Origin of the sequence: Candidatus Chlorohelix allophototropha (assembly GCF_030389965.1) — a bacterium.
GTDB classification, from domain to species: Bacteria; Chloroflexota; Chloroflexia; order Chloroheliales; family Chloroheliaceae; genus Chlorohelix; species Chlorohelix allophototropha.
The window spans coordinates 807,402-922,744 of record NZ_CP128400.1 but is presented as its reverse complement, the minus strand read 5'-3'; the positions used below and the strand labels follow the sequence as shown (position 1 = coordinate 922,744).

Genomic DNA, 115,343 nt, shown 5'->3' with positions numbered 1-115,343 from the left:
CAACATATCCCCTCTAACAAAAATCTCCTATACTCAAACCAAAAACACAAGGGGCATTGCACCCCTTGCTAGAGAATACTTTCTTGTTATTTATCTAAAAAGCTTTGAAGCTGCTTACTATCTTACTGAAGGTATCCGGTGAAGCGAACCCTGCAATAATGTAGCCACGATTGCCTTTAGTTAAATAAACGCTGGTGTAGATTTTCGACATCTCGTGTCCTGCGGTTGCCTCTGCCATATTAACATCCAAGCGCAATGCAGTCACACCATCCACCGTCTCTTCGGTGAAGTTTCCGGTTGTTCCGTAGGGCGCATGGGCAGTTACGAAATCACGCACGTTAGCACCGCTTTCCACTGCGTAACTTAGCACATCAATCTTGCTAAAGTTTTGCATTGGGTCAACGCCGGTATTCTGGCGATAGCGGTTTGGGTCAATCAACCCGCCTTCTTGTACATCAACCGGTAACATTGAGGTAATGGTGGTGACCCCGGCTTTCTCATTTCCTGCATTTACTTGCCAATTAGCCGGGTAACTGATAGAAAAATGGTTAAGGTCGTTGCGAAATTCGACATAATTACCCGATGTATCAGCACTTGTTCGGCTGGTATTGAAGAAAAACAGTATAAGAACAGCCAATGCCAATAATGCAAGTGCTAAAAGAGACAGAAGATAGAAACCGGAGTAAGTTTTATGTGTTCTAACTTGTTGTACTATCATTTTTACACCCTCACCCTTTACAATGTTTAATTGGGGTAGGTAGCCGAGAATTGCCAAAAATGGTTAATGCCGCATGTATTTAACCAGAAATATCAACGCGCTGCTGTGATGAATTTCACTTTTATACTGAACTAACTATTAATTATTATTTTACTGGGATTTGTGATTTAAGCTATACTACTTTGGTAGTATGTTGGTAGTGACGATGGTCTGACTTATATTGCCCTGTCCGTATTGTTAATATTTCCTTGAAAACTGCGACATACTCTATTAATGCGTAAAAAAGGTAAAAGTTGCCGGGAAACATACATATTAAGGTGAAATAGTATAAAAGTACCAGCAGGTACTAGAAACAGGGTCAATGGTTTAAGTTAACGTGGAATGTAGACTGGGAACCAGTAGGGGCGATATGGATGGGTTTGACCATTATCATTAGTATAGTCTGTAATAATGTTTTGGGTGGAGTCTGATTGCAGAAAGTCCACAAACTTTCTAGAAAGATTAATGTTCTGACCGGGGATACTGATATAATTGCGAATCGTTGCTTCATAGCCTAAATATAACGCATAATCTTTATCAAAAATGATTTTTGATTTACCTTCTTGTCGATTATTTAAGTACACATTAAGCGGTATAATTGCATAACCGTGTGCGTTCTCGGCTATACGCAATAACTCGGTCATGCCTACATCTTCTACCTTGTAGCCCTTACCACGGGATGGGATATCGTATTTACCCATCAACTTCCAGAGGTTTTCTACTTGACTTATCAATCCCGGTTCTCGTCCTGCTACAAAGTAGAGTGCATTAAGGTCGGCTATGCGCTGAAGTCCTTTCGCCACATTAGGTTGCAAGGCAATTCCGGCAGGGTCGTTGGCAGGCGCTATCATAACCAGTTGACTCCATAGCACCTGTTTTCGTTCGGCAAAGGGCATTTCAAATGGTAGGGCGGTAGGCGTTGGGGTTGGTTGCGGGGCTGCGGTTGGGGTCGGGTCGGGGATACCAGAAAAGGGCTTGACTGGTGGCGCTTCTCCTGCGAACTTGAGTAGCTCATCCCCACCACTAACCAACAAAACATCCACGCCGCCTGCTTTAGCATAGCGTATTGCTTCGCTGGTATCGACTGGAAGCAGCTTAACTTTTACGTTGTTTTCTTTTTCAAAGGTAGGGATAAGTTTTGTGATTAAGCCATCCTGTTCCAGACTCTGATCAACTGCTACCACAAACCAGCGGGTTTCGCTTTCCTTTCGATCCAGCGAACAGCCAGCTAATAGAAATATTGGCAGAAATAGAAAAAGTACCAGAGTGAGCTTTTGCAACGTGCGCCGGGAGAACACTAATGTACCTGTTTCTCCTCGCTCAGGCGTAACAGAGCTGATTGTGCTTTCCCAAGAGCATCTTTAATGATTTTGAGGTATATTTCCTTGCTGGTTTTTGATTCGAAGCTTATTTCGGTATCCTGTTCCACCAACCCGGTTAACTTATCAACCGCCATCATAGCTACTTTCAAAGGTTGGGTAAGTTCTCCGGTGAAAGCGGCAATTATCCCTTGAATTGCTTCAAGTTGGCTTTTCTCCCGCTCATACAAAAGTAATTCATCCTGAACTTCGGCAACCTTATCCAAAGCTTCGAGCATTTTGTCCTGTGCGGCTTTAATCCGCAACATGCTAACAATGGTGACTTTCAACTCTTCTTTGGAGATAGGTTTGTTCAGATAAGCGTCCACCCCGCTATTCAGGCTGGCAAGCCTAATGCTTTCGATGTTTCCGGCGGCAGTTAGCATTACTATGGGGATATAAAGCAAATCATGGCGGTCGCGTATTCGTCTTGCTAGTTCTTGACCATCCATTCCCGGCATCATATAGTCAATACACAAAACATCAGGCGAAAACTCGTCCAGCAAATGCAAGCCTTCCTCACCGTTGCTGGCAACTGCTACTTTGTAGCCTTCCTTACGCAGCACATAAGCAAGGCTTTCCTGCGTAGCGGAATCATCATCTACCAGCAAAATACGTGGAGGCTCAGATGCGCGAATTTTAGCCAGATCGTACCTGATTTTTTTGGACTTATTGGTATAAGTTTCTGGCTTGTTTTGCTCTTCGGGAAGGCTCATTCCCTGAATCTCTCTTGAAATGATTACCAATTTGAAATATATCGTAATAATGAGACTGCAATATTTATTTATGTATGATACCATTTTTTTAGCGTTTTGAACACTAAAAATAGTCAATATTGGCTACATTATCTGAATATTCTGTCACCTTCAAAAGTTGCAATGCTCAAATTAATAGATTATTATAACTCTATATGAAAGGTCTATAATTAGGTTGCATAATATATTAATGTAATAATTCAATTCTAAGTTTGTTCTGCGTAAATTCATTAGCTTATCGGGTTTACCCCCGAAAGTTACCAGGAGGCATTCTTCGATGGCATTTAATCAACAGGATCGTAACCAGCCTGATCTGACAAATGAGGCATTATGGAAACGCCTGGAGGCGCTAGAAACCGAACTCAAGAATTATAAAGATGAGGCTTCATTCTTGCGCGGTCAACTCTCGGCATCTGAAAATAGCCGTTTTGAAGCTAGTGCGGCTCCTACATCGCGCCGTCGTATGCTTAAGAAGTTAGCCGGCGGAGTTGCCGGAATCGGTGCTTTATCACTGGTGGCAAGCAATTTTGCTAATAATGCACACGCCGAAACCCCTTCTGATAATGCAATTGAAGCTACCCCCGGTACTAAAGGTTATGCCGGAAAATTCATGAAGGGCGGTTTCGCGAATGTTTATCTTGAGCCTGCGGCTGTTGCGACTGGCTCCACCACTGCTCCAGCTGATGATACTGTAACTCCAGTCTATCACCAGCAAGGTGAATTATACGTAGATTCTAACGGTGCACTTTGGTATTGCTATGCCACCGGTCAGTCTGGGACTCCCTCAAAATGGCGCAAATTGCTGGACAATAAGGGTTTGGGCAACCTGACCTTCCTCGATAGCCCGGTGCGTGTTTTCGATACTGAGTCAGGTGTAAATACTGCTGCTGGTGTCAGAATGGTCGGTTTCCAAGCGGTTGGCGCGCCCAACGGTGTACCATCCGGTATTGAGACAAATGCTACCTATACCAAAAATATTCCAATCTGGGGAATGGGCGCTATCCCTGCCACTGGCGTTGCCGGTGTTTTTGGTATCATGACCGTCTATTCCAGCGATACATACAATTATGCTACTCTCTGGAAGAGAAATTCCTCTTTTCCGATGGCGGATTCTACCCGCGGTGTTGCGTTTGTTACTGCTAATCCCAGTACACTTAGTACCGTTACCTTCTATTGCAAAGTTTCGACTGCATCTGATGCTAATCCCGGCTATATTTGCTTAGCTACTCAGCGCAATTGCAACGTTGTAATGGATGTTATTGGCTATTACGAAGGTAACTAAAAGTAAAGCCGGTAACTTTTTAATGGCATTTGCCGAAAGAAGAAAAGCTTTTTCAGATCTACCCGCAGCCTTTGTTGCGGGTAGATTTTATTTTTTGCTCCTGCTTTTGATGTCGGCTTATGTAGCCGTCATTATGTGGTTGTTAGCTTTTCGCTTGAACCACTATCTGGATGGCTTTGACCTTGCGTTTTACCAACAGGCTACTTGGAACACGCTCAACGGGCGGTTTCTGGAGGTGTCCGGCACCGATTTCAGCCGATCGTTGCTAGGCACCGATGTGATGTTGGTTTATGCTTTACTTGCGCCCTTTTATGCCCTATGGCAGTCCCCCCTAATGCTTTTGTTGGTAGAAACGGTGGTGGTGGCGTTGGGTGCGCTGCCCGTATTCTGGTTAGCACGCGAACGGCTACAAAGCCAATGGGCTGGCTTGGGCATAGCGTTGCTATATCTACTGCTACTTTCAGTGCAGAACGGCAATCTCTACGAGTTACGTGAGCGCCCTTTTGCCATGAGCTTTCTGCTGTTCGCCTTTTACTATTACGAAAAAAATGGCTTCTCGCAATTTATCACTTTCTCGGTACTAGCATTAATGTGTCGCCCTGAAAACGGGCTGGTGCTGATAATGTTAGCCTTGTATGGTTGGCTCAAACATAGGCAGCAAGGAAAAGGCTGGCGGTATATAGCGAGTCCGGCATTGCTTGGGGCAATCTGGTTTGGGGTAGCGGTTTATCTGATTATCCCTGCCAACGCCGCAGCGGGGACAATTGCGCTGGGCGAAAACTATCCGGGTGGTTCGCCACAAGCCACCTTGTTTAACGCGATAACTGACCCGGTAAAAGGCTTATCCGCTTTGATTCCTACTGACAAGGTTCTGACCGATAAGTTATTGTATATCCCTTGCTTGCTCTTGCCGTTCCTGTTTCTGCCGTTGGGTAGCCCAACCGTATTGTTGATGGCGCTGCCCTCATTAGCTTTGAATCTGCTTTCAACCCGCTCTACCCAATGGAATGCCTTCGACTATCATTATCAGGGTTCGATAGTGCCATGGCTTGTAACTGCTACAATCTTTACTCTTGAGAAAATAAAATACAATCTTCGTCTTACGCGCTTTCTAAAAGAAAAAACCGTGCCGTTACTGCTTGCAGTTGCGCTGGTAGTTACGTTAGCGGTAAATATAGCCGGTCCAAATAAGTTCAAGCAACTGATAAAAGAACAGCCTCAATGGGCAGATGGCAAAGCTTTGTTAGCGCAAATACCAAACGATGCGCCGCTGGCTATCACCAATACTTGGGCACCACTAGTTCCCCCCCGTCAGGGTCTATGGCTCTTCAAGCGAATGACCCTCTATTCGATGCACCCGGAAAAAGACGCGCAATATATATTTGCTTGGAAACGTGGCGATGGCGGTAAAGAAATGGATTTAGTCAAAGAAGTGCTTGCCGACCCTGCTTGGAAGATTCAGGCAGAACAGGGTGAATTTATGTTGCTTAAACGAAATTAGCCTCAGCTTACTCAGAGAGTACCCCGCAATTGCCAAGTATCCCCCTAGTCCTTATAATGATTTTGCGATAGGGTGATTCAAGAAGCACAAATATGCTTATATTTCCATAAGAGAGAACTGCTTCAACCAAAGTTAGGAGAACTTAAAACCGTGTTCTTGGGTATAAACTATAGCGGTACTCACGATAGCTCAGTTTCGCTTATAGATAAAAGTGGTAATCTTATATTCGCCGCCAGTGAAGAGCGGTTTAGTCGTTTAAAGAAAGATGGGCGTTTTCCTCGTCTTGCCCTCAACCGGGTTGATCTGAATACTATTGATGAAATTTCTATTCCTTATTTGGAAGAGCTACCGCGTGCGGATTTACGCAATTTTGATGAGGTTTACAAAGACGAATTGCTTGCCCGACCTACCCCGCAATATGATATTGCTGCTTTCCCTGATAACTGGAAAGAAATTTATAGAAAATTTGACAAGCCCTTGCACTATTTCGACCATCATCTTTCACATGCGGCGGCTGGCTATTATATGGCTGGTATTGAAGAGGCAATGATTGTTACCAGCGATTATGGGGCGGCAAACTGTGCTTGGAATATGGGTATTTACAAAGCTACTCCTACCGAAATCATACCTCTACACATGGCTTCGGTATCGCATTTCAATGCGCTATGCGGGATTTATGCCGATGTAACCGCTTTGCTTGGCTTCAGACCGGCTCTTCACGAAGGTAAAATAACCGGGTTAGCTGCCTATGGCAAAGATAACCCTGCTTGTGAAGAAGCTGTATGGAACGTATTCGGTGAACTTACCACCTATAGAATCCCTTTAACCTTCTGGGTTAATTATCTGGTACCCGAAAACGCGCCTTCTTTTGAGGTTGATCGGGGGCTTGCCCAATATTACCGCAATAAATTGAAAGATTATACCGATATTGATATTGCTCGTTCAGTTCAGCGACTGGTTGAAAAAAAGACCCTTTCAATCATTTCCAAGGCTATGAAGAGCTACAATGCCAAAGCCATAATTCTGGCTGGCGGGTTTTTTGCCAATGTCAAGGTTAATCTGGAAATCAAAAGACAATTAGGTTTTGAGAAGATTTTTGTTTGCCCTCCCATGGGTGATGAAGGCGTATCGCTAGGTGCAGCTGCCTTGCGCTGGTCTGAGGCTACCGGCTGTTCGCTCTATCGGGAAAAACTTCGCAAGCTCTATGTGGGTGGTTCGATTATAGCCGATCAGCCTGAAGAACTTGGCAAATTGGGCGTGAATTTTTCGGTTATTGAAGATGAGGCTGAGCTTGTGGCTCAATTATTGAGCGAAGGCAAAATCGTTGTTCGCACCACCGGCGATATGGAATTCGGTCCTCGCGCGTTGGGTAATAGGAGCATTCTTTATCAGGCGACTGATCCAAGCGTGAATGATTGGCTCAACAAGAAATTGCGTCGGACTGAATTCATGCCTTTTGCGCCTATCCTGAAAGCTGAAAACGCACCTGAGTTATTCGATGAGGTGGAATTAAGCGGCTCAACGCATGCGGCTGAATTTATGACCATCTGTTTACAGTGTAAACCGGAAGTGAAAGAAAGCAGCCCGGCGGTTGTTCACGTGGATGGAACCGCCCGCCCACAACTTGTTGATAAGGCTGTTAATCCAGAATTGTATGCTATCATTGATAAGTATGAAGCTAAAACCGGACTCCCTATGCTGATCAATACCAGTTTTAATGTGCATGATGAGCCGATTGTTGCCAGCGCCCAAGATGCTTTGGTAGGTTTTTTCCAGAGCGGGTTAGATTATCTTGTACTCGGTAAAAGCTTGGTAAGTCGGGAAGATAATCTCCATATGATAGAGATTGCCCGCGCATTTGAGAACACCGGGCTAAAAATAGAGAAAAATCTTAAAAACGAGGTTTCCCGAAGCTTTGGTCTTCGGATGCAAGAGATAGAACATGGCTTGCAATGGGCATTGAACCAGATTGAAGCTTTGAAAGACTCTTTGGCAATTGTAACGAGTCGTTTGGAAGCTAAACCTGTCCAGACCAATGGGGTTCATCCCAATCTTGAAGAGTTAAGCAATTATGCCTCCCATTGTGAGGCTCAAATTTCGGTTAAAAATGAGCATATAAAACACTTAGAGGAAGTTATTGCTGCGCAGCAGAAAGAGCTTTTAAGCAGAAAAGGCATTACAGACACTGCTACTTTTGTGTTGCACCGCGCCTATAAGGCAATAAAACGCCCTAAAGATAAATAATATATGCTGATTTCCTGTATCTTCTACCTTTTAAGCGGGAAATCTTTAGCGAACGCAAATTTATATAAGTAGGGCTTTCGTTTCTACGCTCAAGATTTGATTCGCATAATCAGTCATTTGAACGTAGAATATTTACTGAGCAAAAGTTCTACAATTATAAAATGCCAAATTTCTAATTTATTGAATGGTGGGAACTCAATTTATGAAGATCGCAACTATTCTCGACCAAATTGATATTGGCGCAATGGCTTTACCAGAATTTCAGCGTGGTTATGTGTGGAATCGTGCTCAGGTAAAGGGGCTTGTACAATCCCTTTACCGTCGGTATCCGGTGGGCGGTTTGCTGGTGTGGGTAACTAAAACAGAGGGAGCAAATGTCAAAGGAGATAATAAACTTGCGCCGGGTTCGGTAGAACTTCTACTAGACGGTCAACAACGTATAACTTCACTTTATGGGCTTATACGAGGCAATCCACCTAAATTCTTTGAGGGCAATAAAGAAGCTTTCACAAATTTGTATTTCAATTTGGAAGAAGAAGAGTTTGAGTTTTACGCCTCCTTAAAGATGAAAGGAAATCCATTATGGATAAATGTAACAGAACTTTTGCAGAAAGGGTCTGGCGAATTTATCTCAAAGCTGGCAACGGACCCTCAATTTATCCCCAACCTTAGCAAATATATCAACCGTCTCACAGCTATAGATAACATTAAAAATATTGATCTGCATGTGGAACAGGTCACAGGCGAAGATAAAACAGTAGATGTGGTTGTAGATATTTTTAATCGCGTAAATAGTGGAGGAACAAAACTTTCAAAGGGTGACTTGGCACTCGCTAAAATTTGTGCCGAGTGGCCGGATGCCCGCGATGAATTGAAGAAACGATTGAACAAATGGGCAGTGGCAGGTTTCTACTTTCGTATGGATTGGCTATTGCGGTGTGTTAACACTGTGACTACCGGAGAAGCCCTCTTTTCCGCACTTGATACCAAAGTTGATAATATTTCACAGGTGAAAGATGGTTTGAAAAATGCAGAGAATGCCATAGATAATCTTTTGAATCTGATTTCTGCAAGGCTCGGTCTCGACCATGATGATGTACTGAGCAGCCGTTACTCTTTTCCAGTGCTAGCAAGGTTTTTATTCCTAAAAGGCGGGGTTTTAGCCGATTACAAGGAACGTGACAAATTACTTTATTGGTATATACACACGCTATTGTGGGGGCGTTATGCTGGATCAACTGAGTCGGTATTAAATCAGGATCTCGCTTTGCTAAATCCGCTAGAGGGTGCATTAGATAGATTAATTGAGCAGCTGCGTAAAGAACGAAGGGATTTACGCCTAAATTCAAGAGATTTTATTACTTGGAGTACCAGTTCACGCTTTTACCCACTTTTATACATGATGACAAGGGTATGGCATGCCAAAGATTGGGGTTCAGGGCTTGAAATGTCTAGCCATTTATTGGGTAATCTCAATCGTTTGCAGGTACATCACATTTTCCCTAAAGCTTTGTTATATAAAAATGGTTACAGCCGAGCAGAAGTAAATACTCTAGCAAATTACACCTTTTTAACTCAGGTTAGCAATCTAAAAATTTCAGATCGTGACCCGGCAGATTATTTACCTGAAATCGTTAATAGACATCCCGGTGTTCTGGAGTCTTGTTGGATACCAATGGACAAGGAATTATGGCAGGTAAATAGATATCGTGACTTTGTTTCGGCACGTCGAGAATTGCTAGCTAAAGCGGCTAACGAGTTTTTGGACACTCTGTTTAATGGATACGTACCAGAGATGCCAGTAACTATCTCTATATTGGACAGGGTTATGCCAGTAGTACCGGGCAGTGTTGCGGATGATGAAGAAGCTAAAGTTTTAAGAGAGTGTAACGAATGGGTGTTAAGCAAGCAACTTTCAGAAGGAGAAATTCGATATGAATTAGTTGATCCACAAACTAACCAACAACTAGCTAATTTAGATATTGCTTGGCCACGTGGACTTCAAGAGGGGCTTAGTGAACCGGTAACACTACTTATTGACGAACCTAATGAAGTAGAGGAAATAGCCAACCGATTCGGTTATAAGTTTTTTACCAGTGTTGAGTCTTTCAAGGAATATGTGGAACAGAAGATTTTAGCAGTTGAAACGATTAGATAGCTTAAAAAATGTCTTTCTATTTAGGACTTTCGTTTCTGAAACTAAAATTCATCAAATTTGAGGCGAAAATGAACTTGCAAGATTTGCACGAGCGAAAGTCCTTACAAATTTGCTTTAAGGAGTAGTGATGAGCGAACATAAAGCCCAGGAAACCGGTTTGCGAATTGTTTTTGTGCATGGTGCGGGTGAAACCGCCGCCGCATGGGATGCTCAGACCAGTTATTTTGCCCACGCCGAAGCGGTTACCCTACCGGGACACCATCCCTACGAATTTGTAGAAGCTGAGGGACGTTCAACGGTAGATGATTATGCGCGTTGGTTGCACGATTATATTCGCGCCGAACATAACGTGGACAAGGAAACCCGCAAAGTTCTGTTGGTAGGACATTCAATGGGTAGTTCGATTGTGCTTAAATACGCTTTGATGTTTGGCAAAGAATTTCTGGCAGGTATTGTGCTGGTGGGTGGCGGCGCAAAAATGCGCGTTAGCCCCAAAATCCTTGAGGGTTTGCAAACTGACTACAAAGCTACAATTGACCTGCTAATTGATTATGCCTACACTTCTGCGGCTACTCCTGAAATGAAACTCAAGAGCCATAATATGAAATTGACGATGCCTCCTGAGATTGCTTACGGGGATTTTATGGCTTGTAGTAATTTTGATATAACCGTTGAGTTAGAAAAATTACCGAGAATTCCAACTCTGGTAATCGGTGGTGCTGCCGACCTACTAATGCCACCCAAATTATCGCATTATCTAGCGGAAAATATACCGGGAGCGCAACTGAAAATAATGGATGCTACCGGGCACAATATGCATGTGGAAAAGCCCCACGAGTTCAACAAAATTTTGGATGAATTCATTTCAACGCTTAAACACTGAAATAGCAAAGCAGAATCGCCAGAAAAAGGCAGGGCAGGAGGAAAAACTCCCACCCTGTTTCTTTATTTGCTCAGTTCGGTAATGGTGCGCTCGATCAAATCCACCGCATTTTGGAGTGCGGGTATATCGAAAGCGAAATGCGCCCCGGCAGTGGCGTATAGTTCGGGTAATGAGACTGTTCCACCTAAGCGGTGCGCGTTCCGATACGCCTGCACTGCTTCATTCGCATTTTTCAGGGAGTTAGCCCATACCTGCACCGCGCCTAGTTGTGCCATTCCATATTCCACATAATAGAAGGGATGCTGGAAGATGTGTAATTTACGATGCCAACCGGTAACTTTTTCTTCTTCTAGACCACTCCAGTCCTCACCCGGCATAAAGCGATCCCACAATTCGCCCCACTTGTGGTCACAGTTGGCAGGGTTAGCGGCTTCATCGGGGTTTGCGTACGCCCAAAGTTGGAAGGCATCCACTACCGCCATATAGGGCCAGAACAGCAAAATCTTTTCGAGATGTGCTACCCGCGCCCGTGTCGCTTCTTCTTGGGTATAGAATCCAGCTTCATGCAGATAGGGCGCACCAAGTAACTCCATTGCCATCGAAGCGACTTCGTTGAACTCGCTGCCTACTCCACGCTGCTGGTGGTAGGGTAACTTGGCGGTTTCGAAAGCGTGAAAAGCGTGCCCCGCTTCATGCAGCATCGTGGTTACATCACGTTGTGTGCCTACAGCGTTCATGAAAATAAAGGGGCGCCGTTTTCCCTGTACAAATAGCCCGATGCAATAACCACCCGGCGCTTTAGCCTTGCGGTTTTCTAGGTCGAGTAATTGCTCACGGCGCATGGTGGCGAAATATTCGCCCAAATCGCCATCCACTTTCTTGAACACTACTTCGGCGCGTTTCTGTAATTGCTCTCCATTCTCAAACGGTTTAAGCGGTGGCAAATCGCGGGTTTCAACTTCAAGATCCCACGGGCGCAATGCCTCTACTTCCAGTTGTTTCTTGCGCCGTTCATAAACGCGGGTGGCAGCAGGCACTACCGTTTCCAGAATAGCTTTGTGGAAAGTATGGCAATCTTCCGGTGTGTAATCAAATCGGTTAAGCTGTTTCCACTTATACTCAGTGTAACTGCCAAGCCCGGCATTGGCGGCAATCTGTTGGCGCAGTCCCAACATTCTCACCCAAAGTTGGTTAAAAGCCTCGCGATCCTGCAATTGGCGTTGCAAATCGGCTTTCCAGGCTTTCTCACGGCTTTCACGGTCACGTTCCATTTGCACCAGACGCAAACGGGATAGCGTTAGTTCTTCCCCGTTCCACTTAACTGCTTGTGCCCCGCTGATTTTGGCATATTCGTTCGAAAGTTTCGCTTCTTCTGCCATCAATGCCAGATTTTCTTCTCGGAAAATTTCGTTGGCAACCCTCATTTTCTTAAGGGGAATTTCCATTCCTCTGGGAATTAGACCGGATTCCAACAGCTTACGAATCAAACGATTTTCGGCGGAACGCAAAGGCGGTAAGTTATTTTGCAACCAATCGTTAAGTTCACTTTCAAGCCCGGTGTCTGCTGTATTACAACTGACATCTACCTTGAGACGCGCAAAGTAACCCATTACCACATCGCTCAGGCTTGTCCAATCAGCCAGCCATTTTTCCCGGTTTCCAGCGTTTAGCTCGCGCTTTTCGAGTTCTTCATAAAAGGGGGCTATATCGTCCCATTTCCAGTTTTTTATTTCCTCACTGGTGGAAGGGAGAGAGGCTAGCATTTATCTATTCCTTTCTGATATTCATCAGGAACTGTTCTTAATATAATTGTGCAAACATAATACACCATTTCACGTGTTTTACTAAACTTGTTCGCGGAAAAAGGCTATCTAGTGATTTCTCATAGCGTGCGCGGGATTCGGGTTCTGGCAAAGACCAACTGGCTTTATATTGGCAACTGTTCCGGCATTTGGAGTATTTTGGTATAAATGCACAAAATTAAGACTAATGGACGTGTGCGCGTTATCTTCAATTGTGATAAAATCGAATAAGAGAGGCGAGATTGACTATAAGGGTTACTAAATCAGGGATGCGACAATGAAATATAAGACGCTTGGTCGTACAGGGTTAGTTGTTTCTGAGATTGGATTCGGTACTTGGGCTATTGGAGGGAACGACCACGGTAATAGTTATGGTCCCACCGATGACGAGACTTCTACAAAAGCGATTGCGAAAGCGCTTGAGCTTGGCTGTAACTTTTTTGATACGGCTGATGTATACGGCTATGGGCATAGTGAAACTGTACTCGGTCAGGGCTTAAAAGCGGCTGGCAAGCTTAATGATGTTATTATTGCAACTACGGTAGGCGGCAATTTCTATAGCGGTAAAATCGTTGTTGATTTCAGTCGTGCTTACATCCGTAAAGCAATACAAGAAAGCCTTAAGCGGCTGCAACGTGATTACATTGATCTTTACCAGCTACACAACCCTAGCCGTCCGGTAATTGAAGACGGTCAGGTATTCGAGGTGCTGGACGAACTTAAGAAGGAAGGGTTGATTCGCCATTACGGTGTTTCAAATCACAGTGTTCAAGAAGGAATTGCTTGTATCAAGTCAGGCAAGCCTGCTACGCTGCAACTGGTTTATAACCTTACTTCTATGATTCAGAGCGAGAACCCCGCAGATCAGTTATTCCCACTGGCTAAGGAAAATAATATTGGCATCATCGCTCGCGAACCACTGGCTAGCGGTTTCCTAACCGGTAAGCAGCAACGTGATACCCATTATGAAAAGGGCGATATTAGGGCAAGTTGGCCCGGAAACTATCGCACTTATAAAATCAACCTAGCTCAAAAGCTCATGTTCCTTCAAAATAAGGAACGCACAATGACTCAAGCTGCCTTGCGTTTTGTGCTGGATGAGCCTGCCATTTCGACTATGATTGTGGGGGTTAAAACTCCGCAACAGGCAATTGAGAATTTTGCCGCTTCCGAGTTAATGGCGCTTTCGGAAGCAGAGCACAAAAAGGTTGAAGCGTTACTACTGGGTTAGTGGCATACTACCTGCTGCCCACAGGTATTATTACTAACCGGCGTGGGGACAGCGAATTTGGAAGTACGACAAAAGCTGGCGAATGCCTCGGTGTCAAATAATGCCGTAATGGAACAGCCACAGGGTTTGATTGCCCGCTGGTGGCATAGATTAATGGCTGACCCCGTATTCGCCTATTGCTGGCATATCTATTTGACTCATCGGTTGCTGCTCTTCGCTTTGGGGGCAGCGCTGGTGATTCTAGCTCCGGTTGAACCTCCTATGGGTGCGAGTCTTCTACGCGACCTAGACCCCAATTTCTGGGGTCCCGGTTTCTTTTTCTTGCAACCGTGGCAACGATGGGATACCAACTGGTATATCCATATCGCTCGCTTTGGCTACGATATAGGGAATGGCACTACTAATTTCCCACCCCTCTATCCCCTTCTTATTGCGATTCTAGGCAAATTGTTGGTAGGACAACACATGCTCGCCGCCTTGTTGGTTTCCAACATCGCTTATCTGGCGGCGATGTTCTACTTGTATCGCCTTTCTGCCCTAATATTTGATGATGAAATTGCCCGTGGAACGCTGGTGTGGCTGGCAGTATTTCCCGGCGCTTTCTTCCTGTTGGGCGGTTATACCGAATCGCTGTATCTGGCGCTGGCTTGCGCTGCTTTCTATTACGGTGAGAAAGACCGTTGGGTGCTGGCGGCGGTTCTGGCAGGATTAGCTGGCATCACTCGCATTCAAGGCTTTATTCTGATTCTCCCGTTGGGCTATCTCTATTTGCAACAGCGCGATTGGAAATGGCGAAAACTGGATCGTAACGTGCTGGCGCTGGCGTTAGCCCCTTCCTTGCTGGCGTTATACTTCTTCTATGTCTATTTTATGCTGGGCGACCACAATTTTGGCAACCACCTTTCAATAATCTGGAGCGTGCGCTTTGCGCCCCCGTGGGAGTCATTCTTTGGTGGTCTTATTGCCATGTTTAACCCTTCCAATGTCAGTAACCTAATTTATAATGTGCTGGATTTGGTTACACTGGTAATATTTATTTGCTTCTCCATTGTGTGGTGGCAGCGCAAATTGCCACGCCAATATCTTATCTATATTGGCACAAGCCTGCTGGTTTATCTCACTCGCGCCGGGACAGGTGAATTTATTTGGATGAGCATGACCCGTTATCTGGTAGTGCTTTTCCCTTGCTTCATGTTGATGGCAAAATCTGCTCCTCATCGTTTCATAAAATTTAGCGCCGCGCTACAAGCTATCTGGGCAACTCTGTTCATTTTCTGGATGTGGGCAGGATAACTGTAGTGGTATAATATATTTCATCAGTGTACGCTGAAACTTTAACACTAAGGAGTATCCCCTATGGCTATTAGGGTACGTCGGTTAACTTTTGCGCTGGCGTTATTAGGGCTAACCGTATTTTTGCTTTCCTTTGCAGGTGAAAAAACCGCTCAAGCTGCGCCGGGTTACTTGATAAAAGATGAAATAGCCGGACCATACCATTTATCTATCTGGGCTTCGCCAAATCCGATTTCAGTGGGCAATATCAAGCTCACCATTCGACTTGCCCAAAAAGGCGGCGTTGATCAGGAGTACCCGGTTCGGAATGCTAATTTTACGGTACAATTTAAGCAAATATCCGGTCCCGGCACCGAAAATAACCCTAAAAAGTTGCTCATCAGCAATGTGTTGGTGGCAACCGAGAGTGACCCCGGCAATTATGAAGTAGCTGATTCGCTTGCTGCTGAAGGCAAATTTCTGGTAAGTATGAATATAGATGCTTCTCCCGGCAAGCAAAAATATGAATTTGAGATTAATGCTTTGCCTCAACCCGAAGATCGTATTTTTAGCATTTTCTTGCTGTTTATGGTGGCATTGTTCGTTTTCGCTCTGGTTATTACTTATATACGGCAGGGCGGGAAGGAAGCCAAGCAGGAAGCAATCGCAACACCTGCTACTCCAACCTCAGTCGGAAGTGACGAAAAGAAGAATGAGCCGATTAATCGGAAATAGTGTCAATTATTAAACCGCTTTGCCGTTTTACTTGTCATGAAAGGATAGATTTTTAGATATGCGCCAAGAGCATCTGGTAAGCACCGACTGGTTATCCGTACATCTAAATGACCCGTCACTCAGAATAATTGATATGCGTGGCTATGTGCTTGCAGTAACTGCTGAAGATGGCACTCAGGAAGCCCGCTATATCGGAGCGCGGGAAGAATACGAGACTTCACATCTTCCCGGTGCTGTTTATCTGGATTGGACTAAGGATATAGTCGATCTGAATGACCCCGTTCCGGTGCAAGTCGCAGGGGCGCAGCAAATCGCACATGTCTTGGGCGATGTCGGTATCGGGGATGCGCATACCGTTATAGTTTATGATGCCCATCCGGCTATGCAATTTGCTACCCGGATGTGGTGGGTGCTGCGCTATTACGGACACCATGATGTGCGGGTGCTAGATGGCGGTTGGAACAAATGGGTGAAGGAAGGAAATCCTACCAATGCTCTTTTGCCCTACCATAAATTTGCGCTCTTTACCCCTCGCTTGCATCCTGAACTGAGAGCAGCGGCAGAGCAGGTAAACGCTATGATCGGCGAACCGGGGATTACACTGGTGGATGCCCGCGATACAGGGCAATATAGCGGTAAAATCCGGCGTGGCAGGCGCGGTGGGCATATTCCGGGCGCAATCAGCCTTCCTCGCGAAGAATTGATAGATAGCGCCAGCGGCACATTTAAAAGCGATGCTGAGATTCGAGAAATAGCCGAGAAAGCCGGGTTAAAGCCTGAAAATCAAATCGTGGCTTATTGTAACGGTGGGGTAGCGGCAACTTCCGTTCTATTCAGCCTCTCTATTATTGGCTTTCATAAATTGACCAATTATGACGGTAGCTGGAATGAATGGAACGAGCGTGAGGATTTGCCGGTAGAGTAAATTTAATCCCGCACGAAAATTACACTCCCACCCCAACAACCGGGAGTGTATTTATATCAGCGTTTAATAAATGCGAGCAAATCAATATAGTAGGTGAGAAGATAACGAGATAAGAGAACCAGTATTGCAATATGTACCATAAAACTTGACCACAGTACAATATGGAAGTTCTGTTTGCGAGTTTTATGGTTAAAGAACCACTGACCTGTAATACCCCCCAACGCGCCGCCGATTATCGCTAAAAAATGCAAAACAAATTCGGGTACACGCCAAGCTTTGTGTATTGCCTGATATTTGTCGTAACCGTAACAACCAAAGGTTACAATATTCAACCCGATCATAAACGCTAAATATAGTGGGAACCTTAAAAATTGAGCAAAAGCTACTGCTAATACCAGTGTCAGCGCCATTGAGATAAGGAGATCTTCCTGATAAGGCGATCGATATTTGCGAGCGCGTGGTCTGTATCTGTTAGTGGATGGTTGCTTCAACGTAATATCTGAGCCTTTCATTTGACGAAATTTAATTCAGAGCAAATCTTTGCGGATATAAATCAAAAGTCCATCGCTACCGTAAGTGTTGGTGGGTATTTTTTGGAGCAGGGTGTAATTTTCCTTGAATTGCGGTGATAGGTTGAGGCTGTTACGCACGAATAGCTCTAGGCTGATAACATATTCAGGTTTTAGCTCGTTTACCATGCGGGTCGGGATGGCGTTATTGCTGGCTAATTCGTTGGGGGGGACAGGATAGTATTTCAAAGCGCCGGGCGAAATCAACCCCACCGAGTCGAAAATACGGGCGTTGGCATAGTAGCCTAGCATGCCGATTTCAGGCGCGATGATGGTATCGGTTGGTCGGAGGCGTGATGAGATTATTTGCGCCGCCTCCCGGTAATATTCAGGCGATTTCATGCGGGTACGCCCCCAATCGTAAGCCTGCATCTGATTAACGAGGCTCACTGCCAGATACAATGCCAGCCCTGCCAGCAAAAGGCGGCTATATTTCGCTCTTGGCTTGAACCAACGCGAAGCCCAACCGATGCCCCAGTTACTCCACTGGTAAAGTCCGCTAGTAGTGAGTAAGAGATACCATGAAACGAGTGGAACTAGATACCAGTCAAATATCAACACATCGCGGTAAGTAGCTAGCACATACGCTCCGTTCAGCAAAAGCGGGAACGCCAGCGCCATAGCTCCCGCTACTCGGTCTGCTTTCCAAATGCGCCATATTCCCGCCAAAGCCAGCGCAAGGAATATTATTGTTACTACCAACCCAAGCACGAATATTTTTTTGCCATCAGGCAACTTCATTGTAGTGATGATTTGCCCGATTGGATTATCCCACGCAATCAGACTGAATTGCTTGAAACGCGCCAACCCGGTTTCGGCGAAAATATAAACTTTGTCGCCTTTAGCGGTAATCGAATGTGGAATGGGGCTGCCAAAATAGAGGGTGGCAAACAACGCCCATGGTGCGCCCGTAGCTGTCATTACCAGAAATTCGCGCCATGGTATACCGCGCCGGATAACCCACGCTGCCACCAGCACTAACCCCGCAATCAAAATTCCTTCAGGGCGACAAAGCGTAGCTAGAGCAGCGGAAAACGCGCCCCATACAGTTTGTCGGGTTACCGCAAGATAGAAGGAGAGTAGTAGTAGGCACGAGAAAAGCGAGGTTTCCATTCCACCGATGCACCAGTTGGTACTGAATACCGAAACGGCAAATAGCAGGGGTGCGGCATATACGAAACCCGGCGCTTTCCCCCCGATAAATTTTCTGCCAAGCTGATACAGCAAAATTATACTGGCGCAATCTGCCACAGTATTAATAAGAAGCGCTATCCAGCCCAGATCGCTTTTAAGGGGAAAGTGCAATAATGCCAACAGCAGAGTGTAAAGTGGCGTAGTAGTGCCTAACACATACTCGCCTGCGTTATAAACGAAGCCAATACCGTTAGTGATGTTTTCCACGTAGCGGAAGGTGATAAAAGCATCATCGTAAGGGCGCGGACCGTTGATCAGGCGTAAGGTGGCGGCGAGGATAACCAACACCGCCAGTATCGGATTTAAACGGGTCTTAAGCAATTCCTTTAAACAGGTCGGGGCTATTGGCGGGCGTTTCGCCCATTTGGTTGATAATCTCTACTACCTTGTTGCGTGCTTCCGGTTGCAAAATCGCCTGTACCATCACTTCCGCCACATCCTCTCGCGAGATGCGACCGGATATTTCCAACTTCGAGCGAATTAATACACCCGTTCCGCCCGGTTCATTTACCAAACCGCCGGGACGCACTATGGTGTATGGAACGCCACAGCCAATTATGGTTTCTTCGGCTTTGTTTTTTAAGCGTAACACCGGCGCTAAAGGTGGGAATCGTTCCGGGTTGTCAGTACCGAGTGACGTACACATCACGATATGTTCTATTCCGGCTGTTTTGATGGCGCTTGCCAATAGATTTATATAGGTAACTTCAATCGCTTCGGTTTCTGCCGGTTCGCGGAAATTACGCGCTCCGGTAGCAGTGATAATATATTTTATGCCCTCAAGGGCGCTTTGGAGGGCAGCGGGATCGGTCAGGTTTGTTACTTGCACCTCCACACCGGGCATTTGCAACACTTCCCCTTTTTCAGAGGTGCGTACCAACGCCCTTACCGGGATATTCTTTGCCCGTAACGCTTTAACGACGCGGCTACCGGTTTCCCCACTTGCCCCAATAACCAGCACCACGTCCTTTAAATTTATCATTTTCCCCTCTTTCCACAGTAAATTAATATCCAAGTTCCTGCTTATTTTACCATGCCGGGGTACGTACTGACTGCCGCTTCTTTTTTGCCGTTGTAGTGACGTGAAAGCCAATCTAGCACAATCCGATTAAACTCCTCGCCGCGTTCATCATTGGATGATAGGCGCGCCTGTTTGATCATTGCCAATTCGGTTTGGGGGCGCAATTTCAGGAATAGCTCAGAGTCCTTAAAGGGGGTGATTTTGGCTTCGCGTCCCCATACAATCAAGGTTGGTTGCGCTATTTTTTCCCACTCGCCTCTTACAGAGTGATTCAAATAAAAGGTAATAAAACATACTGGCGCATATTTGGCATTCGGGCGATGCCCGGTAGCGTAGTAGCCTTCAATTAACTCTTTATCAATGCCGGTTTTATCAAAATAGCTATCTCGTCCAAGAAATATTTTGGTAGATAAGCGGGTGGTCAATAATGCAAAAACCACGCTTCCCAAGGTGCCGTACAGCCAGCGATGCGCTCGCTTTGCGCCGGCGGAAGGTGGGAAGTCCAATCGTTCTAGTCCGGTTGGGCTAATAAGTACCAACGGACCGAATAGCTGTGGGTCACGTGCCGCTGCACTGATAACATGTGCTGCGCTCAGGCTGGTAACCACTACGGCGGGGGCTTCACCTTCTACTTCCAAAATATGGCTGGCGAAATCCCGCGCGAAATCGATATAGAGTTCGGCAGTATAATCAATGGGTTTGCGCTCAGAACGTCCATAACCGGGAAGGTCAGGTACATAAACCCGGTAATGCTTTGCAAATTCCTGATAGTTGCGGCGGTATTCGAACCCCCACGCGGCGGCATTAATCCCGTGCAGCATTAGTAAGGGTGCGCCCTCCCCTAGAATTGAGTACACCACAACATGATCGCGCCACCGGAATATGCGCTCTTCACCCGGTAAAGTTAAAAGAGACGCATTATTATTTTTCCGGTTCAATAGGTTTCGCATAATTTTCTCTTTACTAAATTAAGTTCATTGAAATAACCGAACTTAGTATGACATATTTATCTCTTTACCGAAAGTTTTATATGCTTCAATTTAGATGCAGATAGGATGATTTTTTGCCAATTTAGATTATTATTACCTGCCAATGGATTAGTACAAATTGGTTAGCCTATAATAAATCCATCCTGATTTTATATCTCATTTCAAATATCAGAAGGCAGAATTTATCCAATAAGCGTACCAAATCTAAAATCTAATGCCTTTTTTTTAAATTTGCAACTCTAAAACCGAATTTTACGTAATCAATATTGCAGCAACCAATTCAACCTAATACAAGGAAAATAGCAGATGTGGTGGCGCAAGAAATACCCTAAATTATCTACCCGGCAAAATCTAATTCAGGGTTACGTGGTTTTAGGGGTTACTTTCCTGATAACTATAGTGCTGCTAATATTTTACTTTAATATAGCCACCACACTGGATGAAATTGATAAAAAAGGGGTGCAGACCCAAGCGCTTGTAATTAAAAACGAACCTGAGAGGGGTAAAGCCAACAGATTTCATATAACTTATCGTTTTACTGTACCTGTGAAAAATGGCGCTTCCCAAACCTACGAGCGAGAAGCAATTGTAGATAAAAATAGTTCTATACAACTTCCGGTTGGTGCGGTGGCACAGGTAAAATATCTCCCTCAATCGCCCGATTCCTTTCGACTCCTGAATGTTTCCGGCGATGATTACGGCTTACTTGTTGTGCAGATTTTTCTTGCTGCCAACACCTTTCTCCAGATACTTACCATCGTTTATATTGTTTTCTTTCACCGAGCAGGCTAAGCTAAAATTAAGGCAAGCTATAAAAAATACCCCTGACCTGCAATAGATCAGGGGCTATTTACTGCTGAAAATTAAACGATGCTAGGGTCTTTATGCTCCCCGTAAACCTTGCGCAACACCCCGGTTATTTCACCAAGGGTGGCGTAAGCGTTGCAAGCATCGATCAGGTAGGGCATCATATTTTCCTTGTTTTCGATTGCTTTTTGGCGAATCGTTTCAAGGGCACTGCTGGTTTTCTCATTGTCGCGTTCCATACGAAGACGTGCCAATCGCTCGCATTGGCGGCGATAGCCATCAGGGTCTATTTGCAGGAAGGGGATTTCCGGCGGCGCATTATCTACGTAGTCGTTTACCCCTACGAAAATGCGCTTTTTGCTGTCAATCTCAGCTTGGAAGCGGCAACTGGCATCCACGATTTCTTTCTGAGGAAAACCGTGATTAATCGCTGCCAGCATCCCGCCCATTGCATCGATTCTGTGCTTGTATTCGTAGAAACCCTTTTCCATTTCGTTGGTGAGGGCTTCGACCAAATAGCTACCGCCCAACGGGTCAACGCTGGTAGTAACGCCCGATTCGTGGGCGATAATTTGCTGAGTACGCAAGGCGATTTTGACTGCTTTATCGCTCGGTAAGGCAAGCGCCTCATCCATAGAGTTGGTGTGCAGCGACTGAGTGCCACCTAAAACCGCTGCTAGCCCTTGAATAGCGGTACGCACAATGTTATTCTCAGGTTGTGAGGCAGTAAGGCTGCACCCTGCGGTTTGGGTATGGAAGCGCAATAACCAGCTACGTGCCTGTTTTGCTCCATAGTTGTTGCGTAATTCGCGCGCCCAGATGCGACGTGCTGCCCTGAACTTGGCAATTTCCTCGAAGAAGTCGTTATGGCAGTTAAAGAAAAAGCTGAGGCGTGGCGCAAAATCATCCACATCCAGCCCGCGTTTGATACCCTCTTCCACGTAGGTAAGTCCATCTATAAGGGTAAAAGCGAGTTCCTGTAGAGCAGTGCTACCCGCTTCACGGATATGGTAACCGCTAATGCTGATGGTATTCCAACGTGGCATTTCTTTCGAGCCAAACTCCATCGTATCTACAACCAGTTTGAGGCTCGGCGCGGGCGGGTAAATGTAGGTATTTTGGGCAATATACTCTTTGAGAATATCGTTCTGGGTAGTGCCACCCAATATGCGGCGGGGGTAACCCTTCTTTTCAGCCGCCGCAATGTACATCGCCCAGACCACAGGGGCGGGACCGTTTATGGTCATGCTGGTGGTAACTTGGTCGAGCGGAATACCATCCAACAATATTTCCATATCTTCAAGGCTGTTCATTGCCACACCACATTTGCCCATTTCGCCTTCGCTCAAAGGGTCATCGCTATCGCGCCCGTACAGGGTGGGAAAGTCATAGGCGATGCTCAATCCGGTTTCGCCGTGTTCCAGCAAATATTTAAAACGTTTGTTGGTTTCTTCGGCAGTGCCAAATCCGGCAAACTGACGCATTGTCCAGTTTTTAGCGCGATACATATTGGCATGCACGCCACGAGTAAATGGATATTCACCCGGCATGCCGAGATCGCGTTCATAATCCAAACCTTCAGCATCGGCGGGAGTGTAAAGGCGGTTAACTTTCATGCCGCTAATAGTAGTAAATTCAACTCCTTCTTCCGAGGCACGCTCTGGTACACGCTCAATGGTTTTCTTAAGAGTGGTATCTTCCCAACGCCTTCTCTGCTCTTTAATTCGACTCACTTTGTCAAGGTTATAACTACTCATTGTTATAAATTACCTCCCGCTATTAAAAATGCATGTCTTATACTCTATAAGGTTCATGATAGCTCATATGCTCAATTTTAACATATATTCACATCATGGCATCAATCAATTGGCATGGAGGAACAGGGTTGTTGCAAGAAACGTTTTTAGGGCAATAACCTGCTGCTTCCGCTGGAGAGGAAGAGAGAGGGTGAGTTCAATACGATACCTCGGTAGGCGTTCCACCTACACCCCCTCTCCGAACTTGCAACCGTCCTGCACAGAGGAAATAAAAAAAGGGTCGCCTTTTAAAAGACGACCCTCGAAAAGTTCGAAACTATTTATGGGCTAATAGTTTGACCAGATAAACCACGATAGTATGTACTTTGCCATCCCAGATCGAGTCGTACTCTTGGATCAATTTCGCGCCTTTCTTTTCATAGAAGCGACGCCCGATGACATTTTCCTCCATAGTGGAGATGTACATTTCGTTAATCCCTGCTTCGTGCAGGAAGTTGAGCGCTTTTTCATAAAGCAACTCACCTACGCCCTGTCGTTGGACATCGGGACGTACATAGAATTGGAGAAGGCGTGGATGTCCACGACGATCTTTTGGAAGCACGCTCAGATAGCCAAGCAGATGGGTACCACGCTCTGCTAGAAAAATCGCATTGGCAGGGTTGTTGATGATTTCGTTAAGAACTGCATCTCTGTAATAAATATCAACCTCGTCGTGTACTTCTTCTTCCGTCATATAATGCTTGAAAGATTGAAGCCGGGATAGTGTTGCTACTTCTCGAATAGCATGATAATCCGCAGAGGTTGCCTTACGAAGCGTTATAAAATCGTCTTCCTCGTCATCAGCCATTGCCCTCTCCATTTGCATTGCCATAAATTCTCTCCCTTTTATTAAACCTGTTCCCATATACATTAAAATGCAAATAATGTATCAATCAGGTTTGACCATTGAAATTCTTATTAATAAATATAATACCATGTAAATAAAAACCGTAAAGGGGGTTGGTATCAGATTTTTTCAATTAGAATGCGGCAAACAACGATTATAATTTTGCACTTAATAGCAAGCTGCCCCTAAGAAATTTTTCTATATATTAGGTCTTATTACCTCATAACTCCAAAAATCCTCTGCCATAAAGGTATCAGGAAATATCGAGCGCGCTTCTTGTAACATTACATTCAAGCCGTTGCCTTCATCTGCTTCGTAACGTGGGCTGAAGTGAGTAATAATAAGCGTTTTGACACCAGCTTCTCTGGCGACTTTTGCTGCCATCAATGCGGTTGAGTGTTGACCACGCACCGCTAATTCTTCGTCTATAGCGGTATAAGTGGCCTCATGAATAAGTACATCTGCCCCTCGCGCTAACTCAATAGCATTCTGGCAATAAATGGTGTCGCTGCAATAAACTATCTTGCGCCCTCGGCGTGGTGAACCAACCAACTCCTTGCCATCAATAATCCTACCATCGGGTAGTGTCACTAATTCGCCATTTTTGAGTTTCCCATAGAGCGGACCGGGAGTGATGCCAAGCTCACGCGCTTTTTCTACCAAAAAGCGTCCGGTTTGCTCTCGTTCCGTAATAGCGAAACCATAGCTTTCTACACGGTGTTTTAGCGGTAGGCACGATATAATGAATTCTTTATCCTCAAATATAATACCCGGTTTAACCGTTTGTATCTCAATATCATGTCCCAGATGTGTATAGCTATAATGCAGGGTACTTTCTACGTATTCCTTCAATCCGGAAGGTCCGTAAAGGGTTACTGCCGGGATTTCCCCCCCGCGTAGAGAACGGCTCGCCAACAAGCCCACTAGCCCAAAAAGATGGTCACCGTGAAGATGAGTAAAAAATATCTTGTCCAACTGGGAAAGCCTTAAGTTGGAAAGCAAGAATTGGTGTTGGGTACCTTCGCCGCAATCAAATAACCACAAACCCGCACGTTGTGGTAACTGTAACGCGATGCTGGTAACGTTTCTGGTACGGGTAGGTGTCCCCGAACTGGTTCCTAAGAATGTAATACGCATTGTTGTGATATTCTAACTCATACTAAATAGCAATGTCTACCCCTGAAAGTGAAAATATGAACGCTGAAATGCATATTTTCGTCGCCGAAATGCAAAAACATTATTTGAAGTGTGAACAATGCAAGAAACAGCCCCGTTTTTACATCTCACCCCCATTTTGTTGTATTGCCAAATAATATCATGTATCTTATAGTCATATACATAGTGTACTTTACCCAAATTACTTTGGAAAAATTATACAACTTATTTTGGTGTGTGAATTGACCTGTGTCGAAGTAGGTCAAGTTTTCGCGCCTGCTCAGCATTGGTGGGGTTATTATGCCCCCCGTTAGTGTTGCCATATGAGGAGGGAACATCAATGGCGAATGTTACACACAAACCCGGAAAGGGTTCGGATGATGTAAGCGAGGAATTGCTTACAAAAGCCCACATGTACGAGGAGATTGAACAAGGAGAGGACTTCAAAAAACTCACCCGCGCTCGCCGCAACTTCATTATCCCGGCGATGATCATCTTCATCGTTTATTACTTCGGGATGTTGGTGCTTATCAATTACTTCCCAAGCTTGATGGAAACCGATGTTATCGGTTCAATTAACCTAGCGTATGTAATGGCGCTTTCCCAATTCATTTTGGCTTGGGCTATCGCTTTTGCTTATCTGCGGGTTTCCACCAATGTATTTGACAAGTTGATCACAAAGATTATAGCCAGTGTTAAGCACAGCGACGAAAAAGCCGGTCGCCCCGTCCGGAAGGAGAACAAATAATGAGAGGCAGTAGCGCCACTTTCCAGTTATTTACCAAACTTGATTCTGACAAAACACCGGCGATTGTGATCTTCTTGACTTTCGTGTTGATAACTCTCGGTATTACTTTCTGGGCTTCACGCCGCACCAAGTCGGCTGCTGAGTTCTACGCCGCAGGTCGCAAAATCAGTGCGTGGCAGAACGGCGTGGCGGTAGCAGGCGACTACATGAGCGCCGCTTCCTTCCTCGGTATCGCTGGTATCATTGCCTTCTCCGGCTTCGATGGGTTTATGTATTCGGTAGGTTGGTTAGTAGCTTACCTGACTGTGTTGTTGGTAGTGGCTGAACCGCTCCGCAACGGTGGCAAGTACACGATGGCGGACATTCTAGCTTACCGTTTGAAAGCCAAGCCGGTACGCGCTGCTGCCGCTTTCTCCACCATTACCGTTAGCACTTTCTATATGATTGCGCAAATGGTGGGTGCCGGTACACTGGTCAAATTGCTATTTGGCTGGGACTTTGAAACGGCAGTAGTCATAGTAGGTATTTTGATGATTGTGTATGTGGTGTTTGGCGGTATGCTCGCCACCACTTGGGTACAGATTATCAAAGCGCTGCTACTAATGGCTGGTACTATTGTTTTGAGCATTATCGTGCTGGCAAACTTCAATTTCAATATCGGCAATTTCTTCGATGAGATTACCCGTATCCGCACCGGTGCTATCGTTGCGGCAGCCAACGCCGGTGATAGCACGATTGAACTTAGCGTGGTTCCTTCCAAGGATGCCAGCGGGAAGTTCAATAATGTTACTGTTGGTGGTGTTACCAAGGATCAGGAAACTGTTGGTGTTACTGGTGTAACTAACAAGTACAATCTGGCTTTGGATAAGAAACTGACCGCCGATGTCGCCAAAGATACTAAAGTGACGCAGGCTGACAAAGAATTTACCGTCGCTGCGAATGCCAAAGCTGGTGTTGCCGCTTTAGCCCTGACCGCTGCTCCTGCCCTCAACAAAGACATTACCGTAGGCGCAGATACCGTAAAGGCTACTAAAGTAACAACAACTTTTGTTACTGCGCTTGCTACACCTCTGAAGAACAAATATGATGCGAACACTAACGCCGGAACTACAGTTGACTTCAGCAAGCCCGGCTACAAGTACAAAGACGACCCGGCTAACAACGTATATGGCAAGCTCGACCTGATTTCTCTGGGTCTGGCGCTCATCTTCGGTACTGCTGGATTGCCGCACATCCTAGTTCGGTTCTACACTGTGCCTACCGCTCGCGCCGCTCGTGTGTCGGTAATCTGGGCGATGCTCATCATTGGCTTCTTCTATATGATGACCACCTTCTTGGGCTTCGGCTCGGCAATGCTGGTAACCGACCCGCTCATTACTGCTAACGGTGGCTCGAACATGAGCGCTCCTCTGTTGGCACAAGCGGTAGGCGGCACTATCTTCTTTGCTCTGATCTCGGCAGTGGCGTTCGCTACCATTCTCGCGGTGGTTGCAGGTTTGACCATCTCCGCTTCCAGTGCTATTGCCCACGACTTCTGGCAGAACATCATTCGCAATGGTCAAGGTACTGAGAAAGAGCAAGTTACCGTAGCTCGTATCACTGCCTTCATTGTAGGCGCTATCTCAATCGGTCTCGCCATCTTCATGAAGACCGCTAACGTGGCTTACTTGGTCGGTTTGGCTTTCGCCGTCGCGGCTTCTGCTAACTTGCCGGTAGTGGTTTACAGCCTCTTCTGGAAGCGCTTCAACACTGTAGGCGCAGTAACCGGTATCATTGTGGGTCTGGCTTCCTCGATTATCCTTATCCTCATCGGTCCTGACGGTTTTGCCGCCAAGGATGGTGTGGTTAACTTTAAGGATGCCATCTTCCCGCTAGAGAATCCCGGTATTATCAGCATCCCGTTGGGTTTCTTGGGCGCTTTCTTAGGCGCACTGTTCACCCGCGAAACTGCGGCTGAAGCGAAGTTCGCCGAGATGTACTTCCGCACCAGCACTGGTGTAGGCGCGGAATAATCTAGAACATACCAGTTTCTACGACAGCAAGTCACATCTGGCGTCAGTCTGAAAAGTCTGGCGCCAGTTTTTATTTTTATGCTATAATTCACAAGAACATTCGTTTTCTGTTTTATTAGAAACGTGCAAAAACCATATGTCCCAAACTACCGATACAAATTCACCTGAAGGATACGCGGAACTAACCCGCCGTGCTTATCTCTTTCTGGAAAAACATGAAGGGCGTGCCTCTGAGGCGGCGTTGATTCAGGGCGTATTCGGAGTAAGGGGCACTACCAAGTCGTTGGAATTATGGAGCGGGATTCTGGGGAAAGTTTTAAATGACCCCGAACGCTTCCAGCACTTACCCGGCGGAGAGTGGGTATTGCGCAGCCATACAGATACTACCCAACCACTCCAACGCCTTGAATATGTGGTAATCGACACCGAAACTACCGGATTACACCCTCATCGTTGCCGTATGATTGAGGTCGCTGCCGTTAAATTACGGAATGGGCAACAGGTAGATACTTTCCAGAGCTTGATAAACCCTCAGCGGCGTATTCCCGGCTTCATCACCACCCTAACCGGAATCAATAACCAGATGACTGCATCTGCCCCGACTTTTGCGGGAGTCGCCAATAATTTTATGGAATTTCTCGGCAATGCGATTGTTGTGGGACATAATGTTTTGTTTGACCTACGCTTCCTGAATTATGAGTTGGGGCTACTCCATCGCCCGGCGTTGGTCAACGAAGCAATCGACACCATTAGTCTGTCTTTGCGTCTGTTTCCCGGAATACGCCGTCCCAACCTTGATCGCCTAGCGGAAATGACGGGAGTCAACATCAAGAACCGCCATCGCGCTTTTGGTGACGCGACTACTACCGCCGAGGCTTTTATGAAGCTGCTAGAGATTGCCGCTCTGAATGGCTTTGAAACTTTGGATGATTTACGCACCGGGCGAGTCAGGCAAGCGGAAATTTCTATGCCAGAAACGCCTCCAAAAAAAGAAGTCCCTTCGCTGTTTGAGTCGGAAATGCTGGAGGAAAGACCGGATCGAATCAAGGTAACACGCCCACATTGGAAGCAACCTTATGAGGATGCCAGTAGCCTAACCAATCGCGCCACCGCTCACGCTCGCGATGTGCTATCGCGTGAATTAATCAGGGATTTGCCTGATAAGCCCGGCGTTTACCTCATGAAAGACCTAGATGATGGGGTAATATACGTTGGTAAAGCCAAGAACCTATATGCTCGCGTTAGCAGTTACTACAGTGAACCTTTAGGTTATACCCGTAAAATGGATGGGCTGGTGGAAGCTATCAAGCGCATCGACCATATTGTGACGGGTAGTGAATTAGAAGCCTTATTGCTTGAATCGCGTCTTATCAAGAAATACAAGCCGCGTTACAATAGCCAGTTGCGCAATTATGAATCTTATCCCTTTATTAAAATCGACCTATCGCAGCGATTCCCGCGTGTGCAATCTTGTCGTGAGATTCTCGATGATGGGGCGCGTTATTTTGGACCTTTTCAGAGCCGTCGTGCCGTTGATACTACCATCCGGGTTATTGAGCAAATGTTTACGGTGCGTGATTGCACCCGCAACTTTGAGACTGAGTATCTGGCAAAACGTCGGCAGCCGCGCCCTGCCTGTATGCGCCTTTATACCAACCGTTGCCCCGGTCCGTGTGTAGGTAATCATTCAGACCACGAGCATGAAGAATATCTCAAAGTGATTGATGAGGTAGTTAATTTCCTGAGCGGTGAAAAAGAGGCAGTGCTAGATGTTATTTGGAAAAGAATCAATCGGGCTGTAGCCGAGCGCGATTTTGAGAAAGCCGCCGCTATGCGGGATGCGTTGGCGCAAACCCAACAGGTAATTGCCAGCCAGAAGTATCTGGCAAGAGCGGTGGAAGGCAACCACGCCTTACTTTGCCTGCCCTCCTCTACCGAAAATTGTCTGGAGATTTTATGCATCTTTTCCGGTAGACTTGGTAAACAGTTAAAGTTGAGTCGCACCGACTCACCACAACAGACCGCCGCAAAACTTCAACAGACTTGGCTTGATCTGGAAGAGTGGGAAGCGCGCTTGGCAGCCTCACAACCCGGTTGGGGCAAAAAGGGTGGGCGAGTAATCGGTCAAGAAGCCGTTGATGAGATTAATATTATTTCGCGTTGGATTTACCAGCACAGTGATGACCCCGGCATTATTTCCATCCCCCGCGATAATACCCATAACTCCACTTTCTGGCAGGAAATATCAACTCGGATATATAATAGCTTCAAGTAAACTGTTAAGGTTAACTGAAAGAACCCCCTTTTTTACTGTTCCATGCGAATGTACTAGATACGAGCAATAGGAGCGCTATGAACCCTGAACAGGAACGGGTACAGCTTAACGAGAGTGGCAAAGAACACTGGGAATTGTTTGGTCCTTATGTCAGCGAACGGGCGTGGGCGACAGTGCGAGAGGATTACAGCCCAAACGGTGCGGCGTGGGAATATTTCCCGCACGACCATGCCCGTTCGCGCGCCTATCGTTGGAGCGAGGACGGTATCGGTGGCATTAGTGATGACAAGCAGCGAATCTGCTTTGCGTTGGCGCTCTGGAACGGCAAGGATTCTATTCTCAAAGAGCGGTTTTTCGGCTTGACCGGAAACGAAGGCAATCATGGGGAGGATGTAAAGGAGTATTACTACTACTTGGATAACACCCCCACCCACAGCTATATGAGGATGTTCTATAAGTACCCGCAAGCCGCTTTCCCATACACACAATTGGTAGAGGAGAACCGAAAGCGAAGCCGCGCTGATTTTGAATATGAACTGCTGGATACGGGTATTTTCGCTGAAAATCGTTATTTTGACGTGAATATCGAATACGCCAAAGCTACTCCCACCGATATTCTTATTCGGATTAGCGCCACAAATCGGGGTTCTGAATCTGCGCAGCTCTGGTTGTTGCCTACGCTCTGGTTTCGCAATACGTGGTCGTGGGGACGCGACGAACGTCGCCCTAATATGAGCGCGCATGAGGTAGGTCTTAGCAATGAGCGTGAGGGCAACCTGCTTTCGGTTTACGCGGTTCACCATATTTTGGGTGATTATGAACTCTATTGCGAAGGCGCACAACAGCTACTTTTTACCCATAATGAAACTAACACTCAAAAGTTATATGGGATTCAGAACGCCAATTTTTTTGCCAAAGATGGTATCAATGAATTTGTGATAGCCAACAACAGGCTGGCAGTTAATCCGGCGCGACAGGGTACTAAAGCCGCCGCACTTTACCAGAAAAATCTTGCGCCCGGTGAAACTTACTCTATCCGATTGCGTCTTAGTCAGGTGCAACATCACTCTGACGAAATACATGTTGCCCCTACTTTGTCGCCTTTTACCGATTTTGACGAAATTTTCAAAAAGCGAAAGCAAGAAGCCAAAGAATTTTATTCCGCCATTCAACCAACTGCACTCAGCGAGGATGAAAAATTGGTGCAAAGGCAAGCGTTGGCGGGGATGCTCTGGAGTAAGCAATTTTACCACTATGTTGTAGAGGAATGGCTAGAGGGCGATCCCGGACAGCCCCCTCCTCCTTCGGAACGTCTGCATGGGCGCAATATGGATTGGAAACATCTTTTCAATGAGCGGGTCATGTCCATGCCCGACAAGTGGGAATATCCGTGGTACGCCGCTTGGGATTTAGGCTTTCATTGTTTGCCTCTTGCGTTGGTGGATTCGGGTTTTGCCAAAAGCCAACTTGATTTATTGATGCGTGAGTGGTATCAACACCCCAACGGAGCGCTACCCGCTTATGAATGGGCTTTTGGGGATGTAAACCCGCCTGTGTTTGCTTGGGCAGCGTGGCGTATATACAAGATGGAAAAGCGCCTGACGGGTAAAACTGATCGCGCTTTCCTTGAAACTATCTTCCATAAGCTGTTAATGAACTTTACGTGGTGGGTGAACCGCAAGGACTCGGAAGGTAACAATATCTTTTCGGGCGGCTTTTTGGGGTTGGATAACATCGGAGTTTTTGATCGCAGCGCACCCCTACCAACCGGAGGCACTCTAGAACAAAGCGATGGCACAAGTTGGATGGGTATGTACAGCCTTAATATGATGCGAATTGCGCTGGAGTTAGCACAGGAGAATCCTGTTTATGAAAACATTGCCACCAAGTTTTTCGAGCATTTTCTCTCAATTGCTTCTGCTTTAAACGATTTGGGCGGGAGTGGTATTTCATTGTGGGATCGAGAAGATGAGTTTTTCTATGATGCGTTGCATCTACCCGATGGCTCGTACCAGCGTTTGAAAGTGCGTTCGTTAGTGGGCTTGATTCCGTTGCTGGCAGTAGAAACTATCGAACCCGAAATGCTGGAAAAGATGCCCGGTTTTAAGTTCAGGTTGGAATGGTATTTGGATAATCGTCCCGATTTGGCGCGGTTGGTATCGCGTTGGTACGAACCGGGTGCGGGCGAGCGTCGTTTGCTTGCGCTAGTTCGTGGTCATCGTATGAAGCGTTTGCTCAGACGTATGCTTGATTCTAATGAGTTTCTGGGGGAATTCGGAATACGCTCACTCAGCAAATATCATGAGCAAAACCCTTACATGCTTCATGTCAATGGAGATACATACACGGTGCGCTACGAACCGGCAGAGTCTCATACAGAGCTGTTTGGAGGAAATTCCAATTGGCGCGGACCTATTTGGTTTCCGATAAATTACCTGTTAATCGAAGCGCTTCAGCGTTTTTACCACTATTATGGTGATGATTTCAAGGTGGAATGCCCTACTGGCTCAGGCAATATGATGAATTTAGATCAAGTAGCGGATGAACTATCAAATCGGCTTATCCGGCTGTTTTTGCGCGATGCTAATGGAAAGCGACCTTTTAACGGTGGTATCGAGCTATTCCAGCGTGATCCGCTTTGGCGCGATAATATACTTTTCCATGAATATTTTCATGGAGATAACGGCGCAGGAATCGGCGCAAGCCACCAAACTGGCTGGACAGGACTGGTTGCAAAACTCTTGGATCAACAAGGGTACAAACGAGAAATATCTTCGGTAGCTGCGCAAGCTCTCAAACAAAAGGGCGGTTGAGAAAAGCGCTATTCTTTGCCTCAAGCATCCGGTTTTGTTGGTACGAACAAACCTAGGCTGGCAGTAAAACTGTGCAAGAAGGTTTTTGACCCGATTGGGCCTATCTCACCGTTGCAAAAGAAACCTGCCAACGGCATTTCGTCCAGCGCCTCGGCAATACGTTTGGCATCATGATCGGATTCGGCAAACATATTAGAACCACGTCCGTTGCAGGAGAAAAGCAACCCTGCCACGGGCATATTTCCGCCCATTTCGTTTCTGGATTTTGAAAGCAATTCGCGCAGGTCTTCATCGGCAGCAACCTCATCGCGCATTTGAAACTGAATCGTTTGCCCGATACGTGGAATATCCCCAATCGCGATTACTCCTGTGCGCGGGTCTGCCCCCATCAAGTTACGGATAATAAAATCACCGCGCCCAAACTCGGCTTTATATTCATCCACTGCCAAGCCTACCAGTGGCTGCTTTCGGAACTTGTCGAGTTGTTCCGGGCTAAGAGTCTTCATTGAATCGGTCAGTACTTGTAAGGCGGGTCTGCCTGAGATAGCTTGAATCATGTTTTGGTCGGCGGCTGTAACCATCCACGCTTCTCCGATAGGGGTAGCTCCTTGCGATACTACCGGGCGAAGGGTATAATCGCCGCCCACCGCTAGCGCCACCATTCCATTGTCATAGACTTCACCATTAAGGAAAATGTGCGTTTCGCGCATCCTGAATTGCCCTGAAGCCATCCCACCGATAATCGGACGTTTTCGGTAGGCTACCGTCAGCGCATTGATAATTGGCTCGGCATCTCCGGTAGTAAAAGGGTCTGCCAACAGTAGCCATGCATTTATATCAGGTTCGCTTAATCCGGTGCTTTGGCTGAGGATATGCCCAAGAATATCAGCATTAATCTCTCCGCTTAATACTTCCTGAGAAAGGTGAGTCGGGCGAAGTTTTGCGCCGGGGAGTGATAATGCCAACAATGCCAACGCCGGAGATTCTTCGACCTCGCGATCGTTGCCGATAATGGATTGACCGGAGCAACCGATTAGAGTACGCGCGCCACTGCGGGTATATAAATCGTGAATTAGCGAGGGATAAAATTGGCGATAAGCCGCGCTGGCAAAAACACATAGCAGGTCTATTTCTCCAAATGAAGCCAACTTCGCCAGAGCCTCGTTCAGGGCTTCTTGCCAATCAAGGCTCTCCGCCAACACCGCTTTTGCTTTGGTCATCCCTTCTCTCCTTCATCCTGAAAAAATAGCCCCCAGCCTAAGCAGGTAGGGGGCAATAACAGAATTATTCTGCGCTGTAACCTCTACCACTGGATGCAGAAGCAGGCTCTTTACCTTCCAATTCATTCAAAAATTCATCGTGCGCCATTGGGCGTGAGAACATAGGATAGTTCTTTTCAATTGCTAAGCGTTGTTCATCCTCGGAAAGGGTAGCAGTGCAATCTTTCAAAGTGATAACGTTGAATCCCTTCTCGTAAGCGGAGCGCATGGTCGATTCAACGCAACAGTTGGTCAGGAAGCCACCCAACGCGATAGTTTCGATACCCTTGCTGCGCAGAATAAAGTCGAGGTTAGTGGAAGCAAAGGCATCCAAACCGCGCTTGCCTTCCAGCACAATATCTCCTGATTCCGGCTTCAGGTCATCCACAATTTCAACGCCCCATGTACCTTTGCGGAATGATTGAGAATCAACTACCCCTTTTAGGATACCGTAAGGGTTGGAAGTAAGCTCATGATAGTCTTCGGTAAAAGAAATAGGGGAATGAATGATTACCGCGCCTGCTTCCCGCGCTTTCTGAGCAGTTTCAACGCTGTTGGCAAGCATATTGGTGGATTCCATAACCCCTTTCACGGCATCGTGAAGGCTGCCACCGGGTGAAGTAAAGTCGTTCTGGTATTCTATCAACACTACTGCTGTTTTCTTCGGGTCCATCTTCATCACTCCTTCGTACTACTAATTTATTACAAGTTAGGCAATGCCCGCACTGCATTATAGAGAAGTCCTCAGCTTCCACGCAATGCTACTCGGCAGGGAATATATTTTTCTTATTCGCGCATTACACTTCTTCACGAGATGAGGTACAATGTATAGTAGTTGACACAAAAGCATTTAAGCATTATCAGAGGAAAATCTCTATAGCGAGGCTGCGACAGATTATGAACAGCTTAGATAGAGCGTCAGGGGTTGACTTTGAGAAAGCATTTACGCATGAGCTTTTGCTGAGCGAGAGACGTCGCCTGAAGATTCAGATGGCGATGGCGGCAGGGCTTTTCATAGTCCTAGTAGTGGTATTTCTCTTGCAGGGTGGCTTGAATCTGAGTGATGGGGTAATGGGACGCTTTAATGAGATTTTCCTACTCATCCTCGGTTTTATCCTCTACGAATTAGCCGCAATCAGTGTAATCACCTATTTTATAAGACAAAATCGACATTTCCCCAAGCTGCTGAATTACCTCAACTACTTTATTGAAATCAATGTGCCTAATTTGGTGCTGGCGCTGCTTATCAGCTTTAATGTCAACGCACAGGATGCGCTACAGGGTCCACACGTATTTGTATCGCTCATACTCGTGTTTCTCACGGTATTGGGGATGGATTTCTTTCTCAGCGTATTCATTGGAACGGTTGCGGCAATCGGTTATCTGCTCGGAATCATCTACTACCTCGATCAAATTCCGCCCTTTACCGATACCACCACTTTTACCGCCCTTCCAATGCAACTACTGCGTTGCTTTTTATTCTTTCTCTCCGGCATAATCGCCGGGCTTTTATCGCGAGGCTTGCGCCAGCGTTTTATCAATTCGGTGCAACACTTGCAAGAGCGCAACCAGATTGTGCAGATGTTTGGGCAGTATGTTTCGCCTGAAGTGGTAAACCGCTTGCTGGAGCAAAAAACCGAAATTATCAGTGAAGCGCGGTTTGTGTGTGTGATGTTCCTCGATATTCGCAACTTTACAGCCTTTGCCGAAAACCGCAGCCCGCAGGAAGTGGTGGAATATTTAAATACCCTTTTCGAATTTATGATTGAAAGTGTCAACCGCTATAACGGCATAGTTAACAAGTTTCTAGGAGATGGCTTTATGGCGGTATTCGGCGCACCTTTTTCAGATGAGGGCGATTGTGAGAACGCAGTGGCAGCTTCTCTAGAGATTTTGCAACAAATCACGCTGCTATGCCAAGAGGGTAAAATTCCGCCAACTCGAGTTGGAATCGGTTTGCATGCCGGAGAAACTGTTACGGGTAATGTGGGTTCGACCAACCGCAAGGAATATACTATCATTGGTGATGCGGTGAACCTCGCCTCCCGAATCGAGCAATTAAATAAGCAATTCGGTTCGCAAATGCTCGTTTCTGATGTGGTCTGGGAAAAACTGAACCACATGAAACTAGAGGCACAAGTGTTAGAGCCTGTTCTCGTCAAGGGTCGGCAGCATCCGGTGCAGTTATACCGCTTAAACTAAGAGGAGGCTACAAATATGGCGAATCTGAAACTAACTGTGCTGGCAGAAACGCTGGCAGTTTGTCGCCTCAATGAAAATGCCCCTGTGCCCGGTTGGGCTTTGCTCGGCGGTTTTTTCTCGGTGACTCGCGCTCAAAAAGAGCTTTCGGTGGTGTGCCTCCAACAAAATGCGCCCGACATGGTAAAATGTGAGCGCGACTGGCGTGCGCTGAAGGTACAAGGCCCATTGGAATTTTCAATGACGGGGGTTTTGGCGGCTTTGGCAGTACCCTTGGCAAAAGCGAACGTCAGCATCTTTGCAATTTCTACTTATGATACCGATTATGTTCTGGTAAAGCAGACAACCCTTGAAAAAGCGATTACGGTGCTGCGAGAAGAAGGGTTCGAGATTGAAGAAAACAGCTAGTTTCTCAATGATGTTGGCGTTAATGATTCTGTTGCTGGTAGCTTGCGGGGATACGGCTGCTACTCTAGCGCCTACTACAACGGGTATGGCTACTCAGCTTGTCACACCTATCATTACCACACCTGCGCCCTATACTACCAAAGCGCCGTTAACCATTGCGCCTACGCCTGTGTCGAAGCCCTTCACCGAGCTTGAGTGTATCAATGTGGCGAGCGTAGCTGGCTTCAATAAGTTGGAGTACAACACCTATAGCTGTATCGAAGGGTTGCTACTTGGCGTTAATACCACCCCTCAAAAATCTGGCGGTATTCCGTATTTGCCGGAGGTGGGGTTGGTATTGAACTATTATTCGGGCTTTGAACTTGGTATAGAAGCAGTAGTACTTACCAAAGATTTGGGCAAGTTTGATATTAACACCTTGAAATCGCTGACGGGCAAAAAAACCAGAGTCAGGGGAGCGGTAAATAATTATATCCGTCCCGGCGTAACCCTGTATATACGCGGGGTTTTGCTGGAAGACCCCGCTCAGTTTCAGGATTTGAGTAATCAGCCTTAAGAAAACTATGACTCCAGAAGACTCGCAAATTTTTAATGAGGCAGTTTCGATGGCACAATCGGACATGAAAGAAACTGCCTATGTAGCCCTTAACCAACTGCATATGAAATATCCTGCCGATACCCATCTGATGCTTTGGATAGCGTTCACTTCCCCTGATATTCTTGCTTCTAAAAGCTTCATTCGGCGTGCCGAGCGTTTGAATCCGGATAATCCAGACTTGCCTGCTGCCCGCCAATGGTTGCAGGCTGAAGAAGCCAAGCGGGTTTTAGCTACACCATCGGCACAGAATAATACTAGCCCTCAACCTGTCGGCGAATCAGGGGCTTCTTTTTCTCCGCCTAAAGCCGCACTAAAGAAAAAACCGCCGATAAACCCGCTGATAATTACGCTAATTTCTGTGGTTATTCTGATTCTATTTATATTAGTGGTTGCGTTGCTGGTTAAATTTTGAAATAAGACCTTTTGTGAGATTATTATAGAGGAGTGCTGTGTTTTGACCATTACCCCGACCGATAAAGAAATTACCCAACAACTTGAAGCAGAAATAGAGCCTTGGCTTGCGCATATGAAGTGGCGACCCGATTTCGCCAAGTGGCGCGAGGGGCGTATCTGGCAGGAGAAGAAGCAAGCGCGTAATCTGGATACCCTGCGTCTGTTTTTGCGCCTAGCGACCTTGAAAGATGATTTGCGCGGCAAGAAAATACTGGATTTGGGCTGCGGTATGGGCGGATTTAGCACCGCGCTGGCGTTGGAAGGGGCGCGGGTGCAGCCCTACGATTACAACCGCGCTTACTGTCGTATAACTCGCCTGCGGGGTATGCGCTACAAGCTGAATTTTAGCCCGGTAAACGGGGCAGGCGAGGCGTTACCCTTTCCCAACGCTCATTTTGACCATATAGTGTGCCTCGATGTACTTGAGCATGTGCAGAACCCGGAGAAATTGCTTTCCGAAATATCGCGCTGCCTGAAACCGGGCGGGGTGTGTTTTATCACCGCTATCAACCGCTTTGCTTTCAGCGACCCGCATTATCATGTGCGCTTTGTGAACTGGTTGCCGCGCCGTTTTGCCGAACCTGCTATGAAATTGCTGCGGCGCAATAAAGATAATTCTCGCTTTGGCGACCGTCAGACTCTAGACGAGATGCACTATTACCGCTACGACCAGCTTTCCAGCCTGACGGCGCGACACGGCTTCACCGGGATGCGCGAGTTGGGAGAACTGGAACTTGCCTCCCGTTCTTATAGCGGCTTGAAGGGTTTGCTCAAAAAGAGCGGGCTATTGCGCCCGGTCTATCTACTGTATCGCTATTTCTACAAAGGTACTTACCAGTTGATGGTGATAAAGCGGTGAAAATTGCGCTTTATAATGTCACTACTACCACCAAGACGGGCGGGGTGGAGAGCTTTGTGTGGGAACTGGCGCGGCATCTGTCCTTGCAATATCCCGATTTACAGGTTGACATAATCGGTGGAAAGAGTCCTCCGGATTTCACTCCCTCTGTTCCCGGTGAGCGTGTCCGAATTATTACGCGACCTTTTATCAGTCGGGAAGCGATGCGGCGCGTGCCGATTCTTAGGACACAGTACGGCTTGACCAAGCTGTTAGAGCGACTTTCGTTTGCGGTTGCCACTTTGCCCCTGCTCTGGCGCGAGAAATACGATATTTTGCACATCCAGAAGCCCTATGATTTGCCTGTTGCCAAATTGACGCGCTTTCTGCGCGGCAGCAAAATTCTTTTCGGTTGTCATGGCAAGGATTTTTTCCCTTTTGATCGGCTCTTTAGCAAAAAGCTAGATGGGGCGGTTTCGTGCAGCCACTACAACGCCGAGACTATTCAGGCGCATTATGGGCTGATGCCAGAAGTGGTTTATAACGGCATTGATGTGAAGCTTTTTTCCCCGCGTGAGCCAGACCCTGAGTTGCGCGACCGCTACGCTGAACCCGGCGAGAAAATCATCATGTGGGTTGGGCGGTTGGTGCGCTGGAAAGGCTTACAGTATCTCATTGAGGCGTTGCCGTTATTGGCTGAGCAAGGCTTGAAAGTGAGATTGCTGGTGGCGGGTGATGGCGAATATCGCCCTGAACTTGAAAAGCTGGCGGAAAAATTGGGCATCGCTAATCAGATAGAGTGGCTTGGGTTAGTACCCAACCAAGCTTTGCCTGCTTATTACGCTATCAGCGAGGTGGTGGTCGGTACGAGTTTTGCCAATGAAACCTTTGGTATCGCGCTGTGCGAAGCGGCGGCGTGCGAACGTCCGCTGGTCGCAAGCCGTTTTGGGGGCTTTCTCGAAGTGGTAAAAGACGGCGAGACAGGTTTTCACTATACTCCACAGAACCCGGCTGATTTGGCGGAAAAGCTGGGCAAGGTGCTGTGCAACCCACCAATGGCAGCCCAAATGGGCAAGGCAGGACGGCAATATGTGACGGATAATTTCACTTGGGAGTGCGTGACCGAGCGCGTGTTTAAGGCTTATTCGCGCATCGTCCGCTAGAATTAATCGCCTACGCGCTCACTATGCGCCGATTCAATGGTGCGCCCCTTCTTACGATAAACCATCCCCTGAAAACTGGCGATTAACTCGCCGCTATCGGCTGTAACGCGAATATCGTACACTCCTAACGAGGCATTGAGCGAAACTTCCTCGGCAATGGCGGTGAGTGTACCGGAAGTAGCCGCTTTGAGGTATGATATATTCGCGTTGATGGCGACTGCAACAACGCCATGCGAATTGGAAGCGGCAGCGAGAACTGCGTCTGCCAGCGAAAAGATTGCGCCCCCATGTACTGTGCCATGACTGTTGAGGTGGTGCGGTTCGATTAGCATAGTAGCTTTAGCAGTGCCGTTGGCAGCTTCAAGCAATTCTATATTTAAATATTGGGCGTAACGGTCATTTTTCAGGTATGGATGAATAGCTGTCATTTTTCTGCCTGTTTGTCATAGATAGAATTTTCAAGTAAGGGTTTAAACCCCTTGTCTCAAGCGGATTATAGCATAAGGGGGAGAGGATAAAGCGGATGAAGGCGTTGCTGTGCGAGCAGTATGGAACACCTGAAAGTTTGGTACTGCGTGAGGTTGAGTCGCTTAAAGCAGGCAAGGGGCAGGTGGTAATTGAGGTAAAAGCCTGTGGGGTGAATTTCCCCGATACGCTGATTATTCAGGGCAAATACCAGTTCAAGCCGCCGCTACCCTTCGCGCCGGGCAGCGAAGTAGCCGGAATTGTGAAGGAGGTGGGCGAGGGCGTTACCCATTACAATGTGGGCGACCGGGTAATTGCTTTTACCGGGTGGGGCGGCTTTGCCACCGAAGCTCTGTGCGATAGTACCAAGCTGATTCCGATGCCTGAAGGAATGGATTTTACCATTGCCTCCGCTTTCGTCTTAACCTATGGCACTTCACACCATGCCTTGAAAGATAGAGGCAGATTAAAGGCGGGTGAAACCCTGCTGGTTTTGGGGGCGGCGGGTGGCGTTGGAATAGCCGCAATTGAAATCGGTAAGGCGTTGGGGGCGAAGGTAATCGCGGCAGCTTCCACTGACGAAAAGCTGACGTATTGTGTGCAGCATGGCGCGGACGCTACCATAAACTATGCCACCGATGACCTACGCGAGAAAATCAAGGAGCTAACCGCCGGGAAGGGTCCCGATGTGATTTACGACCCGGTGGGCGGCAATTTCAGCGAAGCAGCGTTGCGTAGCATTGGCTGGCGCGGGCGTTATCTGGTGGTTGGTTTCGCGGCGGGCGACATTCCGCGCATCCCCTTAAACCTTGCTTTGCTCAAGGGCTGCGACATTGTGGGGGTATTCTGGGGTTCTTTCACCGAGCGCGAACCTAAGCAAAATGCCGCTGACTTACGCGAGTTGTTGCAATGGTATTTGGAAGGCAAGCTGAAACCGCACATCTCCGGCACATATTCGCTGGAGCATGCCGCCGAAGCCTTAAACGAGATGTTGAATCGCAAGGTGGTCGGCAAACTGGTGATTGTGCCTTAAAGCGGTAACAAGGGGCTTATGAAGATTAACAATTAAATCCGTAAAACGAGGATTGGGGTAAATCTACCAGATTTCACTATCAAACGCGGGCGCATCGAGCTGCGCCCCTACGAACCCGAACTCCGTTTCCCGTAGGGGCGACGCTTACCCCATTCGGGGCATACCCTTTCAGGGCACAGGCAGGTGAGTCGCCCTTTACCCCCTGTCACCCAACGCGGGTTATTGCCCCTCCACGATTTTGATTTCTTCTGCGCTCAGGTCGTAGAGTTCGTACACCAGCGCGTCTATTTGGCGGTCGGTTTGGCTGATTTGGTTTTGCAGGAAGGTTTTGTCATGGGGGGAATAGCTGGTAGCCAATTGCTTGTGCAAATCCAGCATGCGCTCTACCAGCCCCACCATTTTATCGTGCCGCGCTTTGTCGGCAGGGTCATCGAAATTGATGGTGCGGATGGGGAGTTGTTGCATATATTTAAAGATTAGCTGATAGCCATTTTGAATTTGAGTGCAATAACTCGATATTAGAAACCATCCTAATTTAGAATTAAGGATACCTAATAGATATAAATCATTCTTAGGTATTACGAAAACTGCACTATTACAATAGAATCCCTCATTGTCATACGTGAAAGCTGGTTTGACTTGAAATTTTAGGTAGTGAATTTTTGGTTTCTCAAATTCAGAGTAGTAGTCACAAGGTCTTAATTCCCACCAATATTCACCTTTATCATAACGTTTTTGTGCTTCCTCACTAAATGGTTTTAAATGAGCAGCAATAAAAGGGTAGTTTTTTTCTAGCCATTCCCAAGCATCTACATCTTTGTCAAGATGTTTACGTGTCCAACCATAGGGTATTAGTATCAGGTATCTATCACTTGCTGGTTGTTTGTATCTTTTTACATCTCTTCCTGCTAAATAAGGTTTTATTAGTTCTGTACTACTTGGTTGTTGGTTAATAATTTGCTCTTTAATTTCTTTAGTGATAACAAATGCCTTATCTAATCCAGTAAGGACTCCACGATAAATGATACCATGCACATACTTGCCAAATGGCATACCAATTTGCATTTTTGCAAGAAGTTTTTGCCTTTGGCTATTTCCTAATGACCACCCTTTATCTTCAAGAGAGTCTTGCCTATACTCATATTGATTTTTGTTAACATATTCTTCTAAACTTGGAAATCCAAGTGTTTTTACTTCTGTTACTTTAATGACAGGGTTCTTCGCTTCATTTTGTAAGCAAATTATACAAATATAAGTTGTGGCTTTATGAAATACTTGCAAGTCTCCAAAATCCAAAATTTCGTTAATGTGTTGCTGTTTAAGCCAAATTCGCAGCGGTTCACCATAATTCGCTCTCATCCACTTGTTAGCTACAATAATGCTAAAGAATCCTTGCGGGCGCAGTAACGAAACTCCCCTTTCAAAGAAATAAGTATATAGGTCAGCCGTACCATGATAAACTTTATAATTTTGTTGAAAATAAGATTTATATTCTCCCAAACTTTCCTGTCTAACATAAGGTGGATTGCCAATCACCGCATCGAAACCGCCCTGCTTGAAAACGGCAGGGAAAGCCGCTTGCCAGTCGAAAGGATTAATGTGCCGGAACTCATCGCGGCTCAAATCCTTGTGCTGCTCCAGAAAATCCATTCCAATCAGGGAATTGCCGCACTTAATATTGTGGCTCAAATCGGGCAGGGCGCGTTCGCGTAGCATGCGCAACTGCTTAATTCCATCGCTCGTCTCGCCTTCCAAAGCTTTCAACATCAGCGAAAGTTTGGTAACTTCCACCGCTTGCGGGTCAATATCCACCCCGTAAATATTGTTGAGCAGGATTTGCTTCTTCTCGATGTTGCTCAATCGGTCAGTTCTGCCCGGCGCAAATTTCTTGCCGTATTTCTTGGGGAATTTCTGGTATTGCTCCAGATACCACTCCAACAGGTAGCGATACGCGCCCAACAAGAAAGAGCCAGAACCGCAAGCCGGGTCAACCAGCTTCAACGCCGCCGCTTCTTCGGGAGTCTTGCCCTCCAGCAACTTACCAACGGTATTCTTAACGATATAATCCACAATATAAGCGGGAGTATAATAAACCCCACCCGCTTTGCGTACCTCCGGTTTTTCCTCCACCTTGGCGATATGCGCGGAATCCAGCGTAATAACCTTGCCGAGAAATTGCTCGTAAACCTGCCCCAAGATTTCCACCGGAATAATGGAAAAAGCGTAGATGTTGGGCCAGTAAAGGTTCTGAATAATCGGGCGCAGCGTATCATCGCCGATTTTCATGCCCAAAGTGTAGCCATCCCGCTCACCGTCAGGGCGTTCATCCTTTTTGAAATGGAACAGCCCGGAATTATAGCGGTCGTCCGCTTCCTGAAAATAATCGGTCAAACGCTGGTAAATGTTTTTCTCTTCGCTGAGCCTGTAAAGCCGCTCGTAAGGCTCAATCTCTCGGTCTTCACAGATACGCAGGAAAATAAGGCGGTCAAGGGTAGCCTGCACCGCGAAATTCAAATCGCTTTGGTTCAGGTGAGGGTTACGCGCCGCAATATCCTTAGCCAAAGCCTCGCGCCAACGCTCTATATCCTTCAGGAAAGCGGTATCAACCGTCTGGTAGCCCTTTTTAGACTGATTAGCCTCGATATAGGCATCGAGTTTACCTTCTACTACCGCTTCTCTGGAGAAAAGGTTATATATTTCCGACCACTTATCCTCATATTGCTCAAACCTGTAATAGCTGAGACGCGCTACGTTTGCATGATCGCTCAACTCAGGTTTTATGCGGCAGTCGTAAATAGAAAATTCCTCGAAATCGGTGAGGATACCAAGCGGTAACGAAGCGTTCCAAGCATAACGCCGCAACTGAAAAGCGGCAGTATCATCGGTTTTCAGGGCAACAGAGGGTTTCTTGGCTTCAACCAGAAACTTGCGCTTATCCCCGATTTTGAAGCTATAATCAATAGATTTCTTCTTGCCGTCAATGGTGATGGGGTCTTCCACTACCACTTCACTCAGGCTACCTACTCCTCGCACATCCCACCCTAACGCCTCAAAGAAAGGGTCTAGAAACTGGGTACGCAGTTGCATTTCCTTAAAAGAGGGGTCGGTAAAAATATGATTTTCATTTTTAAATTTAGCGACCAGTTGAGCAACGTCATTCAGATTGTTCATTGTTCTCTTTTCCAATAGGATAAAATTATTATTACAATAATAACAAACAATTTATTATTAGAAAAGCAAAGTTATATAGGGCTTTGACTCAAGCTCATCGCCTAAATTCGGGGGGAAAGCCTAACCGTTTGCCAGCAAGCGTTCAATCTCAGCCTCAAAGGGAATGGAAGGATATGCCCCTTCGCGGGTGACCGAAAGCGCCCCCGCAGCGTTGGCAAAGCGCAATAGCTCAGGTACGGGCAAGCCACGCTGTAACCCTACTGCCAACGCTCCGGTAAAGGTATCTCCGGCAGCGGTGGTATCAATCGCTTTTACCTTGAAGCTATCTATATGTTCTACTTGCTGCGTAGAGAGCCACAACGCGCCTTTACTACCAAGCGTAATCACGATTCCTTCAAGGCTTGAACCGACTTGCGCGAGGATAGCGCGTCCCGCCTCGACTTCTTGCCCTTCATTGAAAGCGGGCAAGCCTAGTAAGGTTGCCATCTGGCGCACTTCAGTTTCGTTGACCAGCAGCAGGCTAATCGCTTCGAACAGTTCGCTAGGTAGCGGTTGGGTTGGTACGGGCGCAGCCGTTAAAAGCACTTTGCCGCCGCCGCGCCTTACCAATTGGGCGGCTCTAGTACAAGTTGCTATCGGAATTTCAAGTTGCAACAGCAACACCCACGCGCTTGCGAGCAGTTCGGAAGCAGCCTCCACATCTTCGGGCGTAACCTCGTTATTCGTACCCGGCACTACGATGATTTTGTTCGCGCCGTCCTCGCCTACCCATACATTGCCGATTCCGGTGCTGTTTTTGCCCCTCGTCACGAAATCGCGTGAGATGCCTTCTCGATCAAGGGCGGCTACGAACCTGTCACCAAAACCATCGCGCCCGACCTTGCCGACAAAAGCCACCTGTCCTCCTGCTCTACGGGCGGCAATTGCCTGATTAAACCCTTTGCCCCCTTCGTAAGTGGCGAAACTGTTTCCGATTATTGTTTCTCCGGGAATAGGCAAATGGGGCGAGCGCACCACCAAATCCATGTTTAGGCTACCCACCACAACGATTTCTATATGGTTAGATTTAATCATTTCTAATCCTTTCCCTCTTGTAATTAGTTAACTAAACAGGGAAAATATAACCTTATGCAGTATGTATTTTATAGTACTATTAAATAACATTTTAGCCTTAAATTTAAGTTATGATCTTGTACAAAAACATTACTCGTTTTATTCTTGCGCTTTTGTTAGCGACTCTCCTTTTACCCATGATTTCGCCTACCGCAAACGCTTCCTCACCCATGCGTTCAAATACTCCTTACCGGGTTAATGGCGCGCAATTCGTAGATGGCAGCGGCAACCCGGTTTTTCTAATCGGCGCGAACTATGAAGGGCATAATGACCGTGCTTGGTTAATGTGGGACAATAGCCGTTTTGACCCCAACCTAATCAATCAGGATTTCGAAATTGCTTCCAAGGGAGGCATCAACACCTTGCGGGTGTTTATCCAGAGCCAATTGCGCGACTCCCTAAATTATGGAGATTGGGGCAAACTGGATACAGTCGTAAATTTAGCTCAACGTCATGGGCTGGCTTTGTTGATTACTTTTCAAGATTACAGCCAACCTGATTTGCTAACAGAAGCTGATTTGGATCGCCGCATCGCCGCCCGTTACGCCGGAAATCCCGCTATATTCGGCTATGACTTGCGCAATGAACTCAGCTTTGGCGAAATAGCCGCCGGGCGTTACCCTGTCAATATGGGCGTACCCTTATTGTCCGATGAATTAATTCGCGGTTACGGCGAAAGATACCCGCTTGGCTACGTTAGTTCTATGCGCACTTCCGCTTATGGGAAATTATCTATACCAGCCTACATGGATGACCGCACCGCCTATTATTTCTGGAATGCCTTGAAGATTTGGGAAGAATTTCGAAATGCCGCTATAAGCTGGCAAGTGGCGCACACTAGCAAAACCCTGATGGATTTTATGGATGCGCCAGAATCAGGTAATTGGCAAGGCTTTTACAACCTAGTCAGCCGCACCCTTGATGTTTGGATGCAAATAAGAATAGGTGCGATTCGAAATGCCGACTCTGCGGCATTAGTTACGCTAGGTTGGAATGAGCCGTTGTTGGCGCGGATGCCTGCCAATAACCAACTTAATTTTATCTCTTACCATAATTTCCCTTCTGAAGGCTACGATGGCGTAATTTCCACTCTTTCTTTTCTTGAAAGTTTGCGCACTCAGTTCAAGGATCGCCCGGTAGTATTGGAAGAATTCGGTTATAGCAATTTACGCTTCGATGGTTCTAGCTTACCGCAAAACACAACTGCCAGCTATGAAACCGCGATTTGGGCTTATCTTAACTGGAGGGGTTTTGGCGGCGGCTACAAGTGGATGTTATCAAATTTTACGCCCGGAATTAATAAGTTTGAAGCAGGCTTGGGTTTGTTAGACGACAATAATCAGCCAAAACTTTCTTTTTATGCCTTGAGTGCGTTGGCAAGCTATTTTGGTAGCGAGCAATATCAAAGCACTATGAGCATGAACACACTTCAACCCTCCGGTAGAGAGGTAATTTATTCTTTTACCGCTAGTAGGGGTGTTTTTACCAGCGCAACCAATTTCCAGTATGGCGCAGTCACCATCCAGCAGGAGCAGATTTCTCCTTTTGCAGTCTGGTGGAATAACAGTGTCCAACCTGAGCTTTACATAACTGCCGGATCACCGGGGGAAGTTACGGTTGATTTGCAAGCGTTGTTCCCCAACCGTGATCCAAAGCTACCCTTCCGGTTAATTCAGCCGAATGGGCAACGTATTCAGTTCACAAATGACTCTGGTATTCTGAACTTAAAAGTGCAACCGGGCGCGGCTTATGCCCTTACTCAGTTTGATAAATCTGAAACGGCACGCGCTCAGGGTGGTAGTTCGCTTCTGTTTGCTGAGACAGGTCATACGCTAGGTGGCGCGTTTCGCTACTACTGGGAGCGCAACGGCGGCTTATCCATGTACGGTTATCCTATAACCGAAGAATTTACCGAGCAAAACCCGCAAGATGGAAAAACCTATACGGTGCAATACTTTGAACGCGCGCGCTTTGAATATCACCCTGAGAATCACGGCACTCAATATGAGGTATTGCTAGGTCATCTTGGTCGTGCGATTATTAGTGGTCGCGAAGGTGAAGCGCCTTTTCAGAGTGTTCCGCGCCCCAGCACCAGTAACCGTTTATATTTCTCCGAAACCGGTCATACCCTTGGCAGTGGTTTCCGCTCTTACTGGGAAAAGAATGGTGGGTTAGCTCAATTTGGTTTCCCTCTTAGCGAAGAGTTTTCAGAGGTTAATCCTAATGATGGAAAAACCTATGCGGTGCAATACTTTGAACGCGCTCGCTTTGAATACCACCCAGAGAATCGTGGCACTCCCTATGAAGTTTTATTGGGACAGTTGGGTATGCAAATATTGAAGCAACGAGGTTGGCTTTGATTACATAGAGTAGAGTTTATGATTTTAATAATAAAAAGCTATATCTCCGTGCTGTAATTGTTAACTAAAAAGGTTATAATACTTGTACCAGTTTTAATAGTAAAGAAATATGGTTAATTATCTGCAATCATTTCTTGTCTAAGACTTAATTCAATATTGTTGTAATACTCTAAAATTCGTTGCAAAATATATTGAATAGTAAATTTTATTTTGAGAAAACTGCTGCGGCTCGTAAGCTACCCTTTTGCTTAATTGCTGCTTTGTTAATGCATTACCCTAATTCAAATGTGCATAATTACATAGCGAGGTTCAAAGATGAATTCACAGAAGCTTGATAAGGATAGCTTGAATTATATTAATAAGCAGTACACTGCTTTTGTTGAAAGCGCTGTTACGGTTAGTAATCAGGCTGTTAAAACTTACATACAAGCTTGGAATGAGTTCCTCACCTCACCTACTAAGCTTTATCGCCGGAATATGGATTATTTTCAGGAAATAATAACTCCTCCCCGTCCAGAGTGGCAAACCCCTCACAGGCTTGTGGCTCTCCCACGCGAGTTTGAGAAGCAAATCAAATTGCTCGATTTCTCTCAAGACGATATTCCCTCTGATTCAGTCGTTCCTACTCTGGTGTTACCACCACAGGCAGGGCACCACTCTTATATTGCCGATTACAGCCATGATCAGAGTCAGGTTCAGACCCTACGACATGCCGGTCTGGGCGCAATGTACTGTATTGAGTGGGTTAGCGCTACCCGTGCTACCGGCAATACCACTGTTGAAGATTATATGCGCATGTTGAAGCATATTGTCCAGATGCTAGGCGGTAAGGTAAATCTGGTGGGAGATTGCCAAGGTGGTTGGTTATCGGCAATTTTTGCAGCAATGTATCCCGATATGGTTAATACCCTATCGATAGCGGGCGCGCCTATTAACTTTCAGGCAGGTGATGGTCCGATTGTACAGCAGGTGAACCATATTGCCAGAACTTACCCGGATAGAGGCATGGCATTCTATCGCAATTTGGTGGCAATGGGTGGTGGTGTGCTGAATGGCAATTTTATGGTGATGGGTTTTAACCTAATGCGCCCACAGCAATTGCCTGAACGCTTTCTAAACCTGTATCAGCATATGCATGATGCAGGTGCGGTCAAACGCTTTAAGCAGATGAAGAATTGGTATGATTATGCTCAGAATATTCCCGGCACTTTTTATCTCTGGTTGGTAGAACACCTCTTCCGAGATAATGAGTTGATCCAAGGTAAACTGGTAGTGGATGGCAGAAAACTGAATCTTGCCGACTACAAAAACCCGCTCTTTCTGATGGGTGGTAAGCGTGACCATATTACCCCCCCGGTGCAAGTATTGGATATGCGGAATTATGTTGGTACTGCCCCTGAGCATATTTATGAATATCTTGTTCCGGCAGGGCATATCGGTCTGTTTATGGGCAAAGATATTCTGCGCTCAACTTGGACTCCGATTTCCAAGAAAATCCTCACTTACTCTCAGAAGTAATCGTAAAGACGCTTCCCGACTCCCTGTTTGCAATATAGCAGGGAGTTTTTATTTTAAAGCTGCCCAAACTTGACGATCAGGCGAAAGAGGATTAAAGTATAAACAGCTAACCAATCGGATATAAAGAAAGGAGCTATCCTTGCCTGTACGACCATTGAAATTAGAAGAGCTTGATATATTCGGCAATTATGTTAGCGATGCTTTTGTAATGGACTCAGAGCGGGCTGCAAGTTGGCTTGAACTGAGCGTTAAACCTACTCTGCATGATACCCGTGTTCTTGAAGAAGACGGTGAAATAAAAGCAGCTTTGCGTATAATTTACCCCGATTTGTGGCTAGGGCAAAGCAAAGTAAGAATGGCAGGTATCACCTCAGTGGCTACCCCACCTGAGCATCGCCGACAGGGTTGTATAAATAGGTTACTGGAAGCGGTTATGCGCGAACATCGCGAGGCTGGTTATAATATTTCCACCCTGTATCCTTTTTATTTCCCTTTCTATAAAAAGTTTGGCTACGAACTGGCGGCAAATTCTAAGAAAATAAAAGTAAAAATGTCTGTGCTTCAAAAATTCCGCCCAAAAGCGAAAGGACGTTGGCGCGAGATAAGCCACACTGATTGGCAGATACTTAACGCTCTGTATGAGAGTTATTGTCGGGGCAATTTTGGTTTGATTACGCGCTCTGAATTTCGCTGGAGTTGGGCTATTTTTCGGCAACGCCTCAACGAGGCTAAACATGCCTATGTTTGGTACAATCAAGAGGGTGAAGCACGCGCCTATGTAATTTACAATATGCACATTATCAAGGATTGGGATCGCGAAATGCAGATTCAAGAGATGGTATGGAAAGACTATACCTCTCGGCACGAAGTTCTGGCATTTTTGGCGAATCACGATTCACAGGCAGAAACGGTTATTTGGGAAACTAACCCAGATGATGATTTCTTTGCTTTACTAGATGATCCGCGCGAAGCTGAGCAAACTCTTTCTCCGGGCTATATGCTGCGTATTCTTGACGCGAAAAAGGCGTTGCTAGAGCGAAGTTGGCAGGTTCGTACACCGAGCGCGTTTACTTTGACCCTTACTGACAAACTTTTGGAATGGAATAATCTGACCTTGCGTATTGAGACAATCGGGCATAAAATTCAAGTTGAAACCTTGCCGCAAGACTACAAAAGTGGTTTGAGTTGTGATATACGGCAATTGGCTCAATTGTATGCGGGTTATCTTAGCCCGGTTAAGCTGGCAGAACTTGGCTTGCTGGATGTACGTAGTGAACTAGACTTAATGGCAGCGCAAAGCCTGTTTAGCCCACTCGGACAACCAACTGCCTTTATGGCGGACTATTTTTAGAATAATGCTTAGGATATTACCATTTTTGGGATTTGTCTTTCTGCTAGTAGTATCTATGCTGGCTTATATGTTCTTGTCCGCTTATGGATTGCGCTGGGTGGTAATATCACTGCTAACCGGTATGCTCTGCGGGATGGTTTTAATGTCGTGGCGACAGGCGAACCGTCCCGAAATCAAACTTTTTAATGAAGCCAGCCGTCACTATTTGGCACAGGATTACCCGACTGCTCTGCAATTGTGCCGTAAGGTTTTGGAACGTACTCCTAATCAACCTCGTGTCATAAACTTAATGGCGACTTGCCATACTAATCTTGAACAATATCAAGAGGCTTTGGATTGCTACCGTCGTATTGTGGAATTGCAACCTGGCAACGCCTCCGCATACAGTAACTTAGCGAGCATTGCCAATTGCATTGAGCCGGTTGATGTGCAGGTAGTGGCGGAAAGCCTTGATCGCGCTTGGGAGCTAATGCCAAATCAACGATTCGGTCAGGCAACCTATTATGCGCTGCTGAAAATGGCTTTTACCGAGCTTGAGATTGAGCGTTATTCACAAGCTATTCGCGTCTGTGATGCAATCCTTGAAAAGCGTGCTTTTGCCACTTCACCATTGATAATACGCGGTCTGGCATTATTGCTGGAAGCTCCCGATGATCCGGTTAACATTGAGCGAGGTCGTTTCGACTTAATCGAGTTCTTACGGAAGGGTTTTGACACCGAAGTAAGCCTCAAGCAAGAGATTCAATTCATGCTAAAAGCGCGTGAGTTTTTGCTAGAAACAGGTGGACTTCCCGATGATCTCACCCCTAAAATAAACAATAGCGAGAATTAGTTACTAGGCTAATACAAAATCGGCTCTAGCAGTTTAGATTCTGTCATCTTTACCAAGGCTACATTTACTACCACTGTTCCTGAAAAATAGTTTCGACTGCCCGGGTTGCTGTTAAATACCAGTTCTAGGTTTTTAGCGGGTGAGCCTGTGGCTATCCCTTGTTTAAAGCCTGCTTCTTTCAGTTTCTGTAATAAACGTGCTACCCCGGGTAGAAATGGAATCCCGACCTTTTCAGTTTTTTCTCTGAAGACAGCATCCTTTAAACGGCTAAGGTTATGCAACTCCTCATAACTGGCTTTGGGAAAGAATGGTTTAAATATTTCGATAGTGAACATACCACTGGTTCGGATAATACATTAGATATTTTGTAAGCTAGGAGTTATCGGATACTCTGGAACTAGATTTTGTCGCTCTTTTTTAAATTGCATTTGCGGCATAATAATTGTACATTATTGACCGAACTTGCTCCACCCTTGCTGAAAGGTATGATATGGTCATACTCTAGGTATTCCGTAGCCCCACATTCTACACATTTACCCTGATCTCGATTCCAAACAGCAACTTTTACCTCCTGCGGTATTCGTCTATTTTCTATACCGTTGGAAGGAATAAGAAATTGTCGCTTATTCAATTTAATTAATGTGCTTAAAACAGCCTCGACATATACTGGGTCTTGCACATAATAAGAACCATTGCTACTCTTTTTTGAAAGTTCTAGGTAAATATTTGGTAGCTGTAAGTCTACCCTCAAAACACTTTTCCATAGAGTTTCGCTACCTCCAGAAGCAGACAGGAAAAGAAGCTTCTTGTCAGTGGCAACTAATCGTCCCGGTATCTGAGTGATAGTTCTGACATTAACTTTGTAATAGATGGCGGGTACTTCCAAATGACAAATTTCTCCTGCATCTAAATGAATTGAGGGTATAATTGAGGGTAACTGTCCCATTCTGATACACGTCAATGTCTTTAGATATGAGAGTCGCTGCAAAATATTATGAGCTATAACATCAGGTATTTGTAGAAATTCTTTCAATTGCAAGATATGCAATTCTTCTACATCTGTAATATAGCCATCTGCTGAGGCAAATGCTAAACTGCGTTCCAGAAAATGAAGCGCATCCCCGCGTACATAATTTAGGGCTTCATTGATACTTAACCCTTGTGAGGCTAAAGGGGAAGTAATTGCATACCATTCCTCTTGAGTTATTATGCCATCAGAGCATGCATTGATAAAATGTGTTCTGAATTGTTTCAGTAAATTGTTTATATCGCTATCACATTTCCCACACCGATTAGTTTGTTTATTGAAAGCTATTGAACCCAACATACCTGCTTCTTTACCACATCTTGTGCATGTTACCAAGTGAATACCTCCCAAATTAGGTTTACAGCAATAATGAAAAGATAAGACTAAGTAGTTACAATAAACAGCATCAGGTCTCACCTTATGAGAGACCCGATGTTTTGGAGTTTTAGCTTAACGCTGGAAATTGGGTTTGCGCTTTTCAAGGAAGGCGCGCATACCTTCTTGTGCGTCCGGTGTTTGTGAGGTTGCCGCCATAACTTCCATACTGTAGGAATAGGCTTTAGGTTGCTCTAGATCAATTTGAGCGTAAAATGCCTGTTTACCGATAGCTTTTGACCAGAAACTGCCACGAGTAGCTGCCAGCATCAGCTTTTCAGATTCCTCCAGCAACTTATCGGCAGTTACAACCCGATTAATCAAGCCCCATTCGTAAGCGGTTTTAGCGTCAATTACATCCCCGGTGAAGAGCATTTCGGCGGCACGCTTGCGCCCAATCTGACGGCTTAATGCTACCATCGGGGTAAAACAGAACCACCCACCCTTACCGCCCGGTGTTGCAAAGCCCACAGTGTCCGCTGCAACTGCCAAATCGCACGAAGCAACCAACTGACAACCGGCAGCGGTAGCTAGGGCATGCACTCGCGCCAGTACAGGTTGGGGAATAGCTTGGATTGTATCCATTAGGGTAACGCAGGTTTTCATCATTTTACGCATAAAAACAAGGTCTTGACCTGCCATATCTCGGAAATCATGCCCTGCGCTAAAAGCAGGTCCATTCGCTGCGAGATATACCCCCCGCACCTTGCTATCGCCTGCTTCATTGAAAGCCGCCGTCAATTCAAGCATATGTTGCATAGAAAGCGCATTGCGGCGCTCAGGCGAGTTCATGGTAATGGTGGCGTAATCTCCTGCATAAGTCAGTTCTACCATTTCATACTTCATTGTAATACCTCCCCTACTCAATTTTCGGTACGGTGAAACTCCTCAGCATAGGATACTTCATATTTTTTGCCGGTACTGGTAGCCCAACCTCTAATTCGTTCTTCAATCGAGGCAAAATCTGGAAGCTGGCTGGCGTGCGCTTTAAGCGCCTCCATCTTATTTTCGATAGTTTCTGTGATATCAACCATAAAGTTCTGGGTAGGTGCGCCCATAAAAAATATTTCTTTCACCTTGTGAGGCTCCAGCCCTTCTTCGAGTAGTTCGGGGAAATCCCATGGGTTTTGGCTGGCAGGATAAATCGCTCGGATTGCTGCTTCTCCGGTAGCAAGATGATCGGGATGGTGGCGCGCTACCGGATAATTAGGTGTCCAGTTGCGCTCTGGTGATTGGATAACAACTCTGGCAGGTTGGAAACGGCGCAACATGCGTACTATATCGCGCCTCAAATCGAGGTTCGGTTCAATTCTGCCGTCTGGGTAATCTAAAAAGAACACCTCTTTTACCCCTACGACTCGGCAGGCTTCTCGTTGTTCTTTTTTACGAATTTCAGAAATTTCGCGTCGTTCCGCTTCCCCAACCTTTCGAGCATCGTCCGAACCGCCACCGGAGCCGTCCGAACAGATAACGTAGTAAAATTCCCAACCTTCGCGAATCCATTTTGTCACTGAACCCGCACAACCAAATTCTGCATCGTCAGGATGAGCTACTATCACCATCCCTATTTTATTTTGTATATTATCGCTCACTTAAATGTAGAACCTCTCAATCGTAATTATATAATTTAATAATTGCACTTCTTACCGTACAGAATTTAAAGGGGAGAATAAGGAAGAAAAGGCTAACAGAAAAATGAATGCTAACCTTCAGCTTCATAGTGCCATAAAAAAGAAACTACTGCAACTGTACTCTTCTTTCCGGTAATAAGTTGTCAAAAAGTATTTACTATGGTCAAATTCATTTCATCCGGTTATAATCACTTATTAGTAGTAATTTTCACCTCATTTTTGCATAAGCAAAAAGTTTTGCCCAAACGCATTTAGATTAATTGTGGAGTAGTAAGATGAATCATGGCACTATCCCTCCTTCGATAGACTCAGTTTTGCCACAAGTAGTCGGCTCGCAACTTTATACAACTTTACATAATGGGAAACAAGCAAGGGTTATTCAACTCAATAATGCTGCCACTACCCCACCTTTCCAAAAAACCCTTGAGGCGGTTAATAGCTTTCTAGAAACTTATGGCGCTTTACATCGAGGGGCAGGTCCCCGCGCTCGTATTACTTGCGACAAGGTAGAAGAAGCCATTGCGCGTATTCGCACTTTTGTAAATTGCCAGCCCGATCAAGCGCTACTGTTCACCCAAAATACCAGTTCTGCTATAAACATGCTGGCACGTTTGCTAAAGTTGGAAAGCGATTCGGTTATCTTTACGTCCGAAATCGAACATACCTCTAATAATTTACCTTGGCGTTATAACACTAGCGCAGAAGTGATTGAGATAAACGCTTTTAATAACGGGGCGTTGGATTATGCCGATTTGGAACAGAAGGTGCAACGCTACGGCAAGCGGCTGAAGCTGATTTCGGTAAGCGGCGCGTCTAATCAGACTGGCTACATCCCTGATTTGCGCCGAATGAGCGCGTTGGCGCATAGCTGCGGCGCTTTATTTTTTGTAGATGCTGCCCAACTAGCTCCCCACCGTCCCATTGACATGCTAGAGGATGGGATAGATGCGTTAGCTTTTTCAGCCCACAAAGTTTATGCACCTTTTGGAATCGGGGTGCTGGCGCTGCCTCGCCATTTGCTGGATACTACCCCACCCGATCCCGGTGGCGGCTCGATTGATATGATAAGTAACCGGGACATTATTTGGGCGCCACCTTCGGAAAGACACCAGACCGGAACATGGAATGCTACCGGCATTGTCGCGCTTGGCGCATCTTGCCAAGTTCTTATGGATACTGGTTGGGATAATGTGATTAGGCATGAGAAAGAATTGGTAAACTATGCCGCGGTTATGCTGGCACAAGTTCCCGGTCTCAAAATGCACATCCCGGCGGAATTATATAAATCAGAAAATCGAATCGGTACTTTTCCCTTTAATCTGCCAGAACTTCACCATTCTTTGGTAGCTGCTATTCTTGAGCATGAGCACGGTATCGAGGTACGCTCAGGTACAATTTGTAATCATCGGTTGGTAAGACGTTGGTTTAACATTTCCGAAGCCGAGCAAAGCGAACGAGAAGAAAAGATAAAGGGGGGTGACCGATTAGCCTCTTACGGCATTGTGCGCGCCAGTTTGGGAATCCACAATACTCATGAAGATATTGATGCCCTGACCGCCGCGCTAACCTATATTTCAACCAGAGGCTACAGCTTGCATTATAAAGCTATGCCTTCCCTTGAAACCTTCGAACCGGAGTAAATGAGCATAAGGAGTAAATAATGGCTTTCTCCCTCAATCATGCCCTGTTACAATCGGCTAATCGTTCGCCCGATAGAGAAGCGCTCCGCTTTAACGGACAAAGCCTGTCCTATAGTGAAATGGTAGGTCGCACCGGCACAATTGCCCGCATTTTGTTTGAAAACGGTCTGAAACGCCAAGAGCGGGTGGCAGTTTTCATGAATCGGAGTTTTGATAGCCTCGCTTCTATCTATGGCGCTATGCAGGCAGGCGGCGTATATGTACCTTTCGACTCTTTCGCTCCTCCTGCGCGCCTAGCCGCTATTCTGCGAGATTGCGATATACATTACCTGATAACCGAGGATTCTAAAGCCCCACTGGTACAGCAAATGCTGGCAGAATACGATGGGATAAAGCTTATCATAGGTCTGTCGGACGTAGCTAACCTGAAAGCTGAAACCATCAGTTGGCAACAAATTCATACATCAGGCGTACTTACAGCGCCCGATGTTTCGGTAAATGAACAAGACCTTTGTTTGATTTTCTATACTTCGGGTACAACCGGGAATCCCAAGGGCGCGGCGCATGCTCATCGCAGTATGTTGAGTAATGTGGAGTGGGCTTTAGAAAAATTCGGCTTTACTCCCGAAGACCGCTTTAGCAATGTAACATCCCACCACTTTGACCTATCTTGGCTGGAAATGTACGCCAGTATTAGCGTTGGCGGCACGTTGGTGGTAGTGCCTGAGCAAACTGTACGTTTCCCGTCTGATTTGGCTGAACTTGCCGGACGGGAGCAAATTTCAGTATGGTGTTCGGTTCCTTCTGTGCTAATGCAATTAGCGCAACGTGGCAACCTTGATGCACAAAAACTCGAATCATTGCGCTGGATTTTGTTTGCTGGTGAAAGGTTTCCTACCAAACACCTTAAACATCTGATGTCACTTGTACCGCACCCGCGCTATTGCAATATGTACGGCACCACCGAGACTCATATTGCGCTTCACTGGGATGTTCCGGCGCTACCGGACGATTATGAAGAGCTAATACCTATCGGTAAGGGTTGCTCACATGTTGATGTTATGGCAGTTAACCCACAGGGTGAGCGGGTGAAAGCAGGTGAATCGGGCGAACTGGTCATACGCGGTCCCAGTTTGATGGAGGGTTACTGGCATTTGCCCGAACGCAATGCTAAAGCTTTGGTAAGGCACCGTTTCTCACCGGAACTTGAAGCGCTTTGCTACCATACCGGGGATTTGGTACAACAAATGCCGGACGGCAATTACTATATAATCGGGCGAGGTGATAGGCGCGTAAAAGTGCGAGGTAATCTGGTCGATCTGGATGAGGTAGAGCAGGTGCTACTTACTCATAGTCAGGTGCAGGAAGCCGCCGCTTTCACCGTTTCCACCGATGATGATACCGCTTGGGTAGAAGCGGCAATCATCCCCAAACCGCACACCCAGCCAACCTCTTCTGAGCTAAGGGTGCATGTTTCTCGCACCTTGCCAACCTATGCCGTACCTGAAAAAGTTAGGGTGGTTGACGATTTCCCGCGCACCGGAAGCGGAAAAATGAGCCGGAAAGACCTTCAAATTTCAGCACAGCAGGGCATAAGCGAACAAAGCCATCCGCAAAACGGCGACCTGAAAGAAACCCTCAAGCGTTATATTCTTACCGAGATACTGGGTGATTCAGGGGAAATATTACTGGAAGATGATACCGAACTACTGGAAAGCGGTTTGATGGATTCTATTGGGGTTGTACGATTGGTATCCTTTCTTGAGGATAATTCGGGGGTAAAGGTGCCTAATGATGAATTTATTGCCGAGAACTTCAGCAGCCTTGCCGCTATAAATAATCTGGTAGAGCGGTTGCGGTTATTGCGTTAACAGCCATATCTTTTATGACAACTATTTCGGATGAAACCAATAACTCCGGCGGTGTCATTCCTGTCACAGGCAAGGCTGATACCGTCTATTTTCCTCTTTCGTATGGGCAGAAATCTCTCCTGTTTCTACATCAGTTAGAGCCGGAAAGCGCTGATTATAATATCGCGCGGGCTTTTCGGATTCATGGTCTATTAGATGTTAATACTCTCTATAAGGCTTTGAATATCTTGACCGAACGTTACCCGATTTTAACGGCTGTTTTCGGCGAGAATCATGGTAAGCCTTCAATGCGCTATACAGGCTGGCATGAATCGATTTTTCAGCAAATAGCCACTACGGGTTGGAGTCAGTTTGCGATTCAGGAAAGGCTCAGGGTAGAAGCGATACGCCCGTTCCTACTAACTCAAGGCGTTCCGGTGCGTTGCCTATTATTCTCCAGCAATCCAGAAGAACATATCTTTTTATTTGTGCTGCACCATATCGTTTCAGATTTCCATTCACTCGAGCTTTTGTTTCGGGAACTGTGGGCGCTATATGAGGGGTTATCTTTGGGGCAGGCTTTAAGCAGTAAAAAAACTTCTGCCGACTATGCAGCTTTTACCGATTGGCAAAATAATTTACTGCAAGGTGCAGATGGGGATAAATTATGGGAATACTGGCAAAATCAGCTTGAAGGTGAGTTGCCTTCGCTAAATTTTATACGAAAAGAGAGTGGCTCACCAGATAACAGTATTAACTGCTCGTTCTGGCTGGATGAAGTTTTGAGCGCTAGCTTGAAAAACCTGAGTCGGAGAAATAACACCACTCTATTTCAAACGGTATTAGCGGCATATAACATCCTTTTGTTTCGCTATTTTGAGCAAAATGATTGTGTAGTGGCTGTCCCCTTTACCAGCCGTAATATGCGGGCTTACCGCAACACGATTGGTTATTTGGTAAACACCTTGCCCTTGCGTACCTATCTATCCTGTAGTGATACTTTCTTAAACGTGCTTGAAAAAGTGAAAGAACAGGCGCAAGGCGCTTTCAGTCATCGCGAATATCCTTTCCCCTTGTTGGTGGAAAAGCTGCAACCGGAACGGTTAGGCGCGAAAGTTTCGCTATTTCAGGCAATGTTTTCTTGGCAAAAAATTCGAGGCAAGGACGGCGATTTCTTAACCGCAATGGCGTTGAATTTGGAAGGGGTTAAATTACACAGCAATAGCCTTGTGTTAGAGACGCTCGATGTAGGTTATAAGCCCGCTCAGCTTGAACTGACTTTGGAAATGGGCGAGGTTGCGGGAAGGCTTCGGGCTAACCTGATTAGCCGTTCAGGGTTGTTTGATAAAGCCAATCTTGAAAGCATGCTAAAACATTTCTCGTGTCTTCTAAAAGAAATCTGTGCTAACCCTGATAAGCCGATTTCACGACTTGCTATGTTCCCTCCCGAAATGCGCCGGATTATTTTAGAAGATTGGAATGCAACCCTTCAACCTTTTCCCGTTGACACTTGTATTCATCAGTGCTTTGAAGTGCAAGCGACTAAAACCCCAAACAGCCCCGCTATTCTTTTCAATAACCAAACGATCAGCTATAAAACGTTGAACCAACAGGCAAACCGGATAGCGCAAATGTTGCGGCAAGTCGGGGTCAAAACTGAATCGCGAGTAGGTGTGTCTCTGGAACGCACTCCACTGATGGTAGCGGCGTTGTTAGGAATTTTAAAAGCGGGTGTGGCTTATGTACCACTCGACCCGCATTATCCGGCAGACCGTTTAGCATTTATGATAGAGGATTGTGGGGTTGAGGTGTTGTTAGGACAACCAACATGCGTTATTCCATCCTCTGTCCTTGTGCTTGAGCTTGGAAATGTTCTTGCAGATGTGGAATTGGAAGATATTCCTCCGCTCACTTCAAAAGTATCTTCACAAAATCTAGCTTACGTACTTTATACCTCTGGTTCAACCGGAGTACCAAAGGGTGTGGCTATTACGCATCGGAACGCCATAGCCTTGCTGGATTGGGCTTCCCGAATATATGATGATTTGCAACTAAAGGGGCTTTTGGCTTCCACTTCCCTATCTTTTGACCTTTCTGTATTTGAGCTTTTCTTGCCTTTAATTACAGGCGGTACGGTTGTTTTGGTAGAAAATGCTCTATCTCTGGCTGAAATTGAGGAGGCTACTGCCAATACCATAACGCTGGTAAATACAGTTCCTTCAGTGCTAAAAGAATTATTGAGGCTAGGAAAGTTACCCGAATCGGTAAGAACCGTAAATTTAGCGGGCGAGCCTTTATCGGCAGCACTAGTACAACAACTCTATTCAAATAATAGTATTCAGAAAGTCTATAACCTTTACGGACCTACCGAAGATACTACCTACTCAACCTTTGCCTTAATTCCTGCTGACGATTCAAAAAAACCTCCTATTGGGAAACCGATTGCAAACTCTTGCGGTTATATTCTGGATAGAAACTTAGAACCTGTACCACCGGGTGTGGCGGGTGAGTTGTATCTAGGCGGGGAAGGACTGGCGCGAGGCTATATAAACCGCCCCGCTTTAACCGCCGAACGCTTTATTCCCAATTCTTTCAGTCAGCAGGCAGGTTCACGGCTTTACCGAACTGGAGATTTATGCCGATACCGCCAAGATGGTACAATCGAGTTTTTGGGGCGTAAAGACTCACAGGTAAAAATAAGAGGCTTTCGGATAGAACCGGGAGAGATTGAAGCGGTTTTAGCCGGATACCCGGCGGTACGCGAGTGTGCGGTCATTGTAGCAAATGGTAATAACGGCGGGAAAAACCTGGTGGCGTGGGTTGCACCGAATGCCGAAAAAACCGTTCAAGCGGAAGAATTGCGTAAATATCTAGCACAAATACTACCCGATTATATGATACCCGGCGCATTTGGCATAATAAGCGCACTACCGCGCACCCCGGGAGGTAAACTAGACCGCTTGCGGCTTTCTAGCAACTTGCCTGAATCTGTTGCTGAAAATAAAGTCCCCAATGCCCCGATTACACCGACAGAGATGGCTATAGCTCAATATTGGGCTGAAATTCTGGGACTGAAAGAGGTGGGAATAAATGACAATTTCTTTGAACAAGGGGGACATTCCCTGCTTGCTACTCAACTGATTGCACACCTACGCGAACATTACCATATGGAGATACCCTTACGCAGTATTTTTGACCATCCCACTATAAGCTCATTAGCGATTTACTTAGATTTGCTTGGCGCAAATTCTATTGTTGAAGCCGATTTTGAACTATTGCTGGCTCAGCTTGAACAAATGCCGGATGAAGAGGTGCAAAAAAGGCTAGCCGAGTATGAGGTGTAAATAGATGTGGCTCTTCAAGAACCAACATCAAGAAAATGTAGCGCATAACCCTTGGCTGGCGTATTACAAACCTAACCCGAAAGTTAAGCTGCGTCTGTTTTGCTTCCATTATGCCGGGGGTAGCGCTTCGGTTTTCCGCACATGGGCTAACCGTTTGCCGGAATGGGTAGAGCTATTACCGGTGCAATTGCCCGGTCGGGAAGGACGAATCAGCGAAACTCCCATCGACAATGTATCGGAGTTAGTCTATGCGCTCAGGTCAGCCTTAAAGCCCTATTTAACGCCGTATCCTTTTGCTCTGTTTGGGCATAGCATGGGGGGCTTAATTGCTTATGAGTTGGCGCGTAGTCTTGAATTATCCGGTGAGAGTCAGCTTGCGCTGCTAATGGTTTCATCCCATCCAGCCCCACAAATTACCCTTGACGAGTATAAAATAGCCGGGCTTTCTGAAGAATCTTTTCTCTTTGAGCTTAATAGACGGTTTAATACCATTCCCGATTCTATGCGCCAGAACCAAGAGTTAATTGATTTGCTTATGCCAATGCTCCGCGCTGATTTTAGTCTGACCGAAAACTACCAATATAAACCCGGAAAACCATTAGCCTGCCCGGTTGTGGTGTACGGTGGAATGGATGACCCTGAAATAAAGGAATCAGCCCTTACACCTTGGCAGCTTCAAACTGTTGGTGCATTTAACATGCGCTTATTTAGAGGCGATCATTTTTATTTTCAAAAATCGTCTGAAAATCTTTTAAACGATATAAGTTCGCGGTTACTCAGATTAGCTATTCCTGAATAATTAATGTACCAAAGGGCTATTTAGAAATCTCTCTTAATCCACTCCTCCGGGTCAACCCCGATAGCGCCAATTCGTATTTCCCAATGTAAATGCGCTCCGGTGGAAAGCCCGGTTGTGCCAACTTTTCCGATTAAATCGCCCTGATTTAGCATATCGCCTACCTTTACTGCGATAACCGACTGGTGAAAATAGGCGCTATGTACCCCTAACCCATGATCTATAATTACGATTCCGCCCCGCACTTTTTGAAATTCCGCCAGCACTACTATCCCACGCTGCGGCGCTCTAATCGGCGTGCCCTGCGGTACTCCCAAATCAATTGCGTCATGAATTTCGCTGCCGCCCCCTACATAATCGCGGCGAGAACCAAAGGGCGTGGTGATTGGTCCGGTAAGCGGCCAGCTAAAACGTCCGCTCCAGAGCTTTACAGGAGTGACCTGATTGTAGAAGCTGAAATCACGGTCGCGTTCGCGTTGTTGCTCCTCATCGCTGCCTAGACTAGATTCTACCGCAGGGTCAAGCTGTATGGTCTGGTGTTCAAATTGACCCGCTAGAACGCCTATATTCTGGTCAAAGCGACGCACAACTCCCGTGTTATCAATAATTTCTGTTCGCAGTAGTTGCGGACGCAAAGCCGCATTACTCACAATAGGCGCATATGCAGCCAGTTCCCCCGCCTGAGAAACGAATGTTAGTTTCTGACCATTGAAACTGGCTGTAACATTAGAAGGCACACTTCCTAGCACCCGCACCTTGAGAGTGTGTCCCTGCACTACTGCGCCAGAATCTGGTCGAACACCGAACGTTTGGGGCAAGTGGTGCCCGGTTAGTCGGAAAGAGTCTGTACCCAACAATCCTAATAACACCTCATATTCAGTTCCGCTAAATTCGGGATGATACTCAAAGCGGTTGCGCTCAAAATATTGTACGGTGTAGCCACCTTCGGTAAATTCCTCCGAAATGGGAAATCCAAAAATAGCTAGACCACCATGGCTATCCCAATAACGTTTAAATCCAGCGCTAAGGGTATGCCGGGTTTCGGTGAAATAATAATGGTTTGGGGTGCTAGGCACATAGGGCGTGGGGTCGAATTTACGCCCGACAACAGTTTGAACTCCCAACAAACCTAATTCTATCTCGTAAGGTGTTCCCTTAAACTCAGGGTGATACTCGAAACGCGCTCGCTCAAAATACTGGACGGTGTAATTTTTTCCATCAGCCGGGTTTGCTTCGGTATATTCTTCCGATAGTGGCAAGCCAAACTGAGCCAAGCCCCCATGCTGTTGCCAGTAAGTGCGGAAGCCACCCGCTAGATAATGCCCGGTATCTGGGAAATAGGTGCGTGTAGGGTCGGTAGCAACTGGAAAGGGCAGACTATCTCCGGGATCGAGCGCCACGTTTGTTACAGCTAAGGCTGGAACAGGTACAACCAATATTGATAGCAAAAAAACCACAGTAAAACATACACCTGCTGGTCTTATCACTTTCACTTTTGAAACTCCTCTATATCCAGAGATATGCGTTTTTGAAAACCACAAAAATGCCAAATGAAGCTAAATATCAAAACTTTCATTTGTTTCCTGTGTTTTGGCTTCAATTGGGTTATTGTGTATAAGTCTTATTTGGCGTAAGCGTTGCCCGCTGACACTCATAACGATAATAGCAACGTCCCCCGGTTCCAATTCGGCGTTTACATCTTTAGTGGTTCCATTGCGGTCAAGTATAATTTCATTGCCCGGTTCAGGAACACGCCCTAGAATTTCGTAAACCAACCCGCCAATCGTATCTACCGCTTCGGACTCCCAGCGAGTGAGGAAAAACTGGTTTACTTCCTCCAACTTCATACGGGCATCAACTATTATTTCGTCTAGGTTCAGGCGCACATATCCGGCGTTAACTCGGTCATATTCATCGTGGATTTCGCCCACAATTTCTTCGAGCAAATCCTCGATTGTCACTAATCCGGCAGTTCCGCCATATTCATCTACTACAATGGCGATATGCACGCGCTTGTTTTGTAATTCGCTAAAAAGCGTATCGGCACTTTTAGATTCAGGCACAAAGTAAGCCGGGCGTAGCATCCGTATCAGGCTGAAATTGCTGCGATCGCGCACGCATGCTAACAAATCTTTGGCATACAGAATACCCACTATTTGATCAATACTATTGCGGTAAACAGGTACTCGACTGAAACCGCTGTTTTGGATTATCTCAAGTAATCGATCAAGTGAGCAATCCAACGGTACTGCAACCATATCGAGGCGCGTAATCATTATATCGTGGGCAGTGCGATCGCCAAACTTCGGCGTAGAAGTTGGTTGCTCCGGTTCGGTGAGATACACAAACCCGAACTCATCTCCTATGTTCGCCATTAGCTTTATTCTATCTTCAGTGGGGTGTTTTTTTGTGACTATATTTGCGCCTATACGAACAATAAAGTTAGCGATTGGTTCAAACAACCACATTTCAAAGCGCAATAGCTTTATTGAACGGTTTGCAGCACGTTCTGGAGTTCGTAGGGCAAAACCGCGCGGAATGGCGCGGGTGAAAAGCAAGATAATACAAATCAGGGCAAAAACCATTAACGAAACCCAGAAGTTGTAGATATTGAACTGGTGGATGGCGCTAATGGCGCTGGCTGGCGCTATGATATAACAAAAAATATCGGCAGTGCGCATTACATTTGATAGTTGGGGCAAATCTTTGGTGATATCCCCCAAACCGGGATGTTGCTCTGCCAATTCTTGCAGTTGCTTTCGCGCTAGGGCAGCAATGCCCGCTCTGGTGTAAGCATTTGCTTCAAGCAAAATTAGCGCAATAAGCACCCCAAGTAATGATAAACCGAACACTACATAACGCTCAGGCGTTATTTCCTGCTCTTTGCAGGGTGGTAGCTCTGTCAAGAATATTATCAAGAAATTACTACCGTCCGAATCTAGCCCCATATATTATTTGCTAAACATCACACTAATAGAAAGATCTTTGTGGATTCGGGTAATCGCTTCGGCGATTATCGGCGCAACCGAAAGAACCTTTATACCCAATTTCTCAGCATTGGGTGCGACCGGATAGCTGTTTGTAACTATGACACTTTTCAGGCTAGACTTACCTATTTGTTCAAGGGCATCTCCGGCAAATAAGCCGTGTACCGCGCAGGCATAGACTTCTTTTGCGCCTCTTTCCATTATCATGTCTGCTGCGCTAATAAGCGTACCGCCGGTTGAGATCATATCATCTACAATTACGGCTGTTTTTCCTTGTACATCACCGACCATATCGATAGTGTTAACCACATCATCTTCGGGTCGCTGTTTGGCAATAATTGCAAGGCTAGCGTTGAGCCTGCTGCGGAATTCGGCGGCTCTGCGCACACCACCCGGATCAGGTGAGACAATGACCATATCTTTAAGCGCCATCTGTCGCAGATAATCTGATAAAAGGGGACCTGCACGCAAGTGATCTACCGGTACTTCAAAGAAACCTTCGATTGCAGGAGCATGTAGGTCAATTACCAGAACCCGGTCAACCCCTGCCGACTCAATAAACTTAGCTACAACTTTGGCGCTAATCGGTTCACGACCGCTGGTTTTCTTTTCTTGACGAGCATAAGCATAGTAAGGGATTACGGCAGTGATTCGCCCAGCGCTGCTGCGTCGGAGCGCGTCAATCATAAAGCAAAGCTCGATGATATTATGATCGACCGGCTCACAAAGAGTCTGGATTACAAAAACATCTCCCCCACGCACGTTTTCTTCGAGACGTATGCGGGTTTCATCGTTTTTAAATGTGCTGACGAGCGCTCTACCCAAAGTGGTATTCAATTCACGGGCGATTTCTTCAGCTAGCGCCCGATTCCCGTTTCCACTGAATACCTGTAGCCTACCGTCCATTGCCAAAGCTCACTCCTCCTTATTCTCAGTATTTTCACTTACTGATTTACGCCGAATAGGTCGCGCCGGCATTCCCACTACCGTCACCCCCGGCTCTACATTTTTTGTTACAATTGAGCCTGCCCCCGTTGTGGCATCATCGCCAAGTGTAAGCGGAGCACGTAAAATGCTATCGCTGCCGATAAAAACATTATCGCCAATTATAGTTTTATTTTTGTTTTTGCCATCGTAATTTGCGGTTATTGTACCTGCCCCTACATTTACCTTTTTGCCAAGGGTAGCATCACCGATAAAACTAAAGTGGCTTTGCTTAGAGTCTGCTCCGATATGAGCGCGGCTTACTTCTGCGAAATTGCCCATATAAACCCCCTCTTCCAACATACAACCGGGTCTAACATGGGAAAATGGGCCGATGCTCACGTTATTTTTTAGAGTTGAGTTTTCTACCATCGAAGCATTTATTACGCAATTTTCTCCAATAGTTGCTTCTACAAGAATAGTATTTGGACCAATCACGCAACCCTTTTTGATTATACATTTGCCCCTGATATGCGTATTTGGCTCAAGTATTGTATCGGCTTCGATTCGTGCAGTAGCGCTGATATAGGTCGAAGCGGTATCAACGATAGTGACACCGTTAAGCATATGCTGGCGTAACACCCTGTGGCGCATTATAATTTCAGCCTCAGCTAATTGCACCCGGTCATTGATTCCCAATACTTCCTCGAAATCGGTTTTCATGGTTTGCACCGGATGGAGTTCGTCAGCCGCAATAGTTTTTAAAGCCATCGCGGGTAAATCGGTGAGGTAATATTCGCCTTTAGCCGGGTGTTTTTCAAGCCGTCTTAAATTTTCCCAAAGCCACTTACCCTGAAACAGGTAAAGGCTAGGGTTAATCTCTTTCAAATTGCGTTGTTGGGGTAACAATTCGGCTTCTTCAATAATCTGGCAAAACCGCTCTTTACCATCGCGAATTATTCGACCGTATCCATAAGGATTTTCAGCTTCTGTAGTAACAAGGGTGACAAGAGGATTAGAGGTTAGGTGTGATTGGATTAGGCGATTTAGTGTATGAGCTTTAACCAATGGTCCATCACCGAGTAAAACAAGCACATGTGTGGTGTCAGCATTTTCCAGCTTGGTTAGCTCATTCTCAGCGCATTTTACGGCATGCCCTGTTCCAAGTTGCTCATCTTGATAAACTATCAGGTAATTCCCCTGTTTTTTTACAACATTTGCTACTTCTTCACCCGAATAGCCTACTACGATTGCAGTTCTCTCAGGGGGGATTCCGGTGTGGCGTACTGCTCTTAACAGGTGATAGATCATCGGTTCTCCCAACAGCGGGTGTAATACCTTGGGGAGTTTGGAGCGCATGCGCGTGCCTTTACCGGCAGCTAGAATCACTACTGCAATGTTAGCGGGGTCGGGGGGTATATGGTCAACAATTTCACCGCTTGCTTCAATATACATATGCAATTTCTCAATTCCGGTATTATTCGTTAAATTCACGAGCCTTACTCGTGGGCATGCTAACCGATTAAAGTTTGCTCTGTCAAGCAATCGAGCTACAAAACATTTATACTTTTCTAACTATATATCGTTGAGTTCATTTTATGGGAAATATCTCTTATCTTATTGATGATAAGATGCATTACCTCTCAAAATGTAGTAGAATGCCTCAAACTTATATGTTATTTTCTGATTTGGGAACTTAATTTTGGCACAATTCGCGCTCAGGATAATAGAAGAAGCTCATATCGGGCTTCGCAAAAAAGAGCAACAAGACTTCCATGGTCATACTTTTATCCCTGCTAATCCGGATAAGAACTTATTGCCTTGCTGCCTTGTAGCAGTAGCTGATGGCGTGAGCATGGGTGCGGCTGGTGCGCTCGCAAGCAGAACAGCGGTGGAAAACTTGCTTGCCGAGTTTGCTCGATTATATAGCAGTGGGCAACTTGAAGCTGGGTTTGCCTTGGAAAAAGCCTTACTTAAGGCTAATCTCGAAGTTTTTAAACTGGCGCGTGATCGCCCCGGAATGGCAACCACCCTCGTTTCTGCCTTGATACTAGGCGACCAATTAATAACGGCTCACATTGGCGACTCAAGAATCTATCTAGTCCGCCCTAATCTTAATTTTGAACCAATTACTATAGATCATAGCTGGGTTAAAGAATTCGGCGAAAACTTGGTTCGTAAAGGCTATTTGACCGAAGAAGAGTTGAAAAAAGACGGGCGTAGGCATAGTATCACCCGTGCGCTAGGTTTGCAGGACTCCTTGCTGGTTGATTTTAATGTCCGTACTCTACAGGATGGCGACTTGATTTTGACCTGTACCGATGGTCTATGGGACATGGTGGGTGAGTACAAAATCGAGAAAATACTGGCAAGCGGACTACCTGAAGCAAAATCCAGCACCGGGCAGGAAAAGCTAGATGCCCTTTGTCACAATCTGGTACAGGCTGCGCTGGATGTTGGTGGTCGCGATAATATAACTGTTTCTATGACTCTGGTCGATGGAATTGGCGAGCATGTAGTAATGCCCGGCTTGGCAAAACTTTTGGAACGTACTGCCCTTGATCTCTATGAACGTGTCAATTCGGTTGAAGATATAGTCGAGTTTTCTGAAGAACCCTCTACGCTAAGCGCAATTCCCTTAAAAGCTATACCCTACCAGCCAATTGGAGTGGTAGATTTGCCCGCAGTGGAAGAAAAAGCGCCACAACTTGAGACAATAATGTCGCAAGGACAGCAATCTTTTGCGCTTGGGCAGTGGGAAGAAGGCTTAAACCAGCTAATTGAACTGGAATTGCTTGAACCTGATCACCATGGTTTGTACGAAACTCTCAGCAATTATCTGGTGCGTTATATTGGTTCAGCGATTGAGAACAGCGAATCGGCAAAAGCAGAGCAATTTTACCTATCGTTGCTGGAAAAAGGCATAACTCGTTATGATCAGCTTATTTTTGATCATTGCCTGAACGAAAGCAAGCGTGCCAGTAGCGAAAGTAACTATAATTTAAGTCTTACATACGCCAATTTTGCAGGACGATTACAACCGCAGGATAACCGCATACGTCAACTTCAGGAGATAAATCAGTTATATCTTGAGCTTAAACGTACCGATCTTACAATAAGTCAAAAATTATCAATCGCTCAGAACCTTTATGCGCGTGACCCGGAATTCGGTTCGATACAGGATGATTTGTGTTCGGTGTATATGCAGTTGGGCGATGAAGCAGCTCGTAACTCAGAAGACGATGATGCGATTGGCTGGTACGAATTAATTGTGCCGTTGCGTCCCCGTGATAAAAGGCTGGTTTCGCTGGCAAATTCCAAACTCAGGTCGCTGCAAGATAAGCGCATCCGCCAATCCGCTCAGACCGGTCTACGCTTTAAGAGTACTGTGCCTGTCCCCAATGGGCTGGAAAACATGGTCATTCCAAGTGGGCCAGACGGCAAGCCGGAAACCGAAGGGATGGGACGACTTAAAGATCGGGTCAGCCGCGCTCAGAAAGCATGGGATAACGGGCGCAGGGAAGTTGGCGCAGAATATATATATCTAGTAGATCAACTCAATCAGATTCTTTCACCTAACCCGTGGCAGCCCACTTTCCCCCGCGTTTGCTATGATTATGGGAAATGGTTGTTAGAGCAAAAGCAATATTCGGAGGCAAAACCTTATTTTATTAAGGCGCAATCGTTAGGCATGAGCGCTGCCCAGCAACGTCTTAGTGAAATAGAAAGGATGGGGAAAGAGAATACTTATGGTTCTAGAGGTGCGCCCCCGGTAGATTTGCCGGATTCTGTACCTCCTAAACCTGAAAAACCGTCTATTTCAGCCATTGAAGCCCAATATACCCAATCTAATATAACCGGTGCCACTCAAAAAGTTCCAGTAATCAATCCTTCGGCTGCTTCGGAACAAGGGAGCTATACTTACTTACCCCCTGTTGCACCTAGCGGTTATGTTGCAGCAGCGGCAGCCTCAAGTGATGAGCGTTTCCAGAAACCGGAACGTCTGGTCGGAGTATCCGGTGAAACTCGCACTCCAAACATGGTGGATCCGCTTCAATCTGCTGCCATGCGCGAATCGCGTCGGTCAGGGTCATTCGCACCTCCTCCACCGGTAGCTTCTCGACCACTTTCTCAGCCAATAGGTCCCAACCGCTTTATAGAAATTGCCCGAAATTTTTGGATACCCGCATTATTAGGGCTTGTAATTTTTATAGCGGTAATATTTGTAGCTATTAACATAGTTTCGCGGATGAGCCAACCCTCAGATAGTTCAACCCAAGTTGCCTCAACTCAAGCAAACTCTGCTCAAGGCACTAGCCCTAATCTAACCGCAACAATTGCACGTTCATCACGAGTACTAGTAACGCTTGAAGGCGTAAAGCCCGAGAGTGTACAAATGTGGTTGGCGGCTCAAAATGAGCAACGCTCTGTTTGGCGAGAACTTAGCTATACCCCATTGTTGGGTTTCCAACTGAATCAGGCTGACTTCTCCAAGCTTGATTTCACTATGAAATACACTCTGGTTATAACTCCGCGTGATACCAATACGAATAATTTCCGTAAAGACCTGCCTTTAGATGCGCCTACTCAGCTATTATTTAGCAAAGGCAACCTAGCTATAACTTCCAGCGCCGGCTTGAGTACTAGCTTTGCCCTACCTGCCGAAGCTTTGAATTTCTACCCTCTTTCCGGTGGTACGGTTGATACAACTCTAGCCGATGGTGGACGCTTTGTTGCTGCTACTCGTCACAACTTACGTGGTGAGTTCCTGAAGCTCTATGATAGCTCTGGTGGTGTTGGTCGTTTTGGCTATCCGATTAGCGAGGAGTTTGATTGGGAAGGCATAGGGCATGTCCAGTTCCTAGAACGCGGCTGGTTGGTACAGAGTACAAATGATAAACTCGTAAAATTGGGTAAGCTAGGCAGTGATGTGCTTGGGGTTCAGAACTGCGAAGCAGTACCCAAACCCCCGCCGAATGTGGGAACTGGCACTCCAAGAGTGGATACTTCCTTTGCCAATTATCTGAAAGCTAATCCCGCTATCGGGCAACCATTAAGCACCGCTTTTGAAGTGAGTGAAGGCAATTCCAAAAAGAAAATCCAGTATTTTGAGTTTGCACGCCTTGAAATAATAAGCGGGGCAACGGATGGTCCCGTAACTCTTGGGCTTTTAGGTAGCGAAATGGCACGTTGCAAGAACTGGTATCGTTAAACTGCCTTCTCTAGTCCCAATTGCCAGAGTACAAAAGCCATAATTTCTGCTTGCTCATCAACCATTTTGCTAACAGGCTTTCCCTGCCCATGCCCTGCTCTTGTTTCTATACGTATTAGTATTGGGCGCGTTTTATCGGCTTTTGCCTGCAACAAAGCCGCCATTTTTCGGGCGTGTAGCGGGTCTACTCTTCCGTCACTTTCACCCGTAGTTATCAGCGTAGCCGGATATTTTTGACCATCTTTTACATGGTGGTAGGGCGAATAGGCGTACATCCATTGGAATTGTTCGGAGTCTTCGCTGCTGCCGTATTCAGGAATCCAGATACGCGCAATCAAAAACAGGTGATAGCGGATCATATCCAACAAAGGCACTTGGCAAATTGCTACCTGAAATAAGTCTGGGCGTTGGGTGATAGCTGCCCCTACCAAAAGCCCGCCATTACTGCCCCCCTGAATCACCAACCTAGTCGAGTTGGTATAATTATTGGCAATTAGCCACTCACCCGCAGCGATAAAATCATCAAAAGTATTCTGTTTGTTGCCAAGCATACCACCTTCGTGCCACTTTTCGCCGTATTCGCCACCCCCGCGCAGGTTTGGCAGCGCAAAAATGCCCCCTTGTTCCAGCCAGAGTCGCAACCAACCGGAACCGTATTCTGGAGTGCGGCTGACATTGAATCCCCCGTAGCCGGTTAACCAGACCGGGCACTGCTCGTTTACAGTGAGGTCGGCTTTATGCACTATGAACATTGAAACGGGAGTGCCGTCTTTAGAGTTATACCAGACTTGTTTTACTGCAATATTTGAAGGGTCAAAACCGGGTGGATTTGGGTGCGCTTTGAAAATTTCTAGCTGTTCTTTGCCGATATGATAGCTATAAGCGGTAATCGGGTAGGCAAAAGAGGTGAAAGAAAAAAGTAACTCATCTTCTTTGCTGCTGTTCATTGGTCCGTAAACCGTTCCCAGCGCAGGCAATTCGACATCCTTTTCCGGCTTGCCTTCCAAATCATAAAGAGTTATCCGCGAAATAGCGTTATGCAGAAATATACCAACCAACTGTTGCCCGATTACCTTGAGGTTTTGCAGTGGGTGTTCGCCTTCAGGGATGATCTCGCGCCAGTTTTCAAAGGCAGGAGTGGCAACCGAGGTTTTGAAAACCCGAAAGCGGGGCGCACCTCGGTTTGTGAGGATATAGAGATAGCCGTTTGATTCTTCGACTAAGTTCAGAGATTGAAGACCTTCGGTTAGTTTGCTAAAAACGGGTTCAGGTTGTTGTATGTCCGCCCAATATAAATCGGTTACAGCCCAACTGTGGGCTACTGTAACTAGTAAATAGCGTCCATTGTCCGCCAGCAATAGCTCAAGACCAGCCTGCGGGTCTGAATCTTGAAAGATTAATATATCCTGTCCAACTGCATCATCCAACTTGTGAAGAAATACTTTTAGATTGTAAAACTCTTCTCCCGCTGGAACACTTCCCGGCTCAGGAAAACGGGTATAATAAAACCCGCTGCTATCAGGCAACCATGCTAGATTGCAAAAGCGGGTGAAGGCAATACTATCGGATAAGTTCTTTCCGGTTGCAATATCGAGGATATAAAGTGTGCTTAGTTCGCTACCCCCTTCTGAAAGCCCATAGGCTACCAGTTCACCATTTTCGGAGGGATGCCACCAATCTAAGGCTATTGTACCGTCTTCACTGAGGGTTGCCGGGTCTATTAGTGGTTTATCCTCGCCATTTTCACGCACATAAAGAACTGCTTGATTCTGTGCGCCACTTCGTGAGATGAAGAAATAGCGTTTTGCTTTACGAATGGGTGGATACACAAACCCGACTTTTAAAAGTTGGCTTAGTCTGGCTTTTAGTTCTGACAAACCGGGTCTGGTTTCCAGCCATGAGCGGGTATAGGTATTCTGAGTTTCAGTCCAAGCGCGTACTTCTACGCTCTCCCCATTTTCCAACCAGCGATAAGGGTCGGTAATTTCGACTCCTTGAACAACCTCAGTAACCGGAACTTGGGTAGTGTATGGCGCTTCGAATTGATTAACCTCTTTGTCAAGCATGCCAAACCCTTTCATTTGTAAAAGAATTTCCTATACCCGCAAGCACTCAGCGCAATTGAGCTAGAGTAGCAATGTTAATAGAATCTGCGTGAACAGGATTTTTGAAATAATAGCCACCGGATAGACAGTTGAGTATCCAATATTGGGTAAATCGTTTTTGGTTTGTTCCAACGCAAAGCCTAGCACTGCCGGTTGGGTTTGCAAACCTGCTAAGATACCAAGCATTACACCCATCGGAATTTTGAAAACTTTATGACCGATAAAGAGCGTCAACAGCGCCATAGTCACAGTAATGACTATACCAATCAGGAAGATTAAAACGCCCCCACCTTTGGTAAAGGTACTTACAAAAGGATAACCGGCACGAGTACCAATTGCTGCCAGAAAGAACACCAGACCTAACTGCCTTACCAACAGATTAGCGCTGTAGGGTAAATCCCACACAATTCGCCCGGTATGATGTATTTTGCCAAGAATCAGCGCAACTATCAAAGGTCCGCCAGCATTACCGAGTTTGAAAGTGATTCCTCCTGGCAGTGGTATCGGGATTGCCCCAACCAGCAAACCTAACGCTAACCCCAAGCTAAAACTCATGATGTCAATTTCACTGAGGGCATGATAGGAGTCACCCAATATTTTCCCGACCTCAGCCATTCTCTTAGGAGGAGCAACAACCCTGACTCTATCGCCCAACTCCAGCACGGTATCGCCTTGCGCCAGAAATTCCACATCGCCTCGCCGAATACGAGTGAGGATAGCGCCGACTTTTTCGTGCAATCTCAATGAGCGGATTGTATGTCCCACCACTTGACGGTTGGATACAAACATACGGCGGAAATCTAGTTCAGAACGATCCATATCAATTTGCTCATCGCTGATTACTCCTAACCAGTTAGCTGCAAGCTTAACATCTTCTTCCGTTCCGATGATGCTCACCAGATCGCCCGGTAGCATCTGCGTTTTTCCGCCTACCAAAGAAAGGCGATTTTCGTGTTTAATTCTGCTCAGTACAACTTCCCATCTGTATTTCCGAATCAAGCCCTGAACCGGATAGCTTCCAACTTCAGGGTTTTGCACCAGCACTGTGAGATTTATTAGTTTCTCGCCACTGTTTCCGAATTCCTTGTGGGCGCGGCTTTCTTTGGCATAATCTATCTTCCAAACCTTTTGAAGTATATAGATTACGACAATCATGCCGATTACACCCATCGGATAGGCTACCGAATAGCTTACCACCGGTTCTGCCAACATCTGTTCCACGCTGTCTTTAGGCGCGGAAGTCTTGATATATTCGAGTGCGCCTGCCAAAGCTGGTGTATTGGTAAGGCTACCGGCGTAAAGCCCGGCAGTGATAGTGGCTTTCATCTCGAATATTTTATTAGCACCAAAAGCCATAATAGCGGCAAGTAGCAGCATTGTGCCGACCATCAGGTTGTCCCGGAAACCGCTGCGTCGGAATGAGGCAAAGAAGCCCGGCCCACTGGTCAAACCCACCGTGTAAACGAACAAAATTAGCCCTAACTGGTACACAATTTCCGGTAACTTCACGTTAGGGTCGAGCGCTCCGAAAGCAATACCTACAAACAGTACTGCTGCTACGCCCAAACTACTTCCACCAACCTTAATTTGTCCTAGCGGGTAGCCGATTGCTGCTACTAGCGCCAATAACAAAAGAGGGTTATCAATCAATAATTGAATCATATAGCGCCTGTGTCCATTTAATTGTCACCTATATTAACGTCAATAGCCAAGCCTTTTGTTTACAATATTTAGCAAAGTCTCACCATTGAGCCATCGGTACAGGTTCTGACAGAAAAATTCTGCCGTAGAGGGTAAAAAACCATCAAAACTGCCGGACGAATGGGGCGTTATAAACACATTAGATAACTCCCAAATAGGAGAGTCTTCGGGTAAGGGTTCAGTTTCAAATACGTCCAGTGCTGCACCGCTAAGGAGCGAGTCTTTTAATGCTGCGACCATTTCAGCTTCTTTGACCAATGCCCCTCTTGCAATATTGATAAAATAGGCGGTTCGTTTCATCACTTCAAATTCTGCGTACCCTATTAACCCCTTTGTTTGGGGGGTCAGCGGTGCGGCTAATACTATATAGTCACTTTCCGCCAGCAGATTCTTTAATTCGGTATCGGGGTATAATCTATCCAATTCCGGGTATGCCACATCAAGGGTTCGCTTAGTTGCAATAACACGCATATCAAAGGCACATGCCCGTTTAGCTATTTCGCGTCCTATTTTGCCATAGCCTATAATCCCCAACGTTTTACCGGCAAGCGCCGCCGGTTGGTTCTGATTCCAGTTGCTCACCCATTTATGCTGCTTTTGATATTCTCGCTGTTCCAATAAATCGCGAGCATGCAGAATAATGTAACCCATGACTTGATCCGCCAAAGCGCCCGCCATGATTCCCGCTGCATTGGTGAGTATTACCTCACTTTCCAGCAGTTGCGGGATTTCCAGAATCCGGTTAACCCCGGCGAAGGGGGCATGAATCCAGCGTAGCAAGTGCGCTGCTACGAATTGCTCTTCCTTGAGAAAACCGCCATAAATAATTTCTGTATCTCTGATCTCCTCTAGGATCATTTTATCACGCTCATCGCCTTTTAATGTTTCAGGTATAAAGGTTATTAGCATACCACCTTTGGCAGCAATATTTCTGATTTTATCCTGAAACTCCGACGTTAACCCGCTCAGGCAGAGCAACTTACCCGGCATTTTTTTCTAAATCCTCCTCATTCTGGAATTTCCAGATAACATATCCCGCGACAAGATTTACCAGATTTAACAATAGAATAAAACTGCTCAGGCTTATAGCCTTTTCATGTAGATAGCCTAGTTTATCAAGGATTGCTACCAATGCCACATCCCGCGCGCCGATGCCCGCTACCGATACCGGAATGAGGCTTACAACTGTAGCGAGGCTGCTTACCGCCACTACCTGTAAGGGGTTCAGGTTCATGCCCAGCGCCAATGCCAGTAACCAAATCCTGAAAAGCGCCAAAGCCGATGCCAGTAAAGTTGCTCCAAAAACAGGTGCAAAATTCACCGGGCGTAATTTTTCCTCTGCTTCCGCCTCTTCGCGCTGTAACGTGCGGTTGGAACTTGCTTTGCGTGCCAAGAGCAAGCGCAGGGCGATATTCAGTAAGCGAGTACGCATTGCCGGGAGTGATAAGGCTACCAAACCCGCCAGCGTACCGCCTAGCAGTAAGACCAGAACCGGCAATTCCCCGGCGAAATCCGCTCCCAGAAATAACAAACCGCTCGCTGCCAGCAAGATCAACACTGCCACATCAAAAAGCCGATCTAAAACTACCGAAACCAGCCCACGACCCAAAGGGTAACCCATATCGCGCAGGTAAAAAGCCTTAATCGCATCTCCCGCTTGCCCCGGCGTAAAACTACCCGCAGACAAGCCAACGGCATAGAGACGGAAGGCTGTTTTAAAGCCGAGTTTTATAGACAGGTCTTTCAGAATGAGATTCCAGCGCCATGCTTTGAGAGCTATAAAGGGGAATACCAGCAGAATTGATAATACAACCAGCCAGAGGTTAGCTTGGCGTAAATCATCCCAAATTTTAAGCGGGTCAAGGTTCAAGCGGGTCAGGAAGAAAACCAGAAGCGCAGTGCCGCCTATTCTTACAACCCAACGCCAGAAACGGGGATTGGTGTAGAACGAGCGACCGGTCATGGTCTTTTCAACGCCTGACGAGTAGCTCGGTTCATTCTCACCCATCCTCTCTTGCAACTCCTACTTGTTCGCCGGTAAGCAGTTCATGCGAAATGATTTCAAGTAACTGGGTATCTACTTGCCCGATTCGCTCAAACCTCAAAGCGGCGATTTGTTCTGAAATTAACCCCACTAGAAAGAATATTATGCCCATACTGAGCAGCAACACTGCACCGTTAGGGATGTTACCTCGCAGTACCACATTACCAAGTCCGTACAGAAATCCTAGTAGCAGCCACATAGCGGCGATAGGCAAGAAAATCTTTATAGGATTGAAAAGGGTGATGATTTTCAGAATAATATTAATGAAACGGATACCATCCCGGAATATGCGAATTTTGCTCTTGCTGCCTTTGGCGCGTTTATGTACCTTAATAGGCACGAATTTAACGTTGTAACCGCTTTTGATAAAGCTCATGGTGGTGGTGGTAGGGTAGCTGTAGCCGTTGGGTAGCAGGTGGATAAACTCTAATACCTTTTCACGTTTGAAACAGCGGAATCCGCTGGTTAAATCTGGAATTTTCATCTCAACTAGATAACTGGCTAAGCTATTGTAAGCCCAGTTGGCAAAGCCGCGATGCAAACCCGCCTGTCCTGAAAAATCGCGCGCCCCTATAACCAGATCATACTGCCCCATATGTTCCAGCAGTCGATCAATATCTTCGGGACTATGCTGACCATCGGCATCCAACAGCAAAACTGCTTCGCGCGTGGCAGTGCGAATCCCGCTCTTTACTGCTGCTCCGTTGCCTTTGTTATAGGGATGTCGTACTACCTTTGCCCCTTCACTAGCAGCCTCAAGGGCAGTGCGGTCATTTGAGCCGTCATCTACCACAATAATTTCAGCGCGAGGTTTTATTTCACGGGTGCGTTTTACCACTCGTGCTATAGAGGCTTCCTCATTATAAGCAGGGAAAACGATGCTCAATTTATCATCAGAAATCATGCGGTTGCGCTCTTTGTCCTTTCAGTTACTGTATTATAGCCGATTAATTATCCTTTAGAGTTTACCTACCTGTCAAACTGAGCTAAGAGCTTGCGCAATTACCACTATTATGATAAACTGCTTTATGGTTAGTAAACACTAACCAAACGAAAGCAAATAAAAGCAATGGAAGAATTAAAAGAGAAAAAAGAACGGTTGAGCGGGAAAGAACGGCGTGCGCTGATTCTGGCAAGAGCAAAGAAGGTTTTTGCGCATGGTAGCTACGCCGAAGCCAGTACCAGTGAACTGGCAAAAGCCAGCGAAATAAGCGAGCCTATGCTTTACAAGCATTTTGGCAGCAAAAAAGGTCTATTCCTATCGGTGCTAGACGAGTATATAGAGCGTTTTTTCAATATGTGGCAAGGGCGTTTGCACAGTCTGGAACAGGAAGACCCCTTAAACGCGCTGGCGCAAATCGGGCTTGAATATCGCAGCGCAATAAAAGCAGATCCCGAAATCCTTAAAATATTATTTCAAGCAATTGCCGAATCGGGTGATGCTGAAATCGGGCAGGCTGCACGCCGCAACAATCAAAAGCTGCGGGCTTTCATCTATGAATTGCTTGAACATGCCAAAGAGCAAGGTAAAATCGACCCTAACCTGAATCTTGAGGCTGCTACATGGGTTTATGCGAGTTTAGGCTATGCTATGCAAATTAGCCTCATGTTAAATCTGGATGACGAATTGGATGAGAACATGCTGGTAGAAATCCATCGTTTGTGGCTGAAGGCAATAAAACCTTAAGCTACTTTTTTTCGATAATTATGTTAGTTAGCACTAACAAATAAGAGGGAAATATGATCCGAAACCTTTTTAGCAAGAAATTAACCTGGTTCTTCATGATAATAGTTTTGCTGGTAGCAATGTTTAACACCTTCAGCTATCTAGGCGCATTCCTTGACCCCACCGATAACACCAAAAATTTGCCGATGGCAGTTATAAATACCGATAAAGGGCTAGAGCAGGGAGGCACAACCATAAATCTCGGTAAGCAAATTGTAGATAAGTTGCTTGCTCCCGCCGCAGACGGCAACCAAACTTATAAATGGACTGAGCTTGGTAGCCGGGACGAAGCTTTGGCAGCTTTAAATGAAAACAAATATTTTGTGGCGTTGATTATCCCGGCTGATTATTCCGCCACTCTAGCTGCACTACAAGGTGCAAACCCTGAACATGCGGCAATACTCGAAATCTTGACCAATCAAGGAGCAGGCACGCTTGGTTACTCTCAGGCGCAGGGCGCGGCAACTGCGGTGGTAAACAGCCTTTCTAAAACTACTGCTGACCAAATGCTACAGAGCTTGACCGCCGCAGGGGCTAAACTCAACCCGGCAGCAGCCGTCATACTGGGAAATCCGGTGCAAGCTAAAATTACTGCGGCAGTGCAGGTTGGTAGCCGTAGCGCACGAGGAATGTCGGCATTCTATCTAGCAATGATGCTTTCACTCGGCGCGTTTCTTGGTACTAATATCCTCGGTACGCTGATAGATCTTTTCTCGGAACACCGTCGCAAGAGTGGGCATAAAACCTCACCTATTAATATTTTCTACAGTAAAGCCATTCTTTATACTTTTATGGCTTTGGTGGTAGCCGGTGGCGTTACTCTGATGGCAGTGGTATTTCTCGATATGGATACACCTGATGGCTGGAGCGTATTGTTATTCTCGGTGTTAGGGTCGCTGGCAGTCGCAGAAATGTCCTTGTTATTCCAGATTACCTTTGGACGGCTAGGTTTGCTGGTAGGCGTGATGTTCTTTACTATTCTGGGCGTACCCGCTTCAGGTGGTCCCTATCCGGCTCAGATGGTGCCTGAATTCTGGCGTTTCCTACACGGCTGGCTGCCCATGCGCTATATGACAGATGGTTTGCGCTCGTTGCTGTTTATGAACGGCAATATGGATGCCGGTTTGGGTAAGGCAATTCTGGCGCTGGCGCTTTATGCGGTAGGTGGCTTGCTGGTAGCATGGCTCGCCAGCCATCTTATTGAGCGTCACAACGTTTGGGAAGCCGCTGATGGTTTGGTTGACCAACTGATTGAGGGTGCAGTAGAGACTAAACAGCCTGTTACAGTACAATAATACTTATTACTAAAATAGCTACATGCGAAGTATCGTGACGGATACTTCGCTTTTTTACGCTCTAGCTTTGAATAATGCGATTTAATATAGCGGTCAATTTGAGCCATGCTATAATGTTTGAACTGTCCATCAGCGATTTATCGTGGAAAGGCAACTATTAAAAGATGAAATTGGTAAGTTATGTGCTTCATACTGAAGGCATAAATCATAGAGTTGAAATGTATGCCCATCGCCAAGCAAAAGCTCAAGGTGGTGTACTGGTGGGGAATCGCGTATATGACCTTAGCCAAGTTTGTGCTTGGGCTGATGCTCGCAAGGATATGGAGTTAGTACGACGGGCAAACACTGTGCTGGAATTTTTGCATCTGCCCATTGCGCAGCAACGTTCTCTCAGCCGTATATGTCGGGAGTTGCCTGTCGCCGATATGCACAGCTTGGATTTGGGAAAAATCAGGCTGCGCGCCCCGCTAGAAGTGCCGCCAAGCCTGCGGGATTTTTATTCCTTTGAACATCACGTTAAAACCGCACGAGCAAATCGGGGGTTGGAAATGATACCAGAATGGTACAAAATCCCTGCTTTCTATTTTTCGAATCACCGTGCTATTTACGGCAATGATGAATATTTGCCTTATCCACGCGAATCCTCTGCTCTGGATTTTGAGCTAGAACTAGCCTGTGTTATCGGCAAACCCGGACGCGACGTTCCTGCCGCCAAAGCCAGTGATTACATCGGCGGCTATTTAATTATGAACGATTGGAGTGCGCGTGACTTGCAAATGGAAGAGATTAAGGTTGGCTTAGGACCTGCCAAGGGGAAAGATTTTGCCACCTCCCTCGGACCTTGCCTGATCACTCCCGATGAACTTGAAGATAAAAGGATTGGGGTAGGCGAAGAGGAACGCTTTGATTTAGTGATGAAAGCACGTTTGAACGGGCGCGAAGTTTCTCTTGGTAATTTTAAGGATATACATTACACTTTCTCGCAAATGATAGAGCGGGCTTCTCTAAATGCCTGGATCGAACCGGGTGATGTTTTGGGCAGTGGTACAGTTGGCACAGGCTGTTTGCTGGAACAAGGCGAAGAGCGAGAACGATGGTTGCAACCGGGCGATGTGGTTGAGCTTGAGATTGAAAGATTAGGGATTTTGCGTAATACAGTTGTCAGCGGTGATGTTTAAGCTAAACCGGAGAAATGTGTGTCAAGTATAGAAGATGCTTGTCGTCGAATGACAGATGCCTTTAATGAAGTAATCGCGTTGGCAGATAACGAACTGTTGCAAGTAAACCCGGATGCTCTTTACCACAACACTTCAGGCGTGGAATGGAGCATTATGCAAGTATTGGCGCACATCGCTGAGTTTATGCCCTATTGGGCGGGTGAAATTGAGAAGATATTGGTAGTGCCGGGCGTTAAATTTGGGCGTGGCATTGAGGATGAAAATCGGGTCGGCGCTATAGCCGAACATGGAAACGACTCGTTAGCGCAAATGACTGCTTCTTTGCGTGCTGCCTATGCCCGATTATTTGTTACGTTGCTTAGATTAACGGATGCCGACCTAGATAAGAGCGGCATCCATGTTGTTCAGGGTGATAAGACAATTGCCTCAATTATTCATCATACAATCATCGGGCATTTAACCGGGCATCTCAACCAGATTCGCCAAACACTAGAACTGGTGGAATAGCCCGGTTCAGTAATATCTCTCTAATAACTAATACCGTATCGCCAGAAGAAGTAATGTCTTCCGATATTGCCCCACTCTACCTTGAAGGCTGCCGGGTTAGTGGGGGTGTAGGTTAGCACGCGCCTTTCAAAGGCTTGTACCAGCACATCCTTAACCTGTCCCGCCACTTTTACCTTTGCCCAATAGGCTTCGGTTATAGGCAAGCCCGGCGCTTCATAATAGGGATTAAACAGCTTGCCGATTACGGGGCTGCCGTTTACCCAGATACGTTGAGTTGGGTCGTTCAGGAAGTCCCAGAAGGGCTTTGCAATAGTGTGTTTGGTAAGCGGTTCGTAGTATCCGCCCACTACCCCGCGTGAGTCGCCTTGCCCCAGATTGCCGCTTGAATCGATAGTTTCGGTAACTGCTGTGCCAACCGCTTTGGCAGCATCAGCACGTCGCCCGTTCAAACTGGCATACTTTGGACCCAATGTATCATCTTGATCGCCTGCTACCGGCACATTAGCCGGCTGGCATTGCGAAAACTGAAGCGGGTCATCGAGGATATCGCCCAATTGCATCTTCCCGGTGATAAGTTCAACCGTTAAGAGTCCATTGGTCACATAGCCAGTGGCTAGAGGGTTGCTGCTGGCGCGTGTAATTTCCATGCGACTCTTGTCGAAATAGACAACTTGGCGTTGTTTGGTGTTTTGGGTGTTTCCGTCCAGCGCCTGATAATAATACTCGCTGCCGCTGGCGAAAGGTTTATCGCCCCAAACATAGCTGCGCGCCCCTACTGCATAAAAATCGTAGCGTTTCCAGAAGTTTTGGAACCAATCATTGGGGAAAGCGGTATTAGGCGATACGGTTGTAGGACGCGCTCCACATTGTACCGGGCTTGGGTTAGTGCCGGTGCTAGAACCCGGTAAGGCTTTGCCGGAGTGCTCCAGAAATACCATATCATCGTTTATATTAACCGTCAGATTCCCGTCATTGGCGGCAATTAAGCTTGAATTGCCAGAGCGATCATATAGCGTACCGACTGCATCGTTGGTGGGCAGCGTTACCGTTCCGCTACCGTTATCAACCCACATTACATCAATGTTTTTACCGTTGCGCTCAAAGCGATAACCATAGCCTCGCGCGCCCCCGGCGGCATACACATCATCAATATAAACTGAGCCGCTCCACTTTGCACCGTTTGGTCGGCTTATGAGTTGGATTGAGTCGAATTTGATTGGATAACGAATTTGGCTGGAAGGCGGCGTATTTGGTGCGGTTTCGCCTGATAGCCACGCTTCTCGGCGTTGCCAGCCCGTACCACCCGCGCTACCTACATCATAATAGAATAGGGTATTGTTAGCATCCCTTATCAGGACACGCACGTCTGCGCCTTTGTTATCTCCATATATCCAAAAGCCAACCTTAGTTGGTTGTCCGTCTATCGGCACTTGCCTTCCCACCTGTATATAGTTCGAGGCATCCCCGTTGAAAGCGTAGTCGATGCGTAAGGAAGTTGCACCGCTATGCGCTTGGTCGCCACTCAGATATGTATTGATAGTGCTAGGCGCGTTAGCATAACTGCTGAAGTTATTTGCCCCATTAAAACTATCAATTGCAACTTTGCCGGCATCAAAAGTCTCGAAACGCTCTTTGAAAGTTGCGCCGTTGAGTCGCGTAATCAGGTTTTTGTAAACGACATAGGCGGGTTTGGGCGTTACCCAGTCGTTGCGCACAATGCCATAGCCATCCTGAAGATTGACTCCATCATCCCGGAACTGATAGATAAACATTTTTTGCAAGGCGCTAGCCAAACCTTCTACACTAGCGCGGGCAATGTAATTAGCCTGTCGGTTCTCATCTACCGAAGTAGGTCCGCGGGTATCCCAACCGAACTCGGTTGCCCAAACAGGTTTGCCGACGCGCGCGGCAAAAGCTTCAAAGTAAGCTAATTGGGTATCAGACCAGTATTTACTTTCGGGGCTAGCAGGGAAATTTACATAGGGATGTACTCCCAGAATATCAAACTTACCGCTGCCGCCGCGTGCTATAACTTCTTCCAAGAAAGGCACATCAAAACCGCTGATTCCCCCCGTTACTACCTGCAAACCACCATCAATACCTTTTATAGTATCGTAGGAAACCTGCAAGAGTTGGGCGTAATTCTGCGCCCGTTGATTAAAATCGGCAATGTTAAAGTATTTCGTATCACTGGGTTCGTTCCAAATTTCCCAATAGCGCACTCGGTCTTTGTAACGGTTGACGACAGTAGCTACATAGGTTCGCCAAGCATTGATGTCAGGCATAGAGTAGTTAGGCTGCGCCCTGCCACCACCGCTGCGGTCAACGTTATAGGACAATAAGCCTAAAACATTCAAGCCTCGCTCGGTCGATTTATTCACCGCTTCATCGGTGAAACCCCAATCCCATCTGCCGGAATAGGGTTCAACCATATCCCAGCGCAGTTCCTCTCGATTCCAGCCTGCGCCGGTACTGCTGGCGGCATTCAGCGGCTTTTCAAAGCTGCCAGAAATGCCGTAACGTGCCGCTGACTGAACGTTTAAACCAAATGGAGAGTTTGCGCCTTGCCCGATGGTAAAATTCGGTACATGCGAACCCATACTTTCAGCCGCAAGCGCTTCAATTCCCCCAACAAAAAGACTTATTATTAGGTTCAATACTACAATTAGGCTGCTAACAACTGCTAACTTTTTTTTCATGAGGTTGTTTCTCCACTAAGCCAGTTATGAAGTCATCCATTTTTCAGCTCCAACTTCCTTTAGAAGTTTGGCAAGGCTTTCAACATAGACTAATTCTCTGTTACCATTAACGATCACAACCTGGTCATTCATTTCGAAAGCGCTGCTTTCAAGGCATAACGCCGGAAGGACATGTGCTGTTCCTTTCCGCCAAAATACTACTTCGCCAGCCTTTGTTGAGGAAATTGGGGTGGATACACGTGCTACCTGCCCATGTAATGTTTGAGGGGTTAAATCATCTTTTTCATCGCGCAGTAGGAAAAAAAGCGCGATAATAAAACTTATAGTGCCGGAAAGCAAAGCGCCGGGTATGCTCCACCAGTCTTCTACACCGGCAAGCATGCCAACAAAGCCGCCTACTCCAAACCAGATTAGCGCGACAATCAGCGCTTCCATCCTTGCATTGCCCCCCTCAGCAGGTCGAGGTAAGGTTGTACCCCCTGTTAGCCAGTCTGCTACAGTTAATACAATACCAAAGATGAAACTTCCTAGATAAATGTACCCAAACATATCCATAGACTAATAACGCCCTTTCAGCAAAAGTGGGGGCGAAAATAGCTTACAAGATATTTAGGGCATTGTAAAGCTAAAATGAAGAATCGGTATAAATATAGTTGGATGCGTTTTCTAACACTTCTAGGAGTTGATTATTGGTAAAGGGTTTTTGGAGTACTCCCTTGCTACCATTTAACGGTACACATTCTCCGCTAACGGTAACTATGTAGAGATTGGGATTCCATTCCCTCAATTGTTCTACAATCGAGTCACCGCTGAGACCGGGCAATCTTTTATCTACAAAGACTAGTTGGGGGAGTTCGCGCTGGAAAATGTCGAAAGCAGCTTTTCCATTTGAAGCAGTAAATGGTTCATACCCCATAAATTTCAGGCTGGTTGAAACAAGCTCACGTATTATGGGATCGTCATCGATAACCAATACCTTAATTAATTCACTCATCTTTTTTTTATCGCTTTCTATAGCGATAACCCCTTATTGAATATTATACATATTAGATCAAGCAGTGCAGTATCAATATTTGATCATTGATATTACCTTTATAAACGCAGAAAAATAGGGATTTTACGATTTTACTGAAACGAAATGGTATATCATGTCGTTAACCTATTTGAAAGGATAAAAGTTGGTAGCAAGGTTACAGACCTGTGAAGATAAAATAGAACGTTCTGACGATGAATTGGCGCGAGCGGCTGCTTCCGGCGATTCGGCGGCATTCGAAGAATTAGTGGAACGCTACACCGAGCCATTGTTTAAAGTTGCCTTACGTTTTTTCAACGACCCTGATGAAGCCAGTGATATTTTGCAGCAAGTGCTATTAAAGGTCTTTATCGGTTTGCCAAAAGTAAATGGGCAACTCTCTGTTAGACCGTGGCTCTTCAAAATTGCTCGTAATGTTTGCCTCGATGTACTGAAACACAAGCGTCGGCATCCTGCCACTCGTTTTACTCAACTCGAAGCGCTGGTGGAAGATTGGCAAGAACAACAAGAGGGTAATTCTCCCTTACCGGATGAAGTAATTGAGCGGCAAGAGACCCAATTGCTGGTAAGAAAAGCAATTGCACAGCTTCCGGTTCGCTATCGTGAGGTAGTGGCTTTACGTTCGGCTACCGACCTAACTTTCGGTGAAATCGGTCAGGCTTTGGGGATGCCTGAGAATACGGTGAAGACTTATTTTCACCGTGCCAAGTTTTTGTTGCGGAAGATTTTGCAAGATGAGGTTTAGATGTTGAACAATAATTACGGGGACTTAATCACCGGTCAGGCTATGGAAGATATTGATAGGCTTCTTAATTCTTTGAGGGACAGTGATCCGCCTGTGCCTCGTGCTCGTACTATGGCTTATGTGCGTTCATTTAGCCGCCCTAATCGTTCGGCGGCGAGGTTTAGTTTTTCAGGACTTGGCATGGGCTTGCGCTTGGGAATACCCATTGGGGCTGCTGCTACAATCGCCTTGTTGATTCTAGCGTTGAATGTGGTAACGGGAACACCGATTGCTCCGGTGCAGTTTGATACCGCTCTTACTGCTTTACCGGTTGCTCCGGCAAGTGTAACGCTGGCAAATCAGTCACAATCCATTGCCGCGCCTGAGCATATGGATAAGCTGCATATGAATCTCGTGGCTACAGCTTCAACTAGGCTGGTAAATTATCCTTCGCCTGTACTGACTCCGGCAGGTGTGAACAATAACCCTTAACTTTTTATAGCTCAGTTTAAGCTCCCTTACCATAATGATAAGGGAGCTTTTTTGTTGGCTAAATCGCAAAACTTTCGGGGGTTTCCCAATCCATTACGCGCTCCACTATATTGGCAGCATGCGCGGTGGGTGTTCCGGTATTTAATTCTTCTTCGATTTCGGCTACTTCTTCTTCATCTACAAAGAATGAAAGTTGCACCGGCTTGGTACTAAGCTTTTCCGCCTGTCGAAGTTTGCTCTCATCCACTTTGATTATTTCGCCGTCTTTCCATTCGAACATAGGAGAATTTTTCTTACCGATTTTAAGAGGGGCGCTGGTTCGCATTAGATCTTCAGGATGGATGCCTTTCTGGTGGGCAAACTTTTGAAGGCTGTAGCAATGTTTCAGGAAAGAGCATGTACCGCATTTGTACATATTTGAGGCAAGGGGATAGCGTTCTTTTTGGATGTCGCGCCCGATACTAAAAATGCGTTCGCGTAGTACGCGCCTTTCGCCTTCCCCGCGCAGGGTTGGCGTATGTGAACCATCGCGTACATTTTCTATCGCGAAACGCCGTTCGTGGAAGGGAAACATCATCTCCACCGCTAGGTCATAGCAACTGAACTGGGTGTCGATGGCAACCGCCGCAGAACTGGTGGGTTTGTAACCGGATTTATAATCCACAATAAGTAACGAGCCGTCTTTGCTCTCGCGAATAGCCTTACCCAACTCTTCAGGCTTAAAACTGGCGGGAGCATTGGAATCTTTAAGTTCTAAGCGGTCAATATAACCTTGCAAGGCATAGCCCCGCCCATTTTTCTCGTTGGTGAGGCTCACCATGAAGAATTGCTCAACCATCACATGGGAAAAGGGTACAGTCTGGTTTCGCTCGAAAAAATCGATGCAAACTTTATAGCCTGCCCCAAGCAGCTTTTCTTTCTCGTCCGGGCTACGCCATAGCATCGGCGGCTTGCGCTTGCCACGCTCGGTTTTTGGCTGCGAATCAATGCTAAACCATTTACCCCTAAAAACATTGGCAAAGTTTGAAGCGCTTATATACATTTTGGCATCGGGATTTTTGCGTTTGAAAAACTCTTCAAACATGCTGTGTAGCACCGTGCCAAACTCAAGCGCAGGTATTCGAGGTAGTTCCTCTGGTTTTTCGTGATAATTAAACCAGAACCGCGTTCCGCAGTCTTGGTAAATTTTCATCATGGAGTCGCTGAGAATCAAGCGTCCATCTTTGGTATACTTCATGCCGTCCCCGTAAAATCAAGCAGCAGTATGCAGGTTTGATTAGCAGATTGCCGGGCGCGGTTGGAACCGCACCAGCGGGTGAGCCGAATAAATGTTTGTATAGTATAGCTATACTAGCACAACTGTTTTTAACTGACAAGGGTTTTTAAACTATAGCTTTACATATTATTTTTCCTAATCCAAAGGAGATAAATTATATGCCGACAGTCATCGAAGAATTTGATAGTCTAGCCCTCAAAGGTAATCCTCTAGGCGACCCTTCTACCCGCAAAATCCCCGTGTATCTGCCGCCTTCCTACTTTGTTGAACCCTCACACCGTTTTCCGGTGGTTTATTTGCTACATGGCTTTACCGGGAATAGTGAGATGTGGCTGAATGTCAATTCTTTCTATACGCCCACCGTACCTCAGCGTTTTGAAAAGCTCATCAAGGAAAATGCTCTAGGTGAAATGATTCTGGTATTTCCCGATGGCTATACCCGGTTAGGTGGCAGTCAGTATTTAAATTCGATAGCTACCGGAAATTATGAAGATTACTTGATAAATGACCTTATCCCTTTCATTGATGATAAATACCGTACTAGCGGTAATCGAGAAGGGCGTGGGATAGTGGGTAAATCCAGCGGTGGTTATGGTGCGATGCAGTTGGCGATGCGTCACCCCGAAACATTTGCAGCAGTTGGCTCACATGCAGGCGATATGTATTTTGAGCTATGCTACAAGCCCGATTTCCCGAAAACGGTAAACGCGCTTGCCCGGTACTTGTCAGAAGCCGACCCTGTAGCCGCTTTTCTCACCGCTTTTGAAAAAGCCGAGGTGAAAAGAGATATTGATGCTATCAATATGATCGCTATGTCTGCCTGTTATTCGCCCCGTTTGGGTGGAGGCTTTGATCTACCCTTTGATTTGTACACCGGAGAATTGCTGCCGGAAGTCTGGGCGCGTTGGCTTGCGTTTGATCCGGTTCAAATGCTGGAAAACATCACTTATGCTGCCGCGCTCCGGCATTTCAAGCTGATCTATCTGGATGCCGGAACTAAAGATGAGTTTAACCTACATTTGGGAGCGCGTATCTTTGTAAAACGCTTACAGCAATTGGGAATTGCGCACCATCACGAGGAATTTGAGGCAGGGCATATGAATATAAACTATCGCTATGACGTGTCGCTCACGCATATTTGGAATGCCCTAAAAGACTCAATTTAGCTATACTAATCCTACATTAGCGGTGTTTTACCAAATATCTACCTTATCGTTGTAGGACATAAAAACTATAGGAAAAAACATTATAAAAGGGTTCATGATTAGCACAAAGGACGGGCATTAAGAATACTATTGTGTTATGATTTATTTAAATAAAGGCTTTGTTAAGCCATACGGGGGATGTGAAAATGATTTAAACACCCTCCAAGTGACTTTTACAACAGAAAAGTTGCATAGGTAAAATTCAATGAAAAACTTAGATATTAAAAAACTACAAGGAGGTAGCTGGTAAAAATGACTGTACTAGATACCCGTCCCGGGAGCCAATACGATAGTTCTGGTCATCCCGAAGTGGTAAATGATTTCTCGATAGTGATTGCTACAGTAAACGGTTCAGGTAGCCAGACTGCCAATAACACTATTATCCGTTCGATTTTCAAAATGGGCATACCGGTAAACGGTAAAAATATCTTCCCTTCCAATATTTCCGGTTTACCTACATGGTACACAGTTAGAGTCAGCAAAGATGGTTACGTTGCGCGGCGACAAGAAACTGAAATTCTTGTGGCATTCAACCTGCAAACCGCCGATGCAGACCTTCAATCGTTGAAAGAGGGTGGAGCTTGTTTCTATCCTGATGATTATAAATTCATGAATCCGCGCAAAGATGTAGTCTATTACCCTTTACCGGTTAAGCAACTGGTAAAAGAATCCGGCGCTGATACTAAGTTAAAAGATTATATTGCCAATATGGTTTATGTGGGTGGACTTGCAGAGATTCTAGGCATTGATTTAGCCAAAATAAAAGAAGCGTTGGTTAAGCACTTCAATGGTAAAGCAAAGCCGGTAGAATTAAACTATGGCGTGGTTTCGAAAGCGGCTGAATATGTTCGCCAAAACTTGCCAAAAAAAGACATCTACAGGGTTGCACCGCTCGATCTTACGCATGGCAAAATTCTAATTGAGGGTAATACCGCTGCCGGTTTAGGCGCAATATTCGGGGGTGTATCGCTGGTTTCGTGGTATCCAATTACTCCTTCCACCAGCGTTGTTGATACCATAAACGAATATTTGCATGAGTTGCGTACCGACCCTGCTTCTGGAAAATTGACTTGTGCTGTGGTGCAGGCAGAGGACGAAATAGCGGCTATCGGTATGTTGGTAGGGGCTGGCTGGGCAGGCTGTCGGGCGATGACTGCTACCAGCGGTCCCGGTATTTCCCTTATGACCGAATTTGCCGGCTTGGCTTACTTTGCCGAAGTGCCGCTTGTTATCTGGGATATTATGCGAATGGGACCCAGCACGGGCTTGCCGACTCGCACTTCTCAGGGCGATATATTGACTGCCTATTTTCTGGGGCATGGCGATACCCGTCATGTTTGCTTGTTGCCGGGCAATATGCAGGAATGTTTTGAGTTCGGTACTACCTCTTTTGACCTTGCAGAACATCTCCAAACGCCCGTATTTGTCTTGAGCGACCTTGATTTTGGTATGAATCTTTGGATGACCGAACCGTTCCAATACCCGGAAAAGCCGCTTGATCGTGGCAAAGTGTTATCAGAAGAAGACCTCAAACGGCTAGGCTCTTTCAAACGCTATGCCGATCTTGAAGGTGATGGGGTAGGTTGGCGAACCTTACCCGGCAATCCGCATCCGATGTCAGCTTACTTCTCGCGAGGTACGGGACATAATGCGGAGGCTGCTTACAGCGAACGCCCTGACGATTGGGAAGAAAACCTTGATCGCCTTGCCCGTAAACATGATACTGCCCGCACTTTGGTACCTCCGCCAGTTGTCCAAACTCGTGCAGGCGCAAATATTGGCGTTATTGCTTATGGTTCAAGCGACCCGGCAATAGTGGAAGCCTGTGATTTGCTGGAAGCAAAGGGAGTTGCAATCGATTATTTGCGATTACGCGCTTTGCCGCTTGAGGAAATTACCAGTAAGTTTATTGAAGAGCACGAGATTTTGTTTGTAGTCGAAATGAATTACGATGGGCAGATGCACAAATTGTTACAAATCCATTCACCTGAAAATGCTGCTCGTCTGAAATCCATAGCGCATTGCGATGGGTTGTCCTTGACTGCCCAATTTATTACTGAAAAGGTGATGAGCGTTTTACAGTAAAAATATTTCAAGCGCTTTAAATTTGTATCTTAGATAGAGGACATAGATTATGACAGCAGCAGTAAAAGAACCCGGCGCGGGTGGCGCTAAACTAAACCTTCTTGGTTTTGATCGTACCGAATATAAGGGGAAACCTTCGACCCTTTGCTCTGGTTGCGGTCATGATTCGATTGCCAGCCAGATTATTGCGGTGGCATGGGAACTATCACTTGAACCGCATCGGGTCATTAAAACCAGCGGGATCGGTTGCTCCAGCAAATCCCCCGCTTACTTCTTGAACCGTTCTCACGGGTTTAACTCCCTGCACGGGCGTATGCCTTCTCTGACTACGGGCGCGGTTCTGGCAAATAAAGATTTGCAGGCTATCAGTGTCAGCGGCGACGGTGATACCGGTAGCATCGGGCTTGGACAGTACAAACATCTGTTGCGCCGGAACGTACCGATGGTTTATATCATTGAGAATAACGGCGTATATGGTCTTACCAAAGGGCAGTTCTCGGCAACTGCCGATGAAGGTCAGAAGCTGAAATATGCCGGTGTCAATGAATTACCGCCCATTGACCTGTGTCTTGAGGCAATAGCATCAGGGTGTGGCTTTGTAGCGCGTTCCTTTGCGGGCGATGCCAAGCAAGTACGCGAGTTGCTTAAAGCTGCGCTTAGCTATAAAGGTGGCACAGCGGTGCTGGATATTATAAGCCCCTGCATTACCTTCAATAATCATGAAGAATCTACCAAAAGCTATAGCTATGGCAAGGCTAATGAAGAACGGTTGCACGACATTAGCTTTATAGAGCCACAGGGCGAAATTGTGGTAGATTATGAAGAGGGGACAGCTAGAGAAGTTCGTATGCACGATGGTTCTACCATTGTACTCCGAAAGCTTGGTGATGATTACAACCCGCAAGATCGAAACGCTGCCATTAGCAAGCTAGATGAAGCGCAAGCTAAGCAGGAATTTATTACCGGGCTACTCTACATTAACGAAGGTCGTAAGCGTATTCATGAGGCGCTTCACATTGTAGATACACCGTTAGCAGAGCTTAACGAAGCGCAATTGCGACCACCACGCGAGGCTCTTGATAAGATAATGGCAGATATGAACTAATACTGCTTATCAAAAACCCCCGTCCGGGTAAAGGATGGGGGTTTTTGATTTGGACAGACACCCAAACGCGCTATTATTCCGCTATTGGTGTTTGCCCTACTTTGGGGTGTTGGCTCTGGCGATATTCCCGGAGAAGAGTTCTCAATTCCTTGAGAGTAATGTCCCCTTTTTGTACTTTAACCAGCAAGGCTTCAAGCTTCTGCTTATTATCCTGCAATTTGGTCAGTAACTTCTGAAGTTTGTCTTTCTGAGCATCGGTTGTTGCCTTGGAAAGTTTATCTGTTACCGTAGTAATCCGTGTATTTAATTTATCCAGCCGTTCGTTTAGACGGGTAACAACCTTATCCTTGATTTTACTAACGTCCGGCTTCGGGGCGTTGCTGGTTTGCAACTGGCTGGTTTGAACTGCCACAGTTTGCATAGTATTGTCGGTGGGGGCAGCAAATGCTTGCACAGGTCCCAGCGCAACACTACCGGCTAACAGTAGGGATGCAATTCCAAGTCCTAAACGTTGTTTCAAAGATGTAAGTTTCATAATTCTTGTGACCTCCGCGTATTTTTGAAAACTTCTTTTGGATTGCCAATCGCTCTATCCACTCTTATCTTAGCCTTGCAATGTAATCGCTATATTTGGGGAATGTAAAAAACTGCCATATAAAATTGAAGGGGGTAGCCTTGAATTTGCCTACTAGCCTACTAGAAAATAGTGTATTAATGCCTTTGCAATAGCCAAAAGACGCTTTACTAGACGCTTTGTCTTGTAAAATCAATGTAAAAACCCCGACAATAAAAAGGCGGGCATTACACCCGCACTTTACATAATATTCTATAATAGAATAGTTGCTCGGTAGTTACTCTATCATTAGATACATGATATTTTCGTGACCTTCGCGTAACACTGTAATAGTTGGTTGCTTAAAGTTAGCGGCGGCTATTCGTTTAAGCGCGGCAGCTAAATCTTCGATCCCTTCTATAGCTTGACCTTCCATTGCGGTAATGATGTCGCCCTCGCGCAACCCGGATTTTTCAGCCAAAGAAGCTAGCTGAACTTTGCCCACCAGCGCTCCTTTACTGGCAGGTTTGCCCAGCGACTCTAATACTTTTGCCGCATCCGCTACCTGTGCGCCTAGTTTCAGGCTGTTTCCCTTTGATTGTCGCAACCGAGTAATGGCTTTACGCAACGCGGGTTGGTCAAAACCAATAATCACTTCGTTATTGATTATTGTGACGGGAACGCCCATTTGCTTACTACGATTTACCATTTCTTGGGCGGCGGCTTGGTCAAGCCCCACGTTTTTCTCGCTATAACTTACCTGCTCGCGTGAAAGAAACTCTTTCACTGTTCGGCAGTACGGTCAAGTGTTGGTGGAATAGACAATTGCATCTGCCATAATCAAGCCTCCTAATCAGGTAAAGAATCTATCGCTTTTTGCAGTAGAGTTTTGGCATTTTTCGCCATATCTGCCAACGCCGGAATATCTGACATTTTCATGATGGCTTCTGGATCCATTATTTTTACCACACTGCCACCCTCATCTTCGTACACAATTACATTGCAGGGCAGTAATAAGCCAACATCAAGTTCGGCGGTAATCGCTTGGTGCGCCAATGGTGGGTTACACGCGCCCAGAATTGTATAGGGTCGGAAATCAACTCCCCGCTTTTCTTTAAGAGTTTTTTTCATGTCAATCTCAGTTAATATCCCAAAGCCTTGCTCTTTAAGCGCTGCTTTGGTTTGTTCTATGGCTTCGAGATAGGGTAAGGGAATTTTTTTGCCAAATCCGTAAGCGTTATTTTGCATAAAATCCTTCGCTTTCTATGTAGAGTTATTGCCAGCGCAAAAGGCTGAAGTGTACAGTTGTACCTTTACCCGGTTCACTTTCAATCCAGATGTCGCCACCTTGCGCTTGAATCAGATATTTTGCAATAGTTAGCCCAATACCACTGCCGCTACTCGCCCCGCGTGAGCGGGATTTATCGGCGCGGTAAAAGCGTTCAAATACATGTTTTAAGTGTTCTTGTGAAATTCCGCCGCCATTATCTTCTACTTTGAATTCGACTCCATCAGACATATTGTTAGCATGTAACTTGACATAACCATCTTTTTCAGTATAGCGCAAGGCGTTGGAAAGCAAGTTTATCAAAACTTGTTCAATCCGGTCACGATCTCCTTTAATTGCGGAGGCTTTAGCGGCTGCCGGGTCTATTTCTAACCTGACTCCTTTAAATTCAAACTGCGGACTGACCTTCGCGATGACTTCGTTAAGCACCTCAAGGGGTAACTGTTTTTCCAGATTAAGCTTTAGCATGCCAGATTCAACCCGCGACAATTCGCTTAATTCTTCGGAAAGGCGATGCAAGCGGCGTGCTTCACGTTGCACTATTCCAAAAGTAACAGGGGTAGGTTCAAGCACCCCGTCAATTAACCCTTCCATATGTCCTTCAATGGCAGTAAGCGGTGTGCGGAGTTCATGAGCAAGATCGGCAATGAGTTCCCTTCGCCTGCTTTCGTTCTCTTGCAGAGTTTCTGCCATCTGGTTAAAACAATATGCCAAATCAGACATTTCTTTGATCGCCGGAGCGCGTACTCGCTCACTATACTTTCCTGACGCGATTCGGGTAGCGGCAATTCCAAGCGCTCGTAGCGGTTGCGAAAGGCGGCTACTCATTACCAGCGAAATCACTAACGCAGTAATCAAGGAAGCGAAGGCGGCTATAATCAGGGAATTTCTGACACCGTTGTTGAAGGCGCTATTAAGGCTTTCAATACTGGCAGCGTTGTTGCCCTTCTCGGCAAGGATGCTGCGAATATCTGCTTGGAAGAAGGTGCTGGATATCAGACTGGCGGCAATAAACAGCGTAAATACCCCCACCACGATTATGGATAGATATGAAATAAGCAGGCGGGTGCGGAGAGAATTCATTTTCCTGCCTCCGCCTCAAAACGATAACCCACTCCCCATACTGTTTTTATGGGTTGCCCCCCACTTGCCAGTTCTATTTTTTTTCGTAGTTGCCCGATGTGTACATCTACCACCCGTTCATCGCCGAAATAATCGTGACTCCAAACTGCTTCGAGCAATTGTTCCCGGCTAAAAACCCTACTGGGCATTTCAGTAAGGGTTGCCAGTAAATCAAATTCAGTTCGGGTTAAATCCAGCAATTGATCCTTGACCCAAACTTTGCGGGAACTGATTTCCAGAGAGAGCGTTCCAAGTATATTGCGATTGGATGTAACGGGAGAGGGGTCTTGGCGATACCGCCTTAGAGCGGCTTTAATTCGTGCAACCAGTTCACGGGGTGAGAAGGGTTTGGTTACATAATCGTCTGCACCCATCGTAAGACCAATGATACGATCTATTTCTTCGGTACGCGCAGTAAGCATCAAAATATAAACGTCCGATTCAGCCCGCAGCAAGTGACAAATTTCCAAACCATCGATTCCGGGCAACATTAAGTCTAGCACAATCAAGTCGGGTTTAATGCGCCGTGCCGTTTCCAAGCCGCTTTGACCATCGGTAGCTACTGCAACATTATAATCTTCTCGTTCTAAATAGCCTTTTACTAAGCTCCAGATGCTCTCTTCGTCTTCTATTATGAGTATTTTCGGTGTGGTAGTTTCCGCCATATCTTCGCCCCGCTTATTCTATTTTAGTTACGGTAATACTGTAACTGACCGATTCTACTACTAATAGTGTACTCTTAAGGCGGCGAAGATAATAGAGTTTGGATAACTCCCCGCTTTGTCCAAAATCGGGTTTAAATGGTTGTAATTTATTCTAAAGGCAGTCCGGCACGCATCCAACCGATTATGCCACCTTTGATATTGCCTATTCTGGTAAATCCTTGGTTGCATAGCAAATTTGCGGCATGGCTACTCCGGCTTCCACTGCGGCAAACCACAATAATTTCACGATCTTTAGCGCCGATTACATTTATCTTGCTGTTGATTTGGCTCAAAGGTATTAGCTTGCTGCCTTTGATATGTCCCTGAGCATACTCGTAATTTTCGCGCACATCAATTATTAATGGCTTCTGGTTTTTAATACGCTGGTCAACTTCTTGTGGGGTAATATTTTCGTAGGGTAGTGTCTTTGATCCGAAAAGCTTGAACATTATGTTATCTCCATATATAAGTTTGAATTTACTGAAATTATCTTAACAAAAAGGTTTGAAGAATTATTATTGTAAATATGAAGAAAGTTTGAAGAATTCAACCTAATTTGCAGGCAGGTAATTTTAGGTAAAAGAAAAGCCTTGTTCTTGTGATAGAACAAGGCTTAAATCCAGAAGTTGTTTTTATTTGATAACGGATCGCAACGCTAACGGTGCGTAACCTGCTGAAACGTCAACAACTTTAAGAAAATTAATTGCTTCAGTAGGGCAAACATCTACACACATACCACAACGGATACAGCGTTTTTCATCCAATAGCATACCGCTGTAATCTTTTTCTTCTTCTCGTTTCAGTTGTGGTATAACTTCCTGATTATTACCTTCTAAATCTTGTGCGGGTATCATGTAGAGCACATCGTATGGGCATGCTTCTACACACAATCCACAAAGAATACAAAGATCAGGATTGATGTTAATATTATGTTGGCAAAGCAAACAACGTGAGGCTTCGACAGCGCCCTGCTCTTTGGTAAGCCCTACCTCTACTTCTTCATATGGGTGTTTTCTGCGAGTCGCTACCGAAAGCAAATCCATATGCTGGCGAGGTACGCCATCATAACCAGTTTTGAAGAGCGGACGTTTAGCGTTGAACACCTCGATTTTCTGTATCGGCACCTTATTGGTTTTAAGGTACTGATCAATTTTTATCGCAACGTCGTGTCCTTCGCCCATGGCGTGGACTACATCGTTTGCGCCGGTAAAGAAGTCACCGGCTATGAACAAGCGCGGTACGCTCGTCATATAGGTTTTTCTATCGCGCTCGAACCACTCTCCGCCCTTGGCGTATAGCAGTTCAGGGTATTTGGTGTTGCGTTTAGGACCGCGCAAATCGCTCGCCCATGAAGGGTCAACGTCCTGACCGAAGGCAACTACTACCATGTCGCACTCATAGATAAACTCGCTGCCTTCAACAGGTACGGCTTTGCGCCTTCCGTCTGCGCCGGGTTCGCTCATTTTCATGCGAACCATTTCGATGCCTTTTAGCGAACCATCTGCGTTTGACACAATACTTTTTGAAGAAACCAACGTCTTGATTTCAATACCTTCCGGTTCCATCAAGCTAATTTCTTCTTCAGTTGCACTCATTTCTTCTAGAGTACGGCGATACAACATAGATACTTTTTTGGCGCCAAGCCGTACTGCTGAACGGACACAGTCAACTGCTGTAAACCCACCACCCAACACGCCGACTCGATTACCAACATCAGTTTTTACTCCGCGGTTGTAATCCAGCATGAATTTCAAGCCGGGTATAACTTTGGGATGGTCTGCGCCCGGAACAGGTTTGTTATCCCAAGTCGCAGGGGGTTTTTCCTTATATGTACCGGCTGCCATCAAGACCGCATCGTATTGATCAAGCAGGTCGCCTAGCATAACATCTCTACCGATATAGGTATTGAGTTTGCATTCTACGCCAAGCGCCAGCACATTGGTTTCGATTTCATTATCGGTAACATCGCGCGGCAGACGATAGTCAGGAATACCTGCCCACATTTGACCGCCCAATTTCTCTAATGCCTCGTAAATCATCACTGAATGCCCGGCTTCGGCAAGGTCTCGCGCTGCCACTAACCCAGTAGGTCCACCACCTACGATAGCTATTTTGGTAGGTAGCGTACCGGCTTTTTTGGTAAGTTTTGTCGCATCTTTGAAACCGTTATCGGCAGCTACACGTTTCAAGTCACGTATGCCGATTGGTTCATCAATTAGACAGCGGCGGCAAATCTCTTCGCAGGGGTGCGTGCAAATACGACCCATTACGCCTACCAGCACATTACTATGCCGATTTATTTCGTAAGCTTCGCCATACTTGCCTTGCGAGATTTTATCAATATATTCGGGTACATTGGTATCTACCGGACAATTAAACTGGCAGTTTACATTTTTCTTCAACCAGGCACTATCCCCGGCTGCAACTTCAAACTTTGTGCTCATGGCTACTTCCTCTACTCTAGTGATACCATTTATGGGTTAGCCCCATTTATTTGCGGGTTTTAATCCTCAAAGAGGGTCAATATCCCAACTTCCCCTTGCGGGATAACAGATTAGAGTGGTAACAGTCTATTCGGTATAGCCCTCTTTACGAGTATACCATATCGGCACACGGTTAAGCCGTTTGGCGCCGGATATAGTCACGTCAGGGCGGTTTGTCAATACTTCCTTAGACTTACCAGCCACATCTACGGTGGTTTTCACCGGAGAGAGATAGATAGTACGCGGCTCTGAAGGGCATACACTTGCACAACGCCCACAACCGGTACATCTGGTCTGATCGATTGCATAAACATAAACTTCTTCAGGATAACGCGCAACCGCCAGAATTTCGCTTTCAAAGATTGCTTTGGGAAGCGTTGGGCACACATCAATGCAGTTAGTGCAACCAATGCACTTACTTTCATCAATAGTGTATCGAGTCTTTTTGGGGACGAACGCCAGCAGCCTGATGTCCGTTCCTACATAATGGTTGAAGTATTTCTTCTTGGAAGCCATATCTCTAATCCTTCTGATTGAGGGCTTAACTTTCCAGAGTCAGGCTTGTAGCAGTTAAGTGGAACACATGAACAGCGGGCTGAAATGCACCCTTGTTAAATTCTAACAAGTTTGAACTGAACTGTCTGTAGTCACTGCTACGCGCGTTTTTGGCTTTGCAAAGCCATAAACCCTTATTCTATTGTATAGGTAGCCTAACCCAAAGCTCGATTTATACTAAATCCAAAACTTACTTAAGTGAGCGCAACCTTTTTTAAGTGTGTGTTATAATTGGTTTGCATAATAAATGATAACAGGTTGGGCTGGGAATTAAAAGCAAGAAGAACATTTATAACCAATTTATCACGTAATGCTTATCATATCTGCAAAATACCTTTCATATTTTCATATTAAAAGGTTGAACCTAAGATGAAAAAGCTGCTGATTCTGGGCGCTGGCTATGGAGGATTGCCTCTAGCGCAAAGCCTAGCTGATTTGCAACGTAGCCATGCTCAATGGGAAATCACCTTGATTGACCAGAGAGATTATCACTTAATACAAGTACGGGTTCATGAGGTTGCTGCGAATAGTATTCCTGCCGATAAAGTAAAAATCCCAATCTCCGAACTTATAGAGGGACGAAACGTTACATTTGTTCAAGCGCTAGTGCTTAATATCGACCCGGTGGGGAAGAAGGTTACTACCTCCAAAGGAACATTTGATTTTGACCGTCTGGTACTGGCGTTAGGTTCAGTAACCTCCTTTAATGGTATTCCCGGTATGTGCGAGTATGCTATTCCTATGAAGTACCTAGAAGATGCGATTACGTTTCGCAGTTCGGTGATTACCGCGTTTCGAGAATCGGATGCGCTGCTTAAGACTGAGAAATTTGTAAAAAATGACCCTCGCCTAACCTTTGTTATTATCGGAGCGGGTTTAACTGGTACCGAGCTTGCCGCAGAGATGGTGGATTTCTGTGAAGATTTATTGATGCGTTATCCGGCGCTTCGCCCCTATTACCGGATTGTGTTGATTCATAGAAGCGATTACCTGCTCACACAGTTGCCCAGAATCAATGGAGAATATGCCAAAAAAGAATTACGCCAGAAAGGTGTAGCAATTCTTACCAACTCTCCTGTTACTAAAGTTGAGCCGGGAAAGGTGATCCTTCAAAATGGGAAGAATGTAAGAGGGGCTGTAATTTGCTGGTCGGGTGGTGTCGAGGGTCCCGCCCTATTAAAAGAAAGCGGCTTTGACACCACTAAAGATTTGAGAATACCTACCAACCCTTATTTATGTACAGAACAATTTCCTTATATATATGCTATCGGTGATTTGGCTTTTATTAAAAATCCCTCTACTGGCAAGCCCATACCACAACTCGGTCAATTTGCTGAACGGCAAGGTCATTATTTGGCGGAATGCTTCAAAGCTGAAATGGATGAAGTATCATTTGAACCTTATAAACTAATAAGTCTTGGTATTTCAATATCGCTTGGAAGGCATGAGGCTGTAACCCTTTCCGGTCCGGTTCGTCTCACCGGGTTACCGGGGCGAATTGCTAAAGATATGAGCTATAGCAAGCACGAGTTTGAAATCAGGTCTAAACCTCCAGTTTTGGGAACTCGCTAGGATAATATGAGCGAAAGAACTTCGACTTATTTAACAAGCTTTTTGGTAGCAGGTTGCGCTATACTGGCGTTATTGGTAGTAATACCGGCAGCCTCAGCTGCTGCAAATCGTATAAAGCCCGGTTGGCGCGCATGGGTTTGGCCCTTGGTATTTCTCTCAATGAGCGCTGCCAGCATCTGTGACTCGATTGTTGCAATGAAAGGTTATAATCGCAGCGAGTTGTTGGGGCAAATTACAGTCCTTTTTCTCGGTTTAACCCTCCACTGGATTATTCTTAATTCTTTCTATCGCTGGCAGGGTGATGTAGTCGCTAGGGTTATTGCCCCATTTGTATGGGTTGCCTTTGCCCTTTTTGTAGCCGCACAGTTACTTTCTGCTTCTTTCTTTTCGCTTATAGCTTACGAAATTATTTGCGCAGTAATTATTGCTCTGGTTTATTTTCCGCTTTATGTGAAAGATCGTGACCTTGCTACCGATGCGTTGCCTATCTTAGTGGGCTTAGCCTTGAACGTAATTGGCGCTTTTTTCAATAGCTTCGATTTTAAAATTAATCTCGGCTTAGCCACGATTAATAATATTGTGATTTTCCATCTATTCCAGGCTGTGGGCGTAATATTCTTCTTGATTGGCGGGAATAATTCTTACACCGTTAAATACGCTGCCCAACGTCGGCGTGAGCGCGAAATGATCAACAAATAATCTTCTATCATAGTGACTTGCGCTTCAGCAATTGAGCGAAATGCTCCAATGCCTCTTTTTCTTCACCGGAAAGGTCAGCGGGTAAATCAGCAATTAACTTGACATAAAGTGAACCATGTTCGTTTGAATTTCCGGTTTTTACAGGCATACCGAGATTAGCCAACCGAATTTGGCTGCCGTTCTGAGAATGTGGCTTTACCCTTACTGCGATGCGCTTGCCACTTAACAAATTTACTTGCACTTCCCCGCCCAATATCATGGTACTCAAAGGTACTTCGGCGCTGGTGTATAAATCTATCCCTTTGCGTTCAAAATCAGCTTGGGTTTGTACTTTAATTTTGAGATAGATATCCTGACCACCGTTGCCTAGACCTGCCAAGCGTATTTTTGAACCGTTATCGACCCCTAGTGGAATTGCTACTTCGACACGGCGCGCTTTTCCAGAAGGGTCTAGCAATTCAATGGTGCGTTTAGTTCCATTATAGGCTTCTACGAGGCTAATCTCTATATCATATTCAGACTGATCTCTCTCAGCTACAGAATCTCTAACTCCACGATTACCGCCGCCTTTAGACCTAATCGAATTGAATAAATCGCCAAATGGGCTATTTGCTCCAAACATGTTGCCTAAATCATCCATGTTAATATTCCGCGCCTCATAATTATTTCCATTCATGCCGTTCTGCCGGAAGAAAGATTCAAAGGGCATTCCGTTATTAACCCCGCCTACTTTCTCATAATCCCGGAAATGCATACCATAATCGTCGTATTTGCGACGTTTTTCAGCATCACTGAGAACCTCGTAAGCTTCGTTAAGCTCTTTGAATTTTTCAGTGGATTGTGGGTTATTTTTATTTAAATCCGGGTGATACTGGCGTGCCAACTTTCGGAAAGCCTTTTTGATTTCCGCTTCGCTCGCCTTTTTTTCTACACCCAGAATTTTATAATAATCCTTTGATTCGGTGGATTTCATTGCTCTATTTAACCTCCGGTATTAGATTTTCCAGATTAATTCTAATACTCTTGAGTAATGACAGCAATAGCAGATGACGTATTAGTTGACATAACTATATATGAGTTATGTTTGAATATGAATGTGGATAACTTTAAAAAGAACTATTGCATTCCTAGAAGGCATATGCTATATTGTTATGGAAAGTAGATATATCCCAAGCTCACAATAAGTTAAGTTACTCATCCCATTGGGGTCAACGCTCGCGTGTTTGTTTCGTCACCACCGCTAGTTATTCATGTTAAGGGAGGGGGAATATGCCTCGGCCACCTGCGAATGTTCGCTCTAAAAAGCCTAAAGACCACCTAGGAGAGCTTGATGTTGCTGCTCCTAATACGGGACAAGAGGGAACCGAAGGTCAATCTGATGGCACTGTATCAGCTAGATTAGCTTCTCTGATAAACGATGCGCCCCAAACTACCCCTCAAACCCGGCGTGGTAGAGCTTCACGCGCACCTAATGAACAGGAAAATCAGCCTGTACGCGCTATCCAGCCTCCTTTATTTACAGTTACGTCCCGTGGTGAGGTGATTCAACCTAGTTCTGCAATTCCTCCCCTTACACCAGATGCCACTCTTAGTATTGCGCGTTGGTGGTTCCGTAGTTATCTGGAACAAATGGGACGACCTCACAATACCATCGCCAGCTACATGTATGATTTGGCAGGATTCGATGAACTCGTTGGTTCTGACAAGAGGCTGGATCAAATCGGACGCGATGATATAAACGAATTTTTGACTATCTCGCTTAAGAAAAGCACTCGCAAACGCCGCCTTACCTCACTGGGTGCATTTTTCAAGTATTTGATAAATTCTGAAAAGATACTTGATAAAGACCCCACCGATAATTTCTATGCTGAGTTCATTCCGCTCAAAACTCCCGTTGTTTTAACCCTAGCTGAGCAAGAAATGATGTTGGAAGCGGCAAGCGGTGAGAATAGTCGCACCTACTTAATGGTCTATTTCTTGGTAAAGCTTGGCTTTACCCGCACAGAACTTTTGGCAATTCAGGTCGAGCATGTGGATGTGTCAGACCCTGAAAATCCTATAATCTATGTTTTCTATGAAGATAAACGCTGGCATAAGAAAGAACGCAAGTTAGCTGCCGCTCCGGGTTTTACCCCTGCTTTTCAGCGTTATATAGCAGAGTTTGCGCCAAGCCGGAAGTTATTTGAAATGCTGCCTCAATCGGTCAACAAATTGGTAGAGCGGGTTGCGAAAGCCGCCAAAATCAATAAGAAGGTTACTCCTCAATCTTTAAGGGATACTTTTGCGGTTGATGAAGCTAGGCAGGGCGCTAATTCTACCAAATTGCTTTTGATTTTAGGTCTTGCCCCTGACCCTCGCAATCGCATGAGTGTAGAACGGTATATAAAATTGGCAACCCCTCTGATTGCCTGAATTATTATAATTTTTACATAGATAATGTATAATTTATCTTGTAGTAAATCTTTTATGATATTCAGGCTTTCTTAACCCATCCCGATTTGCTATGTTCAATATTGATTTGCAACTGATTTTCACTCTTGTAGGTTTTGGCGCATTCCTGTGGATGGGCTTATATATGATTTCGCGCATCTCAGGACACTCCAACCTCACCCTGACCTGTTTTTTCGGGATGCTAACGCAGGCATATTTCTTTGTTCAGACTATCCTAGTCAATTTTGGTTCAGGTGGACGGGATTTAGGATTGTTAGTTCATCGGACAGGTTGGTGGAGTAATGTTATTCCACTGGTTTTTTGGTTTCACATTAGCAGCCTCGTAGTACGGCGCGGTCCAAAGCGAACTCTTTTCACCCCTGCCGTAATTGCAATGTATATAATCGGGATAACCATTTCTCTGCTCGGTTCATTTACCGACTTTCTACTAAACCTCTCCAGTCCGGTAGTTTTCAGTGATGGGAGAATCTTTGTAGATGTTGGCTCATATTATGAAATTTATATCTTCTTTGTGTTATTGGCTGGTGGTGGCGCTTTTCTAAATTTTATGGGCTATTATTTAAGAATACGTAACAGCCCCGAACCATTTCTGATCTCATTAAAAATGCACATCAGCTTACTGACTTCCGGCGCCTTTATGTTTTTTGCAGGCGGACTATTCCTCGCCCTCAGATTTAAATTTAATTTTGATGTACCCGGTTATCCCGGTTATCTTGCGCTGGTGCTAGGTCTGGGATTATGCAGTTACTCGGTTATTAATTTCGAGATGTTGGTTGCCGGAAAACGCGCCCAACGGGATTTTATTTACAGCTTTAGTGGCATCTTTCTGATAAATCTGTTCTATACTATTCCGCTAGTATTGCTTGGGGTTAGCTCTCCGATTATCTTGGTGGTTCTGATTGGGATTGTAACTACTACTCACACCATTTTTGATTTCGGGCGTAGTCTAATGGATCGTTTATTTTTTACCAAAATAGAGCAAGATGCTCGTAAAGAAGCCCGTGATTACGCTACCTTTCTTATTACGCAACCGGTTGCGACCGAAGAGATGCAAATTCTTGATAAGAATATTGTAGTAGCGGAAAACAATTCGGAAAATAATAGTGACGAGGAAATAGGGGAGTTTGGCAGCGTCAAAAGTTTCAATAATATGGTACGCCGTGCAATAACTGCTTTGAAAAGCCCCCCTCAACTGGTTAAAAGCCCATTGCTGAGTTTGGCTCAGGTAGAGAACAGGCTCAAACGGGATAGCTTAGTCGATAATCGTCTTAACCGTGCGGCAGTTCTCAAAAGTATTCTAACCGAGATGATAGAGCATTTGCGCCCTGCCGGGAATCTCACTTATGGTACAACCGATACATGGCGCTTTTTTAATGTGCTATTTTTCCCGTATGTGCGCGAAATTTCCAAAAAACAGGCTTTTGCTGAAGCTCGTCATTTGGCGGATGAGCGTAGAAAAAGCGGCGTGACTGAGAAAAGTGAAATGGAGAAGGCGCTCGAATGGCTCAGCGATATAGAAGAAGATACTTTCTATAAGTGGCAACGGCGTGCTTCTGACACAATCGCCGAGAGTTTACGCGAGGAAGAAACGGTATTAAGGAGTCAACCAGTCTCTAGCTCAATAGTAAGGTAAGTAGAAATTAGCCAAAACCCGTAAAAGCGTTGGCGCAAAGCTCTATTTGGACATTTTGAAAACCCTACAAAAGGGTTTTTGTGTTTTTCACGATAGGCTCTAGAAATATCAATTCTCAGCTAACTCTCAGCATTATTTAAGATATATTTAACTCATTAACTCAAGGGCTGTGTTAACCTGAAGTTCAGGTAAGGTTATAGAGAAAGGCAATATATGGTGCAGTCCCGCAACAATATACAACCGGAAAAACCTAATACTAGCTCTAGAATCTTGGTGATTGATGATGAGCCGGGCATTGTTGATTTCATCGAACTGGGTTTGGGTTACGAGGGCTACGAAGTTTTAACCGCTTCAGATGGCAAAACCGGCTTGCAACTTGCCCTATCGGAAATTCCAGACCTAATTATTCTCGATCTGATGTTGCCGGGAATTGATGGTTTTGAGCTATGCCAGAAGCTTCGCCAGACCTCAAAAGTTCCAGTTATAATGTTAACGGCGCGTGATGAACTGGATGACCGAGTGCGCGGTCTTGACTTGGGGGCAGATGATTATTTAACCAAACCTTTCCAGTTCAAAGAACTGGCTGCCCGTATCAGGGCGGTATTGCGACGGGGCAGTAATAGCCCGGAAGAAAGTTCAGAAAAAGGCTCTAAACTGCTTCAAGTGCAGGATATAACGCTTGATCCTGCCTTGCGTGAGGTGCGGCGCGATTCAACCCGGATTGAATTGAGCCTACGTGAATATGAATTGTTGGAACTACTGATGCGACATTCCAACCAAGTGTTACCGCGCGATACGATTTTGGACAGGGTATGGGGCTACGATTTTGGAGGGGATGCTAATATTATAGAGGTTTATGTGCGCTATCTGCGCCAGAAGCTTGGCAAGCCCAATCCGATTACTACCATCAGAGGGGTAGGTTATTTGATGAAATTGCGCCAAGAAGAGGAGGAGCCAGATTAAAGCCTTACTGGCTCAGCTAAATACCCTACGTTGGCGGTTAACCCTATTCTATACTGGGCTATTGGCTATTTTGCTGCTGGCTATTGGGCTATTTGTATATTTTCAACTAGAAAACTTCATGACTGACAGCCTAGCAACCCGGCTGAAAGATAGAGCCGCTACGTTGATAATTGGAAAGTCCGATTCATCTCCCGGTCCCGACCAAAGAAGAACAGGTCAACAGGATACCTTACCTAGATTGGCAGACCGTATTGCTACTGATGGTAATTCTACCGAGATTTATGCGGCGTTGCTAGATTTGCGAGGTCAGGCAGTGACGGTGGAACACCCTTCCTCGGTAATACCTTCATTTGTACCCGGTACGCCTTCTTCTGATAATTTACTCCGTTCTCGGCAAAATGGCTCAGCCCAATTCATTACAACCCTGACCAGCACCGGGCAAGTGAGCCATGAACGCGGTCTAGCCTATTTAATTCCGGTATCAAGCGCTAGCTCGAATGGTCAATCTTCCGATGTAGTTGGCTATATTTTACTGGCTGCTTCTATCAACCAATCGGATGTGGTTTTAGGACAATTGCGTTTTATCCTGCTAACCGCCTTATTCGGTGCGTTAATTCTGGCGTTGTTATTAGGCTTGCCTTTGGCGCGTTTTGGGCTAGCGCCGTTAAAGAAGATGTCACGCACTGCCGCCCGTATCGGCAGAGGAGACTTGAGCCAACGAGTTGATCTGCCTGTTTCTCAGACTATAGCGCCCGATGATGAAGTGCAACAATTGGCACAGGCTTTTAACCTTATGCTGGATCAAATTGAACAATCTTTTCAGAAACAGCAGCAGAGCGAAACCCGTACCCGTCAGTTTGCAGCGGATGCCTCCCACGAATTGCGTTCTCCACTTACGGTATTGGGAGGTTATCTTGACGTTTTACTAATGGGCGCTAAGGATGACCCAGTGCGCGCCCTGCGGGTGTTGCAATCTATGCGCCGTGAAGTTGATCGGATGAGCCGTCTGGTGGTAGATTTGCTGGCGCTAACCCGGATGGATGCAGATGGGGGAGGTAACCTGAGAATCGAATCCATACGGGTAGCAGAAATATTGCAAAGTGCAGTTGAGGATATGCAGGTGATAGCTGGGGAGAGAAAAATAGAGTTGCAATTTTCTCCTGAATCCGCGCAAGCTTACCTGACAGGCGATAATGATCAGCTTCACCGTGTGTTTGTGAATTTACTAGATAATGCGATTCGTTATACCGACAAGGATGGACTAATAAAAATAACAACCGCAATCGTTGATAAAGGGCGTTCCGTCGAAATTTCACTCGCCGATAACGGGTGTGGTATTTCAGAAGAACAATTAACCCATATCTTCGATCGCTTTTACCGGGCAGACCCTTCGCGCAGTCGTCAGACTGGTAACGCCGGTCTTGGTCTTTCAATCGTTAAGTCGATTGTGGAAGCTCATGACGGGTCTATACGGGTAGTTAGTGAGGTAAGGCAAGGCACATGTTTTACTCTCCGCTTTCCTCTCAGTGAAATAAGTGAAGCTGAAATGAGCTTTCCTAATGTGATGTAACTTTTGGGGATTAGCTTTATTTTGGCATTTTTGAAATTTTACCGTACTCCTGCCTTTTCCTGAAATATAATTCCAAAAGCCACTGAAACCCCATTTTAGCCAATTACCTCTGTATTTTCTAAAACAGCCTTCTAAAACTTGAGCATTGCATAAATTTGCCACGGCACAGCAAAGCCCTTCCAAACCTTTAGCTAAAAATAGCCGACAGGGCGTTAATTTAATTGTGAATACCAATAATAACCAAATGACGCTAAAGGAGAGAGACTATGTCACAGTTAGTAGCTTCAAAAGAAATTGTTGTTATTAAAACCGATTTTAGTAAAACTTGGGATATTTTCCATAATAACAAGAGAACTCCCTTAAAAACCTCTTCTTGTTCAGATATGGTTACTCTTTGGCTAGCTAACGAAACCTGTAATTACCCCAACCTTGAACTGGCTTGGCAAGCAGCGCGGCGCTTGGTATCGCGTCTGATTATCACCGATTAAGAACATGTATAATGAACTAGGAATTCGGACACGGAAGGAAAGGGAGTTAAGGTAATACACACTGCTGAACTTAACCAAGCATGCTAAAGACTTCCTAACTGGCAATAAAAATACACTTATATACGAAAAAGGGTTTTATTTTTATTTTTCCCCCTTTACCACTAAATTTTATGCAGATCCGAAAACAACCTGTTTCATCACAATGCAGTACTTTGGCTTGGCTGTGTCCACCTAAGTTGTTACTAGGATTAATCCAAATCAAAAGCGGTTGACCATACCGGACTGCCGGGCAACCGCTCACCGGTTTGTACCTGTGCATAATATTCCTCGACAATGCCTTGTGCTAGTGGAAATAGCATTGCCGCCTCCCATGTTTCGAGCTTTATTTCTCCCAACCCTTTAGCAAGCGTTGAAGACGGATGAATCGGCAAAGTAATTCGGCTGAACTCGGCAGTTGCCGCTATATACCTCGTCAAACGGTGGGCTGTCTCATTGTTGCGGGCAAGAAAGAAAGTAGGACTATCTTTTTTTAATGTATTTATACGTGTAAATCCGGCTATACCTTCCTCATCGGCGTAGATGGTACTTTCAATCAAAGGGTGGGGGCTAAGCCATTCGAGCAATTCTTTGCCCGGCTCTAGAGAAAAATCCACGTCCTTTTCGCTCGAATCCCACATAGCGTTTAAATATTGAATATCGTCCTCGATTAAGCTTCTGGTTTTAAATTCTGCTACAGATTCTTTCCTCTCCGAAATTTGAACTGTGAGGCTGGATGAACCAAAGGCTTTAACCTTATATCCAAGCAGCGGGTAGTAGGTGGGGTGTCCCAGTAAAAAGCTGAAGGCGTAGCTCTTTTCACGCGCAATAGCATGTCCCGCTTCGATTAGTTTTTTGCCGATTCCCTGTTTCTGGTAAGCGGGATGAACTGCAATAGGCGCAAGACAGACAGCCTCTATAAATTCACCCGCTATTCGTACTTTTTGCGGAGTAAATAAAACATGCCCGGCAATTTTACTATCAACCTCAGCAACCAACGAAAGAGCAGGGTCAAAATTGGTGCGCTGACGGTGCAACGCAACTATCCCTGCTTCTGCCGCTCGATTTTTGAAAGCAAGCACGTTTACGGCGGCTATTGCTGAATAATCTTGCACTGTTTCAGGTCGAATTTTTATCACAATATTTTCTCCGCTTTATCTTCAGTTTTAGCCAGTATCAGTAAATATAAGTCATTACTAATAGTTGAGATAACCGCATATTATAACTTACCTATAATAAAGACTTATAGAAATTGGTTGTAATCCCACATGTTTTTTTTGATTCTTCCCTTCCTATGTATAATTAAGATATAGAGATAATTAAAATTCGATTTATTTTACTATAAATCAGGTTATCGAAATCCGGTATTTGTACATTCTAGCTGTATATAACCGTCTAAACGAATGTAGCAACTGAACGGTAGGTTTGAAGAAAATGACACTCGAACTTGAACAGGAAACATCTACTGGACTTACAGAACAAGAAGCGGCGCAACTGCTAAAGGAAGAAGGTTATAACGAACTGCCTTCCGTCCAAAAACGCACCTTCGTAGTGCTTTCTATGGAAGTAATTAGCGAGCCGATGTTCTTGCTCCTGATTGTTGGCGGCATCATTTATATGATCTTAGGCGATATACAAGAGGCTTTAATGCTGCTTGGTTTTGTTTTTCTGATTATCGGTATTACGGTATATCAGGAACGGAAAACCGAGCGCACGCTGGAAGCTCTCAAAGATTTATCAAGCCCTAAAGCATTGGTTATTCGCGATGGAAAGCAACAGCGAATCCCCGGACGTGAGGTAGTGCGCGGCGATTTGTTGGTGTTGTGTGAAGGCGACCGGATTGCGGCTGATGCAGTAGTTTTGAACAATTTGAACCTTTCTACAGACGAATCGCTACTAACCGGAGAATCCATGCCAGTTCGCAAGATAGCATGGGATGGAGAATTGGATTTTGGTCGTCCCGGTGGGGATGATCTTCCATTTGTTTATTCCGGCACGCTTACGGTGCAGGGGCAAGGTGTGGCACGCGCTTATGCTATCGGATCGCATACCGAAATGGGGCGTATCGGTAAAGCCTTGCAAGAAGTGGATACCAGCAAAACACCACTCCAACGAGAAACCAGAAAACTGGTCAAGATTTTTGCAGTGGTAGGGCTGTGCCTTTGCGTGCTGGTAGTTATTGCGTATGGTCTAACGCGAGGGAACTGGCTGGAAGGAATTTTGGTAGGCATTACCCTAGCAATGGCAATTATGCCAAACGAATTTCCAGTGGTGTTAACCATCTTCTTGGCTTTGGGCGCATGGCGTATTTCTCAAAAGAGAGTGCTAACCCGGCGAGTCCCCGCAGTTGAAACACTAGGCGCTGCTACGGTGCTATGCGTGGATAAAACCGGAACGCTTACTATGAACCAGATGACACTAAAGCAACTTTATGCAGGTGAAGAGACTTTCAAGATTAAAGCAAATAGCAGCGAGCAACTATTGCCTAATGGCTTTCACAAAATGCTCGAATATGCGGTACTTGCTAGCCATCCTGACCCATTTGATCCGATGGAAAAAGCAATTCTCCAATTGGGTAAGGAAAAGGCAGAACACTTCGGTTATAAGCATGGAAACCTAGAATTAGTAAATGAATACCCCCTAACTAGACAAATGTTGGCAATGACACTTGTCTGGAAATTTACTGATAGACCGGGTTTTATTATTGCGGCTAAGGGCGCACCCGAAGCAATCGCCGAACTTTGTCACTTTAATGCCACTCAATCAAAAGAATTATCCGAGCGTATCGCTGAAATGGCGGAGCAAGATTTACGGGTGCTAGGGGTAGCTAGGGCAATATTTGATAAGGATGTCTTGCCTTCTGATCAGCATGATTTTGACTTTGAATTTCTAGGCTTGCTTGGTTTGGCAGACCCGGTACGACCAACCGTTCCCGCTTCGATCCAAGAATGCTATCAAGCCGGTATCCGCGTAATTATGATAACGGGCGATTATCCCGGCACTGCTCAAAGTATTGCGCGTCAAATCGGACTTGCCCCTAATGAAGAAGTTATTACCGGGTCTGAATTGGATAAGCTGGATGATGCCGAGCTTCAGAAAAGAATACGCAGCGTTAATATCTTTGCGCGGGTTGTGCCTGAGCAAAAATTGCGTTTGGTACAGGCTTTGAAAGCTAACGGTGAAATTGTAGCGATGACGGGTGACGGGGTGAATGATGCCCCTGCTCTGAAAGCAGCCCATATCGGTATTGCTATGGGTAGCAGAGGAACCGATGTTGCACGAGAAGCGGCAGCATTAGTGCTGCTTGACGATGATTTTTCCTCGATTGTACAGGCTGTCAAAATGGGACGGCGTGTATTCGATAACCTCAAAAAGGGTATGGCTTATGTGTTGGCAATACATGTCCCCATTGCAGGCATGTCAATTTTGCCGGTGCTGTTTGGCTGGCCCTTGGTGCTTTTGCCGGTACATATCGCTTTCCTGCACTTGATTATAGACCCGGCTTGTTCTGTGGTGTTTGAAGCTGAACCGGAAGAGAAAGGGGTAATGCAACGCCCGCCTAGAAACTCAAAAGAGGCTTTGTTCTCCAGAAAAACATTGGGTTTAAGTTTATTGCAGGGCGCAAGCATACTGGTCATTCTGGCAGCAATCTTTGCGATAGCGTTACAGCTTGGGGCTGGCGAACTCGAAGCGCGTGCTTTAGCTTTTACCACCCTAATCGTGGCTAATATGGCAATTATTTTCACTAACCGTTCTTGGACACTGACAATTTTGCAAACTCTACGAAACCCGAACAAAGCGTTGTGGTGGGTTGTTGGCGGAGCGATGCTTTTCCTGCCGATTGTGTTATACGTACCGTTTTTGCAGGATTTATTCAGGTTTTCAACGCTCGATTTTGTTGACCTAGGTTTGTGTCTGTTGAGTGGAGTTATAGGCATCTTATGGTTTGAATTGCTGAAGATGTTTAGGAATAGAGCAATACGCAGAAATGACCTAATTGGGAAAATCGGGTCTAAGGATTTTAGAAAATTGAATTAACAATATGCATGAGAGGAATTAATATTATGAGATGTCCAGATTGTGAAGTTGATTTGTTATTAGCAGAACGTATCGGCGTAGAAATCAATTACTGTCCAAAATGCCGTGGGGTTTGGTTAGAAAGAGGTAAGCTGGATAAGATTATTGAAAATAGTGTCCCGGCAGTTGCACAGGGGCAGCGTGCGCCACAGAATCCGGCATACCCTCCTTACCAACAGCCTCAATATGATCCAAATCAGCAATATCGTAACCGTGACCATGATGAAGATGATGACCATGATGATCGTTACGAGCAGGATGGCAACAAAGGTAAAAAACACAAACGTGGCGGTTTTCTGGGAGATTTCCTAGATTTTTAACAGATAGAATTTCGTGGTAACAACTCAGGCAGGGTCAAAAAATTGGAGTGTGAGCAGACTTGCCTGATTTGATAAACTTTAGCAATGACCGTTTACAAAAAAGTAAGGGAAGTGAAAAACTGACGGGAACTGACCCGGTATGGCATCAGTTTAATCAGGGAACGTGCCCGTCTAGTCAACCGTATTCAGAAAAAGAGTATCAAATGTGATCAAGCGCCATTCTATCCGCTTCGTGACACCCCAATAACTCATTCAATAATACTGGCTAATTGCTAACCTCTAGTGCGCAGTTTATAATCGAGTGCCCAGTGCAGTTCTGTCATGCAAATAGGGTGAACTATAGCTATAATCGAAAGCTTTCCTAAATTGTTTCCTTTTCTTGAGCTTAAAAGTTGATGGGTCACAGGATTTGAGATTTTCGATTACATGAGGAGAGACCCAATTGCAATGTGTGTTGCTGTATGCCAGTAAATAAACAACCACTAATCAGTGTCACTGGGTATGTCAATAGTTTTGTGTAAATGGAATTGATTGCTGAATTCAAATAGTTACTCTTTGCTTAAAACAGATCGAAAGCTGGTTCAAAATACACGCCCAATTAGGTATCGGCATGGTCCAATCGCTAGTAATATCACAATTTACCAGGTAAAATAACTTCCTTACTGACTCCGCGGAGGGAAAAGCCCCCTTGGTTTTGATCACTTTACGCAATTGGCGATGGTAGCCCTCGACGGAATTCGTGGTGTAGATCAGCCGCCGGATATCAGGTGGATAGTTGGACAACTCCGCCCAATTGTTCTCCCAGCTCTTTACCGCAATGGCATACTTCCCACCCCATTTATCGGTCAGATTTGGCCCCGGTAGAATATAGCTGTAGCCAGAAGCAATCTAGCTCTATAAAATTTTCCGATCATAGTGTTTTAGAACATTTGTTTATTAGCAAATAAAGTTCCGTTTAACATTTTAGTAATGGAACTTCGGCTTTTTTTGAACAATTTTCCTCATTTTGGCGGTTTCATTTGAGGCTGGAGTTAAAGAGGGCTATACTGCCTCCACCAATATCGAAGTTCCCACACTATACATTATCTGTAGGGGAGTAATGGAGTGTGTATCAAGTAAACGAAGTAGCCTAACTGACATTTTTGGTACTTTGTAGAAGAATTATCTAGAGCGGTTCTACAAAGTAAACCATCTATACAACGTGAGGCTACTTAACTATGAAAGTACAACGTTTAAGCCTGTCCGGGCCTGACCACCAAGTGGCGGGTGTAAGCTGGCTGCTTCTGGATGACAATTTTCTACCAGTCATTCCAGTGCAAGAATTTCTGTCATACCTGCATAACCTGGAGCGCTCTCCCAATACTATTCGATCCTATGCCCATCACCTCAAACTTTACTGGCAATATCTGACCGAATCCCAGCTGGACTGGAGTAAAGTCGGTTTAGATGAGTTGGCCGCCTTCGTTGCTTGGTTGCGCAACCCCTTGCCGGGCATTATTTCTCTTCAGCCGCGCCTGGCTAAGCGAAGTGAGTCAACTATCAATACCATAGTAGCGGTAGTCTCCGCTTTCTATGACTATCAGCAACGGCGAGGTTTTGCGACGGATTTGGCACTTTATCGTTCACAATCGTTTCCCCAACGCCGTTACAAAGATTTTCTCTACCATATTTCCAAATCCAAACCAGTGACCACCAGGCTCATCAAACTCAAGGTTCCTAAAAGGCTGCCTAAAACTCTGACTAATGCACAAGTTCAGCAATTGCTAGAGGCCTGCCACAATCTGCGGGATCGCTATCTGGTCAGCCTGCTTTACCAGACGGGAATGCGGGTGGGACAGGCTCTCGGTCTGCGACATTCAGATATTCACTCCTGGGATAACCTTATTCGGATCGTGACACGTCAAAATAACCTTAATCAGGCGCGGGCTAAAACCCTCCAGCCCTATTCCATCCACGTCTCACCTGAGCTTATGTCGCT

93 protein-coding genes and 1 pseudogene (1 of these 94 only partly in view) are annotated in these 115,343 nt (G+C 45.9%); 49 read left to right on the top strand and 45 right to left on the bottom strand.

The features are described 5' to 3' along the window. Nucleotides 1-94: 94 nt before the first annotated feature. The 3 genes from OZ401_RS16610 to OZ401_RS16600 form a co-directional block, all read right to left on the bottom strand. Nucleotides 95-718 carry a PsbP-related protein gene (locus tag OZ401_RS16610; RefSeq protein ID WP_341471563.1) on the bottom strand — a complete coding sequence of 208 codons (624 nt, stop codon included), beginning with the start codon at nucleotides 716-718 and terminating at the stop codon, nucleotides 95-97. A 371-nt stretch (nucleotides 719-1,089) separates the two neighbouring features. Beyond that, complete coding sequence (locus OZ401_RS16605; RefSeq protein WP_341471562.1) at nucleotides 1,090-2,055, bottom strand: substrate-binding domain-containing protein; 966 nt, start codon at nucleotides 2,053-2,055, stop codon at nucleotides 1,090-1,092. Then, the gene (locus OZ401_RS16600) at nucleotides 2,055-2,831 is read right to left on the bottom strand and encodes a response regulator transcription factor (protein WP_341471561.1); all 777 of its coding nucleotides are present in this window, start codon (nucleotides 2,829-2,831) and stop codon (nucleotides 2,055-2,057) included. The genes OZ401_RS16605 and OZ401_RS16600 overlap by 1 nt, the downstream gene beginning before the upstream one ends. Before the next feature lie 316 nt (nucleotides 2,832-3,147). Here OZ401_RS16600 and OZ401_RS16595 point away from each other — a divergent pair, with 316 nt between their 5' ends. From OZ401_RS16595 to OZ401_RS16575, 5 genes are all read left to right on the top strand, one after another. Further along, a complete protein-coding gene (locus OZ401_RS16595; RefSeq protein WP_341471560.1) occupies nucleotides 3,148-4,152 on the top strand; it encodes a hypothetical protein in 1,005 nt (334 codons plus the stop codon). A gap of 22 nt (nucleotides 4,153-4,174) precedes the next feature. Next, a complete protein-coding gene (locus OZ401_RS16590; RefSeq protein ID WP_341471559.1) occupies nucleotides 4,175-5,653 on the top strand; it encodes a DUF2079 domain-containing protein in 1,479 nt (492 codons plus the stop codon). Nucleotides 5,654-5,803: 150 nt separating this feature from the next. Then, nucleotides 5,804-7,897 carry a carbamoyltransferase C-terminal domain-containing protein gene (locus OZ401_RS16585; protein ID WP_341471558.1) on the top strand — a complete coding sequence of 698 codons (2,094 nt, stop codon included), beginning with the start codon at nucleotides 5,804-5,806 and terminating at the stop codon, nucleotides 7,895-7,897. 202 nt (nucleotides 7,898-8,099) lie between these two features. Then, nucleotides 8,100-10,055, top strand: a complete 1,956-nt coding sequence (locus tag OZ401_RS16580; RefSeq protein ID WP_341471557.1) for a GmrSD restriction endonuclease domain-containing protein — start codon at nucleotides 8,100-8,102, stop codon at nucleotides 10,053-10,055. 127 nt (nucleotides 10,056-10,182) lie between these two features. Beyond that, complete coding sequence (locus OZ401_RS16575; RefSeq protein WP_341471556.1) at nucleotides 10,183-10,938, top strand: alpha/beta fold hydrolase; 756 nt, start codon at nucleotides 10,183-10,185, stop codon at nucleotides 10,936-10,938. A gap of 62 nt (nucleotides 10,939-11,000) precedes the next feature. Here the strand turns inward: OZ401_RS16575 and OZ401_RS16570 are convergent, their stop codons facing one another. Further along, the gene (locus tag OZ401_RS16570; RefSeq protein WP_341471555.1) at nucleotides 11,001-12,701 is read right to left on the bottom strand and encodes a M3 family oligoendopeptidase; all 1,701 of its coding nucleotides are present in this window, start codon (nucleotides 12,699-12,701) and stop codon (nucleotides 11,001-11,003) included. Nucleotides 12,702-13,017: 316 nt separating this feature from the next. Here OZ401_RS16570 and OZ401_RS16565 point away from each other — a divergent pair, with 316 nt between their 5' ends. The 4 genes from OZ401_RS16565 (at nucleotide 13,018) to OZ401_RS16550 (ending at nucleotide 16,903) form a co-directional block, all read left to right on the top strand. Beyond that, on the top strand, nucleotides 13,018-13,971 hold the full coding sequence (locus OZ401_RS16565; RefSeq protein WP_341471554.1) for an aldo/keto reductase: 954 nt from the start codon (nucleotides 13,018-13,020) through the stop codon (nucleotides 13,969-13,971). Between the two features lie 57 nt (nucleotides 13,972-14,028). Beyond that, nucleotides 14,029-15,264 (top strand): glycosyltransferase family 39 protein, encoded by a 1,236-nt coding sequence (locus tag OZ401_RS16560; RefSeq protein ID WP_341471553.1) that lies wholly within the window; start codon nucleotides 14,029-14,031, stop codon nucleotides 15,262-15,264. A 63-nt stretch (nucleotides 15,265-15,327) separates the two neighbouring features. Further along, complete coding sequence (locus OZ401_RS16555; RefSeq protein ID WP_341471552.1) at nucleotides 15,328-15,978, top strand: hypothetical protein; 651 nt, start codon at nucleotides 15,328-15,330, stop codon at nucleotides 15,976-15,978. 58 nt (nucleotides 15,979-16,036) lie between these two features. Beyond that, nucleotides 16,037-16,903, top strand: coding sequence for a sulfurtransferase (locus OZ401_RS16550; protein ID WP_341471551.1), 867 nt, complete (start codon nucleotides 16,037-16,039; stop codon nucleotides 16,901-16,903). A 56-nt stretch (nucleotides 16,904-16,959) separates the two neighbouring features. Here OZ401_RS16550 and OZ401_RS16545 read toward each other — a convergent pair whose 3' ends face one another. The 4 genes from OZ401_RS16545 to OZ401_RS16530 all read right to left on the bottom strand — a co-directional run bounded on the left by OZ401_RS16545 (nucleotide 16,960) and on the right by OZ401_RS16530 (nucleotide 20,637). Beyond that, on the bottom strand, nucleotides 16,960-17,313 hold the full coding sequence (locus OZ401_RS16545; RefSeq protein ID WP_341471550.1) for a DUF1294 domain-containing protein: 354 nt from the start codon (nucleotides 17,311-17,313) through the stop codon (nucleotides 16,960-16,962). 117 nt (nucleotides 17,314-17,430) lie between these two features. Then, nucleotides 17,431-18,987, bottom strand: a complete 1,557-nt coding sequence (locus OZ401_RS16540; protein ID WP_341471549.1) for a hypothetical protein — start codon at nucleotides 18,985-18,987, stop codon at nucleotides 17,431-17,433. Further along, nucleotides 18,980-19,648, bottom strand: a complete 669-nt coding sequence (locus OZ401_RS16535) for an SDR family oxidoreductase (protein WP_341471548.1) — start codon at nucleotides 19,646-19,648, stop codon at nucleotides 18,980-18,982. Before OZ401_RS16535 ends, OZ401_RS16540 begins: the two co-directional genes overlap by 8 nt. Before the next feature lie 41 nt (nucleotides 19,649-19,689). Continuing rightward, nucleotides 19,690-20,637 carry an alpha/beta fold hydrolase gene (locus tag OZ401_RS16530; RefSeq protein WP_341471547.1) on the bottom strand — a complete coding sequence of 316 codons (948 nt, stop codon included), beginning with the start codon at nucleotides 20,635-20,637 and terminating at the stop codon, nucleotides 19,690-19,692. 345 nt (nucleotides 20,638-20,982) lie between these two features. Here OZ401_RS16530 and OZ401_RS16525 point away from each other — a divergent pair, with 345 nt between their 5' ends. Continuing rightward, on the top strand, nucleotides 20,983-21,468 hold the full coding sequence (locus OZ401_RS16525) for a DUF3592 domain-containing protein (RefSeq protein WP_341471546.1): 486 nt from the start codon (nucleotides 20,983-20,985) through the stop codon (nucleotides 21,466-21,468). Between the two features lie 71 nt (nucleotides 21,469-21,539). Here the strand turns inward: OZ401_RS16525 and OZ401_RS16520 are convergent, their stop codons facing one another. From OZ401_RS16520 to rnz, 3 genes are all read right to left on the bottom strand, one after another. Beyond that, nucleotides 21,540-23,240: an acyl-CoA mutase large subunit family protein gene (locus OZ401_RS16520; protein ID WP_341471545.1), complete on the bottom strand. Its 1,701-nt coding sequence runs from the start codon at nucleotides 23,238-23,240 to the stop codon at nucleotides 21,540-21,542. Between the two features lie 316 nt (nucleotides 23,241-23,556). Further along, nucleotides 23,557-24,111 carry a GNAT family N-acetyltransferase gene (locus tag OZ401_RS16515; protein WP_341471544.1) on the bottom strand — a complete coding sequence of 185 codons (555 nt, stop codon included), beginning with the start codon at nucleotides 24,109-24,111 and terminating at the stop codon, nucleotides 23,557-23,559. Nucleotides 24,112-24,324: 213 nt separating this feature from the next. Continuing rightward, on the bottom strand, nucleotides 24,325-25,263 hold the full coding sequence (gene rnz / locus OZ401_RS16510; RefSeq protein WP_341471543.1) for a ribonuclease Z: 939 nt from the start codon (nucleotides 25,261-25,263) through the stop codon (nucleotides 24,325-24,327). A gap of 358 nt (nucleotides 25,264-25,621) precedes the next feature. Here rnz and OZ401_RS16505 point away from each other — a divergent pair, with 358 nt between their 5' ends. From OZ401_RS16505 to OZ401_RS16490, 4 genes are all read left to right on the top strand, one after another. Then, nucleotides 25,622-26,029 (top strand): DUF485 domain-containing protein, encoded by a 408-nt coding sequence (locus OZ401_RS16505; protein ID WP_341471542.1) that lies wholly within the window; start codon nucleotides 25,622-25,624, stop codon nucleotides 26,027-26,029. Beyond that, a complete protein-coding gene (locus tag OZ401_RS16500; RefSeq protein ID WP_341471541.1) occupies nucleotides 26,029-28,041 on the top strand; it encodes a solute symporter family protein in 2,013 nt (670 codons plus the stop codon). The genes OZ401_RS16505 and OZ401_RS16500 overlap by 1 nt, the downstream gene beginning before the upstream one ends. Before the next feature lie 136 nt (nucleotides 28,042-28,177). Beyond that, nucleotides 28,178-30,316, top strand: coding sequence for an exonuclease domain-containing protein (locus OZ401_RS16495; RefSeq protein ID WP_341471540.1), 2,139 nt, complete (start codon nucleotides 28,178-28,180; stop codon nucleotides 30,314-30,316). Between the two features lie 77 nt (nucleotides 30,317-30,393). Beyond that, entirely contained in the window at nucleotides 30,394-33,129 is a 2,736-nt protein-coding gene (locus tag OZ401_RS16490; protein WP_341471539.1) for an MGH1-like glycoside hydrolase domain-containing protein, read from the top strand. 20 nt (nucleotides 33,130-33,149) lie between these two features. Here OZ401_RS16490 and OZ401_RS16485 read toward each other — a convergent pair whose 3' ends face one another. Together OZ401_RS16485 and OZ401_RS16480 are read right to left on the bottom strand one after the other, a co-directional pair. Beyond that, on the bottom strand, nucleotides 33,150-34,349 hold the full coding sequence (locus tag OZ401_RS16485; protein WP_341471538.1) for an FIST signal transduction protein: 1,200 nt from the start codon (nucleotides 34,347-34,349) through the stop codon (nucleotides 33,150-33,152). Between the two features lie 64 nt (nucleotides 34,350-34,413). Next, complete coding sequence (locus tag OZ401_RS16480; protein WP_341471537.1) at nucleotides 34,414-35,061, bottom strand: cysteine hydrolase family protein; 648 nt, start codon at nucleotides 35,059-35,061, stop codon at nucleotides 34,414-34,416. A gap of 224 nt (nucleotides 35,062-35,285) precedes the next feature. Here OZ401_RS16480 and OZ401_RS16475 point away from each other — a divergent pair, with 224 nt between their 5' ends. From OZ401_RS16475 to OZ401_RS16450, 6 genes are read left to right on the top strand one after another with little or no spacing between them, the layout of a single operon-like run. Beyond that, nucleotides 35,286-36,590, top strand: coding sequence for an adenylate/guanylate cyclase domain-containing protein (locus OZ401_RS16475; RefSeq protein WP_341471536.1), 1,305 nt, complete (start codon nucleotides 35,286-35,288; stop codon nucleotides 36,588-36,590). Between the two features lie 15 nt (nucleotides 36,591-36,605). Then, on the top strand, nucleotides 36,606-36,995 hold the full coding sequence (locus OZ401_RS16470) for an ACT domain-containing protein (protein ID WP_341471535.1): 390 nt from the start codon (nucleotides 36,606-36,608) through the stop codon (nucleotides 36,993-36,995). Further along, nucleotides 36,979-37,551 (top strand): hypothetical protein, encoded by a 573-nt coding sequence (locus tag OZ401_RS16465; protein WP_341471534.1) that lies wholly within the window; start codon nucleotides 36,979-36,981, stop codon nucleotides 37,549-37,551. Before OZ401_RS16470 ends, OZ401_RS16465 begins: the two co-directional genes overlap by 17 nt. A 49-nt stretch (nucleotides 37,552-37,600) precedes the next feature. Further along, nucleotides 37,601-38,005 (top strand): hypothetical protein, encoded by a 405-nt coding sequence (locus OZ401_RS16460; RefSeq protein ID WP_341471533.1) that lies wholly within the window; start codon nucleotides 37,601-37,603, stop codon nucleotides 38,003-38,005. 42 nt (nucleotides 38,006-38,047) lie between these two features. Then, entirely contained in the window at nucleotides 38,048-38,905 is an 858-nt protein-coding gene (locus OZ401_RS16455) for a class I SAM-dependent methyltransferase (protein WP_341471532.1), read from the top strand. Next, complete coding sequence (locus OZ401_RS16450) at nucleotides 38,902-40,047, top strand: glycosyltransferase family 4 protein (protein ID WP_341471531.1); 1,146 nt, start codon at nucleotides 38,902-38,904, stop codon at nucleotides 40,045-40,047. The genes OZ401_RS16455 and OZ401_RS16450 overlap by 4 nt, the downstream gene beginning before the upstream one ends. Before the next feature lie 2 nt (nucleotides 40,048-40,049). Here the strand turns inward: OZ401_RS16450 and OZ401_RS16445 are convergent, their stop codons facing one another. Then, nucleotides 40,050-40,475 carry a PaaI family thioesterase gene (locus OZ401_RS16445; RefSeq protein WP_341471530.1) on the bottom strand — a complete coding sequence of 142 codons (426 nt, stop codon included), beginning with the start codon at nucleotides 40,473-40,475 and terminating at the stop codon, nucleotides 40,050-40,052. A gap of 95 nt (nucleotides 40,476-40,570) precedes the next feature. Here OZ401_RS16445 and OZ401_RS16440 point away from each other — a divergent pair, with 95 nt between their 5' ends. Further along, the gene (locus OZ401_RS16440; RefSeq protein WP_341471529.1) at nucleotides 40,571-41,545 is read left to right on the top strand and encodes an NADPH:quinone oxidoreductase family protein; all 975 of its coding nucleotides are present in this window, start codon (nucleotides 40,571-40,573) and stop codon (nucleotides 41,543-41,545) included. A gap of 219 nt (nucleotides 41,546-41,764) precedes the next feature. Here OZ401_RS16440 and OZ401_RS16435 read toward each other — a convergent pair whose 3' ends face one another. Both OZ401_RS16435 and rbsK read right to left on the bottom strand, forming a co-directional pair. Continuing rightward, nucleotides 41,765-44,716, bottom strand: a complete 2,952-nt coding sequence (locus OZ401_RS16435) for an Eco57I restriction-modification methylase domain-containing protein (protein ID WP_341471528.1) — start codon at nucleotides 44,714-44,716, stop codon at nucleotides 41,765-41,767. Between the two features lie 120 nt (nucleotides 44,717-44,836). Continuing rightward, nucleotides 44,837-45,790: a ribokinase gene (gene rbsK / locus OZ401_RS16430; RefSeq protein ID WP_341471527.1), complete on the bottom strand. Its 954-nt coding sequence runs from the start codon at nucleotides 45,788-45,790 to the stop codon at nucleotides 44,837-44,839. 116 nt (nucleotides 45,791-45,906) lie between these two features. On the opposite strand from rbsK, the gene OZ401_RS16425 reads away from it, so the two are divergent. The 4 genes from OZ401_RS16425 to OZ401_RS16410 all read left to right on the top strand — a co-directional run bounded on the left by OZ401_RS16425 (nucleotide 45,907) and on the right by OZ401_RS16410 (nucleotide 51,890). Beyond that, the gene (locus tag OZ401_RS16425; RefSeq protein WP_341471526.1) at nucleotides 45,907-48,189 is read left to right on the top strand and encodes a glycoside hydrolase 5 family protein; all 2,283 of its coding nucleotides are present in this window, start codon (nucleotides 45,907-45,909) and stop codon (nucleotides 48,187-48,189) included. 315 nt (nucleotides 48,190-48,504) lie between these two features. Then, complete coding sequence (locus OZ401_RS16420; RefSeq protein WP_341471525.1) at nucleotides 48,505-49,707, top strand: alpha/beta fold hydrolase; 1,203 nt, start codon at nucleotides 48,505-48,507, stop codon at nucleotides 49,705-49,707. Between the two features lie 139 nt (nucleotides 49,708-49,846). After that, nucleotides 49,847-51,058, top strand: a complete 1,212-nt coding sequence (locus OZ401_RS16415; RefSeq protein ID WP_341471524.1) for a GNAT family N-acetyltransferase — start codon at nucleotides 49,847-49,849, stop codon at nucleotides 51,056-51,058. A gap of 25 nt (nucleotides 51,059-51,083) precedes the next feature. Next, nucleotides 51,084-51,890: a tetratricopeptide repeat protein gene (locus OZ401_RS16410; protein ID WP_341471523.1), complete on the top strand. Its 807-nt coding sequence runs from the start codon at nucleotides 51,084-51,086 to the stop codon at nucleotides 51,888-51,890. 8 nt (nucleotides 51,891-51,898) lie between these two features. Here the strand turns inward: OZ401_RS16410 and OZ401_RS16405 are convergent, their stop codons facing one another. The 4 genes from OZ401_RS16405 to OZ401_RS16390 all read right to left on the bottom strand — a co-directional run bounded on the left by OZ401_RS16405 (nucleotide 51,899) and on the right by OZ401_RS16390 (nucleotide 54,884). Then, nucleotides 51,899-52,225, bottom strand: a complete 327-nt coding sequence (locus tag OZ401_RS16405) for an HAD family hydrolase (protein WP_341471522.1) — start codon at nucleotides 52,223-52,225, stop codon at nucleotides 51,899-51,901. Nucleotides 52,226-52,287: 62 nt separating this feature from the next. Next, on the bottom strand, nucleotides 52,288-53,253 hold the full coding sequence (locus OZ401_RS16400; RefSeq protein ID WP_341471521.1) for an HNH endonuclease: 966 nt from the start codon (nucleotides 53,251-53,253) through the stop codon (nucleotides 52,288-52,290). 114 nt (nucleotides 53,254-53,367) lie between these two features. Beyond that, on the bottom strand, nucleotides 53,368-54,138 hold the full coding sequence (locus OZ401_RS16395) for an enoyl-CoA hydratase-related protein (RefSeq protein ID WP_341471520.1): 771 nt from the start codon (nucleotides 54,136-54,138) through the stop codon (nucleotides 53,368-53,370). 17 nt (nucleotides 54,139-54,155) lie between these two features. Continuing rightward, a complete protein-coding gene (locus OZ401_RS16390) occupies nucleotides 54,156-54,884 on the bottom strand; it encodes a PIG-L deacetylase family protein (protein WP_341471519.1) in 729 nt (242 codons plus the stop codon). A 314-nt stretch (nucleotides 54,885-55,198) separates the two neighbouring features. Here OZ401_RS16390 and OZ401_RS16385 point away from each other — a divergent pair, with 314 nt between their 5' ends. Genes OZ401_RS16385 through OZ401_RS16370 form a run of 4 tightly spaced genes read left to right on the top strand, consistent with a single transcriptional unit; the run spans nucleotide 55,199 to nucleotide 62,556 of the window. Next, nucleotides 55,199-56,563, top strand: coding sequence for an aminotransferase class V-fold PLP-dependent enzyme (locus tag OZ401_RS16385; RefSeq protein ID WP_341471518.1), 1,365 nt, complete (start codon nucleotides 55,199-55,201; stop codon nucleotides 56,561-56,563). Between the two features lie 20 nt (nucleotides 56,564-56,583). Then, the gene (locus OZ401_RS16380) at nucleotides 56,584-58,434 is read left to right on the top strand and encodes a non-ribosomal peptide synthetase (protein ID WP_341471517.1); all 1,851 of its coding nucleotides are present in this window, start codon (nucleotides 56,584-56,586) and stop codon (nucleotides 58,432-58,434) included. 14 nt (nucleotides 58,435-58,448) lie between these two features. Continuing rightward, on the top strand, nucleotides 58,449-61,757 hold the full coding sequence (locus OZ401_RS16375; RefSeq protein WP_341471516.1) for a non-ribosomal peptide synthetase: 3,309 nt from the start codon (nucleotides 58,449-58,451) through the stop codon (nucleotides 61,755-61,757). 4 nt (nucleotides 61,758-61,761) lie between these two features. Beyond that, nucleotides 61,762-62,556, top strand: coding sequence for a thioesterase II family protein (locus OZ401_RS16370; protein WP_341471515.1), 795 nt, complete (start codon nucleotides 61,762-61,764; stop codon nucleotides 62,554-62,556). 20 nt (nucleotides 62,557-62,576) lie between these two features. Here OZ401_RS16370 and OZ401_RS16365 read toward each other — a convergent pair whose 3' ends face one another. The 4 genes from OZ401_RS16365 to glmU all read right to left on the bottom strand — a co-directional run bounded on the left by OZ401_RS16365 (nucleotide 62,577) and on the right by glmU (nucleotide 67,958). Then, complete coding sequence (locus tag OZ401_RS16365) at nucleotides 62,577-64,046, bottom strand: M23 family metallopeptidase (protein ID WP_341471514.1); 1,470 nt, start codon at nucleotides 64,044-64,046, stop codon at nucleotides 62,577-62,579. Nucleotides 64,047-64,109: 63 nt separating this feature from the next. After that, a complete protein-coding gene (locus OZ401_RS16360) occupies nucleotides 64,110-65,501 on the bottom strand; it encodes a hemolysin family protein (RefSeq protein ID WP_341471513.1) in 1,392 nt (463 codons plus the stop codon). Between the two features lie 3 nt (nucleotides 65,502-65,504). Continuing rightward, nucleotides 65,505-66,446 carry a ribose-phosphate diphosphokinase gene (locus tag OZ401_RS16355; RefSeq protein WP_341471833.1) on the bottom strand — a complete coding sequence of 314 codons (942 nt, stop codon included), beginning with the start codon at nucleotides 66,444-66,446 and terminating at the stop codon, nucleotides 65,505-65,507. A gap of 9 nt (nucleotides 66,447-66,455) precedes the next feature. Further along, on the bottom strand, nucleotides 66,456-67,958 hold the full coding sequence (gene glmU, locus OZ401_RS16350) for a bifunctional UDP-N-acetylglucosamine diphosphorylase/glucosamine-1-phosphate N-acetyltransferase GlmU (RefSeq protein WP_341471512.1): 1,503 nt from the start codon (nucleotides 67,956-67,958) through the stop codon (nucleotides 66,456-66,458). A gap of 208 nt (nucleotides 67,959-68,166) precedes the next feature. On the opposite strand from glmU, the gene OZ401_RS16345 reads away from it, so the two are divergent. Continuing rightward, a complete protein-coding gene (locus OZ401_RS16345) occupies nucleotides 68,167-71,676 on the top strand; it encodes a PP2C family protein-serine/threonine phosphatase (protein WP_341471511.1) in 3,510 nt (1,169 codons plus the stop codon). Here OZ401_RS16345 and OZ401_RS16340 read toward each other — a convergent pair. Genes OZ401_RS16340 through OZ401_RS16320 form a run of 5 tightly spaced genes read right to left on the bottom strand, consistent with a single transcriptional unit; the run spans nucleotide 71,673 to nucleotide 78,430 of the window. Continuing rightward, nucleotides 71,673-73,757: a prolyl oligopeptidase family serine peptidase gene (locus tag OZ401_RS16340; protein WP_341471510.1), complete on the bottom strand. Its 2,085-nt coding sequence runs from the start codon at nucleotides 73,755-73,757 to the stop codon at nucleotides 71,673-71,675. The two genes, OZ401_RS16345 and OZ401_RS16340, sit on opposite strands and share 4 nt — an antisense overlap. 45 nt (nucleotides 73,758-73,802) lie before the next feature. After that, entirely contained in the window at nucleotides 73,803-75,443 is a 1,641-nt protein-coding gene (locus OZ401_RS16335) for an aspartate:alanine exchanger family transporter (RefSeq protein WP_341471509.1), read from the bottom strand. A gap of 39 nt (nucleotides 75,444-75,482) precedes the next feature. Further along, nucleotides 75,483-76,472, bottom strand: coding sequence for a D-2-hydroxyacid dehydrogenase (locus OZ401_RS16330; protein WP_341471508.1), 990 nt, complete (start codon nucleotides 76,470-76,472; stop codon nucleotides 75,483-75,485). Further along, the gene (locus OZ401_RS16325) at nucleotides 76,462-77,490 is read right to left on the bottom strand and encodes a lysylphosphatidylglycerol synthase transmembrane domain-containing protein (RefSeq protein ID WP_341471507.1); all 1,029 of its coding nucleotides are present in this window, start codon (nucleotides 77,488-77,490) and stop codon (nucleotides 76,462-76,464) included. Before OZ401_RS16325 ends, OZ401_RS16330 begins: the two co-directional genes overlap by 11 nt. Further along, entirely contained in the window at nucleotides 77,483-78,430 is a 948-nt protein-coding gene (locus OZ401_RS16320; protein ID WP_341471506.1) for a glycosyltransferase family 2 protein, read from the bottom strand. Before OZ401_RS16320 ends, OZ401_RS16325 begins: the two co-directional genes overlap by 8 nt. Nucleotides 78,431-78,595: 165 nt before the next feature. Here OZ401_RS16320 and OZ401_RS16315 point away from each other — a divergent pair, with 165 nt between their 5' ends. The 4 genes from OZ401_RS16315 to OZ401_RS16300 all read left to right on the top strand — a co-directional run bounded on the left by OZ401_RS16315 (nucleotide 78,596) and on the right by OZ401_RS16300 (nucleotide 82,232). Further along, complete coding sequence (locus tag OZ401_RS16315; RefSeq protein WP_341471505.1) at nucleotides 78,596-79,213, top strand: TetR/AcrR family transcriptional regulator; 618 nt, start codon at nucleotides 78,596-78,598, stop codon at nucleotides 79,211-79,213. Between the two features lie 53 nt (nucleotides 79,214-79,266). Beyond that, nucleotides 79,267-80,547: a YhgE/Pip domain-containing protein gene (locus tag OZ401_RS16310; protein ID WP_341471504.1), complete on the top strand. Its 1,281-nt coding sequence runs from the start codon at nucleotides 79,267-79,269 to the stop codon at nucleotides 80,545-80,547. Between the two features lie 164 nt (nucleotides 80,548-80,711). Next, nucleotides 80,712-81,725 (top strand): fumarylacetoacetate hydrolase family protein, encoded by a 1,014-nt coding sequence (locus OZ401_RS16305; RefSeq protein ID WP_341471503.1) that lies wholly within the window; start codon nucleotides 80,712-80,714, stop codon nucleotides 81,723-81,725. 18 nt (nucleotides 81,726-81,743) lie between these two features. After that, nucleotides 81,744-82,232 carry a DinB family protein gene (locus OZ401_RS16300; protein WP_341471502.1) on the top strand — a complete coding sequence of 163 codons (489 nt, stop codon included), beginning with the start codon at nucleotides 81,744-81,746 and terminating at the stop codon, nucleotides 82,230-82,232. Between the two features lie 20 nt (nucleotides 82,233-82,252). Here the strand turns inward: OZ401_RS16300 and OZ401_RS16295 are convergent, their stop codons facing one another. The 3 genes from OZ401_RS16295 to OZ401_RS16285 form a co-directional block, all read right to left on the bottom strand. Further along, nucleotides 82,253-84,931: a glycoside hydrolase 5 family protein gene (locus OZ401_RS16295; protein WP_341471501.1), complete on the bottom strand. Its 2,679-nt coding sequence runs from the start codon at nucleotides 84,929-84,931 to the stop codon at nucleotides 82,253-82,255. Between the two features lie 24 nt (nucleotides 84,932-84,955). Continuing rightward, complete coding sequence (locus OZ401_RS16290) at nucleotides 84,956-85,366, bottom strand: hypothetical protein (RefSeq protein WP_341471500.1); 411 nt, start codon at nucleotides 85,364-85,366, stop codon at nucleotides 84,956-84,958. Nucleotides 85,367-85,556: 190 nt separating this feature from the next. Continuing rightward, nucleotides 85,557-85,925 carry a response regulator gene (locus OZ401_RS16285; protein ID WP_341471499.1) on the bottom strand — a complete coding sequence of 123 codons (369 nt, stop codon included), beginning with the start codon at nucleotides 85,923-85,925 and terminating at the stop codon, nucleotides 85,557-85,559. Between the two features lie 184 nt (nucleotides 85,926-86,109). Between OZ401_RS16285 and OZ401_RS16280 the strand changes: the two genes are divergently transcribed. Then, the gene (locus tag OZ401_RS16280) at nucleotides 86,110-86,709 is read left to right on the top strand and encodes an RNA polymerase sigma factor (protein WP_341471498.1); all 600 of its coding nucleotides are present in this window, start codon (nucleotides 86,110-86,112) and stop codon (nucleotides 86,707-86,709) included. Then, nucleotides 86,710-87,180, top strand: a complete 471-nt coding sequence (locus tag OZ401_RS16275; protein WP_341471497.1) for a hypothetical protein — start codon at nucleotides 86,710-86,712, stop codon at nucleotides 87,178-87,180. A gap of 58 nt (nucleotides 87,181-87,238) precedes the next feature. On the opposite strand, the gene OZ401_RS16270 is transcribed toward OZ401_RS16275, so the two are convergent. Beyond that, complete coding sequence (locus tag OZ401_RS16270; protein WP_341471496.1) at nucleotides 87,239-88,417, bottom strand: RecB family exonuclease; 1,179 nt, start codon at nucleotides 88,415-88,417, stop codon at nucleotides 87,239-87,241. 197 nt (nucleotides 88,418-88,614) lie between these two features. Between OZ401_RS16270 and OZ401_RS16265 the strand changes: the two genes are divergently transcribed. From OZ401_RS16265 to OZ401_RS16255, 3 genes are all read left to right on the top strand, one after another. After that, the gene (locus OZ401_RS16265) at nucleotides 88,615-89,622 is read left to right on the top strand and encodes an alpha/beta hydrolase (protein ID WP_341471495.1); all 1,008 of its coding nucleotides are present in this window, start codon (nucleotides 88,615-88,617) and stop codon (nucleotides 89,620-89,622) included. Nucleotides 89,623-89,913: 291 nt separating this feature from the next. Next, nucleotides 89,914-91,746, top strand: coding sequence for a 2-oxoacid:acceptor oxidoreductase subunit alpha (locus OZ401_RS16260; protein ID WP_341471494.1), 1,833 nt, complete (start codon nucleotides 89,914-89,916; stop codon nucleotides 91,744-91,746). Between the two features lie 49 nt (nucleotides 91,747-91,795). After that, nucleotides 91,796-92,851: a 2-oxoacid:ferredoxin oxidoreductase subunit beta gene (locus OZ401_RS16255; RefSeq protein WP_341471493.1), complete on the top strand. Its 1,056-nt coding sequence runs from the start codon at nucleotides 91,796-91,798 to the stop codon at nucleotides 92,849-92,851. A 73-nt stretch (nucleotides 92,852-92,924) separates the two neighbouring features. Here OZ401_RS16255 and OZ401_RS16250 read toward each other — a convergent pair whose 3' ends face one another. From OZ401_RS16250 to OZ401_RS16210, 9 genes and pseudogenes are all read right to left on the bottom strand, one after another. Then, nucleotides 92,925-93,386: a hypothetical protein gene (locus OZ401_RS16250; protein ID WP_341471492.1), complete on the bottom strand. Its 462-nt coding sequence runs from the start codon at nucleotides 93,384-93,386 to the stop codon at nucleotides 92,925-92,927. Between the two features lie 316 nt (nucleotides 93,387-93,702). Next, nucleotides 93,703-94,092, bottom strand: coding sequence for a PDZ domain-containing protein (locus tag OZ401_RS16245; RefSeq protein WP_341471832.1), 390 nt, complete (start codon nucleotides 94,090-94,092; stop codon nucleotides 93,703-93,705). Next, nucleotides 94,066-94,194: pseudogene (locus OZ401_RS16240) on the bottom strand (glutaredoxin family protein); the annotation flags it as partial. The gene OZ401_RS16245 and the pseudogene OZ401_RS16240, both read right to left, overlap by 27 nt. A 59-nt stretch (nucleotides 94,195-94,253) precedes the next feature. Next, nucleotides 94,254-94,652, bottom strand: coding sequence for a DUF302 domain-containing protein (locus tag OZ401_RS16235; RefSeq protein WP_341471491.1), 399 nt, complete (start codon nucleotides 94,650-94,652; stop codon nucleotides 94,254-94,256). A 25-nt stretch (nucleotides 94,653-94,677) separates the two neighbouring features. After that, entirely contained in the window at nucleotides 94,678-95,775 is a 1,098-nt protein-coding gene (locus OZ401_RS16230; protein ID WP_341471490.1) for a sensor histidine kinase, read from the bottom strand. Further along, on the bottom strand, nucleotides 95,772-96,479 hold the full coding sequence (locus tag OZ401_RS16225; protein WP_341471489.1) for a response regulator transcription factor: 708 nt from the start codon (nucleotides 96,477-96,479) through the stop codon (nucleotides 95,772-95,774). Before OZ401_RS16225 ends, OZ401_RS16230 begins: the two co-directional genes overlap by 4 nt. Before the next feature lie 146 nt (nucleotides 96,480-96,625). Continuing rightward, nucleotides 96,626-96,967 carry a rhodanese-like domain-containing protein gene (locus tag OZ401_RS16220; protein WP_341471488.1) on the bottom strand — a complete coding sequence of 114 codons (342 nt, stop codon included), beginning with the start codon at nucleotides 96,965-96,967 and terminating at the stop codon, nucleotides 96,626-96,628. Nucleotides 96,968-97,150: 183 nt separating this feature from the next. Further along, entirely contained in the window at nucleotides 97,151-98,962 is a 1,812-nt protein-coding gene (locus OZ401_RS16215) for an FAD-dependent oxidoreductase (RefSeq protein WP_341471487.1), read from the bottom strand. 126 nt (nucleotides 98,963-99,088) lie between these two features. Continuing rightward, nucleotides 99,089-99,517 carry a ferredoxin family protein gene (locus tag OZ401_RS16210; protein ID WP_341471486.1) on the bottom strand — a complete coding sequence of 143 codons (429 nt, stop codon included), beginning with the start codon at nucleotides 99,515-99,517 and terminating at the stop codon, nucleotides 99,089-99,091. A gap of 408 nt (nucleotides 99,518-99,925) precedes the next feature. Between OZ401_RS16210 and OZ401_RS16205 the strand changes: the two genes are divergently transcribed. Both OZ401_RS16205 and OZ401_RS16200 read left to right on the top strand, forming a co-directional pair. Continuing rightward, complete coding sequence (locus tag OZ401_RS16205; RefSeq protein ID WP_341471485.1) at nucleotides 99,926-101,128, top strand: NAD(P)/FAD-dependent oxidoreductase; 1,203 nt, start codon at nucleotides 99,926-99,928, stop codon at nucleotides 101,126-101,128. Between the two features lie 6 nt (nucleotides 101,129-101,134). Then, the gene (locus tag OZ401_RS16200; RefSeq protein WP_341471484.1) at nucleotides 101,135-101,827 is read left to right on the top strand and encodes a DUF6962 family protein; all 693 of its coding nucleotides are present in this window, start codon (nucleotides 101,135-101,137) and stop codon (nucleotides 101,825-101,827) included. 7 nt (nucleotides 101,828-101,834) lie between these two features. On the opposite strand, the gene OZ401_RS16195 is transcribed toward OZ401_RS16200, so the two are convergent. Further along, nucleotides 101,835-102,800 carry a DnaJ C-terminal domain-containing protein gene (locus OZ401_RS16195; RefSeq protein ID WP_341471483.1) on the bottom strand — a complete coding sequence of 322 codons (966 nt, stop codon included), beginning with the start codon at nucleotides 102,798-102,800 and terminating at the stop codon, nucleotides 101,835-101,837. Nucleotides 102,801-103,096: 296 nt separating this feature from the next. Here OZ401_RS16195 and OZ401_RS16190 point away from each other — a divergent pair, with 296 nt between their 5' ends. From OZ401_RS16190 to OZ401_RS16170, 5 genes are all read left to right on the top strand, one after another. After that, nucleotides 103,097-104,239 (top strand): tyrosine-type recombinase/integrase, encoded by a 1,143-nt coding sequence (locus OZ401_RS16190; protein WP_341471482.1) that lies wholly within the window; start codon nucleotides 103,097-103,099, stop codon nucleotides 104,237-104,239. A 91-nt stretch (nucleotides 104,240-104,330) separates the two neighbouring features. After that, on the top strand, nucleotides 104,331-105,911 hold the full coding sequence (locus OZ401_RS16185; RefSeq protein WP_341471481.1) for a hypothetical protein: 1,581 nt from the start codon (nucleotides 104,331-104,333) through the stop codon (nucleotides 105,909-105,911). Nucleotides 105,912-106,124: 213 nt separating this feature from the next. Next, nucleotides 106,125-106,874, top strand: a complete 750-nt coding sequence (locus OZ401_RS16180) for a response regulator transcription factor (protein WP_341471480.1) — start codon at nucleotides 106,125-106,127, stop codon at nucleotides 106,872-106,874. A 118-nt stretch (nucleotides 106,875-106,992) separates the two neighbouring features. Further along, complete coding sequence (locus OZ401_RS16175; RefSeq protein WP_341471479.1) at nucleotides 106,993-108,444, top strand: sensor histidine kinase; 1,452 nt, start codon at nucleotides 106,993-106,995, stop codon at nucleotides 108,442-108,444. A gap of 266 nt (nucleotides 108,445-108,710) precedes the next feature. Further along, nucleotides 108,711-108,932, top strand: coding sequence for a hypothetical protein (locus tag OZ401_RS16170; RefSeq protein ID WP_341471478.1), 222 nt, complete (start codon nucleotides 108,711-108,713; stop codon nucleotides 108,930-108,932). Between the two features lie 248 nt (nucleotides 108,933-109,180). Here the strand turns inward: OZ401_RS16170 and OZ401_RS16165 are convergent, their stop codons facing one another. Then, nucleotides 109,181-110,107, bottom strand: a complete 927-nt coding sequence (locus tag OZ401_RS16165; protein ID WP_341471477.1) for a GNAT family N-acetyltransferase — start codon at nucleotides 110,105-110,107, stop codon at nucleotides 109,181-109,183. A gap of 295 nt (nucleotides 110,108-110,402) precedes the next feature. Between OZ401_RS16165 and OZ401_RS16160 the strand changes: the two genes are divergently transcribed. Both OZ401_RS16160 and OZ401_RS16155 read left to right on the top strand, forming a co-directional pair. Continuing rightward, entirely contained in the window at nucleotides 110,403-113,006 is a 2,604-nt protein-coding gene (locus OZ401_RS16160) for a cation-translocating P-type ATPase (RefSeq protein WP_341471476.1), read from the top strand. A 26-nt stretch (nucleotides 113,007-113,032) separates the two neighbouring features. Continuing rightward, on the top strand, nucleotides 113,033-113,365 hold the full coding sequence (locus tag OZ401_RS16155) for a TFIIB-type zinc ribbon-containing protein (protein ID WP_341471475.1): 333 nt from the start codon (nucleotides 113,033-113,035) through the stop codon (nucleotides 113,363-113,365). Nucleotides 113,366-113,905: 540 nt separating this feature from the next. Here the strand turns inward: OZ401_RS16155 and OZ401_RS25830 are convergent. Then, nucleotides 113,906-114,214 (bottom strand): transposase, encoded by a 309-nt coding sequence (locus OZ401_RS25830; RefSeq protein ID WP_341471831.1) that lies wholly within the window; start codon nucleotides 114,212-114,214, stop codon nucleotides 113,906-113,908. A gap of 368 nt (nucleotides 114,215-114,582) precedes the next feature. Between OZ401_RS25830 and OZ401_RS16145 the strand changes: the two genes are divergently transcribed. Then, nucleotides 114,583-115,343, top strand: the 5' portion of a protein-coding gene (locus tag OZ401_RS16145; RefSeq protein WP_341468008.1) for a tyrosine-type recombinase/integrase. Its footprint extends 343 nt past the window's final position; 761 of the gene's 1,104 nt are visible here — the first part of the coding sequence; its start codon is at nucleotides 114,583-114,585; its stop codon lies beyond the right edge, outside the window.

Excerpts from the sequence above, each read along its gene's own strand:
- OZ401_RS16460 (WP_341471533.1), top strand. The coding sequence starts at position 37,601 with ATGGCACAATCGGACATGAAAGAAACTGCCTATGTAGCCCTTAACCAA.
- OZ401_RS16160 (WP_341471476.1), top strand. The coding sequence starts at position 110,403 with ATGACACTCGAACTTGAACAGGAAACATCTACTGGACTTACAGAACAA.
- OZ401_RS16515 (WP_341471544.1), bottom strand. The coding sequence starts at position 24,111 with ATGGCAATGCAAATGGAGAGGGCAATGGCTGATGACGAGGAAGACGAT.
- OZ401_RS16275 (WP_341471497.1), top strand. The coding sequence starts at position 86,710 with ATGTTGAACAATAATTACGGGGACTTAATCACCGGTCAGGCTATGGAA.
- OZ401_RS16195 (WP_341471483.1), bottom strand. The coding sequence starts at position 102,800 with ATGAAATCCACCGAATCAAAGGATTATTATAAAATTCTGGGTGTAGAA.
- OZ401_RS16170 (WP_341471478.1), top strand. The coding sequence starts at position 108,711 with ATGTCACAGTTAGTAGCTTCAAAAGAAATTGTTGTTATTAAAACCGAT.
- OZ401_RS16185 (WP_341471481.1), top strand. The coding sequence starts at position 104,331 with ATGTTCAATATTGATTTGCAACTGATTTTCACTCTTGTAGGTTTTGGC.
- OZ401_RS16180 (WP_341471480.1), top strand. The coding sequence starts at position 106,125 with ATGGTGCAGTCCCGCAACAATATACAACCGGAAAAACCTAATACTAGC.
- OZ401_RS16285 (WP_341471499.1), bottom strand. The coding sequence starts at position 85,925 with ATGAGTGAATTAATTAAGGTATTGGTTATCGATGACGATCCCATAATA.
- OZ401_RS16230 (WP_341471490.1), bottom strand. The coding sequence starts at position 95,775 with ATGAATTCTCTCCGCACCCGCCTGCTTATTTCATATCTATCCATAATC.
- OZ401_RS16395 (WP_341471520.1), bottom strand. The coding sequence starts at position 54,138 with ATGAAGTATGAAATGGTAGAACTGACTTATGCAGGAGATTACGCCACC.
- OZ401_RS16475 (WP_341471536.1), top strand. The coding sequence starts at position 35,286 with ATGAACAGCTTAGATAGAGCGTCAGGGGTTGACTTTGAGAAAGCATTT.
- OZ401_RS16355 (WP_341471833.1), bottom strand. The coding sequence starts at position 66,446 with ATGGACGGTAGGCTACAGGTATTCAGTGGAAACGGGAATCGGGCGCTA.
- OZ401_RS16255 (WP_341471493.1), top strand. The coding sequence starts at position 91,796 with ATGACAGCAGCAGTAAAAGAACCCGGCGCGGGTGGCGCTAAACTAAAC.
- OZ401_RS16265 (WP_341471495.1), top strand. The coding sequence starts at position 88,615 with ATGCCGACAGTCATCGAAGAATTTGATAGTCTAGCCCTCAAAGGTAAT.
- rnz (WP_341471543.1), bottom strand. The coding sequence starts at position 25,263 with ATGCGTATTACATTCTTAGGAACCAGTTCGGGGACACCTACCCGTACC.
- OZ401_RS16380 (WP_341471517.1), top strand. The coding sequence starts at position 56,584 with ATGGCTTTCTCCCTCAATCATGCCCTGTTACAATCGGCTAATCGTTCG.
- OZ401_RS16505 (WP_341471542.1), top strand. The coding sequence starts at position 25,622 with ATGGCGAATGTTACACACAAACCCGGAAAGGGTTCGGATGATGTAAGC.
- OZ401_RS16590 (WP_341471559.1), top strand. The coding sequence starts at position 4,175 with ATGGCATTTGCCGAAAGAAGAAAAGCTTTTTCAGATCTACCCGCAGCC.
- OZ401_RS16445 (WP_341471530.1), bottom strand. The coding sequence starts at position 40,475 with ATGACAGCTATTCATCCATACCTGAAAAATGACCGTTACGCCCAATAT.
- OZ401_RS16340 (WP_341471510.1), bottom strand. The coding sequence starts at position 73,757 with ATGAAAGGGTTTGGCATGCTTGACAAAGAGGTTAATCAATTCGAAGCG.
- OZ401_RS16565 (WP_341471554.1), top strand. The coding sequence starts at position 13,018 with ATGAAATATAAGACGCTTGGTCGTACAGGGTTAGTTGTTTCTGAGATT.
- OZ401_RS16550 (WP_341471551.1), top strand. The coding sequence starts at position 16,037 with ATGCGCCAAGAGCATCTGGTAAGCACCGACTGGTTATCCGTACATCTA.
- OZ401_RS16175 (WP_341471479.1), top strand. The coding sequence starts at position 106,993 with ATGACTGACAGCCTAGCAACCCGGCTGAAAGATAGAGCCGCTACGTTG.
- OZ401_RS16235 (WP_341471491.1), bottom strand. The coding sequence starts at position 94,652 with ATGCAAAATAACGCTTACGGATTTGGCAAAAAAATTCCCTTACCCTAT.
- OZ401_RS16360 (WP_341471513.1), bottom strand. The coding sequence starts at position 65,501 with ATGGGGCTAGATTCGGACGGTAGTAATTTCTTGATAATATTCTTGACA.
- OZ401_RS16315 (WP_341471505.1), top strand. The coding sequence starts at position 78,596 with ATGGAAGAATTAAAAGAGAAAAAAGAACGGTTGAGCGGGAAAGAACGG.
- OZ401_RS16205 (WP_341471485.1), top strand. The coding sequence starts at position 99,926 with ATGAAAAAGCTGCTGATTCTGGGCGCTGGCTATGGAGGATTGCCTCTA.
- OZ401_RS16610 (WP_341471563.1), bottom strand. The coding sequence starts at position 718 with ATGATAGTACAACAAGTTAGAACACATAAAACTTACTCCGGTTTCTAT.
- OZ401_RS16575 (WP_341471556.1), top strand. The coding sequence starts at position 10,183 with ATGAGCGAACATAAAGCCCAGGAAACCGGTTTGCGAATTGTTTTTGTG.
- OZ401_RS16290 (WP_341471500.1), bottom strand. The coding sequence starts at position 85,366 with ATGGAAGCGCTGATTGTCGCGCTAATCTGGTTTGGAGTAGGCGGCTTT.
- OZ401_RS16190 (WP_341471482.1), top strand. The coding sequence starts at position 103,097 with ATGCCTCGGCCACCTGCGAATGTTCGCTCTAAAAAGCCTAAAGACCAC.
- OZ401_RS16405 (WP_341471522.1), bottom strand. The coding sequence starts at position 52,225 with ATGTTCACTATCGAAATATTTAAACCATTCTTTCCCAAAGCCAGTTAT.
- OZ401_RS16595 (WP_341471560.1), top strand. The coding sequence starts at position 3,148 with ATGGCATTTAATCAACAGGATCGTAACCAGCCTGATCTGACAAATGAG.
- OZ401_RS16270 (WP_341471496.1), bottom strand. The coding sequence starts at position 88,417 with ATGAAGTATACCAAAGATGGACGCTTGATTCTCAGCGACTCCATGATG.
- OZ401_RS16385 (WP_341471518.1), top strand. The coding sequence starts at position 55,199 with ATGAATCATGGCACTATCCCTCCTTCGATAGACTCAGTTTTGCCACAA.
- OZ401_RS16520 (WP_341471545.1), bottom strand. The coding sequence starts at position 23,240 with ATGAGTAGTTATAACCTTGACAAAGTGAGTCGAATTAAAGAGCAGAGA.
- OZ401_RS16600 (WP_341471561.1), bottom strand. The coding sequence starts at position 2,831 with ATGAGCCTTCCCGAAGAGCAAAACAAGCCAGAAACTTATACCAATAAG.
- OZ401_RS16555 (WP_341471552.1), top strand. The coding sequence starts at position 15,328 with ATGGCTATTAGGGTACGTCGGTTAACTTTTGCGCTGGCGTTATTAGGG.
- OZ401_RS16485 (WP_341471538.1), bottom strand. The coding sequence starts at position 34,349 with ATGACCAAAGCAAAAGCGGTGTTGGCGGAGAGCCTTGATTGGCAAGAA.
- OZ401_RS16535 (WP_341471548.1), bottom strand. The coding sequence starts at position 19,648 with ATGATAAATTTAAAGGACGTGGTGCTGGTTATTGGGGCAAGTGGGGAA.
- OZ401_RS16440 (WP_341471529.1), top strand. The coding sequence starts at position 40,571 with ATGAAGGCGTTGCTGTGCGAGCAGTATGGAACACCTGAAAGTTTGGTA.
- OZ401_RS16470 (WP_341471535.1), top strand. The coding sequence starts at position 36,606 with ATGGCGAATCTGAAACTAACTGTGCTGGCAGAAACGCTGGCAGTTTGT.
- OZ401_RS16525 (WP_341471546.1), top strand. The coding sequence starts at position 20,983 with ATGTGGTGGCGCAAGAAATACCCTAAATTATCTACCCGGCAAAATCTA.
- OZ401_RS16210 (WP_341471486.1), bottom strand. The coding sequence starts at position 99,517 with ATGGCTTCCAAGAAGAAATACTTCAACCATTATGTAGGAACGGACATC.
- OZ401_RS16295 (WP_341471501.1), bottom strand. The coding sequence starts at position 84,931 with ATGAAAAAAAAGTTAGCAGTTGTTAGCAGCCTAATTGTAGTATTGAAC.
- OZ401_RS16310 (WP_341471504.1), top strand. The coding sequence starts at position 79,267 with ATGATCCGAAACCTTTTTAGCAAGAAATTAACCTGGTTCTTCATGATA.
- OZ401_RS16155 (WP_341471475.1), top strand. The coding sequence starts at position 113,033 with ATGAGATGTCCAGATTGTGAAGTTGATTTGTTATTAGCAGAACGTATC.
- OZ401_RS16330 (WP_341471508.1), bottom strand. The coding sequence starts at position 76,472 with ATGCCGGGTAAGTTGCTCTGCCTGAGCGGGTTAACGTCGGAGTTTCAG.
- OZ401_RS16220 (WP_341471488.1), bottom strand. The coding sequence starts at position 96,967 with ATGTTCAAGCTTTTCGGATCAAAGACACTACCCTACGAAAATATTACC.
- OZ401_RS16545 (WP_341471550.1), bottom strand. The coding sequence starts at position 17,313 with ATGGCGCTGACACTGGTATTAGCAGTAGCTTTTGCTCAATTTTTAAGG.
- OZ401_RS16570 (WP_341471555.1), bottom strand. The coding sequence starts at position 12,701 with ATGCTAGCCTCTCTCCCTTCCACCAGTGAGGAAATAAAAAACTGGAAA.
- OZ401_RS16530 (WP_341471547.1), bottom strand. The coding sequence starts at position 20,637 with ATGCGAAACCTATTGAACCGGAAAAATAATAATGCGTCTCTTTTAACT.
- OZ401_RS16420 (WP_341471525.1), top strand. The coding sequence starts at position 48,505 with ATGAATTCACAGAAGCTTGATAAGGATAGCTTGAATTATATTAATAAG.
- OZ401_RS16370 (WP_341471515.1), top strand. The coding sequence starts at position 61,762 with ATGTGGCTCTTCAAGAACCAACATCAAGAAAATGTAGCGCATAACCCT.
- OZ401_RS16245 (WP_341471832.1), bottom strand. The coding sequence starts at position 94,092 with ATGGGCGTTCCCGTCACAATAATCAATAACGAAGTGATTATTGGTTTT.
- OZ401_RS16375 (WP_341471516.1), top strand. The coding sequence starts at position 58,449 with ATGACAACTATTTCGGATGAAACCAATAACTCCGGCGGTGTCATTCCT.
- OZ401_RS16250 (WP_341471492.1), bottom strand. The coding sequence starts at position 93,386 with ATGAAACTTACATCTTTGAAACAACGTTTAGGACTTGGAATTGCATCC.
- OZ401_RS16490 (WP_341471539.1), top strand. The coding sequence starts at position 30,394 with ATGAACCCTGAACAGGAACGGGTACAGCTTAACGAGAGTGGCAAAGAA.
- OZ401_RS16215 (WP_341471487.1), bottom strand. The coding sequence starts at position 98,962 with ATGAGCACAAAGTTTGAAGTTGCAGCCGGGGATAGTGCCTGGTTGAAG.
- OZ401_RS16480 (WP_341471537.1), bottom strand. The coding sequence starts at position 35,061 with ATGGACCCGAAGAAAACAGCAGTAGTGTTGATAGAATACCAGAACGAC.
- OZ401_RS16335 (WP_341471509.1), bottom strand. The coding sequence starts at position 75,443 with ATGATTCAATTATTGATTGATAACCCTCTTTTGTTATTGGCGCTAGTA.
- OZ401_RS16325 (WP_341471507.1), bottom strand. The coding sequence starts at position 77,490 with ATGGGTGAGAATGAACCGAGCTACTCGTCAGGCGTTGAAAAGACCATG.
- OZ401_RS16260 (WP_341471494.1), top strand. The coding sequence starts at position 89,914 with ATGACTGTACTAGATACCCGTCCCGGGAGCCAATACGATAGTTCTGGT.
- rbsK (WP_341471527.1), bottom strand. The coding sequence starts at position 45,790 with ATGATTAAATCTAACCATATAGAAATCGTTGTGGTGGGTAGCCTAAAC.
- OZ401_RS16500 (WP_341471541.1), top strand. The coding sequence starts at position 26,029 with ATGAGAGGCAGTAGCGCCACTTTCCAGTTATTTACCAAACTTGATTCT.
- OZ401_RS16580 (WP_341471557.1), top strand. The coding sequence starts at position 8,100 with ATGAAGATCGCAACTATTCTCGACCAAATTGATATTGGCGCAATGGCT.
- OZ401_RS16320 (WP_341471506.1), bottom strand. The coding sequence starts at position 78,430 with ATGATTTCTGATGATAAATTGAGCATCGTTTTCCCTGCTTATAATGAG.
- OZ401_RS16225 (WP_341471489.1), bottom strand. The coding sequence starts at position 96,479 with ATGGCGGAAACTACCACACCGAAAATACTCATAATAGAAGACGAAGAG.
- OZ401_RS16495 (WP_341471540.1), top strand. The coding sequence starts at position 28,178 with ATGTCCCAAACTACCGATACAAATTCACCTGAAGGATACGCGGAACTA.
- OZ401_RS16435 (WP_341471528.1), bottom strand. The coding sequence starts at position 44,716 with ATGAACAATCTGAATGACGTTGCTCAACTGGTCGCTAAATTTAAAAAT.
- OZ401_RS16305 (WP_341471503.1), top strand. The coding sequence starts at position 80,712 with ATGAAATTGGTAAGTTATGTGCTTCATACTGAAGGCATAAATCATAGA.
- OZ401_RS16200 (WP_341471484.1), top strand. The coding sequence starts at position 101,135 with ATGAGCGAAAGAACTTCGACTTATTTAACAAGCTTTTTGGTAGCAGGT.